Annotated in this window: 95 protein-coding genes, 1 tRNA gene and 1 pseudogene (1 of these 97 running past the window's edge); 46 read left to right on the top strand and 51 right to left on the bottom strand. The window is 71.2% G+C overall.

Annotated elements, in window-relative coordinates; all coding sequences use genetic code 11:
- On the top strand, positions 1-274 hold the final stretch of the coding sequence (locus AC067A_RS19760; RefSeq protein ID WP_479243766.1) for a 5-formyltetrahydrofolate cyclo-ligase. 320 nt of this gene lie to the left of the window's left edge; only the last 274 of its 594 coding nucleotides appear in the window; its start codon lies off the left edge, out of view; its stop codon occupies positions 272-274.
- On the opposite strand, the gene AC067A_RS19755 is transcribed toward AC067A_RS19760, so the two are convergent.
- Positions 275-3,010: a penicillin acylase family protein gene (locus AC067A_RS19755; protein WP_479243765.1), complete on the bottom strand. Its 2,736-nt coding sequence runs from the start codon at positions 3,008-3,010 to the stop codon at positions 275-277.
- A gap of 259 nt (positions 3,011-3,269) precedes the next feature.
- On the opposite strand from AC067A_RS19755, the gene AC067A_RS19750 reads away from it, so the two are divergent.
- The 6 genes from AC067A_RS19750 (at position 3,270) to mscL (ending at position 9,092) form a co-directional block, all read left to right on the top strand.
- A complete protein-coding gene (locus tag AC067A_RS19750) occupies positions 3,270-4,793 on the top strand; it encodes a potassium/proton antiporter (RefSeq protein WP_479243764.1) in 1,524 nt (507 codons plus the stop codon).
- Between the two features lie 271 nt (positions 4,794-5,064).
- Positions 5,065-6,336, top strand: coding sequence for an MFS transporter (locus AC067A_RS19745; RefSeq protein WP_479243763.1), 1,272 nt, complete (start codon positions 5,065-5,067; stop codon positions 6,334-6,336).
- A 68-nt stretch (positions 6,337-6,404) separates the two neighbouring features.
- A complete protein-coding gene (locus tag AC067A_RS19740; protein ID WP_479243762.1) occupies positions 6,405-6,734 on the top strand; it encodes an FmdB family zinc ribbon protein in 330 nt (109 codons plus the stop codon).
- Positions 6,735-6,833: 99 nt separating this feature from the next.
- Positions 6,834-7,679, top strand: coding sequence for an S-methyl-5'-thioadenosine phosphorylase (locus AC067A_RS19735; protein WP_479243761.1), 846 nt, complete (start codon positions 6,834-6,836; stop codon positions 7,677-7,679).
- Between the two features lie 123 nt (positions 7,680-7,802).
- Complete coding sequence (locus tag AC067A_RS19730) at positions 7,803-8,438, top strand: hypothetical protein (RefSeq protein WP_479243760.1); 636 nt, start codon at positions 7,803-7,805, stop codon at positions 8,436-8,438.
- A gap of 126 nt (positions 8,439-8,564) precedes the next feature.
- Positions 8,565-9,092, top strand: a complete 528-nt coding sequence (mscL, locus tag AC067A_RS19725; RefSeq protein ID WP_479243759.1) for a large conductance mechanosensitive channel protein MscL — start codon at positions 8,565-8,567, stop codon at positions 9,090-9,092.
- Positions 9,093-9,111: 19 nt separating this feature from the next.
- Here mscL and AC067A_RS19720 read toward each other — a convergent pair whose 3' ends face one another.
- The 7 genes and pseudogenes from AC067A_RS19720 to AC067A_RS19690 form a co-directional block, all read right to left on the bottom strand.
- Positions 9,112-9,333: a hypothetical protein gene (locus AC067A_RS19720; RefSeq protein ID WP_479243758.1), complete on the bottom strand. Its 222-nt coding sequence runs from the start codon at positions 9,331-9,333 to the stop codon at positions 9,112-9,114.
- Positions 9,334-9,400: 67 nt separating this feature from the next.
- A complete protein-coding gene (locus tag AC067A_RS19715) occupies positions 9,401-9,832 on the bottom strand; it encodes a hypothetical protein (RefSeq protein WP_479243757.1) in 432 nt (143 codons plus the stop codon).
- Positions 9,829-10,479, bottom strand: a complete 651-nt coding sequence (locus AC067A_RS19710) for a QcrA and Rieske domain-containing protein (RefSeq protein ID WP_479243756.1) — start codon at positions 10,477-10,479, stop codon at positions 9,829-9,831. The genes AC067A_RS19715 and AC067A_RS19710 overlap by 4 nt, the downstream gene beginning before the upstream one ends.
- Positions 10,476-11,075, bottom strand: a complete 600-nt coding sequence (locus AC067A_RS19705; RefSeq protein ID WP_479243755.1) for a 4Fe-4S dicluster domain-containing protein — start codon at positions 11,073-11,075, stop codon at positions 10,476-10,478. The genes AC067A_RS19710 and AC067A_RS19705 overlap by 4 nt, the downstream gene beginning before the upstream one ends.
- 7 nt (positions 11,076-11,082) lie before the next feature.
- Complete coding sequence (locus AC067A_RS19700) at positions 11,083-13,404, bottom strand: molybdopterin oxidoreductase family protein (RefSeq protein ID WP_479243754.1); 2,322 nt, start codon at positions 13,402-13,404, stop codon at positions 11,083-11,085.
- Entirely contained in the window at positions 13,401-14,420 is a 1,020-nt protein-coding gene (locus AC067A_RS19695; RefSeq protein WP_479243909.1) for an MFS transporter, read from the bottom strand. Before AC067A_RS19695 ends, AC067A_RS19700 begins: the two co-directional genes overlap by 4 nt.
- A gap of 198 nt (positions 14,421-14,618) precedes the next feature.
- Positions 14,619-14,834 (bottom strand): annotated as a pseudogene (locus tag AC067A_RS19690) (pyruvate formate-lyase-activating protein); the annotation flags it as partial.
- 145 nt (positions 14,835-14,979) lie between these two features.
- On the opposite strand from AC067A_RS19690, the gene AC067A_RS19685 reads away from it, so the two are divergent.
- The 3 genes from AC067A_RS19685 (at position 14,980) to AC067A_RS19675 (ending at position 18,328) form a co-directional block, all read left to right on the top strand.
- Entirely contained in the window at positions 14,980-16,158 is a 1,179-nt protein-coding gene (locus AC067A_RS19685; RefSeq protein WP_479243753.1) for a low temperature requirement protein A, read from the top strand.
- A gap of 79 nt (positions 16,159-16,237) precedes the next feature.
- Positions 16,238-17,413, top strand: a complete 1,176-nt coding sequence (locus AC067A_RS19680; protein WP_479243752.1) for a P1 family peptidase — start codon at positions 16,238-16,240, stop codon at positions 17,411-17,413.
- 72 nt (positions 17,414-17,485) lie between these two features.
- A complete protein-coding gene (locus AC067A_RS19675; protein ID WP_479243751.1) occupies positions 17,486-18,328 on the top strand; it encodes a DUF6227 family protein in 843 nt (280 codons plus the stop codon).
- A gap of 93 nt (positions 18,329-18,421) precedes the next feature.
- Here AC067A_RS19675 and AC067A_RS19670 read toward each other — a convergent pair whose 3' ends face one another.
- Positions 18,422-19,513, bottom strand: coding sequence for a glycosyltransferase (locus AC067A_RS19670; RefSeq protein WP_479243750.1), 1,092 nt, complete (start codon positions 19,511-19,513; stop codon positions 18,422-18,424).
- Between the two features lie 1,220 nt (positions 19,514-20,733).
- Between AC067A_RS19670 and AC067A_RS19665 the strand changes: the two genes are divergently transcribed.
- The gene (locus tag AC067A_RS19665; RefSeq protein WP_479243749.1) at positions 20,734-21,096 is read left to right on the top strand and encodes a hypothetical protein; all 363 of its coding nucleotides are present in this window, start codon (positions 20,734-20,736) and stop codon (positions 21,094-21,096) included.
- Positions 21,097-21,162: 66 nt separating this feature from the next.
- Here the strand turns inward: AC067A_RS19665 and AC067A_RS19660 are convergent, their stop codons facing one another.
- Positions 21,163-22,701, bottom strand: coding sequence for an MFS transporter (locus tag AC067A_RS19660; protein ID WP_479243748.1), 1,539 nt, complete (start codon positions 22,699-22,701; stop codon positions 21,163-21,165).
- A 62-nt stretch (positions 22,702-22,763) separates the two neighbouring features.
- Here AC067A_RS19660 and AC067A_RS19655 point away from each other — a divergent pair, with 62 nt between their 5' ends.
- Complete coding sequence (locus AC067A_RS19655) at positions 22,764-23,723, top strand: helix-turn-helix transcriptional regulator (protein ID WP_479243747.1); 960 nt, start codon at positions 22,764-22,766, stop codon at positions 23,721-23,723.
- A 912-nt stretch (positions 23,724-24,635) separates the two neighbouring features.
- Here the strand turns inward: AC067A_RS19655 and AC067A_RS19650 are convergent.
- Positions 24,636-25,637 (bottom strand): sigma-70 family RNA polymerase sigma factor, encoded by a 1,002-nt coding sequence (locus AC067A_RS19650; protein ID WP_479243746.1) that lies wholly within the window; start codon positions 25,635-25,637, stop codon positions 24,636-24,638.
- 581 nt (positions 25,638-26,218) lie between these two features.
- On the opposite strand from AC067A_RS19650, the gene AC067A_RS19645 reads away from it, so the two are divergent.
- Positions 26,219-27,226, top strand: coding sequence for a questin oxidase family protein (locus tag AC067A_RS19645; protein ID WP_479243745.1), 1,008 nt, complete (start codon positions 26,219-26,221; stop codon positions 27,224-27,226).
- Positions 27,227-27,231: 5 nt separating this feature from the next.
- Here the strand turns inward: AC067A_RS19645 and AC067A_RS19640 are convergent, their stop codons facing one another.
- Positions 27,232-28,029, bottom strand: coding sequence for a dioxygenase family protein (locus tag AC067A_RS19640; protein ID WP_479243744.1), 798 nt, complete (start codon positions 28,027-28,029; stop codon positions 27,232-27,234).
- 104 nt (positions 28,030-28,133) lie between these two features.
- On the opposite strand from AC067A_RS19640, the gene AC067A_RS19635 reads away from it, so the two are divergent.
- Positions 28,134-28,649: a MarR family winged helix-turn-helix transcriptional regulator gene (locus AC067A_RS19635; RefSeq protein ID WP_479243743.1), complete on the top strand. Its 516-nt coding sequence runs from the start codon at positions 28,134-28,136 to the stop codon at positions 28,647-28,649.
- A gap of 223 nt (positions 28,650-28,872) precedes the next feature.
- Here the strand turns inward: AC067A_RS19635 and AC067A_RS19630 are convergent, their stop codons facing one another.
- Genes AC067A_RS19630 through AC067A_RS19620 form a run of 3 tightly spaced genes read right to left on the bottom strand, consistent with a single transcriptional unit; the run spans position 28,873 to position 31,358 of the window.
- On the bottom strand, positions 28,873-30,402 hold the full coding sequence (locus tag AC067A_RS19630) for an MFS transporter (protein WP_479243742.1): 1,530 nt from the start codon (positions 30,400-30,402) through the stop codon (positions 28,873-28,875).
- Positions 30,403-30,460: 58 nt separating this feature from the next.
- Positions 30,461-30,628: a hypothetical protein gene (locus AC067A_RS19625; protein ID WP_479243741.1), complete on the bottom strand. Its 168-nt coding sequence runs from the start codon at positions 30,626-30,628 to the stop codon at positions 30,461-30,463.
- A gap of 58 nt (positions 30,629-30,686) precedes the next feature.
- Entirely contained in the window at positions 30,687-31,358 is a 672-nt protein-coding gene (locus AC067A_RS19620) for a TetR/AcrR family transcriptional regulator (RefSeq protein WP_479243740.1), read from the bottom strand.
- Positions 31,359-31,618: 260 nt separating this feature from the next.
- On the opposite strand from AC067A_RS19620, the gene AC067A_RS19615 reads away from it, so the two are divergent.
- On the top strand, positions 31,619-32,890 hold the full coding sequence (locus tag AC067A_RS19615) for a M6 family metalloprotease domain-containing protein (protein WP_479243739.1): 1,272 nt from the start codon (positions 31,619-31,621) through the stop codon (positions 32,888-32,890).
- 24 nt (positions 32,891-32,914) lie between these two features.
- On the opposite strand, the gene AC067A_RS19610 is transcribed toward AC067A_RS19615, so the two are convergent.
- Positions 32,915-34,531 (bottom strand): class I adenylate-forming enzyme family protein, encoded by a 1,617-nt coding sequence (locus tag AC067A_RS19610; RefSeq protein WP_479243738.1) that lies wholly within the window; start codon positions 34,529-34,531, stop codon positions 32,915-32,917.
- Positions 34,532-34,657: 126 nt separating this feature from the next.
- On the opposite strand from AC067A_RS19610, the gene AC067A_RS19605 reads away from it, so the two are divergent.
- Positions 34,658-34,730, top strand: a tRNA-Arg gene (locus tag AC067A_RS19605).
- A 47-nt stretch (positions 34,731-34,777) separates the two neighbouring features.
- Here AC067A_RS19605 and AC067A_RS19600 read toward each other — a convergent pair.
- Positions 34,778-36,391, bottom strand: coding sequence for a site-specific integrase (locus AC067A_RS19600; protein ID WP_479243737.1), 1,614 nt, complete (start codon positions 36,389-36,391; stop codon positions 34,778-34,780).
- Positions 36,388-37,071, bottom strand: coding sequence for a helix-turn-helix domain-containing protein (locus AC067A_RS19595; RefSeq protein ID WP_479243736.1), 684 nt, complete (start codon positions 37,069-37,071; stop codon positions 36,388-36,390). Before AC067A_RS19595 ends, AC067A_RS19600 begins: the two co-directional genes overlap by 4 nt.
- Positions 37,072-37,201: 130 nt before the next feature.
- Between AC067A_RS19595 and AC067A_RS19590 the strand changes: the two genes are divergently transcribed.
- The 6 genes from AC067A_RS19590 to AC067A_RS19565 all read left to right on the top strand — a co-directional run bounded on the left by AC067A_RS19590 (position 37,202) and on the right by AC067A_RS19565 (position 43,687).
- Positions 37,202-37,396 carry a hypothetical protein gene (locus AC067A_RS19590; RefSeq protein WP_106962285.1) on the top strand — a complete coding sequence of 65 codons (195 nt, stop codon included), beginning with the start codon at positions 37,202-37,204 and terminating at the stop codon, positions 37,394-37,396.
- Positions 37,397-37,628: 232 nt separating this feature from the next.
- Positions 37,629-38,906 (top strand): DUF3631 domain-containing protein, encoded by a 1,278-nt coding sequence (locus tag AC067A_RS19585; protein ID WP_479243735.1) that lies wholly within the window; start codon positions 37,629-37,631, stop codon positions 38,904-38,906.
- 361 nt (positions 38,907-39,267) lie between these two features.
- Positions 39,268-40,185, top strand: a complete 918-nt coding sequence (locus tag AC067A_RS19580) for a DUF2637 domain-containing protein (protein ID WP_479243734.1) — start codon at positions 39,268-39,270, stop codon at positions 40,183-40,185.
- Between the two features lie 406 nt (positions 40,186-40,591).
- Complete coding sequence (locus AC067A_RS19575; RefSeq protein ID WP_479243733.1) at positions 40,592-41,152, top strand: MobC family plasmid mobilization relaxosome protein; 561 nt, start codon at positions 40,592-40,594, stop codon at positions 41,150-41,152.
- Positions 41,149-42,858: a relaxase/mobilization nuclease domain-containing protein gene (locus AC067A_RS19570; protein ID WP_479243732.1), complete on the top strand. Its 1,710-nt coding sequence runs from the start codon at positions 41,149-41,151 to the stop codon at positions 42,856-42,858. The genes AC067A_RS19575 and AC067A_RS19570 overlap by 4 nt, the downstream gene beginning before the upstream one ends.
- Positions 42,859-42,934: 76 nt before the next feature.
- On the top strand, positions 42,935-43,687 hold the full coding sequence (locus AC067A_RS19565) for a hypothetical protein (RefSeq protein ID WP_479243731.1): 753 nt from the start codon (positions 42,935-42,937) through the stop codon (positions 43,685-43,687).
- Here AC067A_RS19565 and AC067A_RS19560 read toward each other — a convergent pair.
- From AC067A_RS19560 to AC067A_RS19520, 9 genes are all read right to left on the bottom strand, one after another.
- On the bottom strand, positions 43,684-44,271 hold the full coding sequence (locus tag AC067A_RS19560) for a C40 family peptidase (protein ID WP_479243730.1): 588 nt from the start codon (positions 44,269-44,271) through the stop codon (positions 43,684-43,686). The two genes, AC067A_RS19565 and AC067A_RS19560, sit on opposite strands and share 4 nt — an antisense overlap.
- Positions 44,272-44,288: 17 nt before the next feature.
- The gene (locus AC067A_RS19555; protein WP_479243729.1) at positions 44,289-45,041 is read right to left on the bottom strand and encodes a hypothetical protein; all 753 of its coding nucleotides are present in this window, start codon (positions 45,039-45,041) and stop codon (positions 44,289-44,291) included.
- 1,111 nt (positions 45,042-46,152) lie between these two features.
- Positions 46,153-47,325, bottom strand: a complete 1,173-nt coding sequence (locus tag AC067A_RS19550) for a serine hydrolase domain-containing protein (RefSeq protein WP_479243728.1) — start codon at positions 47,323-47,325, stop codon at positions 46,153-46,155.
- Positions 47,326-47,379: 54 nt separating this feature from the next.
- A complete protein-coding gene (locus tag AC067A_RS19545; RefSeq protein WP_479243727.1) occupies positions 47,380-47,949 on the bottom strand; it encodes a 2OG-Fe(II) oxygenase in 570 nt (189 codons plus the stop codon).
- A complete protein-coding gene (gene cysS / locus AC067A_RS19540) occupies positions 47,946-49,325 on the bottom strand; it encodes a cysteine--tRNA ligase (RefSeq protein WP_479243726.1) in 1,380 nt (459 codons plus the stop codon). Before cysS ends, AC067A_RS19545 begins: the two co-directional genes overlap by 4 nt.
- Positions 49,326-49,376: 51 nt before the next feature.
- Complete coding sequence (locus AC067A_RS19535; RefSeq protein WP_479243725.1) at positions 49,377-50,306, bottom strand: hypothetical protein; 930 nt, start codon at positions 50,304-50,306, stop codon at positions 49,377-49,379.
- 12 nt (positions 50,307-50,318) lie between these two features.
- Positions 50,319-51,440: a sugar-transfer associated ATP-grasp domain-containing protein gene (locus tag AC067A_RS19530; protein WP_479243724.1), complete on the bottom strand. Its 1,122-nt coding sequence runs from the start codon at positions 51,438-51,440 to the stop codon at positions 50,319-50,321.
- A gap of 103 nt (positions 51,441-51,543) precedes the next feature.
- Positions 51,544-51,747: a hypothetical protein gene (locus AC067A_RS19525; RefSeq protein WP_479243723.1), complete on the bottom strand. Its 204-nt coding sequence runs from the start codon at positions 51,745-51,747 to the stop codon at positions 51,544-51,546.
- On the bottom strand, positions 51,744-51,908 hold the full coding sequence (locus AC067A_RS19520; protein WP_479243722.1) for a hypothetical protein: 165 nt from the start codon (positions 51,906-51,908) through the stop codon (positions 51,744-51,746). Before AC067A_RS19520 ends, AC067A_RS19525 begins: the two co-directional genes overlap by 4 nt.
- A 259-nt stretch (positions 51,909-52,167) precedes the next feature.
- Between AC067A_RS19520 and AC067A_RS19515 the strand changes: the two genes are divergently transcribed.
- Positions 52,168-53,508 carry a helix-turn-helix domain-containing protein gene (locus AC067A_RS19515; RefSeq protein WP_479243721.1) on the top strand — a complete coding sequence of 447 codons (1,341 nt, stop codon included), beginning with the start codon at positions 52,168-52,170 and terminating at the stop codon, positions 53,506-53,508.
- 186 nt (positions 53,509-53,694) lie between these two features.
- Here AC067A_RS19515 and AC067A_RS19510 read toward each other — a convergent pair whose 3' ends face one another.
- Both AC067A_RS19510 and AC067A_RS19505 read right to left on the bottom strand, forming a co-directional pair.
- Positions 53,695-58,707 carry a hypothetical protein gene (locus AC067A_RS19510; RefSeq protein WP_479243720.1) on the bottom strand — a complete coding sequence of 1,671 codons (5,013 nt, stop codon included), beginning with the start codon at positions 58,705-58,707 and terminating at the stop codon, positions 53,695-53,697.
- Positions 58,708-59,130: 423 nt separating this feature from the next.
- Positions 59,131-64,683 carry a DUF4011 domain-containing protein gene (locus AC067A_RS19505; RefSeq protein WP_479243719.1) on the bottom strand — a complete coding sequence of 1,851 codons (5,553 nt, stop codon included), beginning with the start codon at positions 64,681-64,683 and terminating at the stop codon, positions 59,131-59,133.
- 618 nt (positions 64,684-65,301) lie between these two features.
- Between AC067A_RS19505 and AC067A_RS19500 the strand changes: the two genes are divergently transcribed.
- From AC067A_RS19500 to AC067A_RS19490, 3 genes are all read left to right on the top strand, one after another.
- Positions 65,302-65,661 carry a hypothetical protein gene (locus AC067A_RS19500; RefSeq protein ID WP_479243718.1) on the top strand — a complete coding sequence of 120 codons (360 nt, stop codon included), beginning with the start codon at positions 65,302-65,304 and terminating at the stop codon, positions 65,659-65,661.
- A gap of 257 nt (positions 65,662-65,918) precedes the next feature.
- Positions 65,919-67,379: a basic amino acid/polyamine antiporter gene (locus AC067A_RS19495; RefSeq protein WP_479243717.1), complete on the top strand. Its 1,461-nt coding sequence runs from the start codon at positions 65,919-65,921 to the stop codon at positions 67,377-67,379.
- 105 nt (positions 67,380-67,484) lie between these two features.
- Positions 67,485-68,747 carry an arginine deiminase gene (locus tag AC067A_RS19490; RefSeq protein ID WP_479243716.1) on the top strand — a complete coding sequence of 421 codons (1,263 nt, stop codon included), beginning with the start codon at positions 67,485-67,487 and terminating at the stop codon, positions 68,745-68,747.
- A gap of 129 nt (positions 68,748-68,876) precedes the next feature.
- Here AC067A_RS19490 and AC067A_RS19485 read toward each other — a convergent pair whose 3' ends face one another.
- The 5 genes from AC067A_RS19485 to AC067A_RS19465 form a co-directional block, all read right to left on the bottom strand.
- Entirely contained in the window at positions 68,877-69,377 is a 501-nt protein-coding gene (locus tag AC067A_RS19485) for a DUF1269 domain-containing protein (RefSeq protein WP_479243715.1), read from the bottom strand.
- Positions 69,378-69,502: 125 nt separating this feature from the next.
- Complete coding sequence (locus tag AC067A_RS19480) at positions 69,503-70,144, bottom strand: hypothetical protein (protein ID WP_479243714.1); 642 nt, start codon at positions 70,142-70,144, stop codon at positions 69,503-69,505.
- An 80-nt stretch (positions 70,145-70,224) separates the two neighbouring features.
- Positions 70,225-70,713, bottom strand: a complete 489-nt coding sequence (locus AC067A_RS19475; protein ID WP_479243713.1) for a DUF1269 domain-containing protein — start codon at positions 70,711-70,713, stop codon at positions 70,225-70,227.
- Positions 70,714-71,407: 694 nt separating this feature from the next.
- The gene (locus AC067A_RS19470; protein WP_479243908.1) at positions 71,408-73,093 is read right to left on the bottom strand and encodes an MFS transporter; all 1,686 of its coding nucleotides are present in this window, start codon (positions 73,091-73,093) and stop codon (positions 71,408-71,410) included.
- 545 nt (positions 73,094-73,638) lie between these two features.
- Positions 73,639-76,407 (bottom strand): D-alanyl-D-alanine carboxypeptidase family protein, encoded by a 2,769-nt coding sequence (locus tag AC067A_RS19465; RefSeq protein ID WP_479243712.1) that lies wholly within the window; start codon positions 76,405-76,407, stop codon positions 73,639-73,641.
- 162 nt (positions 76,408-76,569) lie between these two features.
- Here AC067A_RS19465 and AC067A_RS19460 point away from each other — a divergent pair, with 162 nt between their 5' ends.
- The 3 genes from AC067A_RS19460 (at position 76,570) to AC067A_RS19450 (ending at position 78,739) form a co-directional block, all read left to right on the top strand.
- On the top strand, positions 76,570-77,271 hold the full coding sequence (locus AC067A_RS19460; RefSeq protein WP_479243711.1) for a GOLPH3/VPS74 family protein: 702 nt from the start codon (positions 76,570-76,572) through the stop codon (positions 77,269-77,271).
- A gap of 226 nt (positions 77,272-77,497) precedes the next feature.
- On the top strand, positions 77,498-78,358 hold the full coding sequence (locus tag AC067A_RS19455; RefSeq protein ID WP_479243710.1) for a helix-turn-helix domain-containing protein: 861 nt from the start codon (positions 77,498-77,500) through the stop codon (positions 78,356-78,358).
- Positions 78,359-78,538: 180 nt separating this feature from the next.
- A complete protein-coding gene (locus tag AC067A_RS19450) occupies positions 78,539-78,739 on the top strand; it encodes a DUF397 domain-containing protein (protein ID WP_479243709.1) in 201 nt (66 codons plus the stop codon).
- Positions 78,740-78,852: 113 nt separating this feature from the next.
- Here the strand turns inward: AC067A_RS19450 and AC067A_RS19445 are convergent, their stop codons facing one another.
- The gene (locus tag AC067A_RS19445) at positions 78,853-79,686 is read right to left on the bottom strand and encodes a hypothetical protein (protein ID WP_479243708.1); all 834 of its coding nucleotides are present in this window, start codon (positions 79,684-79,686) and stop codon (positions 78,853-78,855) included.
- Positions 79,687-79,768: 82 nt separating this feature from the next.
- Between AC067A_RS19445 and AC067A_RS19440 the strand changes: the two genes are divergently transcribed.
- Complete coding sequence (locus AC067A_RS19440) at positions 79,769-80,551, top strand: SDR family oxidoreductase (protein WP_479243707.1); 783 nt, start codon at positions 79,769-79,771, stop codon at positions 80,549-80,551.
- Between the two features lie 152 nt (positions 80,552-80,703).
- A complete protein-coding gene (locus AC067A_RS19435) occupies positions 80,704-82,242 on the top strand; it encodes a sodium:solute symporter family protein (RefSeq protein WP_479243706.1) in 1,539 nt (512 codons plus the stop codon).
- 28 nt (positions 82,243-82,270) lie between these two features.
- Here AC067A_RS19435 and AC067A_RS19430 read toward each other — a convergent pair whose 3' ends face one another.
- The 4 genes from AC067A_RS19430 to AC067A_RS19415 all read right to left on the bottom strand — a co-directional run bounded on the left by AC067A_RS19430 (position 82,271) and on the right by AC067A_RS19415 (position 88,274).
- Complete coding sequence (locus tag AC067A_RS19430) at positions 82,271-83,389, bottom strand: ADP-ribosylglycohydrolase family protein (protein WP_479243705.1); 1,119 nt, start codon at positions 83,387-83,389, stop codon at positions 82,271-82,273.
- Between the two features lie 547 nt (positions 83,390-83,936).
- Positions 83,937-86,522 (bottom strand): bifunctional FO biosynthesis protein CofGH, encoded by a 2,586-nt coding sequence (locus AC067A_RS19425; protein WP_479243704.1) that lies wholly within the window; start codon positions 86,520-86,522, stop codon positions 83,937-83,939.
- A gap of 109 nt (positions 86,523-86,631) precedes the next feature.
- Positions 86,632-87,462: an LLM class F420-dependent oxidoreductase gene (locus tag AC067A_RS19420; RefSeq protein ID WP_479243703.1), complete on the bottom strand. Its 831-nt coding sequence runs from the start codon at positions 87,460-87,462 to the stop codon at positions 86,632-86,634.
- Positions 87,463-87,614: 152 nt separating this feature from the next.
- Positions 87,615-88,274 carry a hypothetical protein gene (locus AC067A_RS19415; RefSeq protein ID WP_479243702.1) on the bottom strand — a complete coding sequence of 220 codons (660 nt, stop codon included), beginning with the start codon at positions 88,272-88,274 and terminating at the stop codon, positions 87,615-87,617.
- Between the two features lie 131 nt (positions 88,275-88,405).
- Here AC067A_RS19415 and AC067A_RS19410 point away from each other — a divergent pair, with 131 nt between their 5' ends.
- Both AC067A_RS19410 and AC067A_RS19405 read left to right on the top strand, forming a co-directional pair.
- Complete coding sequence (locus AC067A_RS19410) at positions 88,406-89,266, top strand: GNAT family N-acetyltransferase (RefSeq protein ID WP_479243701.1); 861 nt, start codon at positions 88,406-88,408, stop codon at positions 89,264-89,266.
- 143 nt (positions 89,267-89,409) lie between these two features.
- Complete coding sequence (locus AC067A_RS19405; protein ID WP_479243700.1) at positions 89,410-89,886, top strand: carboxymuconolactone decarboxylase family protein; 477 nt, start codon at positions 89,410-89,412, stop codon at positions 89,884-89,886.
- On the opposite strand, the gene AC067A_RS19400 is transcribed toward AC067A_RS19405, so the two are convergent.
- The gene (locus tag AC067A_RS19400) at positions 89,846-90,367 is read right to left on the bottom strand and encodes a GNAT family N-acetyltransferase (RefSeq protein ID WP_479243699.1); all 522 of its coding nucleotides are present in this window, start codon (positions 90,365-90,367) and stop codon (positions 89,846-89,848) included. The genes AC067A_RS19405 and AC067A_RS19400 overlap by 41 nt on opposite strands.
- Before the next feature lie 23 nt (positions 90,368-90,390).
- Between AC067A_RS19400 and AC067A_RS19395 the strand changes: the two genes are divergently transcribed.
- A complete protein-coding gene (locus AC067A_RS19395) occupies positions 90,391-90,849 on the top strand; it encodes a carboxymuconolactone decarboxylase family protein (RefSeq protein ID WP_479243698.1) in 459 nt (152 codons plus the stop codon).
- A 48-nt stretch (positions 90,850-90,897) separates the two neighbouring features.
- On the top strand, positions 90,898-91,110 hold the full coding sequence (locus tag AC067A_RS19390) for a hypothetical protein (RefSeq protein ID WP_479243697.1): 213 nt from the start codon (positions 90,898-90,900) through the stop codon (positions 91,108-91,110).
- A 103-nt stretch (positions 91,111-91,213) separates the two neighbouring features.
- Here AC067A_RS19390 and AC067A_RS19385 read toward each other — a convergent pair whose 3' ends face one another.
- The 8 genes from AC067A_RS19385 to AC067A_RS19350 form a co-directional block, all read right to left on the bottom strand.
- Positions 91,214-92,779: an APC family permease gene (locus AC067A_RS19385; protein WP_479243696.1), complete on the bottom strand. Its 1,566-nt coding sequence runs from the start codon at positions 92,777-92,779 to the stop codon at positions 91,214-91,216.
- Between the two features lie 337 nt (positions 92,780-93,116).
- Positions 93,117-94,571, bottom strand: coding sequence for an aldehyde dehydrogenase family protein (locus AC067A_RS19380; protein WP_479243695.1), 1,455 nt, complete (start codon positions 94,569-94,571; stop codon positions 93,117-93,119).
- A gap of 56 nt (positions 94,572-94,627) precedes the next feature.
- Positions 94,628-96,355, bottom strand: a complete 1,728-nt coding sequence (locus AC067A_RS19375) for an N-acyl-D-amino-acid deacylase family protein (RefSeq protein WP_479243694.1) — start codon at positions 96,353-96,355, stop codon at positions 94,628-94,630.
- Positions 96,356-96,483: 128 nt separating this feature from the next.
- A complete protein-coding gene (locus AC067A_RS19370; protein ID WP_479243693.1) occupies positions 96,484-97,608 on the bottom strand; it encodes an LLM class flavin-dependent oxidoreductase in 1,125 nt (374 codons plus the stop codon).
- Positions 97,609-97,721: 113 nt separating this feature from the next.
- Positions 97,722-98,495 carry an SDR family NAD(P)-dependent oxidoreductase gene (locus tag AC067A_RS19365; RefSeq protein ID WP_479243692.1) on the bottom strand — a complete coding sequence of 258 codons (774 nt, stop codon included), beginning with the start codon at positions 98,493-98,495 and terminating at the stop codon, positions 97,722-97,724.
- An 11-nt stretch (positions 98,496-98,506) separates the two neighbouring features.
- Positions 98,507-99,424: an LLM class F420-dependent oxidoreductase gene (locus tag AC067A_RS19360; RefSeq protein ID WP_479243691.1), complete on the bottom strand. Its 918-nt coding sequence runs from the start codon at positions 99,422-99,424 to the stop codon at positions 98,507-98,509.
- Between the two features lie 211 nt (positions 99,425-99,635).
- Positions 99,636-100,976: a hypothetical protein gene (locus tag AC067A_RS19355; RefSeq protein WP_479243690.1), complete on the bottom strand. Its 1,341-nt coding sequence runs from the start codon at positions 100,974-100,976 to the stop codon at positions 99,636-99,638.
- Positions 100,977-101,171: 195 nt separating this feature from the next.
- Complete coding sequence (locus tag AC067A_RS19350) at positions 101,172-102,389, bottom strand: amidohydrolase family protein (RefSeq protein WP_479243689.1); 1,218 nt, start codon at positions 102,387-102,389, stop codon at positions 101,172-101,174.
- Between the two features lie 176 nt (positions 102,390-102,565).
- On the opposite strand from AC067A_RS19350, the gene afsR reads away from it, so the two are divergent.
- Together afsR and AC067A_RS19340 are read left to right on the top strand one after the other, a co-directional pair.
- Positions 102,566-105,646: an SARP-family global regulator AfsR gene (gene afsR / locus AC067A_RS19345; protein ID WP_479243688.1), complete on the top strand. Its 3,081-nt coding sequence runs from the start codon at positions 102,566-102,568 to the stop codon at positions 105,644-105,646.
- Positions 105,647-105,857: 211 nt separating this feature from the next.
- The gene (locus AC067A_RS19340) at positions 105,858-106,088 is read left to right on the top strand and encodes a hypothetical protein (protein ID WP_479243687.1); all 231 of its coding nucleotides are present in this window, start codon (positions 105,858-105,860) and stop codon (positions 106,086-106,088) included.
- A gap of 288 nt (positions 106,089-106,376) precedes the next feature.
- Here AC067A_RS19340 and AC067A_RS19335 read toward each other — a convergent pair whose 3' ends face one another.
- Positions 106,377-107,138: a GntR family transcriptional regulator gene (locus AC067A_RS19335; protein ID WP_479243686.1), complete on the bottom strand. Its 762-nt coding sequence runs from the start codon at positions 107,136-107,138 to the stop codon at positions 106,377-106,379.
- Between the two features lie 135 nt (positions 107,139-107,273).
- Here AC067A_RS19335 and AC067A_RS19330 point away from each other — a divergent pair, with 135 nt between their 5' ends.
- The 4 genes from AC067A_RS19330 (at position 107,274) to AC067A_RS19315 (ending at position 108,575) form a co-directional block, all read left to right on the top strand.
- Positions 107,274-107,630, top strand: coding sequence for a hypothetical protein (locus AC067A_RS19330; RefSeq protein ID WP_479243685.1), 357 nt, complete (start codon positions 107,274-107,276; stop codon positions 107,628-107,630).
- A gap of 1 nt (position 107,631) precedes the next feature.
- A complete protein-coding gene (locus tag AC067A_RS19325) occupies positions 107,632-107,940 on the top strand; it encodes a hypothetical protein (RefSeq protein ID WP_479243684.1) in 309 nt (102 codons plus the stop codon).
- Positions 107,937-108,215 (top strand): hypothetical protein, encoded by a 279-nt coding sequence (locus AC067A_RS19320; protein ID WP_479243683.1) that lies wholly within the window; start codon positions 107,937-107,939, stop codon positions 108,213-108,215. The genes AC067A_RS19325 and AC067A_RS19320 overlap by 4 nt, the downstream gene beginning before the upstream one ends.
- A 63-nt stretch (positions 108,216-108,278) precedes the next feature.
- A complete protein-coding gene (locus AC067A_RS19315) occupies positions 108,279-108,575 on the top strand; it encodes a hypothetical protein (RefSeq protein ID WP_479243682.1) in 297 nt (98 codons plus the stop codon).
- Here the strand turns inward: AC067A_RS19315 and AC067A_RS19310 are convergent.
- Entirely contained in the window at positions 108,476-110,032 is a 1,557-nt protein-coding gene (locus tag AC067A_RS19310) for a FadD3 family acyl-CoA ligase (protein ID WP_479243907.1), read from the bottom strand. The two genes, AC067A_RS19315 and AC067A_RS19310, sit on opposite strands and share 100 nt — an antisense overlap.
- A 90-nt stretch (positions 110,033-110,122) precedes the next feature.
- On the opposite strand from AC067A_RS19310, the gene AC067A_RS19305 reads away from it, so the two are divergent.
- The 4 genes from AC067A_RS19305 to AC067A_RS19290 all read left to right on the top strand — a co-directional run bounded on the left by AC067A_RS19305 (position 110,123) and on the right by AC067A_RS19290 (position 113,754).
- Complete coding sequence (locus AC067A_RS19305) at positions 110,123-111,265, top strand: lipid-transfer protein (protein WP_479243681.1); 1,143 nt, start codon at positions 110,123-110,125, stop codon at positions 111,263-111,265.
- Positions 111,266-111,280: 15 nt separating this feature from the next.
- Positions 111,281-111,712, top strand: a complete 432-nt coding sequence (locus tag AC067A_RS19300; protein ID WP_479243680.1) for a Zn-ribbon domain-containing OB-fold protein — start codon at positions 111,281-111,283, stop codon at positions 111,710-111,712.
- Positions 111,709-112,485 (top strand): enoyl-CoA hydratase/isomerase family protein, encoded by a 777-nt coding sequence (locus AC067A_RS19295; protein ID WP_479243679.1) that lies wholly within the window; start codon positions 111,709-111,711, stop codon positions 112,483-112,485. Before AC067A_RS19300 ends, AC067A_RS19295 begins: the two co-directional genes overlap by 4 nt.
- 96 nt (positions 112,486-112,581) lie before the next feature.
- Positions 112,582-113,754 carry a hypothetical protein gene (locus AC067A_RS19290; protein WP_479243678.1) on the top strand — a complete coding sequence of 391 codons (1,173 nt, stop codon included), beginning with the start codon at positions 112,582-112,584 and terminating at the stop codon, positions 113,752-113,754.
- Positions 113,755-113,763: 9 nt separating this feature from the next.
- Here the strand turns inward: AC067A_RS19290 and AC067A_RS19285 are convergent, their stop codons facing one another.
- Positions 113,764-114,321 carry a hypothetical protein gene (locus AC067A_RS19285; RefSeq protein ID WP_479243677.1) on the bottom strand — a complete coding sequence of 186 codons (558 nt, stop codon included), beginning with the start codon at positions 114,319-114,321 and terminating at the stop codon, positions 113,764-113,766.
- 126 nt (positions 114,322-114,447) lie between these two features.
- Here AC067A_RS19285 and AC067A_RS19280 point away from each other — a divergent pair, with 126 nt between their 5' ends.
- On the top strand, positions 114,448-115,056 hold the full coding sequence (locus AC067A_RS19280) for a hypothetical protein (protein ID WP_479243676.1): 609 nt from the start codon (positions 114,448-114,450) through the stop codon (positions 115,054-115,056).
- The last annotated feature ends 287 nt before the right edge of the window (positions 115,057-115,343 follow it).

Below are 115,343 nucleotides of genomic sequence, written 5' to 3'. Positions count from 1 at the left end.
GCCGACCGGACCCCGGCTCGGCCCCGAGGCCGTGTGCGCCGCCGACGCCGTCCTGCTGCCGGGCCTCGCGGTCGACGGGCGCGGGATGCGGCTCGGGCGGGGCGGCGGCTCGTACGACCGGGTCCTCGCGCGGCTGGCGCGGGCGGGCAAGGCCCCCGCGCTGGTGGTCCTCCTGTACGCGAACGAGGTGGTCGCCCGGGTCCCGGAGGAACCGCACGACCACCCCGTCCACGCCGTGGTGACCCCGGACGGGGTCACCCGTTTCGGCCCCTGATCAGGGCTTGAGGAGCAGCCTGTCCTTCGTCGCCGCGTCGACCGCCGCACCGCCGTAGGCCCAGTCGAGGAGCTCGCCCCTCGCCCAGGCGTCCGTCTGGTCGGTGTAGTGCGAGTGGAAGGCGTGGCCGGAGGCGCCGGTCAGGTTGATCCACCGGGACTTGTCCCAGTCGCCGACGTTGACCACCATCCGCATCGACGGCACCCAGATCACCTCGTAGCCGCCGGCCGCGTTCCAGCCGGTGGCGTCGACCGCCGCCTCGCCGCCGCCCAGGTTCCACGGGCCGCGGTTGAGGAGCTGCTGCACGACGCCGGGTCCGGCGGTGCCGAGGGTCTGGTTCTTCAGGGTCAGCTGGTGCAGCCGGCCCCAGCTCCAGGTGGTGACGTCCTTGCCGAGCTTGGCGGTCAGCTCCCAGCGGGCGTCCTTCATGGCCCGGGCGAGCAGCTGGTCGCGGGTCTCGGTGGCCTGGTCGGTGCGGTTGGCCGGGGTGACCCACCAGTCGCTCTTCTCCCGCTTGAGGAGCGGGCGGACCACCTCGTACCAGCGGTCGCCGCCGTCCGGCTGCGCGGAGTCGGGGTCGCGCTCGCCGCACTCGCGGACGAGCTTGTTCTGCTCGTCGACCGGGCCGGTGGCGTCGACCGGGCGGACGTTGATGCAGTCGCCCTCGGCGCGCAGTTCCTTGGGCAGCTTGTTGCCGAAGGCGAGCTTGAGGACGTTGCGCCAGACCGCGTTGAAGTAGGCGGCGGCGGCCGAGTCGGGCTCCTGGGTGTAGTCCCAGCCTTCGAGGAGCTTCTGCGCCTCGCGGACGTACGGGTCGGAGATGTCGATCTTCAGCAGCAGCGGGTTGAGCAGGGTCGCGATCTCGCTGCGGTTGTCGGTCTGCATGGTCCGCATGTCGTCCGGCGAGATCTTGCCGCCGTCCTTGGTCTTCGACTCGATGAGGTCGTTGATCCGCTGGCTGCGCGAGCCGTAGCCCCAGTCCTTGGTGAGCAGGTCGGGGTAGGTCTTCTGGTCGATGACGGCCTGGTTGGCGGTGACGATGTAGCCGCGCGCGGGGTCGTACTCGTAGGGGAGCTGGTCGAAGGGGATGTAGCCCTTCCACCGGTACGAGGAGTCCCAGCCGGGTGCCGGGATGGTGCCGTCGCCCTTGCCGCGGCGCGGGATCTTGCCGGGCGACTGGTAGCCGATGTGGCCCTCGGTGTCGGCGTAGACCAGGTTCTGGGAGGGGACCTCGAAGTTCTTCGCGGCGTCCCGGAAGGCGGCGAAGTCCTTGGCCCGGTCGATCGCGAAGATCGCGTCCATGGACCTGCCGGGCTGGAGGGCGGTCCACTGGAGGGAGACGCCGTAGCCGGTGCCGCGGTCGGGGGCGGAGTTGCCGACGGGGGCCGTCTGGCCGACCGTCTCCAGTTCGGAGGAGCGGTCGGAGACGAGCGGACCGTGGTCGGTGGAGCGGACGGTGATCTTGCGGTCGTCGCCGCCCGCGACCTTGATGGTCTCCTCGCGGCTGGTGAAGGGCTTGACCTTGCCGTCGACGAGGTAGCCGTCGGGGCCGATCTTCTCCAGGTAGAGGTCGGTGACGTCGGCGCCGAGGTTGGTGAGGCCCCAGGCGATCTTGTCATTGTGTCCGATGATCACACCGGGCATGCCGGAGAAGGTGTAGCCCGCGACGTCGTAGCGGCAGGTCGCCGAGACCGAGCGGCAGTGCAGGCCCATCTGGTACCAGAGGGACGGCAGCTGGGGCGCCAGGTGCGGGTCGTTGGCGAGCAGCGGCTTGCCGGAGGTCGTGTAGCGGCCGGAGACGACCCAGGAGTTCGAGCCGATGCCGTTGCCGTTGGGGCCGAGCAGGGCGGGGACGCTGTCGAGGACCTCGGAGAGCGCCCCGAGCTGGGACTGCGTACCGGAGCCGCCGGGGCCGGTGCCCGGGGTCTCACCGGTGGTCGCGCCGTCGGCCTCGCCGGCCTCGGCCTTCGGGTCGAACGTGCCGGTGGAGTCGTCGACGGCTCCCTGGCCCACGATCGGCTGGTGGAGCGCGTAGGGGTACTCCGGGTACAGCTGCTTGATCTCGCTCGCGCTCAGCCGGCTGGTCAGCAGGGAGCGGTCGATCTCGTCCTGCATGTTGCCGCGCAGGTCCCAGGCCATCGCCTTGAGCCAGGCCACCGAGTCGACCGGGGTCCACGGCTCGATCACGTAGTCGTTGGTCAGGGCCAGCGCCGCGTACTCGACCGAGATGTCCGCGGGCTTCTCGCGGTCCTTCAGATAGGCGTTGACGCCCTCCGCGTACGCCTGGAGGTACTTCTTGGTCTCCGGCGACAGGACCTCGTCGTACTCCTGCTGCGCGACCCGGCGCCAGCCCAGCGTGCGCAGGAAGGCGTCGGTGTCGACCTGGCCCTCGCCGAACATCTCGGACAGGCGGCCCGCGGTCACGTGCCGGCGGACGTCCATCTCGTAGAACCGGTCCTGTGCCTGGACGTAGCCCTGGGCGCGGAAGAGGTCCGTCTCGTTGTCCGCGTAGATCTGCGGGACGCCGTTCGCGTCGCGCTTGACCTCCACCTCGCCGGAGAGCTTGTCGAGCCGGATCTCGCCGGTGGTCTGCGGGAACGAGGCCCGGACGGTGCTGACGCCCCAGTAGCCGCCGAATCCGATGCCCGCGACCAGTGCGAGGACCAGGACGAGGAGGAGCAGGCGGGCACGCCGCCCTTTCTTCTTGGCGGGGGGCGCGGTCGTGTTGGAGGGCATCGCTGTCCTTCGAGGGGCAGGGTGGTCCTGGAGTACGGGAGCAACCTTAGGCGCAGCGTCCGTGGGGCCCGGACGCGGTGTCAGGAAGAGAACCGTACAGACGAGCGAGGAGACGCAAAGAAGGCGTCAAGAAAACGTTAAAGATTAGGTAAGGTAACGAAGTGTCGTCCGCTGGAGGAACGATCCAGCTGCACGCGAGGGGAAGGAACGGCCACTGACTGTCCACCAGCTCAACGAACTCCTGCTCATCTGCTCGCTCGTGTTGCTGATCGCGGTGGCGGCCGTACGGATCTCGTCCCGCAGCGGCCTCCCCAGCCTCCTGCTCTACCTCGGCATCGGCGTCGCCATAGGCCAGGACGGCATCGGGAACGTCGCCTTCGACAACGCCGAGCTGACCCAGGTGATCGGCTACGCGGCCCTCGTCGTGATCCTCGCCGAGGGCGGCCTCGGCACGAAGTGGAAGGAGATCAAGCCGGCACTGCCCGCCGCGGTCGTCCTCTCCACCGTCGGCGTCGCCGTCAGCGTCGGTATCACCGCCGCCGGCGCGCACTACCTCGTCGGCCTCGACTGGCGGCAGGCCCTGATCATCGGCGCCGTCGTCTCCTCGACCGACGCCGCCGCCGTCTTCTCCGTGCTACGCAAGGTGCCGCTGCCCTCACGGGTCACCGGCGTCCTGGAAGCCGAGTCCGGCTTCAACGACGCCCCCGTCGTCATCCTCGTCGTCGCCTTCTCCACCGCGGGACCGGTCGACCACTGGTACGTGCTCGTCGGCACGATCGCCCTGGAACTCGCCATCGGCGTCGCCGTCGGCCTGACCGTCGGCTTCCTCGGCTCCTACGGGCTCCGCCACGTGGCCCTGCCCGCCTCCGGTCTCTACCCGATCGCCGTCATGGCCATCGCCGTCGTCGCGTACGCGGCGGGCGCCCTGGCCCACGGCTCCGGCTTCCTCGCCGTCTACCTGGCCGCGATGGTCCTCGGCAACGCCAAGCTGCCGCACGCGCCCGCGAACCGCGGCTTCGCCGAGGGCCTCGGCTGGATCGCCCAGATCGGCATGTTCGTCCTGCTCGGCCTGCTCGTCACCCCGCACGAGCTCGTCCACGACTTCTGGCCCGCCGTCGTCATCGGCCTGGTCCTGACCGTGGTCGCGCGGCCCATGGAGGTCCTGGTCAGCCTGCTGCCGTTCCGCATCCCCTGGCAGGAGCAGGCCCTCATGTCCTGGGCCGGCCTGCGCGGCGCCGTCCCCATCATCCTCGCCACCATCCCGATGGTGGCGCAGATCGAGGGCAGCGAGCGGATCTTCAACATCGTCTTCGTCCTCGTCGTCGTCTACACCCTCGTCCAGGGCCCGACACTGCCCTGGCTCGCGAAGGCCCTCAAGCTCGGCGACTCCTCCGAGGCCGCCGACCTCGGCGTCGAATCCGCGCCCCTGGAGCGGCTCCGCGGCCACCTGCTCTCCGTCGCCATCCCGGAGCACTCCCGGATGCACGGCGTCGAGGTCGCCGAACTGCGCCTCCCGGCCGGAGCGGCCGTCACCCTCGTCGTACGGGACGGGGCGAGCTTCGTCCCCGGACCCGCGACCGTCCTGCGGCACCGCGACGAGCTCCTCGTCGTCACCACCGACCCGGTGCGGGACGCCACCGAGCGGCGCCTGCGGGCCGTCGGCCAGGGCGGCAAGCTCGCCGGCTGGCTCGGCACGGGCGGCGCGACGGCCATCGGCACCCCGCCGGGCACCGCGCCGCGTTTCCACCGACCCGAGAAGAAATCACCGGGAACCCCCCGCTGATCCCCGGTACCCCCGGTTGATCCGAGGCATTAATTCAGGTGCAGGAGCGTTTTCCCAGGCGGGAAGACGCTCTTCCCTGTACCATGAAGGCACACCTGATCGAACCAACTCTGCCTGACGCAGAGCTGGCGCGACCGTATGGCGGCCGTGGCGCCCCTCCGCAGTGGGGCCGGCCCGGTATCTACCGCAGTAACGCGCATGAGGACAGCTCTCGGCGACACCCGCACCACCGTGCCGGGACGCGCTACCAGGCGGCAGAAAGGCCAGGACCGTGGCGTCCACGGTCATCTCGGACAAGCGGCCCGGCTACGGGCAGCTTCTGCGCACACCCGGTGCGCTGTCCTTCCTGCTCCCCGGCTTCGCCGCACGGCAGCCCTTCGCGATGCTGACCATCGGCATCGTCCTGCTCGTCCAGCACACCACCGGATCCTTCGGCAGCGCCGGCGCGGTCGCCGCCGTGACCGGCGTCTCCATGGCGCTCTTCGCGCCGCAGAGCGGCAAGCTCGCCGACCGCTTCGGCCAGCGTGCCGTCCTGATCCCCGGCGTCCTCGTCCACACCGCGTCGGTCTCCCTGCTCGTGGCCCTCGCCCTGGCCGGCGCCCCGCTCTGGGCGCTGTTCCTGGCCGCCGTGCCCGCCGGCGCCTCCGTGCCCCAGGTCGGCCCGATGGTCCGGGCCCGCTGGGCCGCCAGGCTCGACGGCTCCCCGCTGATGCCGACGGCCGCGGCCTTCGAGTCCGTCACGGACGAGTTCACCTTCGTCGTCGGCCCCGTCCTCGCCACGGCCCTGTGCACCGGCGTCCACCCGGCCGCCGGCCTGATCGCCGAGGCCGCCCTCACCCTCGTCGGCGGCCTGTTCTTCGCCGCCCAGCGCGCCACCCAGCCCCCGTACGGCGTCTCCGCGGCCGCCTCCGCCGAGCCGCACCGCTCCGCCCTCTCCGTCCCGGGCGTCCGGGTCCTGATCGTCGCCTTCCTCGGCATCGGTTCCGTCTTCGGCGGCATGCAGGTCTCCCTCACCGCCTTCACCGAGGAGATCGGCAACCCCGGCGCCAACGGCCTGCTCTACGGCATCTTCGCCGCCGGCAACATGCTCGCGGGCATCGCCATGGGCGCCGTCGCCTGGAAGACCGGCCCCCGCCGCCGCCTGATCCTCGGCTACGCCGGCCTCACCGTCGCCGCGTCCCTGCTGTGGACCGCGCACTCGGTGCTGCTCCTCGGCGCCCTGGGCCTGGTCGTCGGCCTGTGCATCGCCCCGGCCCTCATCACCGGCTACACCATCGTCGAGACCCTGATCCCGGCGTCCGCCCGTACCGAGGCCTTCACCTGGCTCACCGGCGCCGTCGCGCTCGGCCAGGCCGCGGCCGTCACGGTCGCCGGACGCCTCGCCGACGCACAGGGCGCGAGCAGCGGTTTCCTGGTGCCGATGGCGGGCACGGTGCTCGCCCTGGCCACGCTCCTCGCCCTCCGCTCGCGGCTGAAGCCGCGGGAGGCGAGCAGGGTCGCCGCGCGTGGTATCGGTCACCGCGTGCCGGTGGCGGTGGACTGAACCCACGGAATACGTCACTATGGATCGTCGTTAGCACTCGATGAGTGTGAGTGCCAGGAGGAAGTCAAGTGCCGACCTACCAGTACCAGTGCACCGAGTGCGGCGAAGGCCTCGAGGCGGTGCAGAAGTTCACCGATGACGCGCTGACCGAGTGCCCCAGCTGCAAGGGCCGCCTGAAGAAGGTGTTCTCGGCCGTCGGCATCGTCTTCAAGGGCTCCGGCTTCTACCGGAACGACAGCCGCGGCTCGTCGTCCAGCAGCTCGCCGGCCTCGTCGAAGTCCTCGGCCCCGTCGTCCGCGTCCACGACGTCGGACGCCAAGCCGGCCGCGTCGACCTCGTCGTCGTCCTCTTCCGCCTCCTCGACGTCCTCGTCGAGCACCGGAAGCTCGGCCGCCTGAGTTCACTTCCCCGAGGGGCCCCGTCGCCACGCGCGACGGGGCCCCTCGGCGTTCCCGACAGCCCGGCATGATCGACAGGACACCCCTAGGCTGACCGCCATGGCGAACCATGACGCGTACGCGGACATCGGCGTGATCGGCGGCTCCGGCTTCTACTCGTTCCTGGAGGACGTCACCGAGGTGTCCGTCGACACCCCCTACGGCAGCCCCAGCGACTCCCTCTTCCTCGGCGAGATCGCCGGCCGGCGGGTCGCGTTCCTCCCCCGGCACGGCCGCGGCCACACCGTCCCGCCCCACCGCATCAACTACCGCGCCAACCTCTGGGCGCTGCGCTCCGTGGGCGTACGGCAGGTCCTCGGGCCCTGCGCGGTCGGCGGACTGCGCGAGGAGTACGGACCGGGCACCCTCGTCGTACCGGACCAGCTCGTCGACCGTACGAAGAGCCGGGCGCAGACCTACTTCGACGGGGAGCGGCGGGCCGACGGAGCGGTGCCGCGCGTCGTCCACGTGACCTTCGCCGACCCCTACTGCCCCGACGGACGACGGGTCGCGGTCAAGGCCGCCCGGGGCCGGGGCTGGGAACCGGTCGACGGCGGCACCATGGTCGTGGTCGAGGGCCCCCGCTTCTCCACCCGCGCCGAATCGCGGTGGCACGCCGCCGCCGGCTGGTCCGTCGTCGGCATGACCGGCCACCCCGAAGCCGTCCTCGCCCGTGAACTGGGCCTCTGCTACACCTCTCTCGCACTCGTCACCGACCTCGACGCGGGCGCCGAGACCGGCGAGGGCGTCTCCCACACGGAGGTGCTGCGGGTGTTCGGCGAGAACGTCGGGCGGCTGCGGGACGTGCTGTTCGACGCGGTGGGCGCACTGCCCGCGACGGTGGACCGGGACTGTCTGTGCACCCACGCGCACGACGGCTGGGACCTGGGGATCGAGCTGCCGTGAATCCCTCGCGCGGGTGAGGGAGTTGTCCACAACCGCGGGGTGATCCCCAGGCCGGAGCGGGGTGGTGGCGGGGCCGGGAGAGTGGGGGCACATCCCGTTCCCGACGCGAACAGGCAGGCCCTCATGACCACCCCCTCTTCCACCACCACCTCCACCGCTACCTCCACTGCCTCCACCCCCTCTTCCACCACTGCCTCCACCGCCTCCTTCCTCACCTCCGTCCCCGCGCCGTGTCCGGTGCCGCCCTTCGAACCGCTACGGGTGCGAGGCGCGCGGCACCGGCTGCGCAGGGCGCTGCGCCGGGGGCGACCCGCTCCGGCGCTGCTCCTGGCACTCGTGGCGGCCGTGCTGGCCGTCGTGAGCGGGTACGGAACCGGCGGGGCTCCCGGACCGGGCGGGGCTCCCGGACCGGGCCGGGGCTCCGCTGCGGAGGCGCCGGGACTCGCGGCGACCGCCCGGGCGCGGCCGCCGGCGGCCGCGCACCTGGTGTCCGCGCCGGTGCGGATCGCCGACGCCGCGACCGTACGGCTGCTCCGGCCCGGCGACCGGGTCGACGTGATCGCCGCGCCCCACTCGGACCTGGGTGAAGGGAGTGAGGCCCGCGTCGTCGCGACGGGCGCCCGAGTGTCCGAAGTCCCGCGGCCGGACGAGACTCGTTCGGACGGAGGGGCGCTCGTCGTCCTGTCCGTGCCACGACCGACGGCTACCGCCCTGGCAGGTGCCGGTATCACGTCCCGACTGGCGGTGACGCTGTGCTGATTCGCACTGAGTGCCTGTCAAGTCACCGTCCCGTGTGTACGGATTGGACGCGTCTGCGCCGTCCACGGCCTAATGGCTCCGCACACAGCGGTACACGCGACATCACACGCGACGAAAGGCACCTCGGTGGCCGAGAAGAAGGAAAGTTTGCTGGGAGGCTTCAAGGCCTTCCTGATGCGCGGCAACGTGATCGACCTGGCAGTGGCGGTCGTGATCGGTGCCGCGTTCACGAACATCGTGAACTCGGTGGTCAAGGGCATCATCAACCCGATCGTCGGCGCCTTCGGCACCAAGGACCTGGAGAGCTACGCGTCCTGCCTCAAGGCCCCGTGCGCGGTGGTCGACGGGGAGATGCAGGGCATCCAGCTCCAGTGGGGTCTGGTCCTCAGCGCGGTGCTGAGCTTCCTGATCACCGCGGCCGTCGTCTACTTCCTGATGGTCCTGCCGATGGCCAAGATCCTCGCCAAGCGCGCCGCGCACGAGAAGGCGAAGGAAGGCGTCGCGGAGACCATGGAGATCAGCGAGCTCGAGGTCCTCAAGGAGATCCGCGACCACCTCGTCGCCCAGCGCGGACCGGCCGTCAACAACACGACGCCGGGCTCCGGGGTCGCGGGCGGCACGGCGGGCGGTGCGGGGGCGCATTCCACCTCCTGACCGGCGCGGCACGCCGGTTTCAGAGGTGGTGCGGCGGCTTCTCGTCGAGGAAGCGCGCCAGGTCGGCGGCACTGTCGCCGCCTGCGGGAGGCCGCTCGCCCCACCCGCGGTCCGTGTCGTCCGCAGACTGCTGGTCCAGCGGATCGTCGAAGACGAGTACCGGCTTCGAGGTGTTCTCTGCGCTGGATGCGGTGCCGGGTCGCTCCGCGTCTCGCGGGCCGTGGGCGGGGGCGGTGCTCATACCCTCAGGGTACGCCCGCTCCCCCGCCCCGCACCCGCCTGATCTGCGAACTCCTGCCGAGTGGGTGTCAGCGGTCCTTCGGGTCGACCGCCCAGAGGCCGAGGACCACGAGGAACGACAGGACGAGGAAGCCGGTTCCCCACCAGGCGGTGCCGGTGTCGCCGGCCATCCACTCGTCCACCACGATCGTCAGCCCCCAGAGCTGACCGATGACCACCGTGAGCGCCAGGGCGAGACGGGCGGAGAGCTTCGAGGAGCGCTCGGGCTCCTGCTCCGTACCGGCCCCCGGTCCCGGCCCGGTGTGCCGGATCCGGGGATCGCCGTAGCCGCTGGTGGGACGGATCTGCGGATAGCGCTCGCGCACCGGCCGGTTCAGCCGCGGCTGCGCGCTGCCCGGCGTGTACACGGGCGGACGCGGGGGCTCGGGTTCGGCGCCGCCGGCGGGCGGCGCCGGGGAGCGCGGGGCCTCGGGGTCCGGGGGGAACGTGCTCTCGCTCATGTCCGCTCGCTCCTCTCCGCCGCCTTCCGGCCGGGGCCGCCGGCGCCGAAGCCGGGACAGCCCGGACGGTCGTCGCCGTTCTGGCGGCAGAAGCCCTCCAGGAGGCTCTCGCCCGAGCGGGCCGTGCCGATCGCCCACACGCTGCCGTCGACCTGTTCGACGAGGATCACCTTCGGCAGGCCCCTCGGCGGCGGGCCGGCGGTGACCTCTCCCGTACGGGCGTCGAAGACCCCCTCGTGGCAGGGGCAGTAGAGCTCGCCCTCGCTCCCCCGCTCCTGGCGCCACAGCACGGCACAGGCCAGGTGGGTGCAGACGGCGGAGTAGCCGGCGAGGGTGCCGTCCTCCATGCGGACGGCGATCGCCCGGTCCTCGTCGCCGGGGTAGCGGAAGGCCAGGGACTCGCCCGGCTCGATCCGGTCGGCGATCTTCTTGACCTCGGGGGTGCCTTCGCTGTCCCCGTGCCGGTGCAGGATGCCGGAGGCGACGGCGACGCCGCCGACGGCCAGGCCGCCGGAGACGGTGGCGACGATCCGCAGGTAGTCGCGGCGGGTGGTGAGCGAGTCGGCGGCGATCCGGTCGTGGAGTGCCTCCTGGGCCGCGTCGCCGGGGGCGTCCGGTGCGGGCGGCTGGGGATCGGTGACGCTCAACGGACGTCCCTTCCGTTGATCTCGACGACGGGGAGTCCGCCGGGGACCGGCCACTGGACCTTGTCGGCGGGGACGACCATCGCCACGCCGGTGGTGACGGTGGTGGTGCCGAAGGTGAAGGAGTCGGCGACCTGGACGCCGGGGCGTTCCGCCCTGAGCTCGTCGAGGGTCCCGTAGAAGAGGGCGCCGGTGGGGCAGACGGTGGCGCACATCGGGGCGAGACCGTAGGCGGTGCGGTCGTAGCAGAGGTTGCACTTCATCTGGAGCTTCGCCTGGAGGTCGATCTTGGGTACGCCGAAGGGGCAGGCGTTGACGCAGTTGGCGCAGCCGATGCAGCGGGTGGTGTCGGCCTGCTGCACGACGCCGTCCGCGGTCACGAGGATCGCGTCGGCGGGGCAGACCTCGGCGCAGGGGGCGACGGGGTCCTCGCAGTGCATGCAGACGGTGGGGAGGGAGGCGACGGAGCGGCCCTCGTCGGGGTAGTCGAGGTGGATCATCGACTTGCCGCGGTGGGAGTCGCATTCGCGGCAGGCCGAGACGCAGGCCTGGCAGCCGATGCAGCGGCCCGGGTCGATGAAGATCGTGCGGCCCATCATGTGCGGGTCAGCTCCTCTCCGCGGTGCCGCGGCCCTGGGGCGAGGTGGGGGGCAGCGGGTCGGTGCGGGAGACCTGGGTCTCCGGGTAGGCCTGGTGTCCGGGGGCGGTGGGCGGCGCGGGTACCTCGTCGACGCGTTCGGCGGGCTCGATGCGGGCGGCGCAGACCTTGTACTCCGGGATCTTGGAGCGGGGGTCGAGGGCGTCGATGGTGAGGGCGTTCGCCGCGGTGGGGACGGGCCAGTGGTAGGGGACGAAGACGGTGTCGGGGCGGATGGCCTCGGTGACGAGCGCGGGGAAGACCTCGCTGCCGCGGCGGGTGACGACGCGGACGGGGTCGCCGTTGCGGAAGCCGTGTGAGGGGTGGACCTCGACCCAGGGGCGCGGGGTCTGTTCGACGAGGGCGCCGAGCCGGCGGGTCTGGTTGCCGGAGAGGAAGTGGGCGACGGTGCGGCCGGTGGTGAGCGAGAGGGGGTACTCCTCGCTGTACGGGTCCATGGGCGGGTGCCATTCGACGACCTGCATGTGGATCTTGCCGTCGGGGTGGTAGGTGCGGCCGTCCTCGAAGAGGCGGGGGGTGCCGGGGTGGTCGGTGCCGGGGCAGGGCCAGGCGATGCCGCCGGTCTCCTCCAGGCGTTCGTAGGTGATGCCGTAGTAGTCGTTGACGGTTCCGGCGGAGGCGATCCGGAGCTCTTCGAAGACGGCCCGCGAGTCGGGGAAGTCGAACTTGTCCCCGGCGCCGAGGCGCCGGGCGAGTTCGCACATCACCCAGGTGTCGGTGCGGACGCCGGCGGGGGGTTCCTGGGCCTTGTTGTGCTTGACGACCCGGGCCTCGGCGTTGGCCATGACGCCCTCGTCCTCGGCCCAGACGGTGACGGGGAAGACCACGTGCGCGTTGGCGGCGGTCTCGGAGAGGAAGAAGTCGAACTGGGCGTGGAACTCGAGGGTGTCGTAGCCGTCCTTGACGGTGGCGTAGTTCGGCAGGGAGACGAAGGGGTTGTTGCAGATGCCGACGAGGCCGCGGATCTCCTTGCGCTGCATCTGCCAGACCATCTCCATCATGGAGGTGCCGGCGACCGGGAGTTCCGCTTCGTCGATGCCCCAGATCTCGCAGATCTGGCGGCGGTGCTCGGGGTTCGTGATGGAGCGGCCGCCGGGCAGCAGGTCGGACTTCTGGCCGTGCTCGCGGCCGCCCTGGCCGTTGCCCTGGCCGGTGATGGTGCCGTAGCCGGCGCCGGGCTTGCCGATGTTCCCGGTGGCGACGCAGAGGTTGATGATGGTGAGGCAGTTCTCGACGCCCTGGGAGTGGTGTTCGACGCCGCGGGCGTGCCAGGCCATGGCCTTGCCGGCGCCGGCGAACACGCGGGCGACCTGGACGATCTGTTCCTCGGGGACGCCGCAGATCTCGGCCGAGCGGGCGGGCGGGTAGTCGGCGACGGTCTTCTTCACCTCGTCCCAGCCGGTGGTGTGGGCGGCGAGGTAGGCCTCGTCGGTGAGTCCTTCGGCGATGACGACGTTCAGGACGGCGTTGAAGAAGGCGGAGTCGGTGCCGGGCTTGAGGGCGACGTGGATGTCGGCGGTGCGGGCGATGGCGGTCTCGCGCGGATCGACGACGACGAGGGTCGCGCCGCGGTCGCGGGCCCCCCACAGGTACTGGGTCATGACGGGGAAGCACTCGCCGACGTTGGAGCCCGCGATGAGCAGGCAGTCGGTGAGGAGGATGTCGGAGAAGGGGTTGCCGGCGCGGTCGATGCCGAAGGCGAGCTTGTTGGCGCCGGCGGCGGAGACCATGCAGAGGCGGCCGTTGTAGTCGACGTGCTTGGTCTTGAGGGCGATGCGGGCGAACTTGCCGACGAGGTAGGTCTTCTCGGAGAAGAGGCTGGCGCCGCCGAGCAGTCCGAAGGCGTCGTTGCCGTACTCGCCCTGGATGCGGCGGATCTCGGCGACGGTGTGGTCGAGGGCCTCGTCCCAGCTGACCTCGCGGAACTCCTCGTCGCGGCCCAGGCGCATGAGGGGCGCGGTGAGCCGGTCGGGGTGGTTGACCTGCTGGTAGGCGTTGATGCCCTTGGGGCAGAGCCGCATGCGGTTGATGTCGTGGTTGCGGGGTTCGACGCCGAAGACCTTGCCGCCGCGGTCGACGCGGAGGTACATGCCGCACTGGACGCCGCAGAAGCAGCAGTGGGTGGGGACGAGGGTCTCGCCGTTCTGGTCGGCGTGCCAGCGGTCGGCGGGGATGCCGCCGGCGTCGCGGAACCGGCGGGTGCCGGGCGGGGCCAGGGAGGGGTCGAGCGGCAGCGGTCGGCCGGTGGTCGCGGGGTCGGACGCGGTCACTTGAAGCCCTTCTTCACGTGGTCGAGGTAGGCGTTGCCGCGAAGGACGCGCTTGCAGCGGGGGCAGTACTGGGCCCAGTCGTCGAAGCCGAGGTCGAGGTCGCGCATGGTGCCCTGGAGGTTCTCCACGTACGGGGCGGTGTCGATGGGCTCGTGGCAGCGGCGGCAGGCGAGCGCCTCCTCGCCCTTGCGGCGGGAGGTGTACTTGAAGAGCTGCATGCCGACGGCGGCGGGCCGCTGGACGATGTGGAAGAACTTCCCGAACGGGATGTAGATGAGGGTGAAGACGACGGAGGCCATGTGCAGGACGGCGAGGAACTCGTAGCCGCCACCGTGCAGGAAGATCGACGAGAACGTCAGCAGGAGCCCGGTCACCGAGATGACGACGAGGCAGATGAGGGGCACCAGGTCGTAGGCGAAGCGCTGGCCCGTGATGGCTCCGCGGTCCTTCATGCGGCGCCACAGGAAGTAGGAGGCGCCCGCGATGACGAGGACGGCGGCGATGTCGAGCCCGTGGAACATGAGCCAGCCGAGGATGCTGAGGGAGTCGAAGCCGATGACCTCGAAGCCCCAGATCCGCATCTCGTAGCCGGGGCCCGAGCCCGTCGACGAAGTGAAGGTGAACCAGCCCCAGGTGAGGGGGAAGGTGATCGCGGCGGCGAGCAGGCAGCCCCAGAAGACGAGCTGGTGGGCGGCCCAGCGGGCGTGTGAGCGGGCGCCGAGGAACTTCTGGAAGCCGAGGTAGGTGGCGATCATCTTCGGCAGGGCGGTGGGCGCCCTGCGGAAGTTCGCGGCGGAGAAGAAGGACCGCCGGCCCTGCTTGAAGAGGCGGCGGGCGCCGGGGGCGGAGACCCACACGGTGTAGCGGTAGGCGACGCCGAAGGCGAGGAAGACGGTCGCGACGGCATAGGGCAGGAGGGCCGAGTCGAAGTCGCGGAGCAGCCGGCTGCCGAAGACGATCGCGACGATGAGAAGCGCGGAGACGACGGCCCCCGCGAGGCTCGCGCGGCGGCGCACGGCGGCGGGGGTCCGTGACGGCGGGGCGGCGGCCGGTGGTTCGCCCGGGGTGGAGCCGCCCGTGGCGAGGGCGCTGGGGGCCGGGTCGCCCGGTCCGGGGGTCGGCTCGACGGTCTGCGGTGGCTCGGTCACGCCGCCACGGTAAGACCGTACGGGGTGTTTTTCCTGTTTTGCACGGTTCTCGGGTGAGGGCGTCGTTCAGACGGCGTTCAGGCCGTGGGCCCGGAGGACCTCGCAGGTCGCGGCGGTCTGCTCGGGCGTCGGGGACGGGGTGTCGTGCAGGGTGAACGGCATGGCGAGTGCCTGCCACTTCGCTTCGCCGAGCTTGTGGAAGGGGAGGACGTCCACGCGGGAGACGTTGCCGAGGCCGGCGGCGAAGGCGGCGACTCCCTCGACGTCGACGGGGTCGTCGGTGGAAGGACGGGATCGTGACCCGCGCGCCGCCCCGCTTGTCGGCGATCCGGCCGTCGCCCCAGCGGTCCGGGGCGGCCCCGCCACCCCACCCGTACCCGCGTGGCAGGCAGGCGGGCGGACGGCCCGCTCTGCTGTGCTGGGGCACATGACACAACCGTTTCTGCCTCTCACCGCGCGCTCCCGTGAGGAGTCACACCGGGCCGCCACGCCCCTGGAGCTGTTCTTCGACCTGTGTTTCGTCGTCGCCGTCGCGCAGGCGGGGGCCGCACTCGTGCACGCCGTCGCCGAGGGGCACACGGGCGAGGGCATCGCGAACTACCTGATGGTGTTCTTCGCGATCTGGTGGGCGTGGATGAACTTCACGTGGTTCGCGTCGGCGTACGACAACGACGACGTGCTGTACCGCGTCGTGACGCTCGTCCAGATCGCCGGCGTGCTCGTGCTCGCCGCGGGGATCTCGCGCGCCGCGGAGGAGCACGACTTCCTCGTCGTGTACCTCGGCTACCTGGTCATGCGCCTGGCCCTGGCGTCGCAGTGGTTGCGCGCGGCGCACCACGCCACGGACCCCGCCGAACGGACGATGTGCCGGCGCTACGCGGGCGGGGTCCTCGCCTGCCAGGTGGGCTGGCTCGCACTGGTCCTCGCGCCGGAGCCGGCCCGCCCGTGGGTCTTCCTGGTCATGGCGCTCGTCGAGATGGCCGTGCCCGTGTACGCGGAGAAGGACGCTCCCAGCACCTGGCACCCGCACCACATCGCCGAGCGGTACGGCCTGTTCACCATCATCGTGCTCGGCGAGACCGTCGCCGCCGCGACCGTGGCCGTGAAGTCGGGCATCGTCGAGAACGACGCCCTCGGCGAGCTGCTGCCGATCGCCGCCGGCGGTCTGCTGCTCGTCTTCGCCGCCTGGTGGATCTACTTCGTCGTACCCGCCCACGCCCGGCTGACCTCCAGCCGCCAGGGCTTCCTCTGGGGCTACGGCCACTACGTCATCTTCACCTCGGCCGCCGCCGTCGGCGCGGGTCTCGAGATCGCCGTCGAGCAGTCCGTGGGCAAGGCGCACATCTCCACCCTCGCCGCCTCGGCGTCCGTCACCATCCCGTCGGCCGTGTTCCTGCTGTCCGTGTGGCTCCTCCACGCCCGCTACTTCAAGGTCGGCATCGCCCAGCAACTCGTCCTGCCGGTGTCGGCGTTCGCCGTCCTCCTCTGCTCGTTCGCCGGCCACTGGGCGGTCCTCTGCGCCGGACTCGTCGCCGCGGCCACCGTCGCGGTCGGCGTGACCCTGACCGCCCGCAACCCGGCGACCCGGTCGGCCCCCACCGGCTGAGCGGGTCCGGCAGGGGTCCCTCCGCCCTGGGCGCCGAGCCGGGCCGCGCTCCGGGCAAAGGGCGTGGTAGGTAGGGGACATGACAGATCCCGAAGGAACGCCCCGGCCCGGAGGAACGTCTCTGCCCGGAGGGTCCCGGCCCGAAGGGTCCCGGCCTGAAGGGTCCCGGTCCGAAGGAACGTCCCGGCCCGGAGAAACGTCCCGGCAGGACGCGATCACCGATGTGAGCGGTCTGCGGGTGGGCCACGCGCACGTGGCCGGGCCCGGGGCGCTGAGCGGGACGACGGTGGTGCTCGCGCCGGCGGGCGGGATGGTCGCGGCCGTGGACGTGCGGGGCGGCGGTCCCGGCACGCGGGAGACGGACGCGCTGGACCCGCGGAACGTGGTGCAGCGGATCGACGCGGTGGTGCTGACGGGCGGGAGCGCGTACGGGCTCGACTCCGCGGCCGGGGTGATGGCCTGGCTGGAGGAGCGGCACCGGGGGGTGCGGGTGGGGCCGGACCCGGCCCACGTGGTGCCGGTCGTGCCGGCGGCGTGCGTCTTCGACCTGGGGCGGGGCGGCGACTTCGCGGCCCGGCCGGACGCGGCGACGGGCCGGGCGGCGGTGGAGGCGGCCGAGGCGAGCGGGGACCACGCGCGCGTGGAGACGGGCGCGGTCGGCGCGGGCACCGGGGCCGTCGTCGGCGGTCTGCGGGGCGGGGTGGGGACGGCGAGCGCGGTCCTGGACTCGGGGATCACGGTGGGCGCGCTGGTGGTGGTGAACGCGGTGGGCGCGGCGGTCGACCCCGCGAACGGCGTCCCTTACGGCGCCTACTTCGCGGCGGGCCCCCTCGTCCTGCCGGAGGCCTCCCTCCACGAGGCGGCCGGGCGGCGGCTCGCCGAGGCGCGGAAGGCCTCCTCGCCGCCGCCGCTGAACACCACGCTCGCCGTCGTCGCGACGGACGCGGCGCTGACCCGCTCCCAGGCGCGGAAGGTCGCGGGCACGGCGCACGACGGGATCGCGCGCGCGGTGCGTCCGGTGCACCTGATGAACGACGGGGACACGGTCTTCGCGCTCGCGACCGGGGCGCGCGAGCTGCCGGAGGCGCCGGGTCCGCTCGCCCTGAACGAGATCCTGGCGGCGGGCGCGGACCTGGTGACCCGGGCGATCGTCCGCGCGGTCCTGGCGGCCCCGGGCGGGCTGCGCGGGCCGGGCGGCGACTTCCCCTCGTACCGCGAGCTGTACGGACCCGACACGGGCGCGTACTTCCGGTGAGTCCAAGGGAGTTGGGAAGAACGGCCGGGAACTTCCCGGACGGGCCCTTCGTTTTTCCGAACCCCGGACACGATGTCAGACCCAGGGACTACGTTAAGCAAGCACCAAGTGACATGCGGCGACGGCCTGGAGACCCTCTTGAACGATCCGCAGGATCCTCACGATCCCTTCGAGACGACCGAGACGCACCTTGAGCGCCTCCTCGGCCGGGCGCTCAACTCCTTCGACCTGCCCGACTCGACCGTCGAGCGCCTCGGTACGGCGCTCGCGCACTCCAGCGCGCTGCACTCCTCGCACCACAGCGCGTCGCTGCACCGCACCACCCACCGCCACACGTACCTGCTCCCCGACGGCAGCGCGCTCAGCCTCTGGGAGCTCGTGCACAACACCGGCCGGGACGGCGCCCTCCAGCACGAGCTGTACACGGAGGAGTCGGAGGCCCGGCTCGCCGCGTCCCGGCTGTCGGCCGGGCCGCTGCCGGGCTGGACCGTCGAGCGCTCCGACGGCCGCGCCCTCGACGAGGACGACGACCTGGAGCTGCTGAGCGCCCTGCTCGCCCGGCCCATACCCGCCCAACCCCGGATGTACGTGCCGGACAACTCCGCCGACCACGCGCGCCGCGTCCTGCGCCGCGCGGAGAACGCGGACCGGCCGGGCGAGCGCACGGCCCGCCGTCTCCGCCTGGCCTTCGCCCACCACATCACCCAGGCCTTCGGACGCCACTGCCCGGTCGAGGGCGGCCGAGACGCCGGCTTCACCCTTTACGAGCACCAGTTCCTGCTGCTCGACGGCAGCGAGATCAGCCTCTGGGAGGTCGAGCACACCGCGACCCCCGACGGCCGCCACATGTGCGAGGTGTACGACTCCGAGAACGCGGCCCGCGAAGCGATGCGCCACCGCTCCCGCGTCCGCTGACCCGTCCGCGACGGCCTCCCGCCGCCCCGGGGCCGCCGCACCCGGCGCCGGCCGCACGGACACACCCTGGGTGCCCCGCCGCCCCCGTGCTCCTCAGACGAGCGCGGGGGCGGTGGACTCGGTCAGGCGGGCGACGGCGAACGCCCGGTTGACCAGGGTCTGTTCGCGGTAGTTCCCGGGCAGGTCCGGAAGCCCGAGCAGCCGGTCGCAGGCGGCGAGCGAGGCGGCGTGGTCGCCGGTCCAGTACGCGGTGATCGAGTATTCGAAGAGCAGTCCCCACCGGTACACCCACGGCTGGAGGAACAGCAGGTCGTCGCGGGGCTGCTCCCGGTCGAGCACGGCGGTGACGACGGCGTGGGCGGCGTGATGGCGGCGCATCTTCCGCAGCCGCGCCACCAGCTCGTAGCAGGCCTCAAGGCGTTCCGGCCGCGCTTCCCAGGCGCGCGAGAGCGCGTCCATCGCCGTCGGCCAGTCACCGGACTCCGCCCTCAGGACCCCCGACTGGAGCAGCGAGTAGTAGACCTCCTCACCCCAGCCGCCCATGGCCGCGCGCCGCTCGTAGAGGGCGACGGCCTCGTCCGGGCGGCCCATGTCCCGCATGGTCTGCGCGAGGTAGAAGACCGTGCGGGGGTTACCCGGGTCCCGGTCGAGCTCGGCGCCCAGGAGTCGGGCGTCCCGCTCGAACTTGTCGTGGCGTGAGCCGCCGTCGGCGTAGTCCTCGACGACGAGGGCGTCCAGGTTCTCCTGCGCGTGGTCGCGGTCCGCCGTCAGGTACTCGTGGGTGACGCCCTCGTAACGCCACGGCAGGTCGCCCTTGACCAGGCGCTTGATCCGGTACTCCAAGGCCCCCTCGTGGCGGATCATGTACGCGTCGGCGGTGAGGGCGGGCAGCGGACTCTCCCGCCGCAGGACGTGGTCGGCGTCGAGGAGCAGCAGGTAGTCGGCCCGGCCGCGCGCGTGCGCGATGTTCAGACTCCGGTTGTGACCGAAGTCCACCCACGGGTCCTCCCGCAACTCGCCCGGGATGCCGGCGAGGGCGGTGCGGATCAGCTCCTGCGTCCCGTCGGTGGAACCGGTGTCGGAGATGACCCAGGTGTCCACGAGACCGCGGACGGAGGCGAGGCAGCGTTCGATGACGGCGGCCTCGTTCTTGACGATCATGCAGAGGCAGATGGACGGCTGCACGGCAACACCACTTCCGAAGAGGGCGGGGGAGCTGTCGGGGGGCCGCGACCCTACGTACGCCCGGCCCGACGGCGGGGTCGGCGCGCCGCAGGACGGTCCGGAGTTCGCCGTTCCGTACGCATCCGTTCGACTTCCGTCGCTGGGCCATGACGTTGACGCTGCCGTCACGCCGTCAAGACTCCGCACCTCCGGTCCGATGATCCGATAAAGGAAGCGCCTGAGCTTCCCGGACATCGCTCTCGCCGGCCCACGCGCCGGCGGAGGAAGGAGCATGCATGCGTCCTGATTCCAGGACCCGGACCCGGAGCCCCCTGGGCCCGCTCCCCCGACGTCGCGCATGGCTCGGCAGCGGGGCGATCACATCGGTCGCCCTCGTACTCACCGGCTTCGCCTCCCCCACGGCCGCCGCTTGGAGCGGGACCCCCACCCCCGGCGCCCCCGGTACGGCGAGCGCGACCCTCGCGGGCGCCCCCTCCGATCACGGCTGCCAGCATCACGGCGACCTCCCCCAGGGCGAGAACCAGCACCCTCCCGTCGACTTCCTCCACGAGTTCCTGGACCACGAGATCCAGCCCCTCGTCGAGGGCCCCGCCCCCCACGTCCTCCGCGCCCTCCACCTCGCCGCCGGAGGCGACGACGGCTGCGAATCCGGCCCTCCCGGCCCGCCCGGCCCCAAGGGCAAGCCCGGCCCCACAGGCCCGACCGGAGCCACGGGTGCGACCGGAGCCACAGGTGCGACGGGGGCGACCGGGGCCACGGGGGCGACCGGAGCCACAGGTGCGACGGGGGCGACCGGGGCCACGGGGGCGACCGGGGCCACAGGGGCCACAGGAGCTACGGGTGCCACAGGAGCTACGGGTGCCACGGGAGCCACGGGTGCCACCGGTGAGACCGGCCCCACGGGACCGACCGGCGCGACGGGCGCAACGGGTGAGACCGGTGCCACGGGCGACACCGGCCCCACCGGACCGACCGGTCCCACCGGTCCCACGGGCGCAACAGGGGCAACGGGGGCAACGGGTGAAACCGGTGCCACGGGAGCCACAGGAGCAACCGGCGCCACGGGAGCCACCGGGGCGACGGGCGCTACCGGCGCCACCGGGGCCACGGGCGCTACCGGCGCCACGGGAGCCACCGGGGCGACGGGCGCTACCGGCGCCACCGGTCCTTGCTCCGACATCGACCTCTTCGCGCCCTCCAGCACGGAGGACGAGCAGGCGGTGCTCACCGGCGGCAAGGTCTACGTCGGAAGAGCGGCTACGGCGGGCGGGACGATCGTCTGGCAGGACCTGACCAACACGGTCGCGACGGCGACGGACCCGGCGAACCCCGGCTTCCCCGCCGACCCCTGCGGTGTGGCCTACGACAGCCAGGGCAACACGGCACTCGTGAAGATCGTGACGAAGGGCGGGCAGGTGTGGCAGACGTTCGGCCAGACCAACGGCGCGAACTTCATCTGGAACCAGGCGTGGACCCAGCAGACGACGCCCACACCGGCAGTGCTGCGCGCGGGCGGGTTCAAGGGCGCCTTGCCGCCGGGCGCACCCCGCAACCTCGTTCCCCCGGGCGTGAAGCGCCCCTGACGGACGGGTGACACGGCGGAGGGGCGGTGCGCTCACGCAGCGCACCGCCCCTCTCCGTCCGTCGGGTCAGACCGCGACGGCCACCTTCGGCTCCTGCTCGACGGACTCGGGGGCGTCCTCGTCCCCGTCACCGCCCTCCAGGTGCTGCTTGGGCTTGGCCGGGAGGGCGAACATCACGAGGAAGATCGCGGCGAGTACGCCGGCCGCCCAGCCGAGGGAGTTCTGGAAGGCGTCCGTGAAGGCCGCGCCCACCTCGGCGGGGCTCCGGAGCTGCTGGTCGTCGACCACCCCGAAGAAGACGACCGAGACGAGGCCGAGTCCGAGGGCGTTGCCCATCTGGCCGGTCGTGTTGATCAGGCCGGAGGCCGAGCCGGCGTGCTCACGCGGCACCTCGGAGAGCACGGCGTCCGTCAGCGGGGCCACGATGAGGCCCATGCCGAGGCCCATGATCACCAGCGGGGCGATCATCTGCCAGGAGTGGATCCCGGTCCCGTACCGGCCCGCCTCGAAGAGGTAGAGCAGGATGCCCGCGATCATTGTCAGCGCGCCGGCCTGGAGGACCTTGCGACCGAAGCGGGGGACCAGCTTCTGCACCGAGAGTCCGGCGGCCGTCGAGACGGCGATGGAGAACGGCACACCGGTCAGGCCCGCCTTCAGGGGGCTCCAGCCGAGCCCGATCTGCATGTACAGCGTCCAGACCAGGAAGAAGATGCCGAGCACGACGCCGAAGGTCAGCTGCACCGCGATACCGGCGGCGAAGCTCTTCACCTTGAACAGCGACAGCTCGACGAGCGGCGACCCGTCCTTCTTCGTCTTGTACTTCTCGTACGCGACGAGTGCGGCGAAGACGACCAGGCTGCCGGCCATCATCAGGTGGCCCCAGAGCGGCCAGCCCAGCTCACGGCCGCGCGTCAGCGGGTAGATCAGCATGAGCAGCGCGACCGTCACCAGGACCACGCCGACCAGGTCGAGCTTGAGCGCCTTCGGCGCCTTCGACTCGGTGATGAACTTCCGGCCCAGGATCAGGGCGGCGACCCCGACCGGCAGGTTGATCAGGAAGATCGGGCGCCACTCCAGGCCCGCGATGTTCCACTGGGTGAGCAGGGCGCCGAGCAGCGGACCGGAGACCGCGCCGAGCCCGATGACCGCGCCGAACAGGCCGAAGACCTTGCCGCGCTCGTGCGCCGGGAACGTGGCGTGGACGATCGAAAGGACCTGCGGCACCATCATCGCCGCCGTCGCGCCCTGGAGGAGCCGGGAGGCGACCAGGATCTCCTCGTTGGCGGCGAAGCCGCAGAGCGCCGAGGCGACGGTGAAGCCCGCGGTGCCGAGGAGGAAGAGGCGCTTGCGGCCGTAGATGTCGCCGAGGCGCCCACCGGTGATCAGGCCGGCGGCGAAGGCGAGCGCGTACCCCGCGGTGATCCACTGGATCACCGCCGGCGTGACGCCGAGGTCCCGCTCGATGCTGGGGATCGCGATGTTGACGATCGTGGCGTCGACCAGATCCATGAAGGCGGCTGTCATGACGATGGCGAGCGCGATCCAGCGCCGCTTGTCACCCGTGTCGGTGGGAGCCGCATCCGTGACGGCGTCGTGTGAACTCATAGGAAGAAGATAGAAGTCATCTAGGTCAAATGATGTCCTAGATAAGCCGCATCCTGGGAGACATGACGGACACCCCGGTACGACTCCTGAATCTGCTCTCGCTCCTCCAGACCCCGCGCGAGTGGCCCGGAAGCGAACTCGCCGAACGGCTCTCGGTCTCCCCGCGCACCATCCGCCGGGACATCGACCGCCTCCGCGACCTGGGCTACCCCGTCGAGGCCACCCTCGGCGCGGTCGGCGGCTACCGGCTCGTCGCCGGTACGGCCATGCCGCCGCTCCTCCTCGACGACGAGGAGGCCGTCGCGATCGCCGTCGGCCTGCGGGCCGGCGCGGGGCACGCCATCGAGGGCGTCGAAGAGGCCTCCGTACGGGCCCTGGCGAAGCTGGAGCAGGTCCTGCCCACCCGGCTCCGGCACCGGGTCTCCACCCTCCAGAACGCGACGATCCCCCTCGTCAGGGGCGACGGCGCCACCGTCACGCCCGCCACCCTGACCACCCTCGCGGGCACCGTGACCGGCCACGAGCGGCTGCGGTTCGGCTACCGGGCCGGCGACGGCACCGAGACGAAACGCCTCGTCGAGCCGTACCGGCTGGTCTCCACCGGCAGCCGCTGGTACCTCGTCGCGTACGACCTCGGGCGCGAGGACTGGCGGACCTTCCGCGTCGACCGGGTGAGCGAGCCGTTCGCCACCGGCGCGCGCTTCACCCCGCGTGAACTGCCCGCGGGCGACGCGGCCACCTACATGGTCCGCTCGATGGCCCGGGCGCAGGGCGAGATCGACCTCGACGTCGAGTTCGCCGCGCCCGCCGAGGTGGTCGCCACCCGGTTGCCCGCCCACCTCGTCCCGACCGCGACCGGTCCCGACCGCTGCCGGCTGCGCGCCCGCGTCCCCGAATCCGTCGACTGGCTGGCCCTCCGACTCGCCCTCCTGGACGTCGACTTCACCGTCCACGGCCCCCCGCCCCTCATCACCTACATCCAGGCCCTCTCCACCCGCCTCGCCTCCGCCACCCATCCCTGACCACCCCCGCGGCCCCCTCCCCCGCCCCGGCCGTCGCGGGCCGCACCCCACCCGTCGCGGGCCGTGCCCCGCCCGTCGTGGGCCGCACCCCCCATCGCGGGCCGCACCCCACCCGTCGTGGGCCGCACCCCCCATCGCGGGCCGTGCCCCGCCCGTTGTGGGCCGCGCGCCCGTCCTTATGGGCCGCGCCCGCCCGTTGTGGGCCCTCGTTCTGCCGGGTGGTGCCCACCCAGGCGCCTCCGCCCACCCCGTTGTGGGCAATCGTTCCGCTGGGGCGGAACGGGTGGGCACAACGGACGGCGCCCCGTGCCGGGCCCAGGCTTCCGCGCCCGAACCCGCACGGACAGCGCGGTGCACTAAGGGTGCGGGCCAGGACACAGGGGGCGGAGGCGCCGCCAAGCGCGCCGTCCCGTGTGCCCACCCGTCCCGCCCAGCGGGACGATTGCCCACACGGCGGGCGGGCGAAGGCCCACACGACAGCGGGCGCGGGTGCGCACGGACAGAGGGCGCGGGCCCACGACAGCGGGCGTGGGCGCACAGACAGCGGCCGCAGGCCCATACAACGGCGAGCGCAGGCACAGCGGCGGGCACAGGCCCACACGACGGCGAACGCAAGCACAGCGGCGGGCACAGGCCCACATGACAGCGGGCGGCGGCCCAGGCGGGCACGGGGCCACGCGACAGCCGGCGGGCGCACACGGCAGCGGGCGGGGGCCCCACGACACCGGGCGCAAGCCCACACGACAGCGGCCCCACGACGGCGGGCGCGGGCACACGCGGGCGCGGGCCCCACGACACCGGGCGCAAGCCCACACGACAGCGGCCCCACGACGGCGGGCGCGGGCACACGCGGGCGCGGGCCCGCCCGGCGCGGGCGGAGGCCCGGCGGGTGGGCCCGCAAGGGGCGGGGCGTCAGGCGACCGCGTCGAAGCCGGTGTCCCGCGCCATCTTCTTGAGTTCGAGCAGCGCGTGCTTCTCGATCTGGCGGATGCGCTCACGGGTGAGGCCGTGCTGCTTGCCGACCTCGGTGAGCGTGCGCTCGCGACCGTCCTCGATGCCGTAGCGCATGCGGATGATGGAGGCCGTGCGGTGGTCGAGCTTGTCGATGAGGTCGTCGAGTTCCTCGCTGCGGAGCAGGGTGAGGACGGACTGCTCGGGCGAGATCGCGGAGGTGTCCTCCAGGAGGTCGCCGAACTGGGTCTCGCCCTGGTCGTCCACCGACATGTTCAGGGAGACCGGGTCCCGGGCCCAGTCCAGGACGTCGGTGACGCGCTCCGGGGTGGAGCCGAGCTCGGCGGCGACCTCCGCGGGCTCGGGCTCGCGCCCGTTCTCGCGGTTGAACTCGCGCTGCACGCGCCGGATGCGGCCCAGCTCCTCCACGAGGTGGACGGGGAGGCGGATCGTGCGGGACTGGTCCGCTATGGACCGGGTGATGGCCTGGCGGATCCACCACGTGGCGTACGTGGAGAACTTGAAGCCCTTCGCGTAGTCGAACTTCTCGACCGCGCGCACGAGGCCCGCGTTGCCCTCCTGGATCAGGTCGAGCAGCGGGAGCCCGCTGCGCGGGTAGCGCCGGGCCACGGCCACCACGAGCCGCAGGTTGGACTTGATGAAGAGGTCCTTGGCACGCTCGCCCTCGGCGGCCAGCGCCTCGAGCTCCTCACGGGTCGCTCCGCCCGCCTCGCTCTCCACCTCGCCGTCGAGGATCTCCTGGGCGTAGACGCCCGCCTCGATCGTCTGGGAGAGCTCGACCTCCTTGGCGGCGTCGAGCAGGGGCGTGCGCGCGATCTCGTCGAGGTACATGCCGACCAGGTCGCGGTCGGCGATCTCCCCGCCTACGGCGCGAACGCTGCTTGCCCGTGCGGCTCCACCCTGGGTGGAGGTCTGACGACGGGCGACGGCACGGGTTGCCATGCGTGCTCCCTTGCTGAGTAGGTCGCGACACCCTTCCGGGTGCCCTGCATCCGACGGAAACAACGACTGGAATCAGGACAGAATTCCCACCCGACACATGGATTTTCGCGATCATGCAGTATCCTGCGCGGCCGCCGCCCGTTCGGGCACACCGCCGGCACCCACGGAGGTGCAGGTCAGACAGGCACGGAGGGTGATCCGGCGCCCGTCGCGGGGCCTCGCGACCACGCCGTCGGTGAGACCGCGATCACATGCGGCGCCATCCCTTCAGACGCCCGGACCCTGCCCGTGGTTGCCTCCTTCCCGCCACGGCCCGGAAGAGGCGTCCCGTCGATCCGGCCGACGCCTCACCGGCCCGGCCGCCGTCCGGCCCCTCGGGCCCCGTGACGCCGTGGTCACCTCCGCCCCGTGACTCCATGGCCACCTCCACCCCGTGACCCCGTACCCCCGGTGGCCGATTCCACCCCGTAGCCCCGCAACCCCGCGACCCCCTGACCCCGTGGCCGCCTCCGCCCTGCGACCTCCGACCTAGGCCCGCGGCCCGTTACGGCCGGGTGGGTCTCCGTCCTACCGTCGGTTCCATGACCGACACCAGCGGCACCCTCGACGAGGCCCTCGAACGGCTCCACACCACGGGGCCCGAGCGCGACGGCTGGCTCAGCAATCACGCCCCGATGGCCGTCGAGGCCCTCGTCCGCCATGGACGGGCGCCCGTCGTGCACCGCTGGCTCGACCACTACGCGCCCAAGCTGGAGGAGGCGCCGCCCGCGCGCCTCCCGGTGACCGCCGACGGCTGGCGGGAGGCGCTGGGCGACCCGTCGCGGATCACGGACTGGACCCGTTTCCTCACCCGGGAGGTGGAGGAGCGCCCCTGGCGGGAGGTCCTCGCCGAGTGGTGGCCCCGGCTGCTTCCGGGCATCGCGGGCGGTGCGACGCATCCGGTGATCCGCACCGGGCACGCCGTACGGACCCTGCTGACGACCGAGGAGACGGCTCCGCGTCGCGCCGAGCTGGCGCACGCCCTCGGCTACTGGGCCGCGCGGCACCAGCCGCTCCCGCCGCTCGTCCCGCTGACCTCCGCGCCGTCCGCGGCCGCCGCCCTGGACGCCGTACCGCCCGTTCCGGAGCAGCACGGGGGGATCCGGGCCCGGCTCGCGCAGCTCACGGCGTTCCCGGGGTGGGGTGCGGCGCCCGACCCGGACGCGGCGAAGGCGCTGCTCACCGAGCTGGTGGCGGCGGCGACGCACCGGTACGCGACGCACGGTTACGGCGAGCCGGTCATGCTCGTGCACGCGGCGACCGCGCCGAACGCGGTCCTGCGCACCCTGCCCGCGCTCCCGCGCGAGCTGTGGGCGCCGAGCCTGGCGGCGGCCTGGTCGGCGGCGGCGGCCGTCACCGCCGCCTACACGCCGGGGGAGGCCGCCCCGTACGCCGCGACCTCCCTCACTCCCGAGGAGGTCTTCGGCCGGGCCGCCGCGCACGGCGACGACCACACGATCAAGTTCACCGACACGGCGCTCGACGTGGGCGACCCGCGCGCGCTGGCCGCGGCCGTCCGTTCGGTGGAGCTGAACCCGCCGGTGTTCTGAGGCGGTCAGCCGAACTGCACGGACCGCTTCGCGAGCCCCATCCAGAAGCCGTCGATCACCGACCGCTCCGTGTCGAGGTCGCCGGCCTCGTCCGCCGCGCCCATCGTCACGAAGAGCGGGGCGAAGTGTTCCGTACGCGGGTGGGCGAGGCGCCCGGCGGGCGCCTTGTGCGCGAAGTCGAGGAGGGCGTCGACGTCCCCGGCGGCGAGCGCCTCGTTCCCCCAGGAGTCGAACTCGGCGGACCAGCCGGGCACCCCGCCGCCGGTGTGCCGCAGCGCGGCGAGGTTGTGGGTGAAGAAACCGCTGCCGACGATGAGGACGCCCTCGTCGCGGAGCGGTGCGAGCCTGCGCCCGATGTCCATGAGGCGGCGCGGGTCCAGGGTGGGCATGGAGATCTGCAGTACGGGGATGTCGGCGCCCGGGAACATCTCGACGAGCGGCACGTAGGCGCCGTGGTCGAGCCCCCGGTCGGGGATGTCCTGTACGGGCGTGCCGGGTGCGCGGAGCAGCTTGCGGACGGCCTCGGCGAGCAGCGGGGCGCCGGGGGCCGCGTACTGGACGCGGTAGTAGTGCTCGGGAAAGCCCCAGAAGTCGTAGACCAGCGGCACCGTCGCGGTGGCGCCGAGCGCGAGCGGCGCCTCCTCCCAGTGGGCGGAGACCATGAGGATCGCCTTGGGGTGCGGCAGGTCCGCGGACCACGCGGCGAGTTCGCCGGGCCAGACGGGGTCGTCGGCGAGCGGCGGCGCGCCGTGCGAGAGGTACAGGGCGGGCATCCGTTCCGGCGTGACGTCCACGGCGTTCATGACGCGACCTCCGACTCCTGGGTTCTTGAAACTTCAAGCTACCTGCTCGTACACCGTAACCCGACATAGTTCAACTTTCAAGAACGAGTCGTACGATGGACGTCATGGGAGACACCACCGAGCCCCGAGACACGACCGAGCCCCGCTGGCTCACCGACGAGGAGCAGCACGTCTGGCGCGCCTACCTGCACGCCACCACGCTCCTGGAGGACCACCTCGACCGCCAGTTGCAGCGCGACGCCGGGATGCCGCACATCTACTACGGCCTCCTCGTCCAGCTCTCCCAGGCCCCGCGCCGCCGTCTGCGCATGACCGAGCTGGCCAAGAGCGCCAAGATCACCCGCTCCCGCCTCTCCCACGCCGTCGCCCGCCTGGAGAAGAACGGCTGGGTCCGGCGCGAGAACTGCCCCTCCGACAAGCGCGGCCAGTTCGCCCAGCTCACGGACGAGGGCACCGAGGTCCTCCGGCGCAACGCCCCCGGCCACGTGGCGGCGGTCCGCCAGGCCCTCTTCGACCGGCTCTCCCCCGAGCAGGTGAACCAGCTCGGCGCGATCATGCGCGTCATGGCCGAAGGCCTCGAACCGACGGACGCGGACGCGGACCTCCCCTGGCTCCGCTGACGCGCGGAAGCGAGACGGACCCGCCCTGGCGCCACCGCCGACGCACGGAACGAACACCGACCTGACCTGGTCTGGCCTGACCTAGCTACCGCCACCGCCACCGCCACCGCCACCGCCACCGCCACCGCCACCGCCACCGCCACCGCGCGGAACGAACGCGGACCTGCCCTGGCTCCGCCGACGAAGCGGAACCAGGGCAGGTCGGACGTGCGACGCGTCGCGATCAGTGGGCGACGACCGGGATCTTCACCTCGTCGTCCGCGGCCGTACCGGACCCGGCGACGGCCCCGCCGCCCGGCTTGCCGGTGTTGATGAGCACGAAGGCGATCGCGGCCGAGAGGGCCAGGATGCCGACCGCCCACCAGATGGCCGCGGCGTAGCCCTCGACCATGCCCTGGAGCTGGACCAGCTTCTGCGCGGCCGGCGTGGTCGCGCCCGCCGCGTGGCCGGCCAGGTAGGCGGTGGTCGCCGAGGCGGCGATCGTGTTCAGCAGGGCCGTACCGATGGCGCCGCCGACCTGCTGCGAGGTGTTCACCATCGCGGAGGCCACACCGGCGTCCCGCGGGTCCACGCCGAGCGTCGCGAGCGACATCGCCGGCATGAACGCCGTACCCATGCCCAGGCCGAGCAGCAGCTGCGCGGGCAGGATCAGACCGGCGTACGAGGTGCCGATCTCCAGCTGCGTCAGCAGCAGCATGCCGACGCCGGCGGTCAGGAAGCCGGGAGCCATGAGCAGCCGCGGCGGGACCCGGGTCATCAGCCGCGTACCGATCTGCGTCGAACCGACGATCATGCCCACGATCATGGGCAGGAACGCGAAGCCCGTCTTGACCGGCGAGTACCCCTTCACGACCTGGAGGTAGTACGTCAGGAAGAGGAACAGGCCGAACATCGCGATGACGGCGAGACCCAGCGACAGGTAGACACCGCCGCGGTTGCGGTCCGTCACGACGCGCAGCGGCAGCAGCGGGGACTTGACCAGGTACTCGGTGAGGACGAACAGGATCAGCAGCACGCCGGAGCCGACGAAGAGACCGATCGTGCCCGCGTCGCTCCAGCCGGCGGACTCGGCGCGCGTGAAGCCGTACACGAGCGAGACCAGGCCGAGGGTGGAGAGGACCACGCCGGGGATGTCCAGCGGCGAGCGGTTGCGGCCGGCGGCCGGCTCACGCACGACGAGGTACGCGCCGACGGCGGCGACCACGGCGAACGGGATGTTGACGAAGAACGTCCAGCGCCAGTTCAGGTACTCGGTCAGGAAGCCGCCGAGGATCAGGCCCACGGCGCCGCCGCCGCCGGCGATCGCGCCGTAGATGCCGAAGGCCTTCGCGCGCTCCTTGGCGTCGGTGAAGGTCACGGCGAGCAGCGACAGCGCGGCGGGCGCGAGGAGCGCGCCGAAGGCGCCCTGCAGCGCGCGGGCACCGAGCATCATCGCCTCGCCCGTCGCGGCACCGCCGAGGGCGGACGCGGCGGCGAAGCCGATCAGGCCGGTGACGAAGGTCTGCTTACGGCCCCACAGGTCGGCGATGCGGCCGCCGAAGAGGAGCAGACCGCCGAAGGCCAGCGCGTAGGCCGTGATGACCCACTGCCGGTTGCCGTCCGAGATCCCGAGGTCCTGCTGGGCGGAGGGCAGGGCGATGTTCACGATCGTCGCGTCGAGCACGACCATCAGCTGGGCGAGGGCGATGAAGATCAGGGCTTTCCAGCGGCCGGGGTCGGCCTGGATCGCGGTGGTCTCGGGGATTTTAGGCATGGGTGTGGCCACCTCTTGGCGCGTACTGGTGAAAAACGGTCTGAAAGTGCGGGTGACGTCAGGGGATGACGTGAGTCGGCGGGCCCTGGGGATCGGTCACGGCGGGAACGGCGGTGTCGGCGGTAACGGCGGTGTCGGCGGTGACGCCCGTCATGGCCTTCACGCCCGTCACGGCGGTCACGCCCGTCATGGCCTTCACGCTCGTCATGGCGTTGGCTGCGGTCACGGCGACCAAGGCCCTCGCGCCCGTCACGGCGCTCGGGGCGGTCACGGTGCTACGGCTGTCACGGCGACGGCGGTGCGCAGGAGTCGCGTCTCAAATCCTCCAGGGTCGCGGCCTTTCCGGGCAGCTCGGAGCGGGCGGGTGTCTCCAGGCCGTCGAGGAAGAGCTGCAGATGACGGTGGACGAACTGGTCGAAGGCCGCGCAGCCCGATCCGGGCAGCGGGCGGGTCAGCTGGGAGAGGGCCACCATCAGGTCGCCGACGCCCACGTCGGTACGGAGCCGGCCGGCCCGCTGTGCCCGCTCGACGAGGCCCTGCACGGCCTCCTCCAGGCGGTCGCGCTCGGCGATCAGGTCGGGGTGGTCCTTGTCGAAGGCGCCGTCGAGCATCGGGCACAGGGCACCGACCCGCTCGTCGGCCGCGCCGTGGGTGAAGCGGCGGAGGGCGGCGAAGGTGTCGTCCTCCTCCTCGGCGGCCCGCTCGGCGAGCTCGGTGACCCGGGCCATCAGCGAGAGGACGACCTCGTGGACGAGGTCGGCGCGCTCGGGGAAGTTCCGGTAGAGCGTGGCGTTCCCGACGCCGGCCCGGCGCGCGATCTCGTCGTACGGGACCTGGGAGCCGAACTCGACGAACATCTCGCGGGCCGTCGTCACGATCCGCTCGCGGTTGCGCAGGGCGTCGGCCCGCGGTCGGGGTACGCGGCGGGCGGGCGCGGTGTCGGCGGTGCTGGTCACGCCACGGCCTCCTCACACTCACTCGGAACATCCGGGGAAGGATTCCCCACTTCGCTGAACACGGGGTTAAACGGGGAACCAGTCCCCGGTTATTTCCCCGTCGCGACGTGACCTGCGTCACACGTTCCCGGTCTCGTGGAATACCCACGATCGGATCACCCGGCGCGCGCGCCGACGCCACCCGCAAGAGGCTGATCGCACGACGCGGACCCGCGGAAGGGCCCGCGCCGCAGACCTGCCCCCACCGGAGAGGCGCCCGTATGCAGCACCCCCGCCGACGGATACGCAGACCCGTCGCCCTGGCGGCGATCACGGCCCTCTCCCTCACGCTGCTCGCCTCCGCGAGCAGCACCCTCCCCGGCCCCGCGCCCGCGACGGCCGGCCCGGTGGCAGCCGCGCCCGGCGGCGCCCAGCTGGGGCCGTGCCGCATCGCCACCACGATGGGCGTGCAGATGTCGGAGGGGCTGCCCACCGCCCCCGGATACGTCCGCTCCACGGGCCAGGTCAGGGCCCTCAACCTGATGATCGACTTCCCGGACGCCCCCGGCGACGGCACCGCGGCGGACCGCTTCCGCGAGTTCTTCCCGCAGACCGCCGACTGGTTCCGCACCAGCTCCTACGGGCGCCTCCACTACCAGGCCGAGATCCCGATACCCGACTGGCTGCGGATGCCCCAGGCGTTCTCCGCGTACGGGATCGAGCGCGGCTCACCGTACGAGCCGGGCTACCGCTCCCTCGTCGAGGACATCGTGAAGGCGGCCGACCAGCGGGTGGACTTCAGCGCCTACGACCTGGTCAACGTCCTGGTCACGCCGAACGCCGGCCCCTCCGCCCTCGACACCGTCCTGTCCGTCACCTTCTCCGGCAACGACGACGCCCCCTACGCGGACGGCGTCCCCCTGGCCAACACGTCCTTCGTCTACAGCCGCCAGGACGACGGCTCGGGCAGCTTCGCCGAGACCGGCTACCGCGTCCTGCCCCACGAGAACGGCCACGTCTTCGGCCTGCCCGACCTCTACACCTCGGACGGCGGCGGCACCGTCGGCCACTGGGACATCATGTCCGAGGACTGGGGCGCCAACAACGACCTGCTCGGCTGGCACAAATGGAAGCTCGGCTGGCTCGACAACGACCAGGTCAGCTGCGCCTCCGGCTCCGGCACCGGCGACTACACCCTCACACCCCTCGCCGTCCCCGGCGGCCCCAAGCTCGTCTTCGTGCCCCTCTCCGGCACCTCCGGCTACGCCGTCGAGGTCCGCAGCAAGGACGGCAACGACGAGGCCGTCTGCGAACAGGGCGTCCTCGTCTACCGCGTCGAATCCGACGTCGACACCGGCCACGGCCCGGTCACCGTCTCCGACAGCGACCACGCCAGCGGCGGCTGCACCCGCCGCGCCAACGTCCACGCCGAACTCTCCGACGCCCCCTACACCCCCGGCGAGACCTTCACCGACCGCGCCAACGGCATAGGCATCACCGTCCTCGACGAATCCCCCGCCGGCGCCTACCGCGTCCGCGTCACCCGCCACTGACCGGTCACACGGAGCCGGCCGGGATCACCCGCCCCCGACGCCCTTCCGGAGCTCCCGCTTCAGGATCTTCCCGGTCGGGTTCCGCGGCAGCTCCCCCTCCCGTACGAGCACCCGGGCCGGCACCTTGAACGCGGCGAGGCGCGCACCCACGTGCGACCGGAGGGCCTCGCCGTCGGCCTCCGCCCCGGGGTGGAGGCGTACGACGGCCACGACCTCCTCCCCCAGCAGCGGATGGGGGACACCGAAGACGGCCGCGTCGTCGACGTCCGGATGCTCGTGCAGCACCCCCTCCACCTCGACGCAGTACACGTTCTCGCCGCCCCGGATCACCATGTCGGTGATCCGGTCGACCACGCTCACCCGCCCGTCGGCGTCGACGACGGCGAGGTCCCCGGTCCTGAACCACCCGTCCTCGGTGAAGGCCGCCCGCGTGGCCTCCTCGTCCCCCCAGTACCCCCGGACGAGGGCCTGGCCGCGCAGCCACAGCTCCCCCACCCCGTCCGCGTCGGGCCGCTCGATCCGCACCTCGGTCGCGGGCGACGGCCGCCCCACGCTTCCCGGGTGCGCCCGGTACTCGGCTCCCGCGTTCGCGAGCACCCCGCCGCACGTCTCCGTCAGCCCGTACCCGTTCCGCGGCTCGATCCGCTCCCCGTACCCCTCCGTGAGCCCCGCGACGATGCCGGGCGGCGCGGCGGCGCCGCCCGTGCTCAGCAGCGTCAGGCTCTCCAGCGGATCCTTCGTGCTCCGGGCGAGGTCGAGCAGCTGCAAGGCGGTCGTCGGCACCCCGGCGTAGTGCGTGACCTTCTCCTCCCGGATCAGGTCGAGCGCCCGCCCGGCGTCCCACTTCCGCATCATCACCAGCGTCCCGCCGGCCGCCATCACGGTGTAGAACGACGTGAACGCGGCCACGTGGAAGAACGGAAACGTCGTCAACGACACGATCGCCGGCCCCGTCCCCGGCACGTCCCCGCGCGCGAGCGCCGCGGCGGCGGCGAAGTACCGCGGGTTCATCGCGGCCCCTGCCTGCGCGAGATGCGTGGCGACGGCCCCCTTGGGCCGCCCGGTGGTGCCGGACGTGTAGACGATGGTGGAGTCGTGCTCGGGAAGGACATCGACGACGGGCGGCCCGAGGAACGGATCGTCATCGACGACGTAGGGGACGAACCCCTCCTCCGCCTGCCCCTCCCCCGCGAACACGATCCCGGGCACGCCGTTCCGCCGCGCCCACCCCCGCACCCGCTCCACCCGCTCCCCGTCGACGAGCAGCACCCCCGGCGCGCAGTCGTCCAGCGCGTACCCGAACTCGCCCTCGGTCCACCACGCGTTCATCGGCACGGCGACCAGCCCCGCGAGCTGCGTCGCCCAGAAGGCCACCTGCCACTCGGGCAGATTCCTCATCGCCACCACGGCCCGGTCCCCCGGCCGCAGCCCGTACTCCCCCACCAACCTCCGCGCCAGCCCACAGGCCGCGTCGAAGAACTCCCTGTACGTCACCCTCCGCCCGTCGGCCACGAGGAACACCCGCTCCCCGAACGCCCACGTCACCTCCACGAACTCCCGCAACGTCCGCGGCCCGTTCGCGTACACCCCGCCCACCACCTCGAACGGCGCCCCCTCCGCCGTCAGCCTCTCCACCACCACGCCACCCTCCTAAGCGCCCGCTCACCGCCCCCGCGACGCTATGCACCCCCTCCCACCCGGTCAACCCCACCACCCCCTCCACGCCACCCGCTACACTGACCCCGGCGACCAGACCCACCGCCAGCCGCCTTCGTAGCTCAGGGGATAGAGCACCGCTCTCCTAAAGCGGGTGTCGCAGGTTCGAATCCTGCCGGGGGCACAACGCATTACCTCTCTGACCTGGGGTTTATCCCCCAGGAAGGGGTCCTACTCGGCCTCGGACGTCTCGTCCGGGGCCGTTTGCGTGCGCGCTGCGTGAGCGGATGGGGCGGCAGCCCCCGAAATTTCCCCCAACTGATCAGCATCATTCGGCACGGCGCGAGGGGCGCGTGCACGCGGGACGAGACGGGCCGCAGCCTCGGCGATCGCAAGATCCGCCTCGGGAAGCAGACTCGTGTACGTGTCCGCTGTGATGGTGATCGAGGAGTGGCCGAGCATCTCCTGGATGTCCTTCAGATCGGCGCCGGCCGCGTGGGCGAGGGTCGCCGCGCCGTGGCGCAGGTCGTGGAGCCGGACTGGCGGGAGGCCGATCTCCTCGTACAGCTCGATGAAGCGGCGGGTGACGTTGGCGGGGTGGAGCAGTTCCCCGTTCTCGCGCGTGAAGACGCGGCCGGTCTCCACCCAGGCGGTCCCCCAATTCGCACGCTCCTCGTCCTGCCGAGCGCGGTGCTGGCGCAGGACCTCGACCGTGTCCGCGTCCAGGGCGATGGTGCGCGCACCCGCGTCGGTCTTGGGGTCGTCCTCGTAGACCTCCCAGCCGTCGACGACGAGCTGCTTGGCGACGGTGATGAGACCCGCGTCCATGTGGGTGTCGGTCCACTTCTGCCCGCACGCCTCCCCACGCCGGAGACCGCGGAACGCGATCAGGTGGAACAGGGCGTACAGGCGGTCGTCCGCCGCGTGGTCGAGGAAGAGGCCGGTGTGCTCCGGCGTCCAGACCATGACGGACGAGGACTTCTCGCCGGTGCGCTGCCAGTGCAGAACCCGTTCCTCGGTCCACACGAGCGCCTTGGGCCGCTTGCCCGCTTCCAGTTCGACGTGAGCGGCCGGATTGAAGGTGATCATCTGCTGCGCGATCGCGGCGTTCAGAGCGGCGCGCAGGGTGGAGCGAACGCGCTGGCGCGTCGCCGGCCCGACGATGCGGCGGTACGGCTCCATGTCGGCGATGGCCGCCTTCATCGCCTTGCGGCGAGCGCGCGGCTCGCGCCCCTTCCACGGGATGCGGGCCAGGTCCTCGAACGCCTTGCGCCGGGCGGCGTTGCCCTCGGCGATCTCGACGTTGTCCTCCGCGATGGCCTCGAACATCTCCGAGAGATGAGAGACGCGGAGGCGGTCGAGTCGCAGGTGACCGATGCGCGGCTTGAGGTGGACGCGGATGTTGCTCTCGTCGCGGCTGATGGCGCTCTGCCGCCCCTTCTTGCCGGCCAGCCACATGTCCAGCCACTCACCGACGGTGAGCCTGCTGATCAGGTCAAGGCCGTGGCTGAGGCGGCGCCGGGTCGACTCGATGTTCGGCAGCGGCGCCTTCTCGGTGGCCACGGTCTCCAGAAGCTGGGCGATCTGGGCCAGGGCCTCGGGGTCGTCGGACTCGGCGAGCCCCAGGAGAGCGCGGACGTGGTCGAGGTCGGCCTGGGCCTCTTTGAGGGTCTCGTAGCCGGCGCGGCTGAAGGAGCGGCGGGTGCCGTCCTCGCGAGGGGGCAGCTCCTGACGTATGGAGTAGGAGCCGTGCTTGCGGCTGGACAGCTTGGGGCAGGACTTGCCGAGCGGCTTGCCGGTCTTGGGGTCGCGGCAATAGCAACGGCGGTGGGTGGAGCCCTTCAAAGGCGTTCCTCCGGTGTGGTGTTGGGGTCGGTTTCGGGCGGGTCGACATCGCCCAGTGCGGGTGGCAGGTCGGGTGGGGTAGCTCCCTCGTCGCGGATATCGCGGCGGAGGTGGCGGAGGTTGTACTTGGCGGAGATGGCCTGGTCGGCGTATTCGGTCCGTTTGCGTTCGGCTTCTTCCTGCTGGGCGCGGCTGGTTGCCGTTTTGGCGGCGAACCGTGCCCGTTCTTCCTCTTCGAGCGCGGCGAGCGCGGTGCGCGTGAGTCTGGCGTGAAGCTCGAAGTCGGGGACCATGCCCGCGTCGCGTTCGGGCACCTCCTGTTCGCCGGTGAAGCGCCGTAGGGCGTCCCAGGTGGGGACGAGCCTCTGGAACGGGAGTTCCTGGGTCTGATCGACGTACCCGACCGGGAAGATCAGGCAGACCGGGTACGTCTCCAGGGCGGCGGCCAGCACGATGACGTCCACCAGCGGAAGGTTGGCCCGGCGTCCGGACTCCATGTTGGCGATCACGTTGCGCGGAATCGGGTGCCCGAGCCGCTCGCACTGGTCGGCCAGGTCCTGTGCGCTCCATCCCATCTCCTTTCTCCGTCGCCGGACCTCGCCGGCCACGTTGGCCTTGATCCGGTCCACCCACTCCGGGAAGTCGTCGTCCTCTTCATCATCGAAACCGCGTTGTGTCATGCAGACACAGTAGCTCGCTCATGATGGTTCCTAGCCGCCTGGAGCCGGACGTGTTGGCCATGTTCGCCGAGGGCTGTGACGAAAGGAGCGCCGCGTGCGCGATGAGGCGATAGCCGAGCAGGCGAGGGGCATGACTCGCGAAGAACTGCTGGCCCTTCCAGTTGCCGTTGACCTGGACACGGGCAACCGCGCGCTGGGGCTCGGGCGAAGCAAGGGCTATGAGCTGGCCAAGCGAGGCGAGTACCCGTGCAAGGTCCTGCGCCTGGGCAAGGCGTACCGCGTAGTGACCGCCGACCTGCTGAATCTGCTGGGGCTGGCCGCTTGAGGGCGAAGAAACATAGCAGGCAGTTCTGCGCTGAGCTGACACAGAAGCGCTGGACTGTGGCCAGGCGTGGACGTACTGTCCGTGTTCCCTCGCGGTGGCCTGACGCCCGCGAAAAGGGATGGGCCCCCGGCGGTGCGACGCCGGAGGCCCGAGCAACCCCGAACGGCCCTGGAAGAACCAACCCGGCGGCAAGGGCGTGCGAGCCCGCCACCGCCAGACGAGGAGCTGCCCTGTGGAACACCCCGAACCCCACCCCTATTCCAACCCCGACAAGCCCGCGTGGCCGCCGGTGGTCGCTCCCGGCAAGCCCGGCGAGTACATCGGTCAGGCTTCTACCGCTGACGGCACCGAGGGCGCCGTGGCGGACGAGCCTGCCGAGGAGACGGAACCGGACCCCGAGCCGACCGCAGGATCGACCCTGCTGGACGAACTGCGGCGGCAGATAGCCAAGTTCGTGATCCTGCCCTCCGAGCAGGCGCTCGACGCGGTCACCTTGTGGGTAGCGGCGACGCACCTGCAGCCCGCGTGGCAGCACGCCCCGCGCCTGGCGGTGGTGGGACCGGCGAAGCGATGCGGCAAGTCACGCCTGCTGGACGTGCTGACCGAGACGGTCCACGAGCCGATGCTCACTATCAACACCACGCCGGCGGCGGTCTTCCGCTCCATCACCGAGGAGCCGCCCACGCTCCTCGTGGACGAGGCGGACACGATCTTCGGCACGCCGAAGCAGGCGGAGAAGAACGAGGAGATGCGCGGCCTGCTGAACGCCGGCCACCAGCGCAACCGCTACGTGACCCGGGTGGTCGGCAACGACCACACGCCCCACCGGTTCGCTACCTTCGCTATGGCGGCCATCGCCGGGATCGGCGACCTGCCCGACACGATCATGGACCGGTCGGTGGTCATCCGCATGCGCCGACGGGCGGAAGGCGAGAGCGTCCGGCCGTTCCGGTCGCGGCGTGACATCCCCGCACTCCATGACCTGCGCGACCGTATCGCGGCCTGGGCGGGTCCCCTGGTGGACGAGGCCGCCGACCTGGAACCGATGATGCCGGTCGAGGACCGGGCCGCCGACACCTGGGAGCCCCTGGTCATCGTCGCCGACCTCGCGGCCGGTACCTGGCCGCGCCGTGCCCGTACCGCGTGCGAGCGGATGGTCGCCGCCGAGGCGGCGGCCGAGGAGGACCACCCCAGCAGCGCCCGCATCCTGGCCGACATCCGGCGCGTCTTCGTCGCCCAGCGCGAGGTCGACAGCCTCTCCACCGAGGAGCTGATCCACCACCTGCGCCAGGACCTGGAGAACCCGTGGGCCGAGTGGGGGCGCAGCGGGCTCAGCCCGCGCGACCTCGGCTCGATGCTCCGGCAGTTCGGCATCAAGCCCGGAAACGTCCGCATCGCCGACGGAACCCAGCGCAAGGGCTACATGCGCAACAAGTTCCTCGACCCCTGGCGCCGCTACTGCCCGACCGTCCACCCGGTCGACGCCGCACCCACCCTCCCGCAGGGCTGACCCCGCGCCACCCCGCCGGTTGCCGTCCTTGCCGTCCCTGCCGTGATCGCGCAGGTCAGAGGGCATACGCGCAAGACGGCAGCCGGGCCCAAGACGGCAACACGATCACGATCGCCCGCGCAGACCGCCGGGACGTCGCCCGCATCCGTCTCATGCCGTCCCACGCGTATGTGCCGTATCACCGCAGGCCACCGGCCATGAGACCAAGACGGACAGCAGACCCGTGCCGTCCTCGCCCTGCCGCCACCCGGGGCGGCCAGGACGGACGCCGATCGGACCTGCCGTACCGGCCCTGACCAGCGCTTGCAACGGCCAAGACGCCCAAGACGCTTCACACCACTACCCCAAGGAGTATCCCCGCTTGACTCTCCTCTCCCGCCTTCGACCACTACGCCGCACGCAGCCGGGCAGCAGGCCCGGTGAGGGGCGGCCGACGGCTACCGGGCACACTGCCGAGCGGTACGCGCTCATCGCGGCCGGAGTCGTCATCGTCCTCCTGACGGCCGGAGCGTTCTGGCTCTCCTACGCGCACCTGGCCGATGTTGCCGGCCAGCACGGCCTCGGCGGCTCCCCGATCCGCCGCTGGGCGTGGCCCGCCACCCTCGACGCGTTCATCGTCGCGGGTGAACTGCTCATGCTCCGCGCGAGCCTGCGCCAGGTCACCGATCGATGGGCCATCGCTGTGACCGCCATCGGATCGGTCGGATCCATCGCGCTCAACGTGGCGGGCGTGAGCGGAACGAGCGACGCCCGCACCGTGCACTGGCTCGACTACGTGGTCGCCGCAGTCCCGCCGACCGCCGCACTCCTTGCCTTCGGCGTCCTGATGAGGCAGATCCACCAGCTCGTCGAGCGGCCCGACGGCCACCGAAAATCCGCGTCCGTCTCGGAGCCGATGCCCCCGGCCAACGTGGTCGCCCCGCCGGCCGCTCCTGGCGAAGGCCAGGATCACGGCGACGGGCCGACGGAGCATCCCGACCCCGACCGCCTGGCCGACACGGCAACCCCGCCGGGCGGCGAGGCCACCAGCAAGCCGACCGGAGCACGGCCTCGGCGTACCGGGCGCCCGCAAGACATCTCCGATGACGAGATCCGGGCCGTCGCACGCGAGGTCATGGCCCGCACGGGAACCGCTTCCCCCACCGAGGTCGGCGAAGAGATCCGCGTCAAGCGCGGCCGCAAGGTCGGCAACGCCCGCGTGAAGAACGTATGCGACGAGCTGAACGCCCAAATGGTCGAGCCGGGCCCCGCGGTCGCAGTCGGCAGCAGCACCGGCTGACCCGCCCGCAGCAACGCCCTTCGGTGGCACCGGAAGTATTTCCGGTGCCACCGAAACCCGGTCGACCCCCACACCGAACCCGCCGGAATCCCGCCCCCGCTACCCGGCCGCTGCCCGTAGCGCCTACTCCTCCACAGCCGTGGACAGCCAACTACCGGCTGCACGTCGCCTGGCCTTCCCCGCCGACCTGCCTGCCCTTTCTGCCTCATCCGGAGAACTGCCCATGACGCGCCACACGCACGACGCGCACGATGCCGAAGTCGTCCCGGACGAACTGTCCGTGCCGACGAAGTCGCCTACGCTGAAGGAGCGTTTGCGGAACGCGTTCGGACGGGGGGCTCCTGGCGGAGCCAGTAGTACCCCGAGTCCGACTCAAGGCCGGTCTTCGGGGTTCTCCGCCCCGGGGGTGGCGGTGACGGTCCGACGCCAGGGGGCGCCGGACCAGGAGGCCGGGACCGAGGGCGGCCCCGACCCGGACGAGCTTCACGCCGTCCAGCAGCAGATCCTCCGCCCCGCGCCCGCCACCGCGTCGGCGGCCGACGAGCGAGCTGTCCAGAGCGTCCAGCCGGCGATTCGCCGTTTCACCGGCACCAAGCGGACCGTCCGAGTCGGTCCCCTGCGCTTCACCGGAGACGAGCACGCCGACCTTCAGGAGGCCGCCACCGAGCACGGCTACAAGGGGGAATCCGGCTTCGCAGCGGACATCGTCCTCGCCTTCGTATCTGGTCGGTTCACCGCGAACCTGCCGCTATCCGAGGACCGCCGCCGCACCCACATGTTTCGCGCCCAGGTGCTGCGCGAGCTCAACCGCATCGGCGTCAACGTCAACCAGATCGCCCGCGCCTTGAACAGCGACCTCACGCCGCCCGACATCCGCCACCGTCTCGACGAGCTGCACCGACTGCTGGAGCTGATCGCCGAGGTCCTGCGTGAGTCCGCCGAATCCAGGAAGGACCTGGCCGCGTGATCGCCGCCATCAAACCGGCCGGGTCCAACACCCGTGGCCTGCTCGCCTACCTCTACGGCCCCGGCCGCCACGACGAGCACACCGACCCGCACATCGTCGCCGGCTTCGCCATGCTCGGCATGCCTGACCCCGGCCGCGACCCCGACGCCACCCTCACTCAGCTCGCCCGCCACCTCGACGCACCCGTCCATCTTCGGAACAGCGAGTTCGGCAAGAAGGTCACCGACCACGTCTGGCACTGCCCCGTCCGCACCGCACCAGAGGACCGCCGCCTCTCCGACACGGAGTGGGCCGAGGTCGCCCAGCGGATCGTCGAAGCCGCCGGCATCGCGCCGCCCGGGGACGACCTCGCCTGCCGGTGGATCGCCGTACGCCACGCCGACGACCACATCCACATCCTCGCCACCACCGTTCGGGAAGACAGCCGCCGCCCCAGGCTCCACGACAGCGGCATCCGCGTCGGCAACGCCTGCCGCCAGATCGAGACCGACTACGGCCTGCGCCAGCTGAAGAAGGGCGACCGCACCGCCGGACGCCGGCCCACCCAGGCCGAAATGCACAAGGCCGAACGCCTCGGCTGGGAGCAGACCAGCCGGAACTGGCTTCAGGACCGCATCCGCGCCGCCATCCCCCACGCCAGCAGCGCCGAGGAACTGCTCGCCTACCTCGAAGCCGACGGCATCGCGGTCAAACCCCGCCGCGGACCGTCCGGAGACCTCCTCGGCTACGCCGTCGGCCGCCCCGGTGACCTCAACAAGGACGGCGAACAGATCTTCCACCCCGGAGGCAAGATCGCCGCCGACCTCACCCTCCCCAAGCTCAAGGCCCGCCTGGAGACCACCGCGCCGGAGGAGCACCCCACCGCCCGCCGCGACCAGCCTGCCACCCCCTGGCGCCAGGCCATCGACGCCCTCGACACCCTCCACCAGGGGATGGCCGATGCCACCCACGCCCAGGCCCACATCGCCGCGCTCGGCGACCTTATCGAAGCCACCGCCCAGAAAGCCCCCGCCCACCTCCTCGCCGAACTCCGAGCCGCCTCACGGGCATTCGTCCGTGCTCAGCGCTCCCAGATCCGCGCCGAGAACCAGGCCGCCCACACCCTGCGCCGAGCGGCCCGCGACCTCGTCCACACCGCCACCGGCCCCGACGGCAGCACCCTGGCGAGCCTGCTGGCCACCCTTGTCTGGGCCACGGTCGTTGCCGCCCGCTGGCACGAGGCGAAGAACCACGCGCACCAGGCCGAAGCCGCCCGTCAGACGCTCCACCACCTCCAGGCCGCCGCCGACCGAGCCCTCACGCCCGTCGTCGGCAGCCTCGCCACCCGCCGACCGAACGATCAGGCCCGCCGAACCCTGGCCCACGACGTTCGGGCTGCCGTCCCCGACCACGCCGACCGCATCCTCACCGACCCCGCCTGGCCGGCCCTCGCCACCGTCCTTGCCGACGCCGAAGCCGGCGGCCATAAACCCCACCAGCTCCTCAAGGAGGCCGCCGCCCAGCGCGAACTCACCACCGCCCGCCAACCCGCCCGCGTCCTGATCACCCGCATCCAGCACACCAGCCGCAACCCCGCCCCCAACCCGCGCGCCGAAGCCGCCCGCCGCCGCTCCACCATGGCGCCCGCGCCCAGCGGACACCAGGCTCGAACCCCCCAGCCCACCGCGGCACCCACGCCCGCCGGGCAACGCCACCGACAGCGCTGACAGCCACGGAAGGCCCCCTGCCAGCCGTTCCCATCTGGGATGATCCAGGTGGCACATGAGCGTGTAGGGAGTAGGCATGGACCCCAGCGACTGGATTTCTATCGGGTCAGGCGGTGTGGCTCTGCTGGCGGCAGGCTTCGCGTTCTGGCAGGCCAGGACCGCAGCCGACTCAGCGAAGCACGCTGGCCGCCAAGCCCAGGCGGCCGAGGCCCAGCTGAGTATTGCCAGGGAACAGATCCAGCAAGCCGAGCGCGTCCACCGCGAACAATTGGCGCTCGCTGAGCGGGTGCACCGGGAGCAGAACGAGCCGTACGTGGTCGTGGACATCGGCCCCGACCAGCCTGGGTCCAGCTTGCTCGTGCTGAGCATCCACAACATCGGAACCACCGTGGCCCGTGACGTACGCATCCAGGTCACGCCCACTTTGGAATCCAGCCACGCCAAGTTCACCCCTCGACTGGCAAGCGCTCTGAATCGAACCATTCCGATGCTGCCGCCGAACCGCCGCCTCGTGTACGCGTTCGACGGTCCGCAGCGCTGGAGTACTGACCTGCCCATGCGCTACGACTTCACGGTGGATGCTCACGGCCCGCAGGGCGCAGTTGAGACGCTCACCTACACCGTGGACCTTGAGGCACTGGCCGGGTATTTGATCGGAGAGCGTCCGCTGAAGCGCATCGAGGAGCACCTGGGCAAGATCAATGGACACCTGGACGCGCTGGCCGACACGTACGAGAAGGCCAACTCTGAGGCCATCCAAGCCCACAACGGGCGGATGACCGAGGAGATGCGTCGGCAGGCCGAAGGCCACACGGAGCCCGGGTTCTAGGAGAGGCGGGCAAACCAGAGACCTCCCCAGGGCCTACTCACACCGGCGACCTTGCCGCTGTAGTTGCCTTCTACCGTGTAGAGGGTGTGCTTGCGCGGGTCCGACCCGACAACGATTCCCATATGGTTGTCGCCACCGCCGAACAGATCGCCGTGGACCGGCGTCGAGACCAGACGGCCGACCTTCCCAGCCCACGCGCGAACGCTGCCGACGTAGCCCGGATTGCCCCAGGGGACGCGGCGGTTCTTGTCCGATGCCTGATCCCAGGCCCAAGAGACGAAGAAGGCGCACCACGGAAGGGGACCCAGACCCGCCTGGAAGTATCGGACATACCGCGTGAGCGGGGGACCGGCGTTCGATCCCGGCGGTGACTCGCATACCCCGAGCTCACCGCGCGCGATACGCACCATCAGGTTGACGGCTGCGCTGTTGTTGGTACCACCGCCGCCGGCAACAACGATGGGTGCTGCGTCGACGGCAGCGTCCCAGTCATCCGGCTCCGAACTGTTCCTCGTCGGGTCGAACGGGTGCTGCACTTCATCGAAGGCCATTTCTGTATCGCGCAAGTCTTGGTGCATGCTCATCCCGCGCCTCCTGCCGATTAGAGCGCCAACGCTTGCTTGAGCCGTTTATCGTCAACGTACTCGAGCTTCCCGAAATAGAGGCTGTCCGGATTGAAAGGAGACTGTCCGCAGTCCCACGCGAGCCCTTCTAGCGAAGGCTGATTGCCAAAGCCAGCCTGCTCGAACATATACCCGTAGCCCCGGAGTGCGCGAGCCAGTTCGAGCGAAAGGCCACCGAAGCACAATGCCGCATAGACGGCCTGCGGCCCCCCGCTTGCCCGGCTTGCGCTCACCATGGCCCACGCAAGATCCACGGCCGCCTTAGTGACAGGGTCCGCAGCCTTTAGGTACTTGTTTCTGGCGGCGTCAAGCATTGCCAGCAGCTCTGGCTGTATTTCAAACTGCTGAATGTGGGCCTCAAGGGACTGCATCACCGACCACGAGAACTCACAGCTCCGTCGGAACTGACTATCTGCGAGGGGTGGTGGTCCACCGAATCCGCAAGGAGTAACTACCCTAAGCGCCCCGCTCGTGGAGCCGATGCGTAAATCCAGGAGGTACTTTCCGTTTGCGTTCAGGCCATCGCGAAGAACGGCAAGTTGCTCCCCGATACGCGACCAGTTGGTCGTGGACCGCATGGCTCCTCGGAGGGCGGCCTCCAGGTCAGGGGGTACCGATCCGAGATCGATGGGGGTGGATCGAGTAAGGACATCCAGGTTCACGGGGCGGAAATTCTGCGCGGCCAACGCCAGCGAAAATTTCGCCCGCGGTGTCAGCGATGCAACTGCCATGAGTTCTCCCGGTGTGATCCACCCGGCAGCCACAGCGGATGGCTCCTGTGAGTTCGGCACCGTGTTAGTGCTAACAGCGTTACCCGTGACTGCCCATCAACGGCCATCTGGCCGTGCTCACAGGTCCTCTGGCGTCTCAGCTGCCCCTGGCGCTTCTGTAGTTTCTGCCGGGCCGGGAGCGATCGGATCGGGCCGGAAGAATGCCTCCCACCAAGCACGCTCGGCGACCGGAAGCCCCTGTCTCCTCCGGTCATCTCGCTCGTCCCCTCGGGTCCGGGACAGTCTGGAGAGACTCCTCCAAAGCGCCTCCACCAGGCAGGCTAGGCCGCCAATGCATATTGCCAGGATCCTGGGGGCGGTGTAATGGCCGGCTGGCGGGATGGCCAGGAACGTCATCCCCAACAGAACCAGGAATACCCCATTATCGTAGGTTACAACGGCCCGACCGCTCCACATATCGAACCCGCGGGAATGTGTCCGCTGTTCGGCGCGCAGATACAGAAGGTCTTTTTCGCTGGGTGGCCCGTCCGGCCACCAGTCCCAGATTTGTTTAGCCGTAGTCAGATACGCACGGGCCCACAAAGTGGCGTGGACAGTTAACAGGAAGAGAACAGCCGCCGCAAAGAACATAGCGCTTGCCCACTCGTGCCACGGCGATACGGCAACTCCCACCGTCAGCGTCACGATCGAGCTGGTGAGAGAGAATCCTGCGAGGAAAGGCGCCGCAACCGTGCCCATCATGCTCCGGGCTTCAGGGATTCCGAAGCGTGTCGGCACCTCCCACCGTCTGCCCCGTCGCTCTCGCCATGCTTGCGTCTCATGGTCGGCCATTTCCCACCCTCCATTTGAAAGGCGGACGATGTGGCTACAGGAAGCAGCTCTACAAACAGCTTGGACCTTGAGAGCCGGAGGTGCTACTCAGCCGTTCCGCCCCAGCGCACCTCAGCGACTCCGAGAAGCGCCTGCTTTGTTACTGGCGTGGGGTTCGACACCCTCCGCGACGAACGACTGCAGCGGCCGCGTCACACAAGCCCTGCGCCAATCCGCGTGTTGGCCACCGTCCGGAGCGCCCCCCGAGTACTCGGCAGAACCACTTCCAACAGGCGGCCCGTCACGCCAGCGACCTCCGGACCGCTTCGGTGAGCGAAGCCGCGCGCGCATCGTCGGACCCGCTCATGATGTGGTTCATTACATACCCGAAGGCGATGCCGTGCTCGGAATCGGCGAAGGCGAGCGAGCCGCCGCGCCCGGTGTGGCCGAAGGCATTCGGGCCGGTCATGAGGTTGCCCTCGGTGGGCAGCATGTAGCCGGTGCTGAATCGGCTCGGAATCACCATCACCTGGTCTTGCCCGCTTGCCTGCTCCGCAGTCGCCGACGCTAGGGCTTCCGGGGTGAGTAGGCGCACGCCGTCCACCTTGCCAATCACCGCGGCGTACATGCGCGCGAGTGCCCGTGCGGTGCCAATGCCGTTGGAGGACGGGAGCTCCGCAGCCTGCACCTCTGGTGAGTCGAAGTCGATCGCGGCCGGGTCCGTGACTGCGAACGCTCGGTTGCTGAACGAGTTCGGGTCACGCCAGGCATCGACCTGTTCGCGGAGCTCCTCGGGCAGCGATTCGGCGGGCACCGTCGTGAGGTCGACGGCCGGTCGCCGGTACACCATGCGGCTGACACGGCTGCGTTCACTCGCCGGCAAGCCGATGAAGAAATCCAAGGCGAGAGGGCCCGCGATCTCGTCGGCGAAGAAGCGGCCAGGCGAGCGGCCCGAGACTCGGCGGATCACCTCGCCGACCAGCCACCCCCAGGTCCGGCCGTGGTACCCGTGTGCGGTGCCCGGAGTCCACAGCGGACGCTGGGCCGCGAGTGCTGCTGCCATGGGGTCCCAGGCCAGCGCCTCGGCCAGCGGGATCGGCTCGTCCAGGGCGACCAAGCCGGCCTGGTGGGACAGGAGCCAGCGCACGGGGATGTCCGCCTTGCCGTTCGCCGCGAACTCCGGCCAGTACTTCGCCACCGGTGCGTCGAGGTCGAGCATGCCGCGCTCAACCAGCATGTGCGCCGCGGTGGCGGTGGCTCCCTTGGTCGCCGAGTAGACCAGTTGCAGGGTGTCCCGTGCCCACGGACGGCCGGTCTCGGGGTCGGCGACCCCACCCCAGAGGTCGACCACCGACCGGCCGTGCCAGTAGACGCACACGGCCGCGCCGATGTCCCCGTGCTGGGTGAAGTTCGCTGCGAACGCCTCGCGGACCGGTTCGAATCCGGGCGCTACCTCACCGTTGATCGTCGTCATGCCGTTCATCCTGGCAGCCGCGCTGCCCCAGCTGACAGGGGAAGTGGCCTCTGTTCAGAGGCAGTCGGCATCGACGCGTACGACGAGGGTGACGCGTTCGCCCCTCGTAATCGGCCGTACGCCGTGGATGTGGTCGCGGGTGGCCGGGAAGGCGACCAGGCTGCCGCAGGGCGGCTTGATCTCCTGGGTGGGGTTCTCGAAGAACAGCTCGCCTCCGCCGTAGGAGTCCGGCGTGTTGAGCCAGACCACGAGGGTGAGGTCACCGCCGACGACGGGCTGTCCGTTGGTCCGGGCCCGCTCGCGCTCGATGTCGGTGACCTCGTCGTGGTGGGCGACGAAGCCGACGCCGGGGCCGTAGCGGTAGACGACCGCCGGCTGGGTGGGTATGTGCTTCGGGGCGATCTCGAAGTGGCTGCGCAGGTGGGCGGCGCAGTGGGAGACGACCGCCTCCTCCAGGTGCGTCGGGATCTCGACGTACTCGCTCTTGCGCAGCGTTTCGTCGATGACGCCCTGGTAGGTGCGGGGGTGGGCGGTGTGATTCTTCACGTGGTCCATCAGCGCTCCGCAGAGGCCGAGCGGGATGGCGCTCTCTACGACGAGCGGTAAGCGGCTCTTCCAGGTCATGAGGTGCTCTCCTTCCACCAACGGGTGCCTTCGGGCGAGTCCTCAAGGACGACGCCCTGCTGGGTGAGCTGTTCGCGGATTGCGTCGGCCTCGGCGAACTTCTTCGCCGCGCGGAGCCGGTCGCGTTCCTTCACGAGTTCGTCGACGGCGGCGTCGCTCTGGGCGGAGCCGGTGATGTCGAAGGTTCCGAAGAGGTTGTTCACGTCCTCGATCAGCCGCAGAGCGGCCGGGCCGGCCGGCTCCTCCATGCGGTTCTGCTCGCGGATGTACTGGAACAGGACGGCGAGGGCGCCGGGGGTGTCGAAGTCGTCGTCCAGGCGCTCACGCATCTCCTTCCAGGCATCGGCGGCGCGTGCGGCGTTCGCCTGGCTGTCCGTGCGCGCGGGGTCGATGGTCCGGGCGAAGTTCTCGATCCGGCGGCGTGCCCCTCGGGCCTGCTCCAGCGTGGAGTCGTTCAGCTCCATCGAGGAGCGGTAGTGCTGGGAGAGGAAAGCGTGCCGCAGGGTCCGGAAGTCCGTCCGGGCGAGGGCGTCGCGGATGGTGAGGAAGTTGCCAGTGCTCTTCGACATTTTCTCGCCGTCGACCCGCAGCAGACCGGTGTGCATCCAGTAGCGGGCCAGGGGCTCGATGCCGGAGGCGGCTTCCATCTGGGCGACCTCGGCTTCGTGGTGCGGGAAGATGAGGTCGACGGCGCCGCCGTGCAGGTCGTACGAGGGTCCGAAGAAGGTCTCCGTGATCGCGGTGTCCTCGATGTGCCAGCCCGGCCGGCCCGGGCCCAGGTCGGTCTCCCAGAACGGTTCGCCGTCCTTGCGGCCCTTCCACAGGGCGAAGTCGCCCGGGTTGCGCTTCTTCGAGTTGTCGTCGATCCGCGACACCGAGTCCTCGGGGCGGAGATCGGTGCGGCCGGAGAGCTTGCCGTACGCGGGGAACGAGGCCAGGTCGAAGTACCAGCCGTCGTCGAGCTGGTAGGCGTGGCCGCGTTCGATCAGCCGCTTGATCTGGTCCACGATCGCGTCGATGTGGTCGTGGGCCCGCGCGTGGACGTCGACGCGGGTGTTGCCCAGCGCGGCCATGTCCTCCAGGTACTGCTTCTCGAAGAGGGCCGCGATTTCCTCCGGCGGGACGCCCTGCTCCGCCGACCGCCGGATGATCTTGTCGTCGACGTCAGTGATGTTCTGGAGGTAGGTGACCTTGTACCCGCTCACTTCCAGGTACCGGGCGATGAAGTCGAACTGCGTGTACGTCTTCGCGTGCCCGACGTGGCTGGGGCCGTACACGGTGGGTCCGCACACGAACATCCGCACCTCGGCCTCCCGCTCGGGGCGGAACTCCTCGGTCTGGCTGGTCAGCGTGTTGTGGACCTTGATCGACATCATGCCTCCTGTGTAAGCGGATCACGCAGCGTACTGACGCCCGGACATAAGCGTCTAACTGGAACCGCCGCGCTCGCCGAAGGGGACGAATCGCGGGGACGGAAGGGTGGCGAAGACCGACGCCTCTCCCCCGAGGAGGTGGTGGTTGGCCTGCTGGTACGCCTTCCGCACGGCCCCGATCGCCCCGGGGCTGAGGTCCATCCCGACCACGCGGCAGAACTCGCTCAGGGCCTCGCACCGCCGCTCCAGGTCGACCATCGACAGCGGGTCGCACTGCTGGGCCTCGATCAGCAGGTTCTCCTGCTCGCTGCTGATCAGGCCGAGTGCGCCGAGGGAGTACAGCTTCCACTTCATGTTCGGCAGGAGCTGGCCCGAGCGGGCGTACATCCAGTCCACGACCTCGTCCAGCGCCCCGGAGAGGACGAAGTGGCCCGTGGGCACTCCGACCCGCCGTGCCATGCGCAGTGGGATCTCGCGCACGTCCCAGGTGATCCGGTTGTGCAGCCGGTAGGTCTCGCCCTCCAGGCGCTGGAGTTGCTCGCGCGTCTTGTGGGAGATCAGCGCCCCGAAGGCTTCCTCGCGATCGAACAGCGGCTCGCCCTTGTTCCCGTAGGCGTCGCACTTGTCGCTGTTCCACGCCGTACGCGGGTCGGCTTCGTACTGGAACAGGAGCTGGTGGACGTTGACCTCCATGCGTCCCCAGGGCACCGGCAGGTGGAAGCTGAACTCCGGGATCCAGGCGGGGAGCCGGTCGCGGACCAGGGCGTACGTGTCCGCCGGCCGTGACCTCCACTCGTCCTCCTTGATCGGGACGCCGAGGATGACGGCCAGGTCGAAGTCGGAGTCGGTGCTGAACCGGGTGACGTTGCGGGGCGCGACCGCCGAGGAGGACAGGACGTAGAGCGCCTGGACCTCGGGCATCGTCTTGAGCGTGTCGAGCAGACCTCCGGCTGCGGCGCGGGCCTGCATTCTCAGGTTTTCCACGGGAACTCCTGGTCAGATGATCGGGCGATCCATCACGGAGCGGAGCGCCGGGACGAGCTCCAGCGCGACGCCGCCGTGGGTGCGCTGGATGTGTGCGAGGGAGGGGCTGCTGTTGCCCTCGATGACCACAGGTCCGCCGGGCGTGAGAGCGATGTCCCATCCGATGAAGGGCACCTGCGGGAACAGGCGCGCACAGCGCTCGGCCAGCTCTCGGACCTCCGTCGTGCGGGAGATCTGGTGGTCGGCGAACGGCACCGAGCTGACCCCGTGGCGGGTGTGGGCGTTCAGGTACCGGTCGTACCCGTGACGGTCGAGCCTTCCGTCAGGGTGAACACGGATCTGCATGCCGCCGGCGGCCGAGTTGTCCGTGGTGCTCTCGGCGCCGCCGAGCTTCAACATCACGTACAGGACCTCGGCGGCACCTTCACGCAGCAGGGTGATCACGCGGAACGTGTTGAGGGCGTACGGGTTCAGCACGTCCAGGTCGGGATGCTGCGGCAGGTGCTGCTCCACCAGCCACGTGCCCCACCGCTGCGCGTAGGCCGGCAGGTCGAAGGCGTCCTCGCCAGGCCGCACGATCACGACGCCGGACCCGCCGCTGGAGTAGCGGGAGGGCTTGACCACCACACGGCCGAGTCCGGAAGCGTGGTCGAAGACCTCCGTCAGCGGCACCACATCACCAGCGGACGTCACACCCGCGCGACGGTCACCGCTTGCGATGAGCGCGGGCTGCGGGATGCCTGCGGACGCGAGGATCCTCTTGCAGGACGACTTGTCGTCCAGGTCGATCGCGTCCCGGTTCACGCGGGGAAGGAGCCGGTGGAACAGGGCGCTCTCCGGCAGGTACGAGCAGGCCCGCTCGGAGGACACCTCGCGCCGGTATCCGCCGTAGCGGAAGTAGTGGAACGGCAGGCAGCGCCACCGTGCGGAGACCTTCACCAAGTCCCCGGCGATACGGGCGATGCTCTTCCGGTCCTCGTCGCGCAGCATCGCGGGAAGGTGCTCGTGGCGCATCTGTCGCACCTGGTAGGGGAGAAACCGTGCGCTGGACACGAGAGGAAGGACCTGGGTGCGGAACCACTCCTCGGTCACGGCCTGGCGGTGGTTGAAGCCGCGGTTCGGGGGACGTCTCATGGTGCTCCTCCCGTTTCTCAGTGGTCCGGGGTTCCGGCGATGGCCAACGTGACGACGAGCGCACTGACGACGATCACGTAGGCCACGACAGCGAGGCGCTGTCTCATCGGGCGGGCCCGATGTTGTCGGCGGCGGTGGACCAGGCGATGCCGTTCGCGGGCTGGATGTGGGCGATACGGATGAGCCGGCCGCCGTGTCTCTCGTGGACGACTTCTGTCAGCTCTCCCTCACCGCGGCTCGCGATGTCGCGGACCAGGCGGTGAAGGAGGGGGTGGTCCTCCCGGCCTTCGGCGTCGACCGGATTCACCGCTTGGACTCCTCGCGGTCGCTCGCTCCGCGACGGAGGAATCTCTCCCACCCGGACTCGGCGCGGGCGCGGAGGGCGGGGCTCGGACCGGCCGGCGGCTCGGGAACCGTGTGCTGTCGTCCGCTGTCGCCCGGCGTGCGGACGGGCAGAGGCTGGCTCATCACGACCTCCTCGGGGGCGGTGCAGCCCGTCACCCACGCGAGGGACGCCGATGACGGGCTGCGATCCTGGGAGCCGTCCGGAGCGGGGCGGGGGAGCCGGTTAACCCGGGTGCTCAGCTCCGAACGGCGTGAGGCCCAGTGAACGGCCGTGGACCACGGGCTCGGAACGTTTCCAGGAGGTTCCTCCAGCGAGAGAAACCCCCGTTTCCCGCACGCACGGGGAGTAGCCTCCTGACTACCAACCTGAGGGGAGGGTGGGATGTCTGACCCGATGGCTCTGCACCCGCTGACCTACGTACGAGAAGGCAAAGGCTGGGGCAAGGCCGAGTTAGCCAGGCGCATGCGTGAACGCGGGGCCGAGCTGGGCGTACCGCTGGCCACCAACCGGACGACGGTCTGGAAGTGGGAGCAGGGGCAGGCGCCTGACGCGGACGCGCAACGGGTGCTCGCCGACCTACTGGGCGTCGCCGAGGATCACGTACGTTCGGTGCCATGGCCCCGCTGGCTGCCGGCATGGGAGGCGACAGCGCTGGCGGCCCCGTGGACTCCGGCCGGCACCGTGAAGGTATTCGCTGATCTGGTCAGGAGCGGCCACATGGATCGTCGGGGATTCCTGTCCATCACCGGCGTCGCGCTGACAGGAGTCGCCGCCAACTGGGCAGCCGCCCCAGAGGCGTTCGCCTCGGCAATCGACGGCGACCGCGTCACCGACGCGATGGTGACCACCATCGAAGCGCGCGTGCACACCCTCCGCACCCTCGACGACCAGATGGGCGGCGCCCGCCTCCTGGACCAGGCCACCAGCGACCTCGCCCTGATCACCAGCCTCCTCGACCACGGGCGCTACACCGACGCCATCGAACACCGCCTGTACGCCACGGCCGCCCGGGTGTCCTACCTGGCCGGGTGGATGGCCTACGACAAGGGCCTCCGCTCCCTCGGCCAGCGCTACTACGTCGGAGCCCTCCGCAGCGCCCACAGCGCGAAGGACGACGGCTTCGGCGCCTTCATCCTGGCCGAGATGGGCGTCCACATCTCCGACTCCGGCGACACGGCCGCACGCGTGAAGCTCATCGACACCGCCATCGGCAACGCGCCGTCGGCCCTCCCGTCGGCCGCGACCTCGTACCTCTACCTCCACCAGGCCGAAGCCCTGTCCCGAGACACCCAGCACGAGTCGGCCGGCAAGTCCCTCAACCGGGCCTACGACCTGTGGGGCGCCCACCGCGAAGGCGACCGCCCCGACTGGCTCGGCTGGTACGGCGAGGCCCAGCTGAAGTCGACCGAGGGCAAGATCATGCTGCGCTCCGGCTTCCCCGAGCGCGCCACGAGCGCCCTCGCTGTGGCAGTGGACCAGGCGGTCCCCCGCGACCGCGCCGTCCGCTCCGGCCGCCTCGCCACCGCACGACTGGCTGCCAGGGACCTCGACGGCGCTCTCGCCGCCGCCAACGTCGGCCTGGAACTGCTGGAGAACCGCGTCCGCTCCGACCGGGCACACGTCCGGCTGACCAAGTTCAGCCGCTACCTCGAACCGCACTCCACGGTGCCGGCCGTACGAGAGTTCCGCGACCGTCTCTCGGCTCTGCCTGCTTCGGGCTGACAGCACGAGGTCTCGCATGCCCCAACCGTGGTGGAGCCGTCGATCTGCGGCAGGAATCGTGCACCCATGGCGCAATCATGTGCGAAATGCCCGCCAGTGACCCCACACCCGAACTGATCCGCGATGCAGCCAGTCCTCAACCAGGGAAGCCGATGAGGTCATGTCGGCGAGCCCCGCGTCGTGAGCTCACTCTTCGATTAGTTGCAGGGTGGCTGCTCGGTGGTCACCTGCTGCCGCCAACCCGTCGACGAGGCGTCGCCACCGCGCAATATGGGCCGGCAGCATTTCATCGCGTGAGTGAAGTGTCTTAAGCCAGTCGGTGACGTACCAGCACTTGTTGGCGATGACGCCATAGTTATCGTCGATCAATCGCTCCGCCAAGTCGAGCCCCCTGTCTCGCTGCCATTGCAGCGGAGCACACTTGCCAAGTTTCGCGAGTGCGTCGAGGGCCTTGGGTTCCTGCCGGGCAATCCTTATCCACCGATCTACGAGGCCGGCGAGGCTGTCGGGGTGTAGCCAGCCTTCTCGGGCGCGATCTAGGGTCGCGTCGATGTCGGTGTCGCTCATGTCGATCTCGGGAGCAGGTAGTAGCGCCCCCAGTGCGTAGTCGCCCCAGTGGTGATCGGTGCGTAGTTCAGTGCCGTCGCCGATGGCATCGAGGGCGGTCTCCATGACGACGGACCAAATGTCCAGAAGGGCCGGGCGTAGGTCATCGTCATAGGTGAACAGCACGGTGAGGTCATGGAGGAAATCGTGCAGGGCGCGACCATTGGCAGCGAAGCGCTGTACATGTGCTTTGAGCGGCTCGGTGTGACCCCTGAGCGCCAGGGCAACGATGACGCGAGCGATCTGCCGGCTGTGCCGGTTCTCGTACCCTTCCCTCGCCCAGTGGTCGGCGGCGCGGGCGTGGGTGTCAAGCAGGACTTCAGCGAGTCCGTTCGCCTGATCTGCCACACAACTGTTGCTGAGGGACGCTGAACCGGCAGCAATAAGTGGCGGAATCAGTGACGTCAGATAGAGCCGCTCCGTCTCGACCTCGGGCAACGTCTGCTCGTAAGGACCGTCGAGCCGGGGACGGCCGAGTACACCAGTGGTCGGGTCCCAGTCGCCAAGGCGACAGTCCTGCAGTCCCGCCCGCACGACGTTGAGCACTACTTGGTGGCGGCACGGGCTCGACTGCTGGTCAGCGTCGCACGGCGCGTCCCAGACAGGTTCGACAGCCAGGGCAAACGCGATGCGCACCTCGTCGAAGTGGTTCGTGGTGCAGCGGTCCAAGGCGCCGATGATTACCTGACGATCGAGGTCGACGTCATCAGATGTCACGGCCAGGAGTGCCGGCAGTCCAGTCGCCGCAGATCGATCAGCACCCACCGAGTAGAAGGAAGAAGAGACGTACTCAGCCCGACTCGGTTCGGCGATCGCCTCGATCAGGACATCCGTCGCCCAACGCAAGTCGTCAACCGGCACCTGGATCCGTCCGCGGGCGTGTGCGACGGCTGCGGCAGCAGCGACGGCAGCAATCGGGTCAAGGCGGTTGAGAGCAGGACTGGGTGGGTCGTCGCCCAGGGATCGCGCCAAGGCGATGTCAGCCAGAAGAGTGTCGACCGGGGCAACGCGATCGGCGGATCTGGCGTAGGTGTTCTGCAAGCGCAACGCCTGGCCGGCACGGTCGAACATCTCAGCTTCGGGCTGCATGCGAGTCGCCAGCGGCTCGGGGTGCTGATACTGCACGATCAAGTTGCCAGACTCATCAGTTTCCGGATGAAAATTCTCCGGACTGAACGTCGCCGCCCATCCCCGTACTGAGGTGAGCATCCGATCAGCATCCGCACCGCCCTGGGAGTCAGCAACCAGTTCCTCGGCACGACGGATGAGTTCCTCGCCTGTGGCCGCGAGCTCGTTCAGCCGGTTCTGATCACCGGAGAGGGTCGCTCGGATGGTGAGTTCGGCGGCGACGTCACGCAGATTGCTTCGACGGCGAGAGCGCCCCACAAGGTCAGGTTCGTCCGGGCCTTGTACGTGCAGCACTCCTTCACCAGCGACTCGCGCGAATTCCAGATGCCATACGTCTGGGTCCCGCATCCAAGGATCCAGCAGATCACCCGCCTGCTCCAGATGCCGCACAAGGAACCCGACCACGAGGCCAGGCATGGCCAGGTTGTTGCAGTCACGCAACAGCAACTGCATAACCCGAGCCATCGGAATATCAGCGATGGCCACAAGCTGGTCCGCGAGGCGCTCAACCGCGAGCAGCGCACTCATGCACGGGTACGGGCCGACCGACGACCCTCGATACCAGGCCCATACGTGTTCGTCCCCGACGCAGTGCCTGACACCGACCCCCGGCAGATCCAGATCCACGCCGGTCAGCTCATCTTCGGGAATCTGAACGTGGCTATCGCGGTCTCCGACCCGGATGGCCGCCGCATGGTCGAGCATCCGATTGATCAACGCCAGCGTCGGCACGGTGCGGGCCTTCAGCAGCTGCCAGAAGGGGCCGTGGTACCAACCTGCCATCCGTTCAGTGATGCCTCCACGAGCACGGTGGTGCCGGATGCCATCATCAAACGGGTACGAACGAAACCCGCCGTATTTAGCCGCCTCGGAGTCGTATCGTTCGATGTAATAGGACTCAGCAAAGACCAAGAGCAGATCCGGCTGATGCCTAGCCATGCCCGTCACGGGCCAGAAATTCTCCACGACAGGGTCGAGGCGTGCACCACCGTCGTCAGCAATTCCCCTGAGGAACGCCTCGGCCCGTCCGTCGAGATCTGGGCCAAGCAGTGCCAATGCTTCCACGGCAAATTCGTCCCAATGCTCTGGCTCGGCCGCGAGGATGCGGTCCCTCACCGTCTGCCGAATTGGGATGGATACACCCACCTCAGCTCTCACCAGTCCGCGCAGCCAGGCCAGCACCAGTTCGCGGATGGCGCGACTCATGTCATAGGTAGCCCGGGAACTGCCGTCGGAGTCGGCATCGTGTTCGCGGCAGAAGGTCAACTCGACCAGCGGCGCAAGCACCACCGGGTCGCCGACGTCATGGGACGCGTAGCGCTGCATGGCCAACCGAATCGTTGTACGCAATCCGGCTTGCCGGTCCTTCTGCAACTCGGGCCATGCCCGGCCGAGGACCTCGCCGGCTGTACCGAGGGTGAGCACTGCCTCCCACGGCACATCCGACCACCGCTCGCCGTGGTCAACCGCGATCTGATCAAAGACGGCACGCAGGTGTGCAAGCGACCGCCTGACGTCAGCAGTAGTGAGTAGCTGGGCCTGGCATGCGACACGTGCGGCACGTAGCGCCCAGCGCGGCGCATCGGCAGCTGAGAGGAGATCGAAGCCGTCCGTGACGAGCAGCCGCACCATTGCCATGTCTCGCACGAGATCGCTGGCAAATCGATCGGACGGGTTCCAGGCGCTGGTCGCGTTCAGCGGCGCCAGCAAACCGTCGGAACGCAGGGAAGGCAACGCGGTTGAATCAGGTGGCGCAGAGTTCTCGTGCGGAAGCAGCTGACGCCTGGCCAGTGCACGAAGAGATTGATCACGAGCGTCAGGGGAGGGCCCTCCTGCCACCACCATCTCTCCGCGGCGCACCAAGTGCCCCCAGACGGCAGCGAACAGGTCGGCCTCCGACGCCACTCCTTGAGGGGCCGCCACGCTCGGACCTGCACGCAGCAACATGTCAACCAGACCTGGCCTGCCCAGCAACCACTGCGCCCGTTCGTCACTGGCCCACCGCTGCAGTTGCGGAAAGACCTCAACCAACTGCGTGATCTCAACCGAGGTCAGCCGAGGGACCTCATGCTCACGAACGAGGTTCTCGATGACCTCGCCGTGCCGCTCCACACCTTCCGCTGCCTGCATGAGGACATCACGTGCGGCTCCGGAACCATCAGTGCGGGTTACCGCCACCACGCCAAGCCCGGCGGTCATGGCCGCCCGTGCAAGGTCGGAGAGCAACCGGGCACGGCCTTCCAGCACCGACTCCGCGCCATCAACGACCAGAAGGCGCCCCGTACCGACCGCCGAGGCACCGAGCACCACTGCGAGGCGGGCACCGAGCAGCGTCTCGAATTCCACCAGGGTCGCGGGAATCTCTCGCAGGTTCAGCACTGTGACTGCGACCCCGTCGGCTCGCAGCTGGCCGGCGATACGCAAGGCCAGAGCCGACTTGCCAGCATCAGGCTCACCGTGAACGATCAGTGCGGTCGCCTGCGATGCGACCGCTCTTGCTTCGGCAGCCAGGGCGCTTCCGGCCTCGACGCGCTCCAACTCAAGGTTCTCGCCAGCGCCGGTCAACCGGAACCGTACGAGATTCTCAGCCGTCTCCGACAAGGCGTCGAGGACACGCCACGCTGCGGGGTAGGACGGGGAGCGGTCAAGAGCCGCAGCCCCGGAAAGCTGCCTTCGCAGCATGCTCTCGGTGGCAGTGGCCGCTGCCGGGGCGTACCCCTGAGAGAGCCTGCCCAGCGCTTCGAACAGTGCGTCGGCACCCTCTACGGAGGAGTCGGGAACGATACCCCGCAGACGCCCCACGACCGCTGTGCGGTCGGACTCGTCGACTCCCTCCAGCCTCAGCTCCCACAACCAGAGCACGTGCAGGACTCGCCAGGTCAGCTCCGCGTCAGGTGTCTCGGTACGTACCTTCGGGCTGGCAGCCGCCTTAGCGATCAACGAATCCAGATGAGTCAATCGCGTGCGAACAGCGTTGCTCGTACGTCCCGCCTGTTCTACGGCTGCGCGGAACGACTCCTCATCGGGCTGCCCATGAGCGATCACAGCCAGCTCACGCACCTGTTGTACGGCCGGATTGGGACTGGCCACTGCAACTGCCAGGCGCCAGCGTCCCGTACTAGCCTCGTCCCAATGGTCGGTAACAACCCGCAGGTAGGACACAAGTAGGTCCGCTGTGGAATCGTCGCTGGTTACGAAGCTCGGGGCCCTACGCACTCCGATCGACAACCGCCGCTGCGCTCCGTCGGCTGTGTTGCCGACGACGATCAGGTCGTCTACGGCACTGAAATGACTGTCCTGAAAGCGCACTTCCACCGGCGTCACTTCGTCGCCCAAAGCCGGCACTGGATCGCCTAGGAGAAGGTGAGCCAGTAGCACAGCACCGAAACGGTGCTCCAAGACCGTGCCACCGCCACCAGTCGAGTACGGGCTGGCCACCTGTTCCACTCCGTCGCGCCCCACCATCTCTGCATCATATGGCGCACCACCCCATCGCAGGCGGGTACGGCGATAGCACGTGGTCCCCCCTTCGGCCGGCTGTCACACCGCCGTGGAGATGTCGCCCTCTCAAGGTTGGAGTACGGCTGGTCACACGCCCGGATGCGTGCGCGGACGGAGCGGCATCCGACGTCAGCAGGCAAGGCCGGGGGTGCTGACCTGCACGGACAGCACCACCCGGCACGGAAAATCACTCCCGATCACGGACCCGATCCCACTGGAGCTGCTGGAGAACCGCGTCCGCTCGGATCGGGCACGCGTCCGGCTGACGAAATTCAGCCAACACCTCGAACCGCACTCCACGGTGCCGGCCGTACGAGACTTCCACGATCGTCTCCGAGCCCTCCCCTCCGCTGATTGACGGACCTGGTCGATCGCCTGGCGTTTCCTTCAGTCGCGAACGTGTCGGATTTGAGCGGTCCGTCGCTTGCCTGATCCGTCTTCGTACTCGACCGTGGAGTCGGCCATGCGCCACAGCAGGGCAGCGGCAAGGGGCGAGGACGGGCTGAGCACCTCGCCCTCCACCATCGCCGGGCTCTGAGAAGTGATCTCGTACTCCTCGACGTCTGTGGACCCGCCGAAGGTCAGGCCGATCAGACGACCGGGGGCGACCATCTTTCCGCCAGTCGCGCCGGGAGCGGGGGGCACTGCCTTGAGGAAGGTCTCCAGGAAGGCTGCGCGCTCCTTGAGCTGTGCACAGCGCTTCTCCCAATGGCGTCGGTTGTCAGCGCGCACCCGGTAATCGGTGGCGGGGTCCACAGGCTCCGGCTGCTGCAGATACTCGCGGATCTGGGACAGTTCGTTCTCGACACGGCGACGGGAAGTCTCGGCCAATGCCGATACCGGATACCGGGGGGCAGGAGTGGCTTCGTCGCGTCGCGGGGCCGGCACGGTGCCGCTCCGCCGCGCGGAGGCAGGGGAGGCAGCGGTCCGTGCTCCATTACCCCGAACCGCAGAAGGCCGCTGTGCGGACCCGCTCCGCGATTCGACTCGCGGCGACGGTGCTTCCGCGTCCGCTCTGCCGCCCGCAATCACACGCGGGGTACTGGGGGCCGTCCTGACGAGAGCCACCGCGCGATCGACCGCAGCACGGAGCCGGGCTTCGGCTCCGGACCGGTCGCGGTACCAGTCGGTGCCCCAGATCCGGTGCAGCTCCCAGCCGAGTCCTCGCAGCACTCCTTCGCGCAGGCGGTCACGGTCGCGTGCCGCCTTCGAGGAGTGGTACATGGCACCGTCGCACTCCACGCCCAACGCGTACAGGCCCGGTCGGTCCGGATGCCGGACGCCCAGGTCGATGCGGTAGCCCGCGACGCCGACCTGAGGCTGTACGTCATAACCCCAGTTGCGGAGCACCGCCAGTACGGATTCCTCGAACGGGCTTTCCGGCTGGGCGTCCGGGTCCACCGCCTCCTGGGAGAGCACGGACGGCCCGCTCTGTGCGTACCTCAGATAGCGGCTGAAGTGCCGGAAACTCTTGCTACCGGTGTCTCCTACCTCACCCGGTTCGAACGAGGCCACGACCTCCACACGGTAGCGCGCTCGGGTCACGGCGACGTTCAGTCGGCGCCAGCCATCGGCTTTGTTCATCGGACCGAAGTTCTTCGAGAACTTGCCCTGGGCGTCAGGGCCGTAACCGACGGAAAGGATCATGACATCCCGCTCGTCGCCCTGCACGCTCTCCAGGTTCTTCACGAAGAATCCGTTCAGCCGGTCCTCGGAGAAGCACTCGTCGAGATCCGGGCGGCTCTGCCGGGCCGCGTCCACAGCGTCCTGGATCGCGACGGCCTGCGACTGGGACAGCGCGACGACGCCCAGCGACCGGCCCTTGCGCGTACCGAAGTGGTGGATGACCCGGCGGGCCACCGCTTCGGCCTCCCCGGGGTTGTTCCGGGCGGCTGCCCCCGATCGGTAGACGCCCTCCGTGGCACGGTAGAAGGCGACGCCGACATCCTCACCCTCAGCATGAGCGCCCGGGAAGGTCGTCATCGACTCGTCGTAGAACTCCCGGTTGCTGAAGGCGATCAGGTCCTCGTGACGGCTGCGGTAGTGCCAGCGCAGGGACAGACTTTCCAGCAGTCCGCTCGCCTTGCAGAGGTCCAGCACGGAAGCGAACCTATCCGGGGCCTCTTCGTCCTCGAGGTCCTCCTCATCGTCGTCAGCAGAGGAGAAGAACGCGGTGGGCGGAAGCTGCTTCTGGTCGCCAGCGACGATCAGTGCCCTTCCGCGATAGACACAGTTGATGGCGTCCTGCGGCAGGACCTGCGATGCCTCATCGAAGATCACCACGTCGAAGACTAGGTCGGACGGCAGGAAGCGGCTCACGGTGAGCGGACTCATCATGAAGCATGGCTTGACCCGTGACACCGTGTCCCTGGCGGCCTCCAGCAGCTCCCGCACGGGCTTGTGTCGACTCTTCTTCTCGCCCTCGCGCTTGAGCAGCGCCGCACCCGGCGTGCTCGTACTCCGCGGGCGGCGGCCATCACACGCTTGGACGACGCGCAGACGGGCATGGTCAGCCAGTCTCGCGTCCAACTTCCGGAAGCCGACCACGAGATCGTCACGGTCAGCGGACCGGGAGGTGGCCAGCCGCCGGTCGTCGGCCAGTTGAACATCCGCCCAGGCGCGGAGCACCGCACGTTCGACCACGTCTGGGAAGTCTGCCGGAGTGACCCCACGGCGCACCGCCCGGTCCACCAGGTCTCCAAGGCCCAGGTCGTCGAGGGAGCTGCGTCCGATGTCGTAAGCGCGCCACTCGTCAGGACCGCCTCGGTCGCTGTCCAGAACGGCCAGCGCCTTTACGGCCGCGTCCTGGCCATCGACGAACGACTGACGCAGCTGCTCAGCGCGTTCCGGACGGAACAGATTCGCCAGTGCCTCTGAGGCACGTGACCACGCGTCCGCAGCGGCTTCCAGTTCCGTGTCGGATTCCGCCCGGTAGAAGATCTCTGCGGCGGACGCGCTCAGGAGAGTCTTCTGCTGAAGCCCGCACGACTCACGCAGAGCGGCGATCCAGTCCAGGCCGGCGGTCAGGTCGGGCACCTTGGTGCTCCTGGCCGCGTAGAGGTCACCCAGGAGTTCTCGGTCCGCTTCTTCCTTCGACTGGAACTCCGATACGGCGGCACGCGTCGCCTGTACGGTACGGACTGCCGCGCGTGCGGAGGCGAGAGTCCAGGTGCCGGGCGCCGCGACCGCGCCTCCGTCCGCGGCAGCCGTCTGCTCCACGATCCGCATCAAGCGCTCCGCAGTTCGCAGCGGCGCTACATGCGCGCGACTCCACTGCGCGGCGGCACGGAGACTTCCCGGTTCCAACTCGTACGACGGCCCAGGCATGGGCGGCAGCACGAGAGAGTCCCGCCATTCGGTCAGCCGGGCGGCAGCCTGCTCCGCAGTGTTCCTCGCGGCAGCACGCGGCTGTCCCCCAGAAGCCACCTCGCGTGCCAACGCGTCCTGGTTGATCACCCGGGGAGCAAGCGCCAGGATTTCATCGGCCCGTGCTACGAGGGATTCCAGGCCATCGAAGTCAGTGTCCTCGCCCCGCCAGTGCTTGCCAAGGGCCGCTGCGTGGTGGCCGACCTCAGCTTGCAGGGTCCGTGCCGCCTGCTGCCAGGCCACCGCCGCCGGCAGCGTGGCCAGCACCTCCTTGGTGCACTTGCCGCCGTCGGGGAGGAGTGACCTCACCAACCGCCGGTCGGCTCGACACGCTGCTGTCAGCCTGGCAGTGATGGACCGGTGCACCGTGGCGAACCGGTGCGCCACGTCTTCGAGGGAGTCTTCCTGCAATACCCGGTCCGTGAAGATCCCTTCGGCCTTCTTCCGCGCCGCACTCAGGCGGTCCACGGCTTCGCGCAGGACCTGTGTGGCGGTCCTCGCACCAGCCGCGCCCTCTCGGGTGAGCCATGCCGCCAGCGGCTTGGCATCGTCGGAGTCCCCCGCCAGGTCGGCGAGGCGGCCCAGACGAAGGGCTTCGTCGCAGGTCTCGGGGGCCGGCAGGCCGTACATCGCGGCAACCGCCGCCAGCGACTTGACTGCCTCGTCGAGTGCTGTGGCGTCGGCTTCGAGCCGATCCCCGAGCTCGCGCGCGGCATCAGCGGTGAGCGCACTGATATCGATGGCCGGGGGCAGCAGAGTCGCGAGAGCGGTCTCCTCAGGGCTCGGCGTGGCGTCCACTTCGGCCGACAGCTGGTCCCATGCCCTGCCGAGTGTCCGCTCCGCCGACCGCTCGGCGTCGATGACCGCGTCCAGGCAGCGTCGGAAGTCTGCTACCGCTGTGGTCAGACCGTGGTACTCGGCGGTCAGCCACAGGAACGGCAGAGTCGGCCGCGCACCGGCGATCTGGAGAAGAGCGGTCAGCCGGGATGCGTCCCGAACTCCCTGCCAGCCGAGTTCGGCGAGGAGATCCGCGTGCGGCATCAACCTCGTCTCCAGCTCGACGAGGGTCTCGGTGGCGAGGTCGAGCGCCTGCAGCGGGTCTCCGGTGGCTGTCAGCCCATACCAGGAGAACGCGGTGCCTTCCGCAGCCGGCCGCCACGACCTGCTGACCTGGCGTGCCGCCACCGTCGCCTGGCCCAGTCGCTCGGCACTGAGCTCCGCCGCGTCAAAGGCGGGGGCCGGGGGCAGCGGGTGGGAATCGTCGAGAAGGGAGATCCGTCCCAGGACATCGTGCAGGCTCGCGTCGAGACCGGGCCGAATCTCATTCATCGCCGCCGCGTATCCGGAAAGTTCCTTGCGCAGTTGGCGAGCGCGGTTGAGGTCCGCCTGGGCGCTGCCGGGTGAGGTACGGCGGGGCGCCTGCAATGCCTGGCCGAGTTCCTGCGCCACTTGCTTCCGGCCCATGTTGTTGCTGTGCAACGCCAGGACGTAGTCGTCGAGACCGAGATCACCGAGCCGGTTGCGGACTACGTCGAGTGCTGCCGCCTTCTCGCTGACGAACAGCACGGTGCGGCCCTGCTCCAGCAGGCCCGCGATCATGTTGGTGATCGTCTGGCTCTTGCCGGTGCCGGGCGGTCCATCCATCACGAAGCTGCGGCCTTCGAGCGCGGCGGCGACGCACTGCCGTTGGGAGGAGTCCGCGTCGAGCACCAAAGGGGCGTTCTCGGGCGGCTGGACCTCGTCGATGCGATCCGTGTCGACGGGGTCGAAGGCAAAGGTTCCGGACGCAATGCCGGAGTCGGCGCCGAGCCCGATGGCTCGCACGAGGGCGCTGGCCTGCACACGGTCGGCATTGTCCAGGAGGTCCCGATACATGACCTCCTTGCTGGAGTTGAACGTGTCCAGCACGACCCGGTTGGTGACCTTCCAACCGCGCACGTCGGCCACCGCGTGCCGTACCCGCGCAAGCAGCTCCGGAATGTCACGGTGGTCCACCTGGTCGACACGCGGCCATTCGATGCCCAACTCGCCCATCTTGATGGCAAGGGCTGGGTTGAGGGATGGCTCCTCATCCGTATTGATCTTCAGGACGTACGAGTCCCCACGGCGCCGTTCCAGGACGACCGGCACTATCACCAAGGGTGAGCTGAAGCTCTTCTCGGCGGACGTGGCCGGCGTCCAGTCAAGGAAGCCCACGCCGACATGGAGAACCCACAGGCCGTAGTCGTTGAACTTCTCCCGCGCGACCAAAGCCAGGCGCCGCAGGTGCCGGACCTGCTCGACCTGGGTGGTCTTGGAGGTCTTGAGCTGCACACCAGGTCGGCCGCCTCCGACTCCTGCCCGGGACGCGGGGGTGTCGATCCCCCTCGCACCGGCGATGGAACCCGCCGGATTCGCCGCGATGGCCGGCGCCGAACCTGTGGTCTCGTCATCAGACTTCTCGTCGCGCACGACAGAGAAGGTGCAGCCACGGGATAGCCCTTCCAGGACGCCGGCGAGCCCGGGCTCGACCAGATCCATGCCCGCGGACGAAGAGCGGCGCTGATAGTTGAGCAGCCGGTTACGGAGGCTCAAGTCAATGAGTGAGTCCCGCCATGAGGCAAGCAGCTTGTCCAGCCGAGCGCGGTCCGCGGAAGGCAGCGAGCCTTGACGGGGCATACAGCGCAGCTCCCTCACTGATGAAGATGCCGTGAAGGCACTAGACGAAATGGGTGAAGCATAGCGGCGCGCCGCCACGACGTCTGGGGGACAACTCCAGACGCAGCTCCCATGTCAGGGCGCATCAGGGCGAAGAAACAGCCCCCTTCGTACAGGGAGGAGAAAAGTTGTTCAAGTGCGTCCTTCGCTCCCAAGACCGCCTGCGGCCATCGCCGAGACGAGCGGAAGAACCGGCCTCGACCTGCGATCACGCATCTCAAGCGGAGGGTTCGTGCGTGCGCGATGCGTGAGCGGACGGGCCAGCACCAGGCGTCACGCGCAGGATCAGGCACCGTGCCACGCGGCGCTGATCAGGCAGAACAGCACCGCGTGGCACGGTCTGGAACCGCCCGGCACGGATTCGATCCCACTCCTAAAGCGGGTGTCGCAGGTTCGAATCCTGCCGGGGGCACCATGCCAAAGGCCACACCTGAACGTTCGGGTGTGGCCTTTGGCGTCTGCGGCCGACTTCTACGGCAGAGGTCGGGAGCGAGGGTGGCGGATCGTCTCCGGTTCAGCTGGGAGCTGGTCGGCAGTGGGGGCGCCGCGTGCCGGATCGCCGAGGGTGTTTCGGAGCGCCGGGCCCAGGTCGGCTACTGCACGGACGCCCTGGCCGACCTGCTGTATGCCGTGACGGGGCTCTACGGGGACCCGCCCGGGGAGCGCGTCTGGTTCGACCGCGAACCCATGGAGACGAGGTGGCTGCTCCGGCGGCGGGGAGCGGATGTGGCCGGGTACCGGGAGATGTGGATGCGGCACCCGTTTCCGGTCGCCGCTCTTCAGGACCTGCGGAGACCGCACCGGCGAGGCGAGGACTGCCGGCACGAGTGCTGCCGGAGCGACCCCGGGGGCTGAGTGTCGCGGGTTCGAATCCTGCCGGGGCGCGGGGCACAGAGGAGCGGAAGGGCACCTGCCGATGTCGGTGGGTGCCCTTCGGCGTGGGGGGACGGTGTCGGCGGGGCGGGGGCCGGCCGGGTGCGGTGGGGGACTGCGGGGGATCACACGAGGGGACATGGGGGATCAAATCGGGACAAGTGGGTGGGGGTGAATTAGATTCCGGAGGGGGGAGGGGCGGGGGTCGTCGCGGGGCTTGGCGGAGTACGAGGTGGCGCATGGCCGAGGTGGACGCTGGTGTCGAGGCGAAGGCGGGTGGGGCACCGCCGGCGGCGAAGCTGACGCTGCTGACGCTGACCGCGATGGTGGTCGGGTCGATGGTGGGGGCGGGGGTGTTCTCGCTCCCGCGCCGGTTCGCGCAGGAGACCGGGGTCGCGGGGGCGCTGATCGCGTGGGCGGTCGCGGGTGTGGGCATGCTGATGCTCGCGTTCGTGTTCCAGACGCTGGCGGTGCGCAGACCGGACCTGGACGCGGGTGTCTACGCGTACGCGAAGGCGGGGTTCGGGGAGTACCTGGGCTTCTTCTCGGCCTTCGGGTACTGGGCGAGCGCCTGCGTGGGGAACGTGACCTACTGGGTGCTGATCATGTCGACCATCGGGGCGGTCGCCCCGGCGCTGGGCGACGGGGACACGGCGCTCGCCATCGTGCTGTCGTCGGTGGGGCTGTGGGGGTTCTTCCTGCTGATCCGGCGGGGGGTCAAGGAGGCGGCGGCGATCAACCGGATCGTGACGGTCGCCAAGCTCGTCCCCATCCTGGTCTTCATCGTCCTGGCGCTGTTCTACTTCGACCCGTCGGTGTTCGCGGACAACTTCGGCGGCGCCGACTACGCGGGCTCCCTGTTCAACCAGGTGCGCGGGACGATGCTCGCCACCGTGTTCGTCTTCCTGGGCGTGGAGGGCGCGAGCGTGTACTCGCGGCACGCGAAGCGGCGGGAGGACGTCGGGCGGGCGACGGTGCTGGGCTTCCTGAGCGTCTTCGCGATCTTCGCGTCGGTGACGATCGTGTCGTACGGGATCCTGCCGATGAGCGAGATCGCCGAGCTCCGGCAGCCGTCGATGGCGGGTGTCCTGGAGGCGGCCGTCGGCACCTGGGGCAAGGCGTTCGTCAGCGTCGGTCTGATCATCTCGGTCCTGGGCGCCTACCTCGCCTGGACGCTGATGGCGGCCGAGGTGCTGTTCGTCGCGGCCAAGGACAAGGACATGCCCCGGTTCCTGGGGCGCTCCAGCGGCGACGACGTGCCCGTCCCGGCACTGCTGCTGACGACCTCGCTCAGCCAGGTCATCCTGGTCGTCACGGCCTTCTCCGACGACGCGTTCAACTTCGCGCTCGACCTGACGAGCGCGCTGAGCCTCATCCCCTTCCTGCTGGCCGCGGGCTTCGCGGTGAAGATCGCGCTGCGCCCGCGGGCGGAGGGGGCGGTGGGGCGGAGCACCCGGGGCGAGCTGGTCGTCGCCGTCGTCGCCACCCTCTACACGGCCTTCCTGCTCTACGCGGCCGGCCTGAAGTTCGTCCTCGTCTCCTTCATCCTCTACGCCCCCGCCACCTTCCTGTTCGTCAAGGCCCGGCGCGAGCAGAACCGGCGCCTCTTCTCACCGGGCGAGGCCGTCCTCTGCGCGGTCTCCGTCGCCGGCGCGACGGTCGGGGTGGTCGCGCTCGCGTTGGGCTGGATCGAGCTGTGACCTCACGCCCGGCAGACCCGGCAGGCCCGGCCGATGGCCCGGCAGGCCCGGCCGGTGGCCGGCATTCCGCCGAACCGTTCCCCCTCCAGGAAAGGCAGCAGCACGATGACTTCTGACACCTCGACGGGCGCGCCCGTGCTCGGCGTCCACTCCGAGGTCGGACGCCTCCGGAAGGTCCTGGTCTGCGCCCCCGGTCTCGCGCACCGGCGACTGACCCCGACCAACTCCGACGACCTGCTGTTCGACGACGTGATGTGGGTGGAGAACGCGCAGCGGGACCACGCGGACTTCGTCGGCGAGCTGACGCGGCGCGGGGTGGAGGTGGTCGAGCTGCACCGGCTGCTCGCGGACACGATGGCGATCCCCGCGGCCAGGACCTGGCTCCTCGACCGGAAGATCGTCCCCAACGAGGTCGGCCTCGGACTCGTCGACGACACCCGGGCGTTCCTGGAGTCGCTGACCCCGCGCGAGCTGGCGGAGTTCCTCATCGGCGGACTGTCCACGGCGGACCTGCCGGACGAGTTCCGCTCCGGGTACGTGGCGCTGGCCCGGGAGGGCGTGGGCGCGCGCGAGTACCTCATGCCGCCGCTGCCGAACACGCTGTACACCCGTGACACGACCTGCTGGCTCTACGGCGGGGTGACCCTGAACCCGCTGTACTGGCCCGCCCGGCACGGCGAGACCCTCCTCATGAAGGCCGTCTACACCTTCCATCCCGACTTCAAGGACGCGACGGTCTGGTGGGGCGATCCCGAACAGGACTGGGGCCAGGCGGCGTTCGAGGGCGGCGACATCATGCCCGTCGGGAACGGCGTCGTCCTGATGGGGATGAGCGAGCGCACGTCGCGTCAGGCCATCACGCAGGTCGCCGCCGCGCTGTTCGGGAACGGCGCGGCCCAGCACGTGATCGTGGCCGGTATGCCGAAGCTGCGCTCGGCCATGCACCTGGACACCGTCTTCACCTTCGCCGACCGCGACATCGTCACGCTCTATCCGACGATCATGGACGCCGTCCACACCTTCTCGCTGCGGCCGTCCGACAAGGCCCCGGGGGTGGAGATCGTCGACGAGGGCACCACCCCGTTCGTCGACGTCGTCGCCAAGGGGCTCGGGCTGCCGGGACTGCGGGTGATCGAGACCGGCGGGGACGTCTACGCCTCCGAGCGCCAGCAGTGGGACAGCGGCAACAACGCCGTCGCCGTCGAACCCGGCGTGGTCTTCACGTACGACCGCAACACGCAGACCAACGCCCTGCTGCGCAAGGCGGGCGTGGAGGTCGTCACCATCGTCGGCGCCGAACTCGGCCGGGGGCGCGGTGGCGGCCACTGCATGACGTGCCCGCTGATCCGGGACGCGGTCGACTTCTGAGATCCGCAAGCCGGCACGGATCCGCGGGCCGGCGAAGTCCCGCGCACCGGCGAAGGCCGCCGCCCCCCTCCGTCGCGTACGGAGGGGGGCGGCGGCCTTCGTCCCTGTTCCGGTCGTACGGCCCCGGTGTCAGGCCCGCGGCTCCGGGCCGGCGAGCTGTTCGGCGAGTTCGCGCTCGCTGTCCTCCGGGAGGGAGGTCTTGAGGACGGTGCCGCCGAAGGGCTCCATGGCCGCGGCGAACCGGGCGTCGGTGACCTCGGAGGCCATGATCACGACGGCGGCGGAGCCGGGCTCCAGGAGGTCGCTGACCTTCTTGCGGAAGCCGTTGTCGACGCCCATCTGGTTGAGCTTGCCGATGAGGCCGCCGAGGGCCGCGCCCACGACGCCCATGGCCGGGGTGAGGATGAGCATCCCGAAGACCATGCCCCAGAGGGCGCCGGCCGTCGCCGACAGGGCGATCTCCTCGGACTTCGCGGGGGTGTCCACATGGGTCTCGCCGTCCTCGTCGACCTTGACGACGGCGAGGCCGGTGAGGGTGACGACGTGGTCGTCACGGAGCTTCTGGACCGCCTTGAAGGCCTTGGTCGCGGCGGCGTGGTCGTCGTAGCCGATGACGATGAGTTCGGACATGTGGGTGATCCCCTCTGGGTTTCGGTACCTCTGGGTCTCCGGGCTTCGGTACCTCTGGGTCTCCGGGCTTCGGTACCTCCGGGTCTTGGTACCTCTGGGTCTCCGGGCTTCGGTACCTCTGGGTCTCAGTACCTCTGGGCCTTGGTGAGCCTCGGCGTCAGCACCGGTTCGGCCGGCTCGCGGCTGATGACCAGGGGCTGGGCGCTGTCGCCGGGCGGGAGGTCCTCCGCCCCGGTGAACTGGGTCTCGACGACCTTGCCGGAGGGGTCGAGGAAGTCGACCTGGACGGCGTAGGAGGCCTTCGCGTCCGTCTTGTTGGTGATGCTGACGACGACGGCGAGCAGGCCGCCGGCGTCCGCCCGGGGCGTGCCGGTCATGGTGACCTCGCCGAGGGCGTTCCCCCGGCCCTCGACGCCCTTCAGGGCGTCCTGGGCGGCCTGGCGGGAGCGTTCGACCTCGGCGCCGATCGACGCCTTGCGCTCGGCCTCCCGGGCGGAGGCCGACGCTGCGGCGGAGGCCGCGGACGCCTGGGCGGAGGCGATGCGCGACTCCGCCGCCGAGGCGACGTTGGAAGGGGGCTCGCCCGAGAACCCCGCGGTGTCCGGTGCCGTGGGGCGGTCGCTGAAGGTCGGGGTGGCGGTGCTGTCGCCGCCGCCGTCGCAGGCCGCGAGGGTGGCCGCGCCGAGCGTGATGAGGACGACGGTCAGGGCGGCGCCCGCCGCCCTGACCGTGATCGGCCGTCTCCAGTGGGGTTCCGAAGCGTGCACGCCGGGTTCCTCCGGTGTCGTGTGGGGGCGGGGGTGCCGTGGGGGGAGATCGAGGGGGCGGGGCTGCGGGTGGGGCGGGACTATGGGGGCCCCGTGAGTTGCTCGGCCAGCTCCTTCTCGTCCTGGTCGCTGAGCGAGGTCTTCAGGAGCGTGCCGCCGTGCTGCTGCATGGCGGCGGTGAACTTGTCCTCGGTGACCTTCGACGCCATGAGGACGACGGCGGCGGAGCCCGGCCTGAGCAGGTCGCCGACCTGCTCGCGGAACCGGTCGTCCACCCCGGACTTGGCGAGCTTGCCGACCAGGCCGCCGAGGGCTGCGCCGGTCAGGAGCCCGACGCCGGGCAGCAGGAAGAGGATGCCGAAGATCGCCCCCCACAGTGCTCCGGTGGTGGCGGTGGCGCCGACGACGCGGCTGGACGTGTCGACGTGGGTGCGGCCCTCGGTGTCGACGGAGACGACCGCGAGGCCGTTCAGGCGCACGACCTGGTCGCGCTGGAGCTCCTGCACCGTGCCGAAGGCCTGCTCGGCCCGGTCGAGGTCGTCGTAACCGATGACGATGAGCTCGGACATCCCTGTCCACCTCCCGGGGGCGCCGCGGGGCGCCAAGGTCCACGATTCGTCATCCTCGTCCGGAATGTCCGCGTTCGCGACTCGGTGGACCCGCCGGGGTCCCCGTCCGCTCGGCACGAGCCCGGCCCGATCGACAGGACAGCCCCTGGCATCGGAGCGTGATCACGTACGGGGGCCGGGGGGAACGGCGACGACGACAGGCGCGGCGGTCCCGCTGCCGTTCGTGGACGAGCACACCGTGACGGCGGACACCGGAGCCGAGGAGCTGTGGCGACGGCTCGTCACGCGACTGGACCACTCGCTGTCCGGCGCGGGCGGGGCCCGGTACGTCCGGCTGGTGGGCGGCGATCCGCGGGAGGTGGCGGATGCCGGCCGGCTATCGGGAAGCTTGAGGCAGCCGTGCGCCGGGGGTCGGCCATGCCCAGGGGGTGGGCCGTGACCCGGGGTCAGCCGTGACGGAGGGTCGGTTGCGCCCCGGGGTCAGCCGTGTCCCGGGGGTCGGTTACGCCTCCTGGCGGTCGGCCGTGGCCCGAGGGTCGGTTACACCTCCTGGGCGGTCGGCCGCGGCCCGAGGGTCGGTTACACCTCCTGGGCGGTCGGCCGCGGCCCGAGGGTCGGTTACACCTCCTGGGCGGTCGGCCGCGGCCCGGGGGTCGGTTACGCCTCCTGGGCGGTCGGCCGCGGCCCCCGGCGGTCAGCGCAGTTCCTCCGGGCAGGGGGTGCCGCGGGAGAGCTTGTAGGGGGCGGCGAGGCGGTAGACGCCGGCCTTGGGGGCGATGAGGGTGGTCCATTCGTCGCCCTCGACGTCGGCCTCGGTCTTGAAGAGGCAGCCGTTCTCGTTGGCGAAGACCTTGGGGAGCTCCGTGTCGGACTCCTCGCGGGCGAGCTTGGAGGCCTCGGTCTCCTGGGGGGCCTCGACCTTGTGGCCCTGGTCGTCGAGGAGGGCGAGCCAGGGGGAGTGGGGGACGCGGATGAGGACGCGGCCCGGGCGGTCGACGCGGATGACGACCTCGTTCTCCTGGGCGCTGAGCACCTGGGCGGGCGGGTCCGCCAGCGGGGTCGGGTTCTCGACCTCGTAGAGGCGCCAGTTCGCGTCGGACCACACCTGGTGCAGGTACGTGAGGCCGCCCTCGACGAGCTCCGCCTCGCGTTCGGCGCCCGAGTCGGGGGCGCCGGTGGGCAGGACGACGTAGTGGACGGCCCAGCGGTCGAGCCACTCCTGGTAGTTCACGGCGTTGAGGGTGTCGTCGTAGAAGAGCGGGTTGCGCTCCATGTCGGCCTGGCGGTTCCAGCCCCGGGCGAGGTTGATGTACGGGCTGAGGGCGGAGGACTCGCGGTGACTGGAGGCCGGCACGACCTCGACGCGCGCCTTGCGGGCGTCGCGCACCTGGAGCTGGTTGACCAGCGGGGCGAGCTCGCGCGCCCAGGACGCGTCGGGGGCGGTGCGGATGACGTCGTCGACGCCCTTGAAGCCGATCCAGAAGTTCAGCCCGGCGAAGGCGAGCACGAGGGCGTACCAGCGGCGTGAGCGCGGTGCCGTGTACGGCAGGGCGGCGAGCAGCACGACACCGGCGAAGAGCATCGGCAGCCGCGAGATGTTCGAGCCGATCTGCGAGTCGATGAGCCAGGTGAGCAGCGTGCCGACCGTGTAGACGGCGGCGGCCGTGCGGACCGTGCGCCAGTCCGCCGGGACGAGCAGGAAGACGAGCACCCCGAAGAGCAGGGGCAGCGCGGTCGAACCGAAGGCCATCGGCTGCGTACCGGAGAAGGGGAACAGCCAGGAGGAGAGGGCGACCACGGCCACCGGGGCCAGGCCGAGGGCGTACGCGCCGGGGCGCCGCTTGTTGAGGAAGAGCGCCGCCGCCGCGATCCCGAGGAAGAGTCCGGCGACCGGGCTGCACGCGGTCGCGAGACCGGCGAGCGGCGCGGCGACCGCGGCCTTGGCCCAGCGTTTGCGGCGCCAGCGGTGGGGCCAGCAGAAGACGGCGGCGACCGCGCCGAGCGCGAACATCATGCCGAGGCCGAAGGTGACCCGCCCCGAGAGCGCGTTGCAGAGGAAGGCGAAGACGGCCGCGACCGAGCAGGCCAGCGGGTTGCGGACCGCCGGCACCCGGACCAGGATCAGCGCGGTCAGCGCGGCCGACAGCGTGCCGGCGACCATCATCGTGCTGCGGACGCCGAGCAGCGACATCAGGTACGGCGAGACGACGCTGTACGAGACGGGGTGCATCCCGCCGTACCAGGCCAGGTTGTACGCGGAGTCCGGATGTCGTCCGACGAACTCCGCCCACGCGTCCTGTGCGGCCAGGTCTCCCCCGCTGTTCGCGAAGACGTAGAACCACAGGACGTGGGTGAGGGCGGCGAGGCCGGTGGCCGCCATGACCGTGTAGCGGCGCTTGCGCCGCGGGCCGGGAGCCGGCGGCGGCGTCGAGGCGGATGCGGCGGCGGGAGCGGGAGCGGGCCGCTGGGTCGGGAGCACTATTCGCGGGAGCGAAGAGAGCCCGGTATCGGCGCCGGGGTGGGGGCGGGCGCCGGAGCGGGTGCCGCCGTCGGCGTCACGGGCGCCACGGGCTCCGGCGTCACCGGTGTCACGGGCTCCGGCGTCATCGGTGTCACGGGTTCCGACGCCATGGGTGTCACGGGTTCCGGCATCACCGGCATCGGCGTCGCGGGCGTCACCGGCATCGGCGTCGCGGGCGTCACCGGCATCGCGGGGGTCACGCGTCTCACGGTAGACGTCGGGGTCGGAGTCCGCGCGGTCGGCGCGTGTCGGCTCGGCGGTGGTCACTGCGGCCCTTTCCCGTGCTTCCCGTCTCGCTGCTCGCTTCGCGCGTGGGTCACGCGTGCGGCGTCTCGTCCCCCCGGAGACGCTAACAGCCGGGCGCCCCGGGAATCCGGGGCGCCCAGCCGATCAGGTGGTGCGCGTCAGCCCAGTCGCGTGAGCTTCTTGTCGAAGCCGGGCTCCACCAGGTCCGACCGGAGGGCGACCGGGGAGCTGACCTTGCCGGTGCCGGTGCCGATCGAGACCTGGCCGACGATGTCGCCCGCCTTGCCGGTGTGCGGGACGGCCTTGCCGCCGGCGGTGAGCTCCAGCTTCACCTGGAGGCCCGCCCAGCCGATCGCCTTGAGCTCCTTGGTGGCCACGACCTCGGTTCGGCCGCCGAGGCCGTCGTCGATGTAGCCGAGGACCTGGCCCTCCTTCACGACGGCGGCGGAGGTGACGTCCTTCTGGGCCGCCTGGATCAGCTTGAGGCTGTTGTCGATGGCGAGCTGCAGCTTGTCGTTGAGCAGCTTGGCGTCCTTCGCCCCCATGACGATGCCGAGGATGCGGCGGTTCTCGCCGTCCACGACCGTGTTCGCCGACCAGAGCAGGTTGCCGCCGGCGGGCGTGGAGGAGCCGGTCTTGATTCCGTTGACGCCGTCGTGGAGCAGGATGTTGTTGTTGTTCTCGATCCGGCCGGGGATGCCGTCGACCGTCATGTTCGGCATGTTCACGATCTCGCGGAACACGTCGAACTGCATGACCGCCTTCGCCAGCTTCAGCTGGTCCCCCGGGGTCGACATGGTGGTGTCGAGCAGACCGGACGGGTCGGTGTAGATCGACTGGGTCATGCCCAGGTCCTTGGCGGCGGCGTTCATCTTGTCGACGAACGCGGCCTCGGAACCGGCGTCCCAGCGGGCGAGCAGCCGGGCCACGTTGTTCGCGGAGGGGACCATCAGGAGCTCCAGGAGCTCGCGCTCCGTGTAGACCTGGTTCTCCTTCACCGCCGCCGTCGACTCGTGCGCCGCGCCCGCCTGCTCGGCGGCCTTCTTGTCGATCGTGATCTCGGGGCCGCCGGCCTTCCCCTTGATGGGGTGGTCGCGGAGGATCACGTACGCCGTCATCGTCTTCGTGACGCTGGCGATCGGGGCCGGCTTCTGCGGCCCGTACCGGCCCATGGAGCCGACGCCCTCGACCTCGATGGCGCCCTGGCCCTCGTGGGGCCACGGCAGGTCGAGCGCGCCGCCCTGGAAGGTGAAGGTCGGTGCGGCCGAAAGGGTCAGAACGGGCGGGGGCAGCGGCCTCACCATCTGCACGATCGCAAAGACGATCAGCAGGAGCAGGATCAGCGGCGTCCAGATCCGGACCCGTCGCATGGTCGTCCGCACCGCGGTCGGCGCCGGCGGCGGCGTGTTCGTCAGCTCCGCGAGCAGGTCGAGCGGCGGCAGCGGCGGCAGCGGCTGCTGCCGGGTCCGCTCCGGCTCCGCGAGCGCGGCGGGCGGCACGTCGGCCTGCTGCCGCGCGGGCGCGGGCGCCTTCGCCGACGCGGGTCCGGTGGCCTTCGCGGGTGCGGGTGCGGCAGCCTTCGCGGCGGGTGCCTGCGCCTCGGACGGCGTCGAAGGAGCCGCCGGGGCCTGCCGCGCCGCCCGCGTCTCCTCCGCCTTCCGCTCGGCGGGGATGTCCGGCCGCAGCGGCAGGAAGGTGCTGGTGCGCTCGCCGTCGGCGTCCGCCGCCAGGCCCGGCGGCAGCTTCAGCGCGGTCGTCGGCTGGTCGACGGCGGGCGCGGCCGGCGGACGGACCATCTTGAACATGGTCGTCGGCTGGTCGACAGGGCTGTCGGGGGTGTCGGGGGTGGAGGCCGAGGCGGGCGCGGGTGCGTCGTCGGCGGGTGCGTCGTCGGCGGGCGCGGACGGCGCTTCCGCCGCCGGCTCGGCCACCGGCTCGCTCGCGGGCGCGGTCGACGGCTCGCTCGCGGAGGCGGTCGCCGAGGCGTTCACCGGCTCCTCGGCGGCCTTCGCGGCGGCGTCCGGCTTCCGGGCGAACCAGGACGCGGCGGGAGCCTTGCCCGCGGCCCCGGCCCGGTCCCCGGGCGCAGCCTTGTCCCCCGTCCGGCCCTCGGCCGGCTCCTCGTCGTCCACCGCGGGCTCGGGCTCGTCCTCGGGGTCCACGTCGGCCTGGGGCTCGTCGTCCGGCTCGTCGGCCTCAGGAGCCTCTCCGCCGACCTCGGGCGCGTCCACGGAGGCCTCGGGGGCCTCGGGCGCTCCGGCGGCTCCGGCGGCTCCGGCGGCTCCGGCGGCTCCAGGAGCCTCAGAGGCCGCAGCCGCCCCAGCCGCCTCAGCGGCGTCCGTGGAGGCCCCTGCGGGCGCGCCGGGCACGGCCGCACCGCCGACGCGGGCCTCGTCCGAGGCGTCGGTGGTGTCCGCGGTAGCCATCCACGCCGTCACGGCCGCCTTGAGGCGCGCGCTCTCCGGCTCCTGCTCGACGGCGGGGGCCTCAGAGGTCTCAGAAGTCTCAGAAGTCTCAGAGGTCTCGGAGGTCTCGGAGGCCTCGGAGGCCTCAGAAGCCGCGGCCACGGAAGCGGCGGTCTCCGACGCACCGGATTCCCCAGGAGCGGAACCCGCCGACCCGGCCGCCTCCGACTCCGGCTCCGACTCCGACTCCGACTCCGTCACGTCCTCCGCCGACTCCGTCACCTCGTCCGCCTGGCGGGGCGCGTCGTCCTCGGGCGTCCGGGGGGCCAGGGTCTTGAAGACGGCGGTCGGCTGGTCGACCTGGACCCGTGAGGCGGATGCGGACGAAGGAGGCTCTGACTCGCGTAGCACGGAAAGCCGCGGATCCCGGCCGCCGCCGGGGGTCACCGTCTCCTGCGACGACCCCTGCTGCTCCGCCCTGTCGGGGGACTCGCCCGCCACCGTGCCTCCTCCATGCGTCATGCGTACGTCCGAACCGTCTACCAGTGTCCTGTGTGAACCCCTTGGCTCCCGTGCTAGACGAGAACGACATACCTACTGGTTCCCGGATGAAGCACCCAGGCGCTCTCGACAGATGAATGTGAGAGGGGTCACCCTGTCATTCATCCACGCGGGGAGGCATGGATGGGCAGGAGCCGCAGAACCATTCCGGAGGAGCTTCTGCTGCTCGCTCTGGACCCGACCACGGGTACCACAGCGCAGCCGCAGTCGCTCGACCTCGGCCTGGCCGGTGCACAGCTAGTGGAGCTGGCGCTGGCAGGCCGGATAGCCCCTGACGGGGATCGTATCGCCGTGGTGATGCCACGGCCGACCGGAGATCCGACCTTGGACTCCGCACTGGAGCTGCTGCGCAGACGTGGCAGCCCGGTTCGGGCCGTCCATTGGATCGGCGGGCCCCGACTGGGGCTTCGCCAGACGTATCTCTCGCATCTGGAGCGATGCGGCATGGTGCATGCCGTGGAGACCCAGATGTGCGGGGTGTTGCCGACGACTCGCTACCAGGCGACGGAGACGGCGATCAGTCGGGAGATCCGTTCCCGACTGGACAGTGCGATCCGCACCGGCGTACCGCCGGACCCGCGGACCGCGGCGCTTGCCGCGCTGGCCCACGCGGTCGGTCTCGGGAAGCACCTCTACCCCGGCAACGAAGGACGGTCGTCGCGGTCCCGGCTGCGCGACCTGATCCGGCACGACCCGATGGGCGGCCTCGTGGCGCATGCCGTGATGGACGTCCAGAACGGTGCCGCGGCACAACCGCGCCGCGCGCCGGCCGCGGGTGTACCGGCGCAGCCGCGGGGCGGCATGGCCCGCGCTGCCGTGCACTGAACCACCGCGTGCCCGGGCCTGTCCGGCCCTGATCCGCCGGACGGGCCCCGGGCACGCGCACCACGTACCCCACCGGGAGCCGCACGCGTGTGCGGGGCGGCCTGTACGGCCGTCCCGCACACCTGTGTTGTCGTCGTTTCCCAGCGCACACCGGGCCACAGGTGGCAGTCTGCCAAGCAGTAGATACTCACAGCTACGCAGCAGACCAGCCGGAGGTGCAGTTTCCGTGGCGTCCAACGTCAACCCCACCGTCAGGCGACGCCGATTGGGCCAGGAGCTGCGCAAGCTCCGCGAGGCGAAGAACATGACGGCCGAACAGGTCGCCGAGCGCCTCCTCGTCTCCCAGTCCAAGATCAGCCGACTGGAGAACGGCCGCCGCTCCATCAGCCAGCGTGACGTGCGCGACCTCTGCGGGGTGTACGAGGTCGAGGACGAGCGCATGGTCGACTCCCTCATGCAGATGGCCAAGGACTCCCGCCAGCAGGGCTGGTGGCACGCCTTCGGCGACATCCCGTACAGCGTGTACATCGGTCTGGAGACGGACGCGGAGAGTCTGCGGATGTACGAGTCGCAGATCATCCCGGGGCTGCTGCAGACCCCCGCGTACGCGGAGGCCGTGATCTCCGGCGCGATGCCGGAGTCGACGCCGGCGGACATCGAGAAGCGGGTCACCGTGCGCACCCGCCGCCAGGAGCGGATCCGGGACGAGGAGCGCCCGCTGCGGCTCTGGGCGGTGATCGACGAGGGGGCGCTGCACCGGATCGTGGGAAGCCGGCAGTTGATGGTGCAGCAGTTGGAGCACCTGATCGAGCAGTCGCACCTGCCGCACGTCACCGTGCAGGTGATCCCGTTCGAGATGGGCGCGCATCCGGGGATCAGCGGGCAGTACTCGATCCTGGAGTTCCCCGACACCTCGGACTCCAGCGTGGTCTACATCGAGGGCGTGACGAGCGACCTGTACCTGGAGAAGGCGCTGGACGTGGGCAAGTACAGCGTCATGTACGAGCACCTCAGGGCGCAGGCGCTGAACGTGGACCAGACCCGCGAGTTCATCGCGAAGATGGCCAAGAAGCACGCCCAGGGCTGACTCCGGCCGACCGGGGCAGGCACCGTACACCCCGAGATCGCTCCCACGGAAGTCCAGTTGGAATATGCCACCCGGTCGTGTGAACGCCGGTCCCGCCCGGCGGGACCGGCGAGTAGCGTCGATCACGCCGGCAAGAACGTCGGCGCGACAAATCCACTGGCAGAACCGGAGTTGAGCACAATGGCGATCATCCAGGGCGCGACCGACACGTGGACCAAGTCCTCCTACTCGGGTGGGAACGGAGCCTGCGTCGAAGTGAAGTCCCCCGTCGTGACCGCGATCGCGGTGCGGGACTCCAAGGCCCCCGAGGGCCCGTCCCTCAACTTCGGCCCGGGATCGTGGAACGCCTTCGTCGGCGAGGTGAGCACCGGAGCTCTCTGAGCGCGGTGCACGCACGACGTCACCAGCAGTACGTGAAGAGCCCTCTCGTCCGGTCCGCCGTCCTGGCCGAGGGGGCTCGGTCTTTGCCCAAAACCGTCAGCGGCCCAAAGCCGTCAGCGCAGCTGGTCCACGTACAGGTCCGTGCCCGGGACCGTGGGGATGAAGGGGGCGACCAGTTCGACGCGGGCGGTGTCGGCGCAGAGGGTGTCGAGGTCGGCGAAGTGGTCGGCCCAGCAGTGCCTGGGGTCCTCTTCGAGGAACCAGAGGAGGGTGAGGCGGGTGTCGACGCCCTCGACCTGCTTGACGTAGGTCATGCGGTCGCCGGGGAGCGGGGTGGGCCGGAAGACGGTGACCATGGCGGCCGGGGAGCCGGCGAGGCGACGGGGGAGGTCGCGCGAGCGGAGGCGGTCGAGGAGGTCGGAGCGCGCTTCCGGGCCGTCGGCGTCGAGGACCTGGAGGACGAGCCCGGCGTAGGGGTGGTCGAGGGCGTGGAAGTCGCGGGGCCCGGCGGCCCCGTCGCGGTAGACGGTCGCCGCGTGGTCCTGGAAGGCCGTGAAGACGTGGGTACGGCCCTGGTGGACGCGGCCGTCGCGGTTGAGCCGCTTGTTGATGCCGACGGTCCACTTCATGTGGTCGTCGTAGCGGCCGTCGGTGATCCAGTACGTGGAGAGGTAGCAGCCGGCGGTCACGGGCTGGGCGACGGCGGACTTCTCCGGGCGGCGCAGCTCCTGGAGGTCGCGGGTGGCGACCCAGCGGCGGCCGGCGTACATCCAGGGCATGGCCATGGCGCCCGCGTAGTAGTGGTCGTCCTCGTACCAGCGGTTGTAGGCGTGCTCCTGGCCCGGATGCGGTTCGACCATGGTGATCAGCGCGTGGCCGGGTCGCACGCCGTACGGCCCGACGGCCGCCAGTTCCGCGTAGGTCTCGCTGCGGGTCTCCTCGCTCATTCCCGTACCCCTTCCCAAGTCGTTGACGGAGACCTACTCTGACGGACCGTCAGATACTTGGCCAGGGTCGAGGAGGGTCCGGATGCTGCTCCAGGGGAAGACGGTCGTCGTGTCGGGGGTCGGCGCCGGGCTCGGCCACCGGATCGCCGGGACCGTGGTGCGGGACGGGGGGAACGCGGTGCTCGGCGCACGGACCGAGGCCCATCTGGCGAAAGCCGCCGCCGACATCGATCCGGAGGGGCGGCGCACGGCCTACCGGGCCACGGACATCACCGACGAGGAGCAGTGCGGGGCACTGGCCGCGCTGGCCGTCGAGCGGTTCGGGGGGATCGACGCGGTCGTGCACGTCGCCGCGTGGGACTCCTACTTCGGGGGCCTGGAGGACGCGGACTTCGCGACCTGGCAGGCGGTCCTGGACGTCAACCTGCTCGGCACGCTGCGGATGACCCGGGCCTGCCTGCCGGCGCTGAAGGAGGGCGGGGGTTCGGTGGTCCTGATCGGGACGCAGTCGGCGGTGGCGGCGCCCACGCAGGTCCGGCAGGCGGCCTACGCGGCCTCCAAGGGGGCGCTGACCTCGGCGATGTACTCGCTCGCGCACGAACTGGGTCCGTACCGGATACGGGTCAACACCGTGCTGCCGGGATGGATGTGGGGGCCGCCGGTGCAGGCGTACGTCCGGTTCGCCGCGCACACCGAGGGGGTGCCGGAGGCCGACGTCCTGAGCCGGCTCACCGAGCGGATGGCGCTGCCGGAACTGGCGACGGACGGCGACGTGGCCGAGGCGGCCGCCTTCCTCGCCTCGGACCGGGCACGGGCGATCACGGGCCAGTCGCTGCTGGTGAACGCGGGCGAGCTGATGCGCTGACAAGCCGCCGATGAGTTCACATCCATGAACGAGGGTCAGCAATCAGAACGATTTTACTTGCCCTTGACCCTCCCCTGCATTGTCGCACCCTCGCAACTCCCCACACGATGAACCGCGTTCACAAGACGGACCGGTTCTCATGGAGGGGCGCAATGAACAGTCTCGACTGGGTCGTGCTCATCGGCTACTTCGGCGTGATGATCGCGATCGGCGTCTGGTCCCACAAGCGGGTGGACACCGTCTCCGACTTCTTCACCGCCGGCGGCCGGATGCCCTGGTGGCTCTCCGGCATCTCCCACCACATGTCGGGCTACAGCGCGGTGATGTTCACCGGATACGCGGGCATCGCCTACACCTACGGCGTCACCTCCTACGTGACCTGGTCCTTCCCCATCGCCATCGGCATCGCGATCGGCGCCCACCTCTTCGCGCCCCGCCTGAACCGGCTCCGCTCCCGACTCCGGGTCGCCTCCCCGCTCGAATACCTCAAGGACCGCTACAACCTGCCCACCCAGCAGGCCCTCGCCTGGTCCGGCGTCCTGCTGAAGATCGTCGACGTCGGCGCCAAATGGGCCGCCATCGCCACCCTGCTCTCCGTCTTCACCGGGATCTCCCTCAACCAGGGCATCCTCATCACCGGCGTCGTCACCGGGATCTACTGCACCGTCGGCGGACTCTGGGCCGACGCCCTCACCGAACTCGGCCAGTTCGTCATCCAGCTCCTCGCCGGCGTCGCGATGCTCGTCGCCGTCCTCTCCGAGCTCGGCGGATTCAGCGCGCTGTGGACCGTGTGGGACCGGCCCGAACTCCAGGGCCACACCGCGCCGACGGCCGGCCCGTACACCCTGACGTTCCTCCTCGCGTACCTCTTCATCAAGACCTTCGAGTACAGCGGCGGCATGTGGAACCAGGCCCAGCGCTACATGGCCACCCCGTCCGCCCGCGAGGCCACCCGCTCCGGCCGGCTCTCCGCCGTGCTCTGGTTCGTCTGGCCGCTCGTCCTCTTCTTCCCCATGTGGTGCGCGCCGCTGCTCGTCGACCCGAAGAAGCCCGACGGCTCCGACGCGTACGCCCTCATGACCGAGCAGCTGCTGCCGCACGGCCTCCTCGGCCTCGTCGTCGTCGGCTTCTTCTCCCACACCATGGCCATGTGCTCCTCCGACGCCAACGCCATCGCGGCCGTCTTCACCCGCGACATCGCCCCCGTCCTCAGCAAGGCCGCGCGGAGCTGGACCCAGCGGGCCGGACTGCTCGCCGCGCGCTGGTCGACGATCGCCTTCCTCGGCCTGTCGATGGCCGTCGCCACCCAGGTCAACTCCCCCACCTTCAAGGACATCATCACCGTCGTCATCAAGTGGGTGGCCGGGCTCATGGGCCCGATCGCCATCCCCTTCATGCTCGGCCTGCTCCGCACCTTCCGGAAGTCCGGCCCCACCGCCGCCCTCGTGTCCTGGGCCGCCGGCCTCTTCGTCTTCTGGCTCACCAACTACGGCCTCGACGGCGTCGAACTCCAGATCCAGATCGTGTCCCCCCTCGCCACCTCCCTCGTCCTCTACGTCCTCATCGGCCTCGTCAAGCCGGAGGACACCCCCGAGCGGGACGCGCTCCTGGACCGGATCGGGTCGGACGGGGACGGCGCCGCCGCCGTCCCCGCGCAGGCCGGCGAACGGGCCGAGCAGACACGGGGATGAGCGGATCGGAGGCCCCGCCGGGCAGCCGTCAGACCCTCGGGTAGCGCGCCAGCCAGCCCGGGGCGGACTCGGCGGCGGTGTGCAGGGCGGCGCCCTGCGTCATCTCCATCGAGAAGTCGTCGGCCAGTTCGAGAACCGTCGCACGGCCCTCCAGCTCGGCCAGCCAGGCCGGCGGGAGGGCCGTCTCGCCGTGCAGGGCGCCCAGCAGCGCGCCGGTGAGCGCGCCGGTCACGGCGGAGGGCCCGTCGTGGTTCACCGCGAGCCGCAACCCGTGCCGCACGTCCTCGCCGACCAGCGCGCAGTACACGGCCGCCGCCAACTGCCCCTCGGCCCGGTCCTCACCGGCCCCGAGAACGGTGACGCGCTCCGCGTCCGGCGCCCCCTCCCGTACGGCTCCGAGGGCGCGGGCCAGCGCCTCGGTGACCGGCTCGTGGCCGGGGCGCACCGCCAGCTGCTCCCCCGCCCGGGCCACCGCCGCCTCCACGGACGCCCCGCGCGCGAGGCCGTGCACGGTGACGGCGAAGGCGCCCGCCGCGAGCGTGGCCGCCGGGGCGCCGTGCGTCTGCGCCGCGCACTCGACGGCGAGCTGGCACACGAGCTGGGGCTCCCAGCCGACGAGCAGCCCGAACGGCGCCGAGCGGACGAGCGCGCCGGAGTCTGCGGCGTCCGGGTTCTTCGGCCTGTCGAGGGTGCCGAGGCGTTCGTCGCCGAGGCCGATGAGGCAGGCGCGGGGCGGGTTCCGGCGGGCGTAGAGCCACTCCTCGCGGGCCAGCCAGCCGATGTCCTTGCGGCGCTCGTCGGGGCCCCAGTCACGTTGGGTGGCCGCCCAGCGCAGATGGGCCCGGTGGACGTCGGTCGGCGGATGCCAGGCGCCGGTGTCCCGGCGGACCTGCGCCCGGATCAGACCGTCCACCGTGAACAGGCTCATCTGGGTCGCGGCGGTGACGGCACCCCGGCGGCCGAACGCGGGGACCGGGTCGCCGAGTCCGTCAGGTCCGTGGGCCTCCCGCAGCTCCGCGAGCGTACGGCCCTCGGCCCCCGCGCCCAGTGCGTCGCCGAGCGCGCCGCCCAGCAGGCAGCCCCGCACCCTCGCCCGGAAGTCCTGCTGTTCTGCACGGCCCCAGACGGCTGCGGCTGTCGTCGTCACGACGTGCCCTCCCCCGGTCGGCGGATCTCCCTCGCCGCACTGTAATCGACCGTCTCCGCCCGTCTCGGGCCCACAACCATATGTAATCCGACGCCCTTCCCTCCCTTTTCGACCACCTTTTCCCTACCCGCGCAGTCGCCCCCGCCCCACCTGCGCCCGCGCCCCCCTGTGCCGTCGCCCACCGCCGTGTGGCCCCGCGCCCGCCACCGTGTGGGCCCGTGCCCGCCTGGACTGCCGCCCACCGCCGTGTGCGCCCTCGCCCACCGCTGTGTGGGCAATCGTCCCGCTGGGCGGGACGGGTGGGCACACGGGACGGCGCGCTTGGCGGCGCCTCCGCCCCTCGCGCCTGGACCCGCACCGAGTGGTGCGCCGAGCACGGGGTGCGGGTTCAGGCGCGGAAGCCTGGGCCCGGCAAGGGGCGCCGTCCGTTGTGCCCACCCGTTCCGCCCCAGCGGAACGATTGCCCGCAACGGGGTGGGCGGAGGCGCGGGGTGGGCGCCACCCCAGCGGAACGGTGGCCCGCAATGGGGGTGGGTGGGGCGCGGCCCTAGGGCTGGGGGAGGACGGGGAGGAGGGTGGGGAGGTGGCCGTCGGAGGCGCGGGCGGTGCGGCGGCGTTCGGAGGGGACTTCGCCGTAGAGGGTGGTGCGGGGCTTGGCGGGACGGCCGGCGGCGGAGGCGATGGCCTCCAGGTCGCGGATGGAGCGGTAGGAGCCGTAGCTGGAGCCGGCCATGCGGGAGATGGTCTCCTCCATGAGCGTGCCGCCGAGGTCGTTGGCGCCGGAGCGGAGCATCTCGGCCGCGCCGTCGGTGCCGAGCTTGACCCAGCTGGTCTGGATGTTGGGGATGTGGGGGTGGAGGAGGAGGCGGGCCATCGCGATGACGGCCCGGTTGTCGCGGGTGGTGGGGCCGGGGCGGGCGATGCCGGCGAGGTAGACGGGCGCGTTGGTGTGGATGAAGGGGAGGGTGACGAACTCGGTGAAGCCACCCGTCTCCTGCTGGATGCGGGAGAGCGTGCGGAAGTGGCCGAGCCAGTGCCGGGGCTGGTCGACGTGTCCGTACATCATCGTGGAGGAGGAGCGGATGCCCAGCTCGTGGGCGGTGGTGATGACCTCGATCCAGGTGGCGGTCGGCAGCTTGCCCTTGGTGAGGACCCAACGGACCTCGTCGTCGAGGATCTCGGCGGCGGTGCCGGGGATGGAGTCGAGGCCGGCCTCCTTCGCGGCCGTCAGCCACTCGCGGATGGAGAGGCCGGTGCGGGTGGCGCCGTTGACGACCTCCATCGGGGAGAAGGCGTGGACGTGCATGCCGGGGACGCGCTTCTTCACCGCGCGGGCGATGTCGAAGTAGGCGGTGCCGGGCAGGTCGGGGTGGATGCCGCCCTGCATGCAGACCTCGACGGCGCCGACGTCCCAGGCCTGCTCGGCGCGGTCCGCGACCTGGTCGAGGGAGAGCGTGTAGGCGTCGGCGTCGGTGCGCCGCTGGGCGAAGGCGCAGAAACGGCAGCCGGTGTAGCAGACGTTGGTGAAGTTGATGTTGCGGGTGACGATGTACGTCACGTCGTCGCCGACCGCGGACTTGCGGACGTCGTCCGCGACGCGGGTGAGGGCGTCGAGCGCGGGCCCGTCGGCGTGCAGCAGGGCGAGGGCCTGCGCGTCGGTGAGCTTCGTCGGGTCGTCGGCGGCGACGGCGAGCGCCTCGCGGACGTCGGCGTCGACCCGCTCGGGGACCATGCCGGGCGCGGCGGCCTCGCGCAGCGACTCCCAGTCGCCGTACACCTCGTCGAAGTCGTCGCGCCGGTCGTGCGTGCGGCCGGTGGTGTCGATGGTCCGGTGGAGGTCGGTGCGGCCGGCGGCGGTGAACGCCTCGTCGGGCTCCTGCCAGGGCAGCCCGCGCACGGGGGCGTCGGGGTTCGCGAGGCCGGTCTCGGGGTCGGCGAGGGCCCGCACGTGCGGGAGGAGCCGGGGGTCGAGCCAGGGTTCGCCGCGCGTGACGAACTCGGGGTAGACGCAGAGCCGTTCGCGCAGCTCGAAGCCGGCGTCGGCCGACCGGGCGGCGAGCTCCTCGATCCTCGGCCAGGGGCGCTCGGGGTTGACGTGGTCGATGGTGAGCGGCGAGACGCCGCCCCAGTCGTCGATGCCGGCCGCGATCAGCCGCTCGTACTCGGAGTCGACGAGGTTCGGCGGGGCCTGGAGGCAGGCGGACGGGCCCATGATGAGCCGGGCGACGGCGACGGTGGCCACGAGGTCGTCCAGTTCGGCGTCGGGCATCCCGCGCATCGCCGTGTCCGGCTTGGCGCGGAAGTTCTGGATGATCAGTTCCTGGATCGAGTGGTACGCCCGCGCCACGCGCCGCAGCGCGAACAGGGACTCGGCGCGTTCCTCCGGGGTCTCCCCGATGCCGAGCAGCAGCCCGGAGGTGAAGGGGACGGAGGAGCGGCCGGCGTCCTCGAGGACCCGCAGGCGGACGGCCGGCTCCTTGTCGGGGGACCCGTGGTGGGGGCCGCCCGGCTCCGACCACAGCCGGGTCGCGGTCGTCTCCAGCATCATGCCCATGGACGGGGCGACCGGCTTGAGCCGCTGGAAGTCGGTCCAGGACAGCACGCCCGGGTTGAGGTGGGGCAGCAGCCCGGTCTCCTCCAGGATGCGGATCGCCATGGCGCGTACGTACGCGATGGTGTCGTCGTACCCGTGCGCGTCCAGCCACTCGCGGGCCTCGGGCCACCGGTCCTCGGGCTTGTCGCCCAGCGTGATCAGCGCTTCCTTGCAGCCGAGTTCCGCCCCGCGCCGGGCGATGTCGAGGACCTCGTCCGGCGACATGAACATCCCGTGCCCGTCGCGGCGGAGCTTTCCGGGGACGGTCACGAAGGTGCAGTAGTGGCACTTGTCCCGGCAGAGCCGGGTGAGCGGTATGAACACGCTCTTCGAGTACGTGATGACCCCGGGCCGCCCGGCCGCCTCCAGGCCGGCGTCCCGCACGCGGCCCGCGGACGCCACCAGGTCCGTCAGGTCGTCGCCCCGGGCCCGCAGCAGCACGGCCGCCTCGGTCACGTCGAGCGCGACCCCGTCCCTGGCCCGCTTGAGGGCGCGTCGCATGGCGTTCTCGGTGGGGCGGGCCGCCTGGTGATCAGTCATGAACCGAGCATACGAGCGGGTGGGGCGGCGCACGTTCGAGTCTCCCCAGGAAGGGGTCCGTCCTGGAAGCCGGCCGCCCCGCCGTCCCGTCGGCGGGCGCTCCGCCCCATCAGAGGTACCGCGCGTACGCGTCCAGGGTGCGCAGCACCTCGGCCTCGCCCTCCGGGGGGAGTTGGAGGACGACCTCGTCGCAGCCGAGTTCGGCGTAGTGGTCGAGTTTGCCCGGGTTGGGGAGGACGGCGTACGGGACGAGCTGGAGGGTCTTGGGGTCGCGGCCGGCGCTCTCCCAGGCCTCGCGCAGGACGGGCAGGGACTCCGTCAGGCCGCGGCCTCCGATGGGCATCCAGCCGTCCGCCCCCTCGGCGACGCGGGCGAAGAGCTTGGGGCCGGCCGCGCCGCCCAGGAGGATGCGGGGCGCGCCTCCGGCGGGCTTGGGCCAGGCCTCCGAGGCGCGTACGGAGGCGCCGGACGGGCCCTCGTACGCCGTGGGCTCGGGGGCCCACAGGGCCCTCATCAGGGCCAGCCGGTCGTGGGTGAGGCCCCGGCGGGTGGACCAGTCGACGCCGTGGTCGGCCGCTTCCTCGCGGTTCCAGCCGTAGCCGAGTCCGAGGGTGAAGCGGCCGCCGGAGAGGTGGTCGAGGGTCGCGACCTGTTTGGCGAGGGCGATGGGGTCGTGCTCGGCGAGCAGTGAGACGCCGGTGCCGAGGCCGAGTCGTTCGGTGACGGCGGCGGCCTGGCCGAGCGCCACGTAGGGGTCGAGGAGCCGGCCGTACTCGCGGGGCAGTGCGCCGCCCGCCGGGTAGGGCGTGGCCCGTTCGACCGGGATGTGGGTGTGCTCGGGGAGGTAGAGCCCGGCGAACCCGCGCTCCTCCAGCTCGCGCGCCAGCCGCACCGGATCGATGGTCTCGTCGGTCAGGAAGATCGTGGTCGAGATCCGCATAGCGGCACGGTAGGGGGTCGAGCCTGTATTTCCGAGGGCTACGACACGCCCGCCGGCCAGTCCGTCCGGCCGTCCGGCCAGCTGTCCGGCTGTCCGGCTGTCCGGCGGTCCGGCGGTCCGTCCGTCCTTCAATCTGCCCTTGCGTGAGCGGGTCAGTCGCGGGCCGGGTCCACCGCGCGCCGCTCGGCCGCCAGGTCGCCGTAGCCGCCGTGGGCCCAGACCTTCTCGCGGAAGCGCTGGAGGGTGAGCGGGGAGCGGTCCTCGCCGGGGGCGTCCTGGAAGTGCGCGGTGCCGCAGCGGTGGCAGTACCAGCCGCGCGACCAGAGCTCCTCGGCCTGGTGGCGACGGCGGGTGATGCGGGCGAACGCGGCCTTGCGCCGAGCGACGACCGTGAACACGAGGACGGCGGCGACCAGGGCGAGCGCCGAGATCCAGCCCAGGAACTCGTAGGCGGGCGGGGGTGCGGAGACCGTCTCCTGCGGCACCAGGTGCCAGCCGTCCAGCTCCGGCGGCTCGTGCGCGGGCCCGTCCTCGAACCACTTGCCCGCGAGGGAGCCGCCGAGGAAGGTGCCGCCGGAGACGAACACGGCGAGGAAGCCGAGGCAGCCGATCGCGTACGACGGCGGCGGGGGCACGGGTGCGAGGGCGTCGGAGAGGGCGGTGCTCACCGTCCGCGTCACGGTGCGCATGTCGCCGTCGCTGTTCCGTTCCCGGCTGGTGACCGCGTTCCGGCCCGCGAGGTACACGGCGGGCACGGCCTGCACCAGGTCGTCGCGGCCACAGCCCGGGCAGGTGTTGCTCGTACGGCTCATGACTCCCCCTCTCTCCCCTGTCGTCCTGTCTTCCCCGCCTGCTGTTCGTGACGGGATCATGCCAGGAGTGGTTCCCGGCTGCGGCCCGAAATCCGCCTGCGGATCGCCGCGCGGCCCCCTACCGTGTCCGGGTGCTGAAGCGAATCGAGTCGTACTACGACGCCGTCACCCGTCCCTCCGCGCGCGCCGAGGACTTCGGCCCGCTGACCCTCTTCGTCCAGGCGGGGAACGGCTGGCCCTACTACGCCCGCCCGACGCTCGGGCACGAGGGCGAGGTGGCCGTCGAGGCGGTGGAGGCGGTACGGGCCCGGCAGCGGGAGCTCGGGGTGCCGGAGGCGTTCGAGTGGGTGGCGGAGACGACGCCGGGACTGCGGGCGGCCGTGGAGGCGAGCGGGCTCACCGTGCACGAGCACCCGCTGATGGTGCTGGAGGGCGACGGGCTCGACGTGCCGGTCCCGCCGGGGGTCACCGTGCGGATGGTCGGCGCGGACGACACCGCCCTGGGGACGGCCGTCGCCGCCCCCTTCGCGGCCTTCGGCATGCCGCCGATGGCCGGCGCCGCAGACCGGGTCGCCGAGCGGATCACGGGCGGGCTGACCCGGCTCGCCGCGGCCCTCGACGACACCGGAAGGGCCCTGTCGGCCGGGCAGCACCAGCCCGTCGGCGCGGTCTCCGAGGTCGTCGGCGTCGGCACCGTTCCGGCGGCGCAGCGGCGCGGTCTCGGCCTCGCGGTCACCGCCGCCCTGGTCGCGGACGCCCGGGCCGGGGGCGCCGAGCTCGTGTTCCTGACGGCGTCGGACGCCGACGTGGCCCGGCTCTACGGCCGGCTGGGCTTCCGCACGATCGCCACCGCCCTCATCGCGGAGGCGGAGGAGGCCGGAGGGTCCGAGGAGACCGCGCAGGCCGGGGAGGAAGCCGCGCAGGCCGGGGAGGCGGAGGGTGCCGAGGAGGCCGCGCAGGCCGGGGAGGTCCAGAAAACCGTAGCGACCTGAGTGGTGTCATCGCAGGTCAGAGGCGCGTGACAGGTTCCCGGAAAATTTCTTCGGAAAAAGGTCCCGGAAGCTGTCACATCCTCGCCGAGCGCTCCGTCAGTGCAGTGAAAGCGACGAACGAGAGACGCTGAGGAGCGATCACCATGGCGCTGCACGAGCCCAAGGCCCGCATGACGAACCCCGCCTACGTCCTGTCCGACGCGGGCCCGGCGATCCAGACCCTGCTGAAGGCCACCCGGCAGGGCGGTGTCGAGGAATCCGTCCTGGAGCTCGTGCACCTTCGCGCCAGCCAGATCAACAACTGCGGCTTCTGTGTCGACTTCGGTGCGAAGAGCGCCAAGAAGAACGGTGTGAGCGACGACAAGCTGTTCGCGCTCGCCGCCTGGCGCGAGGCTCCGTACTTCTCCGACGAGGAGCGCGCGGCCCTCGCGCTCACCGAGGCGGCGACCCGGCTCGCCGACGCCACTGACGCCGTGCCGGACGAGGTGTGGGACGCCGCCGCCGATCACTTCGACGAGAAGCAGCTCTCCGCGATCGTGCTGATGGTGGGCGTCACCAACCTGTTCAACCGGCTCAACGTCACCGTCCGGCAGCCGGCAGGCGTGTTCCCGCAGCCGTAGCGGCGGGGGCGGTGGCCGGCTCACGCACCATCCACACGTCGAACGGGGTCTCCGCCTCGACGGTGAAGCCCTCCCTCTCGTAGAGGCGGATGGCGGCGCTGCCCCGCAGGGACTGGAGGCGGACGGGGACCCCCTCCGCGTCCGTCCGGTCCAGCAGCTCGCGCAGCACCGCCGTCCCGACGCCCCGGCCCTGCGTCTCGGGGGCGAGGTAGAAGTGCTCCAGCCAGAAGCCTTCGCCGTCGCCGTGCCCGAGGCCTTCGCCGTCGCCGTTCGGGACCAGGGCCACGCAGCCCGCGAAGGCGCCGTCCACCTCGATCACCCGGGTGTGCTCGGGCCGGTAGCGCCGCCGCAGTCGGCCGCGCACCTGCTGCTCGTCGTAGACGCCGAGCCTGACCAGGTCGTCCCGCATCACCACCGCTCTCAACTCGGCAACGGCCTCCACTTCATCGGCCCGTGCCGGGCGCATCGACCACTTGATCATGTACGCATCCTAAGGAGCCCGCCATGACCGCTCGTATCCCGAACCCCGCCGTCGTCCTGCCCGACCTCGGTCCCGCGATCTTCCAGATGATCAAGGCCGTCCAGGCGGGCAGCGACGTTCCCGCGAGCACCCTGGACCTGATCCACCTGCGCGCCAGCCAGATCAACAACTGCGGGTTCTGCGTGGTGGGCGGGGCGCAGAAGGCGCAGAAGGACGGCGAGACCGACGAGCGGCTGCACGCGGTGGCGGCGTGGCGGGAGACCCCGTACTTCACGGACGCGGAGCGGGCGGCCCTGGCTCTCGCCGAGCACGCGACGCGGCTCGCGGACCGTCCGGACGCGGTGCCGGACGCGGTGTGGGACGAGGCCGCGCGTCACTACAACGAGCAGCAGCTCGCGCAGATCGTGGCGTGGCTCGGGGTCACGAACCTCTTCAACCGGTTCAACGCGACGACCCGGCAGCCGGCCGGCCAGTCCTGGTAGTCACCGCGCGACAGTAACCGGATCCGGGGCGTCCGCGTTGGTGCGGTCATGAAGAGGATCCTCACCGCAGCCGCCCTGTCCTGTCTCGCCGCGGCCGGCGCCGTCTCCGCCGCCGGTACCGCCGCCGCCGACACCGGCGGCATGAACCTGCCGTCCGTCGTGCCGCTCAGCGGCGTCCTGACCCCCAAGGCGAAGCCGGCCGGCACCCCCGACCTGCCGCCCGCGAACGCGGCGGTGGAGCGGCTGCTTCCCGGCCACTGAGCGGCGGCGCACGGCGGAGAACGCGAAGACGAAGGCGACGGGACCCCCCACGGGCCCGCCGCCTTCGCGTGTGCGGTGACTCAGGTTCTCCGGGGGCCGCGGGTCAGTCGGCGACGACCAGGGAGGGGGTCTCCTTCGTCAGGATCTCGCCGCGGAAGAAGGCCGGGCTCCTGCGCTGCATGACCAGCATGACGACGACGCCGAGGAGGAGCAGGCCGACGCCGATCACGAAGACCGAGCCGACGCCGAGGACGGCGGAGCCGGAGCCGTAGGCCGGGTCCCACATGTCGTACAGGGTCTTGGCGAAGACGGCGGTCAGCATGAGGCCGCCGAGGGCCGGCAGGAGGCCCTTGAAGGCGAGGTCGCGGGCCGAGCGGAAGAGCTCGCCGCGGAAGTACCAGACGCAGGCGAAGGCCGTCAGCGCGTAGTAGAAGCAGATCATCAGGCCGAGCGCGTAGATGGTGTCGACCAGGACGTGCTCGCTGACCAGGGTCATCACGGTGTAGAAGACGCCGGTGGCGACGCCCGCGACGACGGTGGCCTTGCCGGGGGTCTTGAAGACCGGGTGGACCTTGGTGAAGGACTTCGGCAGCGCCTCGTAGGTGGACATCGCGAGGACCGTGCGGGCGACCGGGATGAAGGTCGTCTGGAGGCTCGCGGCCGCCGAGGCGAGGACGGCGACGAAGAGCAGGATGCCGAGCGTGGGGCCCATGACGGGGCCTGCGAGGGCGGCGAAGACGTTGTCGGAGGTCTCCGGGTTGGCGAGGCCGAGGCCCTGGTCGCCGGAGCCGACGACCATCTGGGCGGCGATGCCGGTGGCGAGGTACGAGCCGACCAGCACGACCATCGCGATGAGCGCGGCACGGCCGGGGGTCTTCGCGCTGCCGGTGGTCTCCTCGTTGGTCGCCATGCAGGCGTCCCAGCCCCAGTACATGAAGATCGAGAGCGAGAGTCCGGCGGTGAAGGCCGCGAAGGACTGCACCGCGAAGGGGTTCATCCAGGACCAGGAGAAGTCGACGGAGGTCTCGAAGGAGCCGGCCTTGGACACGGCCATCGCCACGAAGACGGCGAGGACGACGAGCTGGAGGCCGACGAGGGTGTACTGGAGGCCCTTGGTGGCGGTCATGCCGCGGTAGCTGATCGCGGTGGCGACGGCGATGAGCGTCAGGCAGGTGACGATGTGGACGGCCTTGTTGTCGTCCAGGGCGGCGATGGCCTCGCTGCCGGTGATCTCGCCCGCCAGGAGCCAGAAGTAGGAGGTGGCGACGCCGGCCAGGTTGGACAGCACGATGATCGTCGCGATGACCAGGCCCCAGCCGCACATCCAGCCGATCTTGGGCCCGAAGGCCTTCACGGTCCAGGTGAACGAGGTGCCGCAGTCGGGCATGACCTTGTTGAGCTCCCGGTACGCGAAGGCGACGAGGAGCATCGGGAGGAAGCCCGCGAGGAAGACGGCGGGCATCTGCAGACCGACCTCGCCGGCCGTGGAGCCGAGGGTCGAGGTCAGGCAGTAGACGGGAGCGACGGTCGAGATGCCGATGACGGCGCTGCCGAGGAGGCCGACGGAGTTTCCGCCGAGGCCCTTGGTGCGCACACCGGGGGTGCCGCTCGGGGCGTCGACGTCCCTTACCGTGTCTCCGGCCTGGGGCCGGGCTTCCACCTGAGTCATGAACTCGACGTTAAATGCTGCGGTTTCCACATCCGGAGGATCAGAGTCCGCTCACTTGATCGATCATCGCCTTGCATTGAACGGGTCGAAGCGGTCACTCGCCAATGATTGAAAGATCGACGACCTCGCCGGACCGACCAACCGGTAGGTCCGGCGACGAGTGTCCGATATGCGGGAACCGCAGCGGTACCCCAAATGTCTGTTTCTAAATTTTCCCGAAGAATTTTCGGGAGCGCCCCCGGGCCGGCCGTCTCCCGTCCCCGGACCGGCCGTCTCCCGCCCTCGGACCGGCCGTCTTCGGCCTCCGGCCCGGCCGCCCCCGGCCCCCGACCGGTGATCACCCCGGCCAGACGACCGCCTGCAGCTCGCTGTAGGCGTGCAGCGCGTACGAGCCCACGTCCCGGCCGACACCGCTCTTCTTGAACCCGCCGAACGGCGCCTCCATGTTCCGCCCGATGGTGTTCACGCCCACGCCTCCGGCCCGCAGCCGGGCCGCGACGCGGAAGGCGCGGGCGACGTCGCCGGACCACACGTAGTCGATCAGTCCGTAGTCGCTGTCGTTGGCGAGCGCGATCCCCTCCTCCTCGTCGTCGAAGGGCACGACCACGACGACCGGGCCGAAGATCTCCTCCCGCACCACCCGCATCTCGGGGGTGCAGTCGACGAGCAGCGTCGGGGCCACGTAGAAGCCCTTCGCGAAGTCCGGGCGCTCTCCGCCCGCGACGACCCGCGCCCCTTCCTTCCTGCCCAGCTCGACGTACGCCTCCACCCGGCCGCGGTGCGCCGCCGAGATCACCGGGCCGACGACCGTCCCCTTCTCCGCCGGGTCCCCCACCTTCATGAAGGCGAGGTACCCGGTCAGCTTCTCGATCAGCCGGTCGTGGATCCCGCGCTGGGCCAGCACCCGTGTCGGGGCCGTGCAGATCTGCCCGCTGTAGAAGGCGAACGTCGTGCCGATGCCCATCACGGCCGAGTCCAGGTCGGCGTCGTCGAAGACGAGCGCGGCGCCCTTCCCGCCCAGCTCCATCAGCTGCCGCTTCAGCGAACGGCCGCAGACCCCGCCGATCGCCTGTCCGACGGCCGTGGAGCCGGTGAAGGAGACCATGTCGACGTCCGGGGAGTCGACGGCGGCCTCGCCGACCGCCTGCGCCGAGCCGGTGACGACGTTCACGACCCCCGCCGGGACCCCGGCCTCCTCCAGGGCGCGGGTCATCGCGTACACGGAGAGCGGGTCCTGCGGGGCCGGCTTCACCACGACCGTGTTGCCCATGGCGAGCGCCGGGGCGATCTTGCCGGCCGGGTTGGCCCACGGGTTGTTGTACGAGGTGATGCAGGTGACGACGCCGACCGGGCGCCGCACCGCGACCGCGCCGAACACCCCGGCCCTCCCCATCGGCCCGGCCTCGTTGATCTGCGGGGGCAGCGCCTGCTCGACCGGCTCCATGGCGCCCCGCGCGTACCGCCGGAAGCGGGACGCCCCCACCGCGACCTGCATGCCGCGGGCGGTGCCGGTGGTGGCCCCGGTCTCGGCGCGCGCGAGGAGCGTGTTCGCGTCGGCGTCCCTGGCCATGAGGTCCGCGGCCCGGTCGAGGATCGCGGCCCGCTCCTCCGGCTTCGTGCGGGACCAGGAGGCGAAGGCCTCGCGGGCCGCGGCGGCGGCCTCGTACACCTGCCGGCGGCTCGCCTCCGGCGCGAGGCCGACGACCTCCTCCGATGCCGGGTCGATCACCTCGTAGTGGCCGCCGTCGGGCTCGACCCACTCCCCGCCGACGAAGAGCTTCTCGGTCCTCACGCCCCCGTTCCCCGCGCCGCCGTTCCCCGCGCCGCCGGTCCCCACGCCCTCGGTCCTCACCTGGTGCTCACCGTCCTCGTGTCACGGCCGGAGCGCAGCACCCTGCCCGGGACCGCGCCGGTCACCTCGTCGTCCCGCACCGTCTCCACGCCGTTGACCCGCACCGACACGATCCCGACCGCGCGCGAGTCGAGCCGGGGGCTGTCCCCCGGCAGGTCGTGCACGAGGGTCGCCGGGCCCGCGTCGATCCGCTCCGGGTCGAAGAGGACGAGGTCGGCGTGGAAGCCCTCCGCTATGCGGCCCCGCTCGCGCAGGCCGAACAGCCGCGCCGGGTCGTCGCTGAGCATCTTCACCGCGCGCTCCAGCGGGACCAGCTTCCGGCCGCGCAGACAGTCCCCGAGGAAGCGGGTCGTGTACGGCGCTCCGCACATCCGGTCCAGGTGCGCGCCGGCGTCCGAGCCGCCGAGCATGACGTCCTCGTGTTCCCAGGTCTCCCGGCGCAGCGCCCAGGACGCCGGGTCGTTGTCACCGGGCATCGGCCACAGGACGGTCCTGAGGTCGTCGTTGGCGCAGATCTCGACGAGGCACTGGAACGGGTCCTGGCCGCGCTCGGCGGCGATGTCCCGCACGACCCGGCCGGTGAGGCCCTCGTTCTCCCGGCTGTAGGTGTCGCCGATGACGTACCGGCCGAAGTTCGCGAGCCGCCGGAACACGCCCGCCTCCTTGGAGTCGGCGCGCAGCAGCATCCCGGCCCGTACCCCGGGGTCGCGGAGCCTGGCGATCCGCTCGGGGACCGGGAGGGCGAGGACCTCGCCCCAGCCGGGGATGAGGTTGAGGGCGCAGAAGGTGCCGAGGGACATGTTCATGGGCGTGAGGATCGGCATGGTGAGCGCCACGATCCGGCCGCCGGACTTCCGGGCCCGCTCGGACGCCGTCAGCTGGCGCGGGACGCGTTCGGGGACGGCGGCGTCGATGGTGAGCACGTTCCAGTTGAGGGGGCGCCCGGCGGCGGCGGTCATCTCCACGAACAGGTCGATCTCGTCGTCGGAGAACTGGTCGAGGCAGCCCGCGAGGATCGCCTCCAGCTGCGTGCCCTCGTGCTCGCCGACGGCCCTCGACAGGGCGATGAGCTCCGCGGGCGTGGCGTGCCGGGAGGCGACCGGGGCGCCGTCGCCGTCCGAGTGGGTCGAGGACTGGGTGGTGGACAGCCCCCACGCGCCCGCCTCCATGGCCTCCTTGAGCAGCGCGACCATCCGGTCCAGCTGGTCGGGCGTGGGCTGCCCGCCGACCGCGTCCGCGCCCATCACGTACCGGCGCAGGGCGCAGTGGCCGACCATGAAGCCCGCGTTGACGGCGATCCGCCCCTCCAGGGCGTCGAGGTACTGGGCGAAGGAGGACCAGCTCCAGTCGACGCCGTCCTCCAGCGCCTTCAGGGCCATCCCCTCGACCTTCGACATCATCCGGCGGGTGTAGTCCGCGTCCTCGGGCCGGTCCGGGTGCAGCGGCGCCAGGGTGAAGCCGCAGTTCCCGCCGGCCACCGTGGTCACGCCGTGGTTCATCGACGGCGTGGCGTACGGGTCCCAGAACAGCTGGGCGTCGTAGTGGGTGTGCGGGTCGACGAACCCGGGCGCGAGCACGAGGCCGGTGGCGTCCTCGGTGGTGCGGGCGGTGGCGCCGGGCCCGGGGAGGACGATCCGCCCGTCGCGTATGCCGACGTCGGCCACGTGGCCGGGGGCGCCGGTGCCGTCCACGACGGTGGCGCCCGTGATGAGGTGGTCGAGCATGACGGTCCCTTTCTGTCCGTGGACGCGGGTGTGCCCCGGACCGGGGCCGCCGCGGAACGGCCTCCGGCCGGGGCCGGCGCGGGGCGGCGGTCCGGGAAGACACCGCCCCGCGCTGTCGGTGCGCCTCGTCAGGAGCCCGCGGCCTGGCGGAAGCGGGTGGTGCGGTGGACGGGGTCGGTGTCGATCTTGGGGATGACGTGCTCGCCGATGAGCCTGATGGAGTTCATCGTGTCCTCGTAGGAGATCCCGATGGGGAGCCCGAAGGAGAGCTGGTCGGCGCCGGCCTGCTCCCAGCGCTTGCACTGGGCGAGGACCTCGGAGGGGTCTCCGCAGATCATCAGCTCCTCCTGGATGAGGAGTTCGATGATCTCGGCGGAGTACTCGGGGAGCAGCTCGGGCCACTCGGGGATGCCCTCGGGCCGGGGGAAGGTGTCGTGGTAGCGGAAGAGCAGCGACTGGAGGTAGTTGAGGCCGCCGCCGACGGCGATCTCGACGGCCTTGTCGTGGGTCTCGGCGCAGATGGCCGTCGAGGTGACCATGACGTTGTCGTTGACGAAGTCGCCGATCGCCTTGGCCTCCTTGACGGCCGTCTTGTACGACTCGACGACCCACTCCATGTCGGAGACCTTCTGCACGCTGAAGCCGAGGACGCCGAGGCCCTTCCTGCCGGCCATGGCGTACGAGGAGGGGGACCCGGCGGCGTACCACATGGCGGGGTGCGACTTCCCGTACGGCTTGGGGAGGACCTTGCGGGGCGGCAGCGACCAGTGCTTGCCCTGGAAGCCCACGTACTCGTCCTGGAGCCACATCTTGGGGAACTCGGCGATGGTCTCCTCCCACAGCTCCTTGGTGTGGTTCATGTCGGTGATGCCCGGCATGAACCCGAGGATCTCGTGGGAGCCCGCGCCGCGGCCGGAGCCGAACTCGAAGCGTCCGCCGGAGAGGTGGTCGAGCATGGCGACCTTCTCGGCGACCTTCACCGGGTGGTTGACCGGGGCGAGGGGGTTGAAGATGCCGGAGCCGAGGTGGATGCGCTCGGTGGCGTGGGCGAGGTAGCCGAGGTAGACGTCGTTGGCGGAGAGGTGGGAGTACTCCTCCAGGAAGTGGTGCTCTGAGGCCCAGGCGTACTTGAACCCGGACTTGTCCGCCTGGATGACGTACTCGGTCTCCTCCATGAGGGCCTTGTGCTCGGCTTCGGGATCGGTCTCGGCGCGCTTGCCGACGTATCCCTGTACGAAGATCCCGAATTCCAAGGGGGTTCACCGTCCTCTTGTTTCTGACGAACCGTCAGATCTCTGATGTGCCCGACTGTCGCACCGCCGGGCGAGCGCGGTCAATACCCGAAGGGCCACTACCTGATGGACCGTCAGATGACTTGTCGGAACAGGCTCACGCCGGCCAGCCAGCCGCCGTCGATCACGAACGGCTGACCGGTGATGTACGCCGACTCCTCACCGGTCAGGAACAGCGCCAGGGCCGCGACCTCGTCCGGACGCCCGATCCGCCCGAGCGGCACGAGCTTGCGGTACAGCTCGGCCGTGGCCGCCGGGTCCACGCCCTCCGGGTTGCTCATCGGGGTGTCGATCGCCCCCGGGCAGACCGCGTTCACCCGGATCCCCTTGGCGGCCAGCTCCAGGGCCGCGACCCGGGTGAGCCCCAGGACGGCGTGCTTGGAGGCCGCGTACGCGCCGACCCCGGCCATGCCGGTGAGCCCCGTGTACGAGGCGGTGTTGACGATGGTCCCGCCGCCGGCCGCCGCGATCTCCGGCGCGACCGTGCGGATGCCGAGGAAGCAGCCGGTCTGGTTGACCGACACGATCGCCTGGAACTCCTCCAGGGGCGTGGAGAGCAGCTCGTTGAAGCGGAGGATGCCGGCGTTGTTCACGAGCCCGTCGATCTTCCCGAACCGTTCCCGGGCGACGGCCACCGCCGCCGCCCACTCCGCCTCGCTGGTCACGTCCAGGTGGACGAAGGCCGCCCGCTCCTCCCCCAGTTCCTTGGCCAGTGCCTCGCCGGGGCCGTCCAGGACGTCCCCGAGGACGACCTTCGCCCCCTCGGCGGCGAACAGCCGCGCCTCCTGCTCGCCCTGCCCGCGCGCCGCGCCGGTGACGAGGACGACCCGCCCGTCGAGCTTGCCCATGCCCGTACCCCTTACAGGTGTGGTGCGACCTCCGTGCCGAAGGCCGCCATCTGGTCGATGAGTTCGCCGCGGCTCCGGGACCGGAACCGCACCTGGATCTGGTGCACGCCCATCTCCCCGTACGCCCGCAGGGAGGCGGCGAGCTCCTCCGGCCGGCCGCTCAGGGTGCGCCGGCCGACCTCCCAGCCGGGGGCGCCGACGTAGAGCGGCTCGGTGATCGCGCCGACGGTGACCGGCTCCGCGATCCCGGCCTCCGCGCGGATCCGCAGCAGCCGCTGGATCTGCGCGGCGAGCTTCTCCCGCGGGTCGCCCTGCGGCAGCCACCCGTCCCCCTTGAGCGCCGCCCTGCGCACGGCGGCCGGCGAGGAGCCGCCCACCCAGAGCGGCACCCTCTGCTGCGCGGGCCGGGGCAGCTGCCCGAGGTCCTTGAAGGCGAACCGCTCCCCCAGGTGCTCGGGGTACTCCTCCGGCCCGAGCGCCGCCCGCAGCGCGTCGAGGGTCTCGTCGAGCACCGCCCCCCGGCGCGCGAAGTCCACCCCGAGCGCCTCGAACTCCTCCTGTACGTGCCCGGCGCCCACCCCCAGGACCAGCCGGCCGCCGGAGAGGTGGTCGACCGTCGCGTACGCCTTGGCCGTCACGAGCGGGTGGCGCAGCCCGACGACGGCCACGTGCGCGAGGAGCCGGACCCGCTCGGTGGCGGCGGCGAGGAAGGAGAGCGTGGCCACCGGGTCGTACCAGACGGTGCTCATCGCCCCGGCGAGCCGCCGGGGGATGGCGACGTGGTCGCAGCTCGCGAGGTAGTCGAACCCGTGGGCCTCGGCGGCCCGCGCGACGGCCAGGAGGTCCGCCGGGCCGGCGCCCGCCTCCCAGGGCTCGGCGTAGATCACGCTCTGCGACTGGACCGGCAGCTGCATCCCGTAGATCACCACGGAAACCCCCTTGAGCCCGGGCACACGGCCCCGATCTGACGGATCGTCAATTAAACGAGCAGGGCCCATGCTCGTACCTGACGATCCATCAGGCAAGGGGTGGGGAGGTGCCGGGAACACGACGACGCCCCCGCCCGGGCAGCGGGGAGCTGCCCGGACGGGGGCGGATCTTCGTCCTCGCTCTCCGGTGCGCCGGGAGCGCCGGGCGCCGTCAGGCGCCGTCCGTCGCGCCGGACGCCTTCGCGTGGCGCACCAGGGCCGAGGCGGCCAGGCAGACGATGCCCACCGCACTCAGGAGCGCCAGCGCCTTCGCCCAGGCGAACGTGGTGCCGAGGCTGTCGCCCAGCAGTTCGACGGTGCGCGCGCCCGCGACTCCGTGGACCGCGATGACGAAGACGGCGGCACCCGCGGCGGCGGCCCAGGCGATCAGGGTGTCCCTGACCGCGAGCCACACCGCGCACGCCAGGCAGAGCACCGTGACGACCACGGAGAACACCTGCGCGTCGCCGCCCGAGCGCAGGCCCGCGAGATCGGTCGGCAGATGGAACAGGCCGCAGGCGAACAGCGCGAGCGCGGCGGGCCAGCGCAGCACCGACCTCAGCGCCGGAGTGGCGAGATGGCTGCCGGGGCCCGCCGCCAGCGCGCCGTCCAGGGGGGACTTCCGCCCCTCGGCGGCGCCCCGGCCGCGCTTCCTCGGGGCGGCCGCGGCGGTCACGGCCGGGGCGGCCGCCCCACCGACGCGCGCGGGGCCCTGCTTCCCGGGTGCGGCGTTCGGCTTCGCCCCGGTGTCCCCGCCCGCGGTGGACCGCCGGTCGCCGCCGTCGGCGCCGAGGATGCCGACGAGCCGGACCACGTCCTCGACCGGCCGGCCCACCGCCGCGGCACGCAGGGCGGTCTCGGCCTCGTGGAGGTCGTATCCGGACGCGTTCAGCAGCGCGAGCAGTTGGCGCACCTCGTCCAGCGGACGGGTGACGGCCGCCGCGCGGAGCGCCACGTCGGCGGGGCTGGTGAGCTCGCCGGTCTCCTGGAGGCGGGCCACCAGGGCGGCGACCTCCTCCACCGGCCGCTCGGTCGCCGCGGTCCGCAGGAGCGTGTGGACCGCTTCGTCGCCGAACTCCTCGTGGGCCGACGTCTCGTCGTCGGGCCTGGGCTGCGGGGCCTCCGGGACCTGCGAGACCTCCGGGGCCTCCGGGGCCTGCGAGGCCTCCGGGACCTCCGGGGCAGTGGCCCCGGGGGCCTCGGACCCGCTTCCGGCGGCCTGCGTCCTCGGGGTGGAAGGCGACCCGGTCACGGGCGGAGCCGCCGCCGCGACGGGGGACGTCGGTACGGCGGAGGACGCCGGTGCAACGGAGGACGCCGTCCCGGCCGGGGGCTTCAGCTCCGCCGGGGACGCCGTCGGCCGGTCGGGGAGGGGAGGCGCGTCGAGCGTCGGGGGCGAGGAGACGACCGGCTCGCGGGACGGACCCGGGCGGGGCTCCGCGGTCGGTTCTATGCCGTCGGGTTCCATGTCGTCGTCCGCGGGACGAAGGTGCGGGAGGGGGTGGGGGGTCATGTCACAGGCTCCGTTCGTGGACACCCCGGGGGGGCGCCCACTGGCTTTCTCGTGATGTGCAAGAAGCGCACACTTGATTACCATTTGCGCGCACTCGATCACCCTCCGCCATCAGGGAAGCCTCCCGCTGGGCCATCCGGGTGACAGAACGGCCGGGCTCCCCCTCGAAGGGGAAGCCCGGCCGCGGTCGCGGGGCTAGGGCCGCCAGAGACCCTCCGGCGTCAGGCCGAGCAGGTCGATCGCGTTGCCGCGCACGATCCGCTCGACGACGTCCGGGGCCAGGTGCCCCATCTGGGCCTCGCCGACCTCCCGGGACTTGGGCCAGGTGGAGTCGGAGTGCGGGTAGTCGGTCTCGTAGAGGACGTTCCCGGCCCCGATGGCGTCCAGGTTGCGCAGCCCGAACGCGTCGTCGAAGAAGCAGCCGAAGACATGGCCCGCGAACAGCTCCGACGGCGGGCGCAGCACCTTCTCGGCGACGCCGCCCCAGCCCCGGTTCTCCTCCCAGACGACGTCCGCGCGCTCCAGGATGTACGGGATCCACCCGATCTGCCCCTCCGCGTACATGATCCGGAGGTGGGGGAAGCGCTCGAACTTGCCGCTCATCAGCCAGTCGACCATCGAGAAGCAGCAGTTCGCGAAGGTGATCGTGGAGCCCACCGCCGGCGGGGCGTCCGCCGAGGTGGACGGCATCCGGCTCGACGAGCCGATGTGCATGGCGATGACCGTGCCCGTCTCGTCGCACGCCCGGAAGAAGGGGTCCCAGTGGTCCGTGTGGACCGAGGGCAGCCCGAGGTGCGGCGGGATCTCCGAGAAGGCGACGGCCCGCACGCCCCGCGCCGCGTTGCGCCGCACCTCGGCCGCGGCGAGCTCCGGGTCCCAGAGCGGGATGAGCGTGAGCGGGATGAGCCGGCCGTGCGCCTCGGGACCGCACCACTCCTCGACCATCCAGTCGTTGTAGGCCCGGACGCAGAGCAGCCCGAGCTCCCGGTCGCCCGCCTCGGTGAACGTCTGCCCGCAGAAGCGGGGGAAGGTCGGGAAGCACAGCGCGGACTGGACGTGGTTGACGTCCATGTCGGCGAGCCGGTCCGGCACGGAGTGGGACCCGGGCCGCATCTGCTCGTAGGTGATGACTTCGAGCCGTATCTCGTCGCGGTCGTAGCCGACGGCGGTGTCGAGCCGCGTCAGGGGCCGGTGCAGGTCCTCGTACACCCACCAGTCGCCGATCGGCCCGTCGTCACCCTTCGCCCCCATGACCGGGGCGAACTTCCCGCCGAGGAACGTCATTTCCTTCAGCGGGGCGCGGACGATCCGGGGTCCGGTGTCGTGGTACCGCGACGGGAGCCGGTCCCGCCAGACGTGCGGGGGCTCCACGGTGTGGTCGTCCACCGAGATGATCTTCGGGAAGGTCTCCATGGCTCTCACGGTAGCGTCGATCTGACGACCCGTCAGCTCCTGGGACCCAGAACGGTCACACGACGGCCACACGATCCCCGCACCACGCCCCCGCGCCTGCGACCCGATGCTGACGGACCCCCTCCGGACAAGGCAGACTGTCCTGGGCGAAACCAGCGGTACGGGCAGGGGGAGCGATGGACCGTGAGAACGGGCCGCGAGTTCCGGTGCAGCGGGCTCCGAGGACGGGCGCGACGACCCCGGCGGGCGAAGGCGCCCGCACGGACGCCTTCGCGAGCGCGGACGCCGTGGCCGGTGCGGACGGCGTGACCGGCGCGGACGCCCGAGCGGGCGCGGCCGGCGCGGCCGGTGCGGCCGCCCCCGGGGCCCTTCGCTTCGGAGTGCTCGGGCCCGTGCGGGCGTGGCGGGACGGAGAGGCCGTGCCGACCGGGTCGCCCCAGCAGCGGGCCCTGCTCGCGGCACTGCTGCTGCGGGGCGGGCGGACGGCCACCGCGCACGAGCTGATCGACGCCCTCTGGGGCGAGGAGCCGCCCTCGCAGGCGCTCGCGGCGGTACGGACGTACGCCTCCCGCCTCCGCAAGGCGCTGGACCCGAACGTCCTGGTCAGCGAGTCCGGCGGCTACGCGCTCCGCACCCCGGCCGCCGCACTCGACGTCACCACCGCGCAGGAACTGGCCGCCGAGGCCGAGAAGCTGCGGGCGGCCGGGGACCGCGCGGGCGCCCGGGAGCGGCTCGCCGAGGCCCTGGACCTGTGGGACGGCGAGGTGCTGGCCTCCGTACCCGGACCGTACGCCGAGACGCAGCGGACCCGCCTGGAGGAATGGCGGCTCACCCTCCTGGAGACCCGCCTCGACATCGACCTGGAGGTCGGCGCGCACGCGGAGGCCGTCTCCGAGCTCACCGCGCTCACCGCCGCGCACCCCCTGCGCGAACGGCTCCGCGAGCTGCTCATGCTCGCCCTCTACCGCAGCGGACGGCAGGCCGAGGCCCTCGCCGTGTACGCCGACACGCGCCGGCTCCTCGCCGACGAGCTCGGCGTCGACCCCACACCCGAACTCTCCCGGCTCCAGCAGCGCATCCTCCGGGCCGACGCCGAACTCGCCCGCCCCGTCGAGGAGCCCGTCCCGGCCGCGGCCCCCGTCGCCCGGCCCGCCCAGCTTCCCGCGACCGTCCCGGACTTCACCGGCCGCGCGTCCTTCGTACGGGAACTCGGCGCCCGGCTCGCCACCGCCGAGGGCCACGTCATGGCGGTGTCGGCGCTCGCCGGCATCGGCGGCGTCGGCAAGACGACGCTCGCCGTGCACGTCGCCCACGAGGCACGCCCGCACTTCCCCGACGGACAGCTGTACGTCGACCTCCAGGGCGCCGGCAACCGCGCCGCCGCACCCGAGACGGTCCTCGGTTCGTTCCTCCGCGCCCTCGGCACCGCCGACTCGGCCATCCCCGACTCCCTCGACGACCGCGCCGCGCTCTACCGCTCGACCCTCGACGGCCGGCGCGTCCTGGTCCTCCTCGACAACGCCCGCGACGCCGCCCAGATCCGCCCGCTCCTGCCGGGCACGGCGGGCTGCGCGGCCCTCGTCACCAGCAGGATCCGCATGGTCGACCTGGCCGGCGCGCACCTGGTCGACCTGGACGTGATGTCCCCGGAGGAGGCGCTCCAGCTCTTCACCCGGATCGTCGGCGAGGAGCGGGTCGGCTCCGAGCGGGAGGCCGCGCTCGACGTCGTCGCCGCCTGCGGCTTCCTCCCCCTGGCGATCCGCATCGCCGCGTCCCGCCTGGCCGCCCGCCGCACCTGGACGGTGTCGGTCCTCGCCGCGAAGCTCGCCGACGAGCGCCGCCGCCTCGACGAGCTCCAGGCGGGCGACCTCGCCGTCAAGGCCACCTTCGAACTCGGCTACGGCCAGCTCGAACCGGCCCAGGCCCGCGCCTTCCGCCTCCTCGGCCTCGCCGACGGCCCCGACATCTCCCTCGCGGCCGCGGCCGCCGTCCTCGACCTGCCCCTCTGGGACACCGAGGACCTCCTGGAGGCGCTCGTCGACACCTCCCTCGTCGAGTCCGCCGCCCCCGGCCGCTACCGCTACCACGACCTCGTCCGGCTCTACGCGCGTGCCTGCGCCGACCGCGACGAACAGCCCCCCTCGGAGAAGGAGGCCGCCCTCTCCCGCCTCCTCGACTTCTACCTCTCGACCGCCGCCCGGGTCTACGCCATCGAGCGCCCCGGCGACCGCCTCGTCGACCACCTCGAACCCACCACCCACGACGGCCTCACCTTCACCGACCGCCACGACGCCCAGGACTGGCTCTACGCCGAGGCCAACTGCCTCCTCGCCACCGTCCGCCAGTCCGCCTCCTCCCCCACCACCCTCCGCCGCGGCGTCGACCTCCTCTGGGCCTCCCTCGACCTCGCCGAATCCGGCGCCAACTCCAAGGAGTACGAGGCCGTCGCGACGGTGCTGCGGGAGGCGGCCGCCACCACGGGCGACGTCCGCGCGGAGGGACGCGCGGCGCTGACCCTGGCGTACGTCCAGCACGTGGCGGGCCGCTTCGAGGAGGCCGACGGCCACGCCCACCAGGCGATGGACCTCACCTCCGCGACGGGCGACGACCTCCCGCTGTGCTGGGCGGCCAACGCCCTGGGGATCATGGCCCTCTACCAGGGGCGCAACGCCGACGGGGAACGCTTCCTCGCCCAGGCCACGGCGGCGTTCCGCGCCTGCGACGACGCCGCCGGCGAGGCCAGCGCCCTCTGCAACCTCTCCCGCATCCACCTGGCCATGGGACAGACGGACATCGCGGTCGAACTGGCCCAGCGGGGCACCGACATGTACGACGCCCTGGGTCATTCCCTCAAGGGCGCCAACGGCCGCTACGCACTCGGGCTCGCGCTGACCCAGGGCGGTCAGCTGGACCAGGCGGCGGCCCGGCTCGCCGAGGCCCTCGAAGTGTTCCAGGACAGCCGGCAGCGCCTGTGGGAGGGCATGTCGCTCTTCAGGATCGCCGAGGTCGACATCGCGGCCCGCCGGTACGCGCAGGCCGCGTCGAACTCCGAGATGGCCCTCGCCATCCTCTGGGGAGTGGGCGGCGAGTGGCGCCGGGGTCAGGTCCTCGTCGTCCTCGGACGCGCGTTGTCCGGCATAGGGCAGCACGGGCGGGCCCGGGTCTGCTGGCAGGAGGCCCTCGGCATCTTCGTGGAACTGGGGTCGCCGGAGGAATCCGAGGTACGGGCCCTGCTGTTGGAGACCGCCGCGGCCTGACCACTGAGCTGCCCGTTCATCGTTCGTTTATGACCGTCGGGCAGTCTTCTCCCATCGATCCGCCGCGTCGGGGGGCAGACGGGTCGATGGTCCGGCCGTCACACCGTCGCACTAGGGTGAACGGCTCCGAGTGGGCCCTCCGGCTGTCCACGGGGGAACGGCCGAGAGGGCCCACTCGCCCCATCCGAAGTCACTACGGGAGTTGATCACCATGGCCGACCTGGACCCGACCGCGCCCATTGCCAAGCCGACGAACATGCACGCCACCGGCGAGGACATCGTCAGCAAGAACATGCACGCGACGGACGCTCCGCTCGCCGACTCGGTGGCCGAGAAGCTCGGCATCAGCGGCAACATGCACGCCACCACGGAGCCCGTCGACGGCAGCGCCGGCACGGCGACGACCGACAACATGCACGCCACCACCGAGCCGGCCAAGTAGACCATTCCCGACGGGGAGAACGGCCGCGGCGGCGCCATCGGGGGAGTCGCCGGGGTCGACCAGGGAGGTCCGGTCGACGGGGGAGCACACGGGCTCGGGGGACGCCCGGCGGAACCAGGGGGGATCCGTCCGGGCGGGGCCCGTGCGCAACGCGATCGGACCACCGCGAAGAGGGGCCGGGCAGACGCCCGGCCCCTCTTCGCGGTGGCGACCTGACCGTCGCAGTGACCGTGAAGGCCCGGACCATGCCTTGGTCCGGGCCTTTCGCCATGCACGGAACGTGCTGAACTACGCCTCCGGATCAAGCTCGATGACGAAGTCCACGATCGTCGTGTCCCCACGCCGGACGATCGGGTGGGCGACCTCCACCACGCGGCCGGAGTCCGCGATGTGGCGGCGGGTGTAGCGGAGCACCGGCACACCCGAGCCGATGCGCAGGGCGGACGCCTCGTCCTCGGTGGGCATTCCACAGGTGAACGATTCGGCAATGCGGGTGACGGTGATCCCCAGGGTGGCCAGCTGCGCCCGAGTGCCGCCCGGCCAAGGTTCGTTGATGGGGTCGGCCACCGGGGTGCCGTGGACGTCGGCCCAGCGCAGGTAGCTCGTGCTCACCTGGGTGGGCACGTCACTGTCGTAGAAGACGAAGTGGCGCGCGAGCAGCCGCTCGCCGGCCTCGCACTCGAACAGCGCGGCGAGTTCGGCGTCCGCCTGCACCCTTTCGAAGCGCTTGTCGAGGCGGTACTCGGACCAACCGATGCCCTGGTCCCGGGTGAACGGCGTCGCCTTCGCCCCCGGCGAGGTCCGATACCGGTCGGCGGCCATCCGGTGCACCGGCGGCCGGGGCCTCACACGGGTTCCGGCGCGGGCGCGGCTCTCGATGACGCCTTCGTTCCGCAGCAGCCCGAGCGCGTTGCGGACGGTGACCTCCGAAACCCCGTACTCCTCGCAGAGCGCGGGGAGGATCGGCAGTCGCTCGCCGGGCCCGAACTCCCCTGTCGCGATACGACGCCGCAGGTCAGCGGCGATCCGCTGGTACTCCGGCTGTGTCACACCCCACCACCGTTCGAACATCGACCTCAATCTGCATACACATAATGACCCGCCCGGCTTGACCGGCGCCAACCTCGGCGGCATTCTGATTACAGATAACCGGTATCTGTAATCAGATATTGGCCGGGAGGGACCATGCCCGCATCGGGCTGTTCGTGGTGCAGACGCTTCCGCGCGCTGCCCCGCGAAGCAAGAAACGTCCGCGACTGGACCGCGAGCCGGATCGCTCAGCCGGACGCCCCACTCGTCGCACACGAGTTGTTCGTCGGCTGCCTCGCGGCGCGCCCCGACAGCATCGAGATGACCCTGTCCACGGCGGGCGACCGTATCCGCATCACCGCGAGAGGGCCGGAGCCGCTCACCGCGCTCTGTAGCCACGGCCCCGGCCTGGCCATCGTGCGCGGCTTCAGCTCTACACGCGGACTGGCCGACGACGGCAAGGCCCTCTGGGCCGAAATACACGCCTCCCCCGGGAAAAAGGGACCTGCCTGAGATGACCCCTCTCCTCACCCGCCTCGCCACCCGCGTCCGCGCCCTCCTCGCCCCCACCGGCCGTCACCGGGCCCGACCGCCCGGACCACCGCCCCCGGCTCCCCCGGCTCCCCCGCGCCTCCGGCCCGCCTCGACCGTGCGGAGTTGGTACGGCCCGCTCGACGGGACGGCGACCGCGCTCGTACGGCCCTACCTCAGGGCCCACGAGCAGGAGCAGGCCGTACGGCTGCGGCGGCAAGTCGTGCTGCCGGCGGCCACGTACGGGATCGACCTCGACCGCCGCGTCATTCATCCGTTGGAGGCCGCGTGAGAACCCCACGACTGCTCCCCTGGGCCGGGCCCGACGGGAAGCCCTGCTATCTGATCGGCGACGGGACGGGGCGGCTGGCCCGGCTGGCCGATCAGGTGGAGACCGTGCAACTGGGTCTGGCCCGGCAGACCCTGGAGCGCGCCCGCGCCGCGCTCGATGGGCCACCGCAGGGGACCGGGGAGCTGCGACTCCTGGCCGGACAGCTCAGTGACGCCTTGCGGGACGCCCTGCTGATCGCCGAGTGCCGGGCGTCGTCCGCCCCCCGGGGCGAGTGAGCCGCGCCTGCGGGTGCCACCCGGCTCCGCCGTACGGTGAAGCCGTCGACGGGGAGGAACCCCATGACGGCGCAGCACCTCGACAGCGGCGAGTCGCTCGTCCCCCGGCCCGAGCGGACACCCGTCGCCCTCCGCGTGGCGCCGGCGCAGGTCGCTCCGTACCGCCTGGCCGACATGGAGCAGCAGAAGGACGAGGCCATCGCCCTCGCCGCGCGGACGGAGAACATGGAGCATGCCGGTTGCGGCGCCGGGGCCGCCCGTCACCCCGACGTGCGCACCCGCAGCTCCCCCTTCACCACCTTGCCGCTCGCGTTGCGCGGGAGTTCGGTGACGAACTCGACCTGGCGGGGGACCTTGTAGTTGGCCATCTCGCGGCGGGCCCAGGCGATGAGGTCGTCGGCGGTGACGCGGGCGCCGGGGCGGCGGACCGCGAAGGCCTTGCCGACCTCGCCGAGGCGGGGGTCGGGGATGCCGATGACGGCGACGTCGGCGATGTCGGGGTGAAGGCCGAGGAGTTGCTCGATCTCGGCCGGGTAGGCGTTGAAGCCGCCGACGATGAACATGTCCTTGAGCCGGTCGGTGATGCGGAGGTTGCCGGCGTCGTCGAGGACGCCGACGTCCCCGGTGTGGAGCCAGCCGTCGGGGTCGATCGCCGCGGCCGTCGCCTCGGCGTCCTCGAAGTAGCCGCTCATGACGTGGTGGCCGCGGACGAGGACCTCGCCGGTCGGGGAGAGCCGGACCTCGGTGTCGGGGATGGGGCGGCCGGAGGTGGTGGCGACGGTCGCGTCCGGGTCGTCGCGACGGCACATGGTGACGATGCCGCTCGCCTCGGAGAGGCCGTACGCGGTGAGGACCGTGCCGACGCCGAGGTCGCCGCGGAGGCGTTCGACGAGGCGGAGGGGGACCACGGCCGCGCCGGTGACGACGAGCCGGAGGGAGGAGAGGTCGTGGGCGCGGCGGGCGGGGTGGTCGAGGAGGGACTGGTGGAGGGTGGGCGGGCCGGGCAGGACGGTGATGCGCTCGGCGGCGATGTTGGCGAGGACGGTGTCGACGGTGAAGACGGACTGGGGGACGATCACCGCGCCGCGCATGAGGCAGGCGAGGATGCCGGCCTTGTAGCCGAAGGTGTGGAAGAAGGGGTTGACCACGAGGTAGCGGTCGCCTTCCCGGAGGCCGGCGAGTCCGGCCCAGATCGCGTAGCAGCGCAGGGACTGGGCGTGGCTGATGACGGCGCCCTTCGGCCGGCCGGTGGTGCCGGAGGTGTAGACGATGTCGGAGGGGGCGTCGGGGTCGATCGCGTCCGCGCGGGCGCGGACCCGGGTGGCGGGGATCCGGTCGCCTTCGGCGAGGAAGGCCTTCCAGGTCGTCCAGTCCGCCTCGTCGGGCGCGGTGTCGCCGAGGACCACGACCTTCTCCAGGTGCGGGAGTTCGGCGCCGGAGCGGCGCAGGGAGGCCACGTAGGAGGTGCCGAGGAAGGTGCCGGTGACGAAGAGCAGGCGGGCCCGTGAGCGCTGGAGGACGTAGGCCGCCTCGGTGCCCTTGAAGCGGGTGTTGAGGGGGACGAGGACGGCGCCGGCCGTGACGGCGCCGAGGGCCGAGACGATCCAGTCGAGGGTGTTGGGGGCCCAGATCGCGACCCGGTCGCCGGCGCGTACGCCGGTGGCGAGGCAGGCGGCGGCGGCCCGTTCGACGCGTTCGCCGAGTTCGGCGTAGGTGACGCGGACGCGGCCGTCGACGACGGCTTCCCGCGCCCCGTACCGCTCGGCCGCGGCCCGTACGAGACCGGGGATCGTGCCCCACTCCAGGTCGCCGCGCATGTCCATACCCAACCTCCCTGTAGCTGACTATCCGTCAGATTAGTTGTAGCCTGACGCGCTGTCAGCAGTGCTGCCCCATGAGGAGGTTCGGTGCTCAAGGACGCCACGGCGATCGTCGGAATCGGTCAGACCGCCTTCGCCAAACACCTGCCCGAGACCGAGAAGGCCCTCGCCTGCCGGGCGATCCTCGCCGCCCTCGACGACGCCGGGATCGACCCGTCCGAGGTCGACGGGTTCGCCTCGTACACGATGGAGGAGACCGACGAGGTCGAGGTCGCCAAGTCCATCGGCGCCGGCGACGTCACCTTCTTCTCCAAGGTCGGCTACGGCGGCGGCGGGTCCTGCGCGACCGTCGGCCACCTCGCCGCCGCCGTCGCCACCGGCCAGGCGAGCGTCGGCGTCGCCTGGCGGTCCCGGAAGCGGGGCTCGGGCCCCCGCCCCTGGAAGAACACCGCCGTCCAGCTGCCCACCCCCGGCCAGTGGACCCGCCCCTACGGGCTGCTCCGCCCCGCCGACGAGATCGGCATGCTCGCCCGCCGCTACATGCACGAGTACGGCGCCACCCGCGACCACCTCTTCAACGTCGCCCTCGCCTGCCGCAACCGCGCCAACCAGAACCCCGCCGCGATCATGTACGAGCGCCCGCTGACCCGCGAGATGTACATGACCGCCCGCTGGATCAGCGAACCCCTCTGCCTCTTCGACAACTGCCTGGAGACGGACGGCGCCCTCGCCTGCGTCATCGTGAGCGCCGAACGCGCCCGCGACTGCCGGCAGAAGCCCGTGTACGTGCACTCCGCCGCCCAGGGCCTGCCCGCCCAGCACCACGGCATGGTCAACTACTGGAACGACGACCCGCTGTCCGGCCCCGCCTGGACCGCCGCCCGGCACCTGTGGAAGCAGGCCGACTTCGGCCCCCAGGACGTCGACGTCGCCCAGATCTACGACGCCTTCACCCCCCTCGTACCGCTCTCCCTGGAGGGCTACGGCTTCTGCGGGCGCGGCGAGGGCGCCGCCTTCACCGAGGGCGGGGCGCTGGAGATCGGCGGCCGGCTGCCCCTCAACACCGGCGGCGGCGGTCTCAGCGAGGCGTACGTCCACGGCTTCAACCTCATCAACGAGGGCGTGAAACAGCTCCGCGGCACCTCCACCGCCCAGGTCCCCGACGCCGCCACCTGCCTGGTCACGGCGGGCGAGGGCGTCCCCACATCCGCCGTCCTGCTTCGCGCCTGAGGAGTTGATCCCGACATGCTGACCCCCGTCGCCGACGAGGACGGTGCCCCCTTCTGGGAGTACACCGCCCGGAGCGAGCTCCGCGTCCAGGCCTGCGCGGCCCCCGACTGCGGCGAGCTGCGCTTCCCGCCCCGCCCCTGCTGCCCGCACTGCCACTCCTTCGACAGCGAGTGGCGGCTGATGTCGGGACGCGGCCGGATCTGGTCGTACGTGCTGCCCCACCCGCCGCTCCTGCCCGACTACGCCGCCCAGGCCCCGTACAACGCGGTGCTCGTCGAACTCGCCGACGCCCCGCGCATCCGTCTCGTCGGCAACGTCGTCGCCGCCCCGGACGCCCCCCTGAACTCCGTCGACCCCGAACGGCTCCGCATCGGCGCCCCGGTGCGGGTGGCGTTCACCGAGATCGACGGCGTCACCGTCCCCCGCTGGCTCCTGGAGCGCGGGTGAGCATCCGGGTCGAGCGCGACAAGGAGTCCGGGGTCGCGGTGGTCACCCTCGACCGGCCCGCCCGGCACAACGCCCTCACTCTGGAGATGGCCCGCGAGCTCGGCGCCGTCTGGCGCGGGTTCCGGTACGAGGACGACGTCCGCGCGATCGTCGTCACCGGCGCCGGCGGGCGGGCCTTCTGTACCGGAATCGACCGGGCGGACGCCGGGAACGTACCGCAGCCCTCCTCGCCCTACACGATCGACGACCCGCTCCTCACGATCGGTCCCAAGGCGAACGACCTGTGGAAACCGGTGGTCGCGGCCGTCGAGGGCATGGCCTGCGGCGGGGCCTTCTACCTGCTCGGCGAGGCCGAGTTCCTGGTCGCCGGGGAGGGGGCGGAGTTCTTCGACCCGCACACCACCTACGGGATGGTCAGCGCCTTCGAGACCGTCCACATGGCGCAGCGGATGCCGTTCGGGGAGGTCGCCCGGATGGTCCTGATGGGCGGCGCGGAGCGGATCTCGGCCCGGCGGGCGTACGAGACGGGGCTGGTCAGCGAGGTCACCCCGGACGGCGCGGCGCTGGCCGCGGCGCGCGGGGCGGCCGCCGTCATCGCCGCCCAGCCGACGGAGGCGGTGCAGGGGACCGTCCGGGCGCTCTGGTCCACCCGTGAGGCGACCCGTGCCCAGGCCCTCGCGCAGGCGCCGCACCTGGTCTCCCTGGGAAACCTTCCGACGGAGCGTCAGGCCGCGCTGTTCGGAAGGAGGTCGCAGGGCCACCGTCTGCGCTGACCCGGCCCGGTTTCGGCCCACTCCCCCCGGTCTGCTTGAATTGATCTTCTTCTTTGAAGAGACACCGTCAAGAATTCAACGGGGGACGTGAGCACCATGGGACGACACTTCGTCAGGACCGCCGGAATCGCGGCGAGCGCCGCACTGCTGCTGACCGCCTGCGGAGGCGGCGGCGCCGACCCGGCGGACCTCGCCGGCGCCGGCGGGGTCTCCGGCGGCGCGAAGAACGGCGGCACCGGAGAGGGCGAGGCCGGTGGGACCCCGGACGCGGTGAAGACGGCGCCGCTCGCCCGCCCCGGCACCCTCACCGTCTCCTTCTGCCACCAGATCCCGGACTCCGCGAACGGCGGCGACGTCTACGGGCTCACCCTGCGGTCCTTCTCCGCCGAGAACGGCGCCCTCCTCGCCGAGCGCAGCACCGTCCTGCCCACCGACGTCGAGCCGGCGAACGGCTGCGAGGAGGACGGCCCCGGCCACGGCGTGGGGACCGCCTTCGACAAGGACCTCACGCTCGTCGCCGGTCTGGTCGACAGCGACCGGCCCGGCGCCTTCGACCTCACCACCGGCCAGGAGGTCGGCGCACCCGACCCGGACGCCTTCACCAAGGCCGTCGCCAGCGACGGCGTCGCCTTCCACCCGGTCACCGGCAGGCTCTGGTACGACCGCGAGGGAGAGTCCTCCCTCGCCTCGCGCGACCCGAAGGGCGGACCCGCGACCGAGGAGACCACGCCCGCGGCGAAGGTCCCCGACCTGCTCGAAGGGGACGGCGTCACCGCGACCACCGTCCTGGCCGCCTCCGGGATCAACGGCCCGACGATCCCCGAGGGCGGCATCACGGCCTCCGACAGCTTCGGCGAGGGCCTGCACCTCAGCCGGATCGACCGCACCGGTCAGGCCGGCGGCGCCGGCCTGGAGTCCTTCCTCACCGACCTGCGGACGGCCGGCCTGGACAAGCTGGGCTGCGACCCCGCCTTCTGGCGGGACGCCACCACCCTCGTCTGCGACTTCACGCAGATCACCTTCGACTCCGACCACAAGAAGGTGCTGAAGACCGAGAAGCTCATCCCCGACAACGACCGGACCAACCTGCCCCCGGTCCTCGCTCCGGACGGCAAGGGCTTCGCCTTCCTCTCCAAGGGGGAGAACGGACGGTGGGGGCTCTTCCGCGGCACCTTCACGCCCGGCGCCCAACCGGTGAAGGTGGCCGACGTGGACGAGCCGATCGACGGCGCCGAACACCACCGGACCAGCCTGGTCCGCTGGAACTGACGTCCGCGCCTACTGCTCGCGCACGTCGTGGACCCAGCAGTTCTTCACCTGGTCGACGGCCTTCGGGTTCCTCATCGCGATCTCGAAGGTCTTCGTCTCCCCGCCCCCGACGGTGACGACGGTCTCGGCGGAGTCCACCGCCGAGCCCGAGGCGCCCTTGAACTCCAGGGTGACCCGGAACGACGTCGTGTCACGGGCCCTCGACGTGATGCGCAGGGTCGCCGTGGTGTCCGCCTGACGGGCCGGCTTGCCCTTGCGCTTCTTCCGGCCCGGCTCCACGCAGTCGAGGACCTCGACCTTCGCCTCGGCCTGGGACGGCGAGGGGCTCGCCGCGGCCGTGGAGGCGCTGCCCGAGCCGCTGTAGTCGTCGTTGCCCTTCTCGTCGCTGGAGCAGCCGCCGCCCGAGTCGTCGTCGGAGTCCGAGTGGCTCCGGCTCTTGCTCTTGCTCTTGCCGCTGCCGCCACCGCTGCTGCTGCTGCCGTGGCCGCCCTTGCCGGAGTGGAATCCGGTCAGCGCGAGCACCACCACCGTGAGCGTCGCCGCGAGCTTCAGACGTGTCCGTACCATCGCCGCAAACCGTCCTGTCTGTCGTGTCCGCGCCACCCTAGGGGATGTCCCGGTGCCGCCTGGCGGGGCCCCCGCACCCGGCGTAGCGTCGGGAACGAGAGCCGCACCGACAAGGAGGCCGCATCGATGATCCGCAACGTCGTCGGCTCGGTCCTGGCTCTCGCCGGAGCGACGGCCGCCGTCTGGAGCCCCTTCCGTGCCTGGTACGACGGCCGTCACGGCCGCGACTACGCGATCGACGAACTCTTCACCGGCATCACCGACGCCAGGTCCGACGTGCTCGGCTCGATCCTGCTCCCGTTCGCCTTCGCCGCCCTGCTCACCCTCGTCGGCGTCGTACTCCGCTCCCGGCTGCTCGTCGCCCTCGCCGGAGTCGTCGTCCTCGGCTTCACCGTCCTCTGGATGGTCCGCGTCGGACAGGCCGAGGGCGGCCTCGTGATCTCCGGCGACGGCCGCGGGCTCGGCGACGGCGTCGCGAACGCCTTCGGCGGCGGCGTCCTGCTGCTCCTCGGCGCGCTCGTCATGTCCGGCCGCAGGCACCGCACGCACCTGCGCGACCGGCCGGACGCGCACCACCGGCCCACCCATCCCACACTCGACGGCCCGCCCGTCCACCCCGGCGACCCCGAGGCACCGGGCCGCCACCCGCAGGCCTCCACCCCGTACGCGGCGACCCGGACCTTCGACGTCCCGACACCGGACCCGGAACGGGAGGACCCGCCACCGAAGGGCTGACGCCCCCGGCAGCGGGTCCCGTGCGCCGCTCCCCCGCCGGGGAGCGGCCCTTCCGTTCTCCGGACGTCCCAGGGGGGCGCCCCGGCCGGTCGTGCCGGGCTCGCGGGGCCCGGCACGCACGCTGATCCGGCCTGATCGACAAGGCACCCCCTAGGGCCTGTGTGATGTCGTGATCACGTGGTGGTCTTGAGCAGATCGTCGATCCAGATCATGGAGGCTCGGAGGTGGAGGCCGGCGAGGTAGCTTTCGGGCGCCTTGTCGTAGCGGGTGGCGATGCCTCGCCAGGC

The sequence above is a fragment of the Streptomyces sp. NPDC043176 genome (genome assembly GCF_056436715.1).
This window is presented reverse-complemented; position numbering and strand designations above follow the sequence as displayed.

Coding starts and splice junctions, on each gene's coding strand:
- AC067A_RS19755 (WP_479243765.1), bottom strand. CDS start 3,010: ATGCCCTCCAACACGACCGCGCCCCCCGCCAAGAAGAAAGGGCGGCGT.
- AC067A_RS19735 (WP_479243761.1), top strand. CDS start 6,834: ATGGCGAACCATGACGCGTACGCGGACATCGGCGTGATCGGCGGCTCC.
- AC067A_RS19730 (WP_479243760.1), top strand. CDS start 7,803: ATGACCACCCCCTCTTCCACCACCACCTCCACCGCTACCTCCACTGCC.
- AC067A_RS19720 (WP_479243758.1), bottom strand. CDS start 9,333: ATGAGCACCGCCCCCGCCCACGGCCCGCGAGACGCGGAGCGACCCGGC.
- AC067A_RS19715 (WP_479243757.1), bottom strand. CDS start 9,832: ATGAGCGAGAGCACGTTCCCCCCGGACCCCGAGGCCCCGCGCTCCCCG.
- AC067A_RS19705 (WP_479243755.1), bottom strand. CDS start 11,075: ATGATGGGCCGCACGATCTTCATCGACCCGGGCCGCTGCATCGGCTGC.
- AC067A_RS19685 (WP_479243753.1), top strand. CDS start 14,980: ATGACACAACCGTTTCTGCCTCTCACCGCGCGCTCCCGTGAGGAGTCA.
- AC067A_RS19680 (WP_479243752.1), top strand. CDS start 16,238: ATGACAGATCCCGAAGGAACGCCCCGGCCCGGAGGAACGTCTCTGCCC.
- AC067A_RS19675 (WP_479243751.1), top strand. CDS start 17,486: ATGTCAGACCCAGGGACTACGTTAAGCAAGCACCAAGTGACATGCGGC.
- AC067A_RS19660 (WP_479243748.1), bottom strand. CDS start 22,701: ATGAGTTCACACGACGCCGTCACGGATGCGGCTCCCACCGACACGGGT.
- AC067A_RS19655 (WP_479243747.1), top strand. CDS start 22,764: ATGACGGACACCCCGGTACGACTCCTGAATCTGCTCTCGCTCCTCCAG.
- AC067A_RS19650 (WP_479243746.1), bottom strand. CDS start 25,637: ATGGCAACCCGTGCCGTCGCCCGTCGTCAGACCTCCACCCAGGGTGGA.
- AC067A_RS19645 (WP_479243745.1), top strand. CDS start 26,219: ATGACCGACACCAGCGGCACCCTCGACGAGGCCCTCGAACGGCTCCAC.
- AC067A_RS19640 (WP_479243744.1), bottom strand. CDS start 28,029: ATGAACGCCGTGGACGTCACGCCGGAACGGATGCCCGCCCTGTACCTC.
- AC067A_RS19635 (WP_479243743.1), top strand. CDS start 28,134: ATGGGAGACACCACCGAGCCCCGAGACACGACCGAGCCCCGCTGGCTC.
- AC067A_RS19630 (WP_479243742.1), bottom strand. CDS start 30,402: ATGCCTAAAATCCCCGAGACCACCGCGATCCAGGCCGACCCCGGCCGC.
- AC067A_RS19615 (WP_479243739.1), top strand. CDS start 31,619: ATGCAGCACCCCCGCCGACGGATACGCAGACCCGTCGCCCTGGCGGCG.
- AC067A_RS19595 (WP_479243736.1), bottom strand. CDS start 37,071: ATGACACAACGCGGTTTCGATGATGAAGAGGACGACGACTTCCCGGAG.
- AC067A_RS19590 (WP_106962285.1), top strand. CDS start 37,202: ATGACTCGCGAAGAACTGCTGGCCCTTCCAGTTGCCGTTGACCTGGAC.
- AC067A_RS19565 (WP_479243731.1), top strand. CDS start 42,935: ATGGACCCCAGCGACTGGATTTCTATCGGGTCAGGCGGTGTGGCTCTG.
- AC067A_RS19560 (WP_479243730.1), bottom strand. CDS start 44,271: ATGAGCATGCACCAAGACTTGCGCGATACAGAAATGGCCTTCGATGAA.
- AC067A_RS19555 (WP_479243729.1), bottom strand. CDS start 45,041: ATGGCAGTTGCATCGCTGACACCGCGGGCGAAATTTTCGCTGGCGTTG.
- AC067A_RS19550 (WP_479243728.1), bottom strand. CDS start 47,325: ATGACGACGATCAACGGTGAGGTAGCGCCCGGATTCGAACCGGTCCGC.
- AC067A_RS19545 (WP_479243727.1), bottom strand. CDS start 47,949: ATGACCTGGAAGAGCCGCTTACCGCTCGTCGTAGAGAGCGCCATCCCG.
- cysS (WP_479243726.1), bottom strand. CDS start 49,325: ATGATGTCGATCAAGGTCCACAACACGCTGACCAGCCAGACCGAGGAG.
- AC067A_RS19530 (WP_479243724.1), bottom strand. CDS start 51,440: ATGAGACGTCCCCCGAACCGCGGCTTCAACCACCGCCAGGCCGTGACC.
- AC067A_RS19520 (WP_479243722.1), bottom strand. CDS start 51,908: ATGAGCCAGCCTCTGCCCGTCCGCACGCCGGGCGACAGCGGACGACAG.
- AC067A_RS19515 (WP_479243721.1), top strand. CDS start 52,168: ATGTCTGACCCGATGGCTCTGCACCCGCTGACCTACGTACGAGAAGGC.
- AC067A_RS19510 (WP_479243720.1), bottom strand. CDS start 58,707: ATGGTGGGGCGCGACGGAGTGGAACAGGTGGCCAGCCCGTACTCGACT.
- AC067A_RS19495 (WP_479243717.1), top strand. CDS start 65,919: ATGGCCGAGGTGGACGCTGGTGTCGAGGCGAAGGCGGGTGGGGCACCG.
- AC067A_RS19490 (WP_479243716.1), top strand. CDS start 67,485: ATGACTTCTGACACCTCGACGGGCGCGCCCGTGCTCGGCGTCCACTCC.
- AC067A_RS19485 (WP_479243715.1), bottom strand. CDS start 69,377: ATGTCCGAACTCATCGTCATCGGCTACGACGACCACGCCGCCGCGACC.
- AC067A_RS19475 (WP_479243713.1), bottom strand. CDS start 70,713: ATGTCCGAGCTCATCGTCATCGGTTACGACGACCTCGACCGGGCCGAG.
- AC067A_RS19470 (WP_479243908.1), bottom strand. CDS start 73,093: ATGGCGGCCACCGGCCTCGCCGCCCTCACCCACGTCCTGTGGTTCTAC.
- AC067A_RS19465 (WP_479243712.1), bottom strand. CDS start 76,407: ATGACGCATGGAGGAGGCACGGTGGCGGGCGAGTCCCCCGACAGGGCG.
- AC067A_RS19460 (WP_479243711.1), top strand. CDS start 76,570: ATGGGCAGGAGCCGCAGAACCATTCCGGAGGAGCTTCTGCTGCTCGCT.
- AC067A_RS19450 (WP_479243709.1), top strand. CDS start 78,539: ATGGCGATCATCCAGGGCGCGACCGACACGTGGACCAAGTCCTCCTAC.
- AC067A_RS19445 (WP_479243708.1), bottom strand. CDS start 79,686: ATGAGCGAGGAGACCCGCAGCGAGACCTACGCGGAACTGGCGGCCGTC.
- AC067A_RS19440 (WP_479243707.1), top strand. CDS start 79,769: ATGCTGCTCCAGGGGAAGACGGTCGTCGTGTCGGGGGTCGGCGCCGGG.
- AC067A_RS19435 (WP_479243706.1), top strand. CDS start 80,704: ATGAACAGTCTCGACTGGGTCGTGCTCATCGGCTACTTCGGCGTGATG.
- AC067A_RS19425 (WP_479243704.1), bottom strand. CDS start 86,522: ATGACTGATCACCAGGCGGCCCGCCCCACCGAGAACGCCATGCGACGC.
- AC067A_RS19420 (WP_479243703.1), bottom strand. CDS start 87,462: ATGCGGATCTCGACCACGATCTTCCTGACCGACGAGACCATCGATCCG.
- AC067A_RS19415 (WP_479243702.1), bottom strand. CDS start 88,274: ATGAGCCGTACGAGCAACACCTGCCCGGGCTGTGGCCGCGACGACCTG.
- AC067A_RS19405 (WP_479243700.1), top strand. CDS start 89,410: ATGGCGCTGCACGAGCCCAAGGCCCGCATGACGAACCCCGCCTACGTC.
- AC067A_RS19400 (WP_479243699.1), bottom strand. CDS start 90,367: ATGATCAAGTGGTCGATGCGCCCGGCACGGGCCGATGAAGTGGAGGCC.
- AC067A_RS19395 (WP_479243698.1), top strand. CDS start 90,391: ATGACCGCTCGTATCCCGAACCCCGCCGTCGTCCTGCCCGACCTCGGT.
- AC067A_RS19390 (WP_479243697.1), top strand. CDS start 90,898: ATGAAGAGGATCCTCACCGCAGCCGCCCTGTCCTGTCTCGCCGCGGCC.
- AC067A_RS19385 (WP_479243696.1), bottom strand. CDS start 92,779: ATGACTCAGGTGGAAGCCCGGCCCCAGGCCGGAGACACGGTAAGGGAC.
- AC067A_RS19375 (WP_479243694.1), bottom strand. CDS start 96,355: ATGCTCGACCACCTCATCACGGGCGCCACCGTCGTGGACGGCACCGGC.
- AC067A_RS19365 (WP_479243692.1), bottom strand. CDS start 98,495: ATGGGCAAGCTCGACGGGCGGGTCGTCCTCGTCACCGGCGCGGCGCGC.
- AC067A_RS19355 (WP_479243690.1), bottom strand. CDS start 100,976: ATGACCCCCCACCCCCTCCCGCACCTTCGTCCCGCGGACGACGACATG.
- AC067A_RS19350 (WP_479243689.1), bottom strand. CDS start 102,389: ATGGAGACCTTCCCGAAGATCATCTCGGTGGACGACCACACCGTGGAG.
- afsR (WP_479243688.1), top strand. CDS start 102,566: ATGGACCGTGAGAACGGGCCGCGAGTTCCGGTGCAGCGGGCTCCGAGG.
- AC067A_RS19340 (WP_479243687.1), top strand. CDS start 105,858: ATGGCCGACCTGGACCCGACCGCGCCCATTGCCAAGCCGACGAACATG.
- AC067A_RS19330 (WP_479243685.1), top strand. CDS start 107,274: ATGCCCGCATCGGGCTGTTCGTGGTGCAGACGCTTCCGCGCGCTGCCC.
- AC067A_RS19325 (WP_479243684.1), top strand. CDS start 107,632: ATGACCCCTCTCCTCACCCGCCTCGCCACCCGCGTCCGCGCCCTCCTC.
- AC067A_RS19315 (WP_479243682.1), top strand. CDS start 108,279: ATGACGGCGCAGCACCTCGACAGCGGCGAGTCGCTCGTCCCCCGGCCC.
- AC067A_RS19310 (WP_479243907.1), bottom strand. CDS start 110,032: ATGCGCGGCGACCTGGAGTGGGGCACGATCCCCGGTCTCGTACGGGCC.
- AC067A_RS19300 (WP_479243680.1), top strand. CDS start 111,281: ATGCTGACCCCCGTCGCCGACGAGGACGGTGCCCCCTTCTGGGAGTAC.
- AC067A_RS19290 (WP_479243678.1), top strand. CDS start 112,582: ATGGGACGACACTTCGTCAGGACCGCCGGAATCGCGGCGAGCGCCGCA.
- AC067A_RS19285 (WP_479243677.1), bottom strand. CDS start 114,321: ATGGTACGGACACGTCTGAAGCTCGCGGCGACGCTCACGGTGGTGGTG.
- AC067A_RS19280 (WP_479243676.1), top strand. CDS start 114,448: ATGATCCGCAACGTCGTCGGCTCGGTCCTGGCTCTCGCCGGAGCGACG.